Source organism: Pseudomonas sp. IT-93MI4 (genome assembly GCF_949767635.1).
Classification (GTDB): domain Bacteria; phylum Pseudomonadota; class Gammaproteobacteria; order Pseudomonadales; family Pseudomonadaceae; genus Aquipseudomonas; species Aquipseudomonas putida_A.
The window spans coordinates 113,467-228,809 of the sequence record NZ_CATKPP010000054.1; the positions used below are offsets into that span (position 1 = coordinate 113,467).

General features: G+C 59.6%; 94 protein-coding genes, 1 tRNA gene and 1 pseudogene (2 of these 96 only partly in view). 63 read left to right on the forward strand and 33 right to left on the reverse strand.

From position 1 onward, the window contains the following. Both ACM6I7_RS19655 and ACM6I7_RS19660 read left to right on the forward strand, forming a co-directional pair. On the forward strand, positions 1-79 hold the 3' end of the coding sequence (locus ACM6I7_RS19655; protein ID WP_414889091.1) for a hypothetical protein. Its footprint begins 1,250 nt before the window's first position; the window shows 79 of its 1,329 coding nt (coding positions 1,251-1,329); its start codon lies off the left edge, out of view; the stop codon is at positions 77-79. Positions 80-324: 245 nt separating this feature from the next. Then, positions 325-1,503 (forward strand): sugar transporter, encoded by a 1,179-nt coding sequence (locus ACM6I7_RS19660; RefSeq protein ID WP_414889092.1) that lies wholly within the window; start codon positions 325-327, stop codon positions 1,501-1,503. A 16-nt stretch (positions 1,504-1,519) separates the two neighbouring features. On the opposite strand, the gene ACM6I7_RS19665 is transcribed toward ACM6I7_RS19660, so the two are convergent. After that, on the reverse strand, positions 1,520-2,449 hold the full coding sequence (locus ACM6I7_RS19665) for a LysR family transcriptional regulator (RefSeq protein WP_007963542.1): 930 nt from the start codon (positions 2,447-2,449) through the stop codon (positions 1,520-1,522). A 269-nt stretch (positions 2,450-2,718) separates the two neighbouring features. Here ACM6I7_RS19665 and ACM6I7_RS19670 point away from each other — a divergent pair, with 269 nt between their 5' ends. The 4 genes from ACM6I7_RS19670 to pgm all read left to right on the forward strand — a co-directional run bounded on the left by ACM6I7_RS19670 (position 2,719) and on the right by pgm (position 8,952). Next, positions 2,719-3,741: a zinc-dependent alcohol dehydrogenase family protein gene (locus ACM6I7_RS19670; RefSeq protein WP_027612770.1), complete on the forward strand. Its 1,023-nt coding sequence runs from the start codon at positions 2,719-2,721 to the stop codon at positions 3,739-3,741. A 549-nt stretch (positions 3,742-4,290) separates the two neighbouring features. Further along, complete coding sequence (locus tag ACM6I7_RS19675; RefSeq protein WP_414889209.1) at positions 4,291-5,760, forward strand: hypothetical protein; 1,470 nt, start codon at positions 4,291-4,293, stop codon at positions 5,758-5,760. Between the two features lie 48 nt (positions 5,761-5,808). Then, the gene (locus tag ACM6I7_RS19680) at positions 5,809-7,209 is read left to right on the forward strand and encodes a PLP-dependent aminotransferase family protein (protein ID WP_414889093.1); all 1,401 of its coding nucleotides are present in this window, start codon (positions 5,809-5,811) and stop codon (positions 7,207-7,209) included. A gap of 96 nt (positions 7,210-7,305) precedes the next feature. After that, on the forward strand, positions 7,306-8,952 hold the full coding sequence (gene pgm, locus ACM6I7_RS19685; RefSeq protein WP_414889094.1) for a phosphoglucomutase (alpha-D-glucose-1,6-bisphosphate-dependent): 1,647 nt from the start codon (positions 7,306-7,308) through the stop codon (positions 8,950-8,952). Positions 8,953-9,135: 183 nt separating this feature from the next. On the opposite strand, the gene ACM6I7_RS19690 is transcribed toward pgm, so the two are convergent. After that, a complete protein-coding gene (locus ACM6I7_RS19690) occupies positions 9,136-9,831 on the reverse strand; it encodes a pirin family protein (RefSeq protein ID WP_027612774.1) in 696 nt (231 codons plus the stop codon). A 278-nt stretch (positions 9,832-10,109) separates the two neighbouring features. Here ACM6I7_RS19690 and ACM6I7_RS19695 point away from each other — a divergent pair, with 278 nt between their 5' ends. After that, the gene (locus ACM6I7_RS19695) at positions 10,110-12,584 is read left to right on the forward strand and encodes a UvrD-helicase domain-containing protein (RefSeq protein WP_414889095.1); all 2,475 of its coding nucleotides are present in this window, start codon (positions 10,110-10,112) and stop codon (positions 12,582-12,584) included. Positions 12,585-12,642: 58 nt separating this feature from the next. Here ACM6I7_RS19695 and ACM6I7_RS19700 read toward each other — a convergent pair whose 3' ends face one another. Next, a complete protein-coding gene (locus ACM6I7_RS19700; protein WP_025109621.1) occupies positions 12,643-12,915 on the reverse strand; it encodes a DUF1652 domain-containing protein in 273 nt (90 codons plus the stop codon). 263 nt (positions 12,916-13,178) lie between these two features. Between ACM6I7_RS19700 and ACM6I7_RS19705 the strand changes: the two genes are divergently transcribed. From ACM6I7_RS19705 to ACM6I7_RS19770, 14 genes are all read left to right on the forward strand, one after another. Next, complete coding sequence (locus ACM6I7_RS19705; protein WP_285374311.1) at positions 13,179-13,994, forward strand: helix-turn-helix transcriptional regulator; 816 nt, start codon at positions 13,179-13,181, stop codon at positions 13,992-13,994. 52 nt (positions 13,995-14,046) lie between these two features. Beyond that, positions 14,047-15,453, forward strand: coding sequence for an NAD(P)/FAD-dependent oxidoreductase (locus ACM6I7_RS19710; protein WP_183779922.1), 1,407 nt, complete (start codon positions 14,047-14,049; stop codon positions 15,451-15,453). A 31-nt stretch (positions 15,454-15,484) separates the two neighbouring features. Then, positions 15,485-15,829, forward strand: coding sequence for a cupin domain-containing protein (locus ACM6I7_RS19715; RefSeq protein WP_183779920.1), 345 nt, complete (start codon positions 15,485-15,487; stop codon positions 15,827-15,829). A 56-nt stretch (positions 15,830-15,885) separates the two neighbouring features. Next, a complete protein-coding gene (locus ACM6I7_RS19720) occupies positions 15,886-16,971 on the forward strand; it encodes a polyamine ABC transporter substrate-binding protein (RefSeq protein WP_414889096.1) in 1,086 nt (361 codons plus the stop codon). Between the two features lie 462 nt (positions 16,972-17,433). Continuing rightward, positions 17,434-18,897 (forward strand): serralysin family metalloprotease, encoded by a 1,464-nt coding sequence (locus ACM6I7_RS19725; protein ID WP_247267436.1) that lies wholly within the window; start codon positions 17,434-17,436, stop codon positions 18,895-18,897. 92 nt (positions 18,898-18,989) lie between these two features. Next, positions 18,990-19,412 (forward strand): AprI/Inh family metalloprotease inhibitor, encoded by a 423-nt coding sequence (locus ACM6I7_RS19730; RefSeq protein ID WP_158556652.1) that lies wholly within the window; start codon positions 18,990-18,992, stop codon positions 19,410-19,412. Between the two features lie 172 nt (positions 19,413-19,584). Next, on the forward strand, positions 19,585-21,360 hold the full coding sequence (locus ACM6I7_RS19735) for a type I secretion system permease/ATPase (RefSeq protein ID WP_223007590.1): 1,776 nt from the start codon (positions 19,585-19,587) through the stop codon (positions 21,358-21,360). Beyond that, positions 21,357-22,706: an HlyD family type I secretion periplasmic adaptor subunit gene (locus ACM6I7_RS19740; RefSeq protein ID WP_003225006.1), complete on the forward strand. Its 1,350-nt coding sequence runs from the start codon at positions 21,357-21,359 to the stop codon at positions 22,704-22,706. Before ACM6I7_RS19735 ends, ACM6I7_RS19740 begins: the two co-directional genes overlap by 4 nt. A 2-nt stretch (positions 22,707-22,708) precedes the next feature. Next, complete coding sequence (locus tag ACM6I7_RS19745; RefSeq protein WP_027612784.1) at positions 22,709-24,079, forward strand: TolC family outer membrane protein; 1,371 nt, start codon at positions 22,709-22,711, stop codon at positions 24,077-24,079. A gap of 190 nt (positions 24,080-24,269) precedes the next feature. Further along, entirely contained in the window at positions 24,270-27,221 is a 2,952-nt protein-coding gene (locus ACM6I7_RS19750) for an autotransporter domain-containing protein (protein ID WP_414889097.1), read from the forward strand. 302 nt (positions 27,222-27,523) lie between these two features. Next, a complete protein-coding gene (locus ACM6I7_RS19755) occupies positions 27,524-30,610 on the forward strand; it encodes an autotransporter domain-containing protein (RefSeq protein WP_414889098.1) in 3,087 nt (1,028 codons plus the stop codon). 56 nt (positions 30,611-30,666) lie between these two features. Continuing rightward, a complete protein-coding gene (locus tag ACM6I7_RS19760; RefSeq protein WP_414889099.1) occupies positions 30,667-32,355 on the forward strand; it encodes a polyurethanase in 1,689 nt (562 codons plus the stop codon). 216 nt (positions 32,356-32,571) lie between these two features. Beyond that, positions 32,572-34,425, forward strand: a complete 1,854-nt coding sequence (locus ACM6I7_RS19765; protein WP_414889100.1) for a polyurethanase — start codon at positions 32,572-32,574, stop codon at positions 34,423-34,425. A 256-nt stretch (positions 34,426-34,681) separates the two neighbouring features. Next, positions 34,682-35,056 (forward strand): hypothetical protein, encoded by a 375-nt coding sequence (locus ACM6I7_RS19770; RefSeq protein WP_097087458.1) that lies wholly within the window; start codon positions 34,682-34,684, stop codon positions 35,054-35,056. A 120-nt stretch (positions 35,057-35,176) separates the two neighbouring features. Here ACM6I7_RS19770 and ACM6I7_RS19775 read toward each other — a convergent pair whose 3' ends face one another. Further along, positions 35,177-35,401 carry a YgdI/YgdR family lipoprotein gene (locus ACM6I7_RS19775; protein WP_041064149.1) on the reverse strand — a complete coding sequence of 75 codons (225 nt, stop codon included), beginning with the start codon at positions 35,399-35,401 and terminating at the stop codon, positions 35,177-35,179. A gap of 205 nt (positions 35,402-35,606) precedes the next feature. Between ACM6I7_RS19775 and ACM6I7_RS19780 the strand changes: the two genes are divergently transcribed. From ACM6I7_RS19780 to ACM6I7_RS19795, 4 genes are all read left to right on the forward strand, one after another. Further along, positions 35,607-37,259, forward strand: a complete 1,653-nt coding sequence (locus ACM6I7_RS19780; protein WP_414889101.1) for a VRR-NUC domain-containing protein — start codon at positions 35,607-35,609, stop codon at positions 37,257-37,259. Continuing rightward, positions 37,256-39,547 carry a helicase C-terminal domain-containing protein gene (locus tag ACM6I7_RS19785; RefSeq protein ID WP_414889102.1) on the forward strand — a complete coding sequence of 764 codons (2,292 nt, stop codon included), beginning with the start codon at positions 37,256-37,258 and terminating at the stop codon, positions 39,545-39,547. Before ACM6I7_RS19780 ends, ACM6I7_RS19785 begins: the two co-directional genes overlap by 4 nt. Before the next feature lie 76 nt (positions 39,548-39,623). Beyond that, positions 39,624-41,546: a PAS domain-containing sensor histidine kinase gene (locus ACM6I7_RS19790; RefSeq protein WP_183779877.1), complete on the forward strand. Its 1,923-nt coding sequence runs from the start codon at positions 39,624-39,626 to the stop codon at positions 41,544-41,546. Between the two features lie 66 nt (positions 41,547-41,612). Beyond that, a complete protein-coding gene (locus ACM6I7_RS19795) occupies positions 41,613-42,149 on the forward strand; it encodes a hypothetical protein (RefSeq protein WP_047597231.1) in 537 nt (178 codons plus the stop codon). 54 nt (positions 42,150-42,203) lie between these two features. On the opposite strand, the gene ACM6I7_RS19800 is transcribed toward ACM6I7_RS19795, so the two are convergent. The 5 genes from ACM6I7_RS19800 to ACM6I7_RS19820 form a co-directional block, all read right to left on the reverse strand. Then, entirely contained in the window at positions 42,204-42,500 is a 297-nt protein-coding gene (locus ACM6I7_RS19800; protein ID WP_414889210.1) for a hypothetical protein, read from the reverse strand. 187 nt (positions 42,501-42,687) lie between these two features. Continuing rightward, positions 42,688-44,031 (reverse strand): cation:proton antiporter, encoded by a 1,344-nt coding sequence (locus ACM6I7_RS19805; RefSeq protein ID WP_027612796.1) that lies wholly within the window; start codon positions 44,029-44,031, stop codon positions 42,688-42,690. Positions 44,032-44,067: 36 nt separating this feature from the next. Further along, positions 44,068-44,679, reverse strand: coding sequence for a Yip1 family protein (locus ACM6I7_RS19810; RefSeq protein ID WP_414889103.1), 612 nt, complete (start codon positions 44,677-44,679; stop codon positions 44,068-44,070). Between the two features lie 87 nt (positions 44,680-44,766). Then, positions 44,767-45,624, reverse strand: coding sequence for a glucose 1-dehydrogenase (locus ACM6I7_RS19815; protein WP_414889104.1), 858 nt, complete (start codon positions 45,622-45,624; stop codon positions 44,767-44,769). A 197-nt stretch (positions 45,625-45,821) separates the two neighbouring features. Next, positions 45,822-46,976, reverse strand: coding sequence for a MalY/PatB family protein (locus ACM6I7_RS19820; protein ID WP_414889106.1), 1,155 nt, complete (start codon positions 46,974-46,976; stop codon positions 45,822-45,824). 323 nt (positions 46,977-47,299) lie between these two features. Here ACM6I7_RS19820 and fdnG point away from each other — a divergent pair, with 323 nt between their 5' ends. From fdnG to ACM6I7_RS19855, 7 genes are all read left to right on the forward strand, one after another. Next, positions 47,300-50,365 (forward strand): formate dehydrogenase-N subunit alpha, encoded by a 3,066-nt coding sequence (fdnG, locus tag ACM6I7_RS19825; protein ID WP_414889107.1) that lies wholly within the window; start codon positions 47,300-47,302, stop codon positions 50,363-50,365. Further along, complete coding sequence (gene fdxH / locus ACM6I7_RS19830) at positions 50,366-51,301, forward strand: formate dehydrogenase subunit beta (protein ID WP_103367049.1); 936 nt, start codon at positions 50,366-50,368, stop codon at positions 51,299-51,301. Then, positions 51,298-51,963 carry a formate dehydrogenase subunit gamma gene (locus tag ACM6I7_RS19835; RefSeq protein ID WP_003224974.1) on the forward strand — a complete coding sequence of 222 codons (666 nt, stop codon included), beginning with the start codon at positions 51,298-51,300 and terminating at the stop codon, positions 51,961-51,963. Before fdxH ends, ACM6I7_RS19835 begins: the two co-directional genes overlap by 4 nt. A 3-nt stretch (positions 51,964-51,966) precedes the next feature. Then, positions 51,967-52,893 (forward strand): formate dehydrogenase accessory protein FdhE, encoded by a 927-nt coding sequence (gene fdhE, locus ACM6I7_RS19840; protein ID WP_414889108.1) that lies wholly within the window; start codon positions 51,967-51,969, stop codon positions 52,891-52,893. Positions 52,894-52,943: 50 nt separating this feature from the next. Continuing rightward, positions 52,944-54,356, forward strand: a complete 1,413-nt coding sequence (gene selA, locus ACM6I7_RS19845) for an L-seryl-tRNA(Sec) selenium transferase (protein ID WP_414889109.1) — start codon at positions 52,944-52,946, stop codon at positions 54,354-54,356. Next, complete coding sequence (selB, locus tag ACM6I7_RS19850) at positions 54,353-56,269, forward strand: selenocysteine-specific translation elongation factor (RefSeq protein WP_414889211.1); 1,917 nt, start codon at positions 54,353-54,355, stop codon at positions 56,267-56,269. Before selA ends, selB begins: the two co-directional genes overlap by 4 nt. A 7-nt stretch (positions 56,270-56,276) precedes the next feature. Beyond that, positions 56,277-56,372 (forward strand) — tRNA-Sec (locus tag ACM6I7_RS19855). 196 nt (positions 56,373-56,568) lie between these two features. On the opposite strand, the gene ACM6I7_RS19860 is transcribed toward ACM6I7_RS19855, so the two are convergent. Together ACM6I7_RS19860 and ACM6I7_RS19865 are read right to left on the reverse strand one after the other, a co-directional pair. Then, on the reverse strand, positions 56,569-57,861 hold the full coding sequence (locus tag ACM6I7_RS19860; RefSeq protein ID WP_414889110.1) for an OprD family porin: 1,293 nt from the start codon (positions 57,859-57,861) through the stop codon (positions 56,569-56,571). A 199-nt stretch (positions 57,862-58,060) separates the two neighbouring features. After that, entirely contained in the window at positions 58,061-59,443 is a 1,383-nt protein-coding gene (locus tag ACM6I7_RS19865; RefSeq protein WP_414889111.1) for an aspartate aminotransferase family protein, read from the reverse strand. Positions 59,444-59,602: 159 nt separating this feature from the next. On the opposite strand from ACM6I7_RS19865, the gene ACM6I7_RS19870 reads away from it, so the two are divergent. Beyond that, positions 59,603-60,211: a TetR/AcrR family transcriptional regulator gene (locus ACM6I7_RS19870; RefSeq protein ID WP_096796743.1), complete on the forward strand. Its 609-nt coding sequence runs from the start codon at positions 59,603-59,605 to the stop codon at positions 60,209-60,211. Between the two features lie 6 nt (positions 60,212-60,217). On the opposite strand, the gene ACM6I7_RS19875 is transcribed toward ACM6I7_RS19870, so the two are convergent. The 3 genes from ACM6I7_RS19875 to ACM6I7_RS19885 form a co-directional block, all read right to left on the reverse strand. Next, positions 60,218-60,541, reverse strand: coding sequence for a hypothetical protein (locus tag ACM6I7_RS19875; RefSeq protein WP_256584842.1), 324 nt, complete (start codon positions 60,539-60,541; stop codon positions 60,218-60,220). Between the two features lie 176 nt (positions 60,542-60,717). Beyond that, complete coding sequence (locus tag ACM6I7_RS19880; protein WP_414889112.1) at positions 60,718-61,389, reverse strand: DUF3313 domain-containing protein; 672 nt, start codon at positions 61,387-61,389, stop codon at positions 60,718-60,720. A 35-nt stretch (positions 61,390-61,424) separates the two neighbouring features. Then, positions 61,425-61,748, reverse strand: coding sequence for a hypothetical protein (locus ACM6I7_RS19885; protein WP_007967036.1), 324 nt, complete (start codon positions 61,746-61,748; stop codon positions 61,425-61,427). A 165-nt stretch (positions 61,749-61,913) separates the two neighbouring features. On the opposite strand from ACM6I7_RS19885, the gene ACM6I7_RS19890 reads away from it, so the two are divergent. The 6 genes from ACM6I7_RS19890 to ACM6I7_RS19915 all read left to right on the forward strand — a co-directional run bounded on the left by ACM6I7_RS19890 (position 61,914) and on the right by ACM6I7_RS19915 (position 68,518). Next, positions 61,914-62,624 carry a response regulator gene (locus tag ACM6I7_RS19890; protein ID WP_027614282.1) on the forward strand — a complete coding sequence of 237 codons (711 nt, stop codon included), beginning with the start codon at positions 61,914-61,916 and terminating at the stop codon, positions 62,622-62,624. Beyond that, on the forward strand, positions 62,621-63,949 hold the full coding sequence (locus tag ACM6I7_RS19895; protein WP_346650260.1) for an ATP-binding protein: 1,329 nt from the start codon (positions 62,621-62,623) through the stop codon (positions 63,947-63,949). The genes ACM6I7_RS19890 and ACM6I7_RS19895 overlap by 4 nt, the downstream gene beginning before the upstream one ends. A gap of 62 nt (positions 63,950-64,011) precedes the next feature. After that, positions 64,012-65,196, forward strand: a complete 1,185-nt coding sequence (locus ACM6I7_RS19900) for a DUF2252 family protein (RefSeq protein WP_414889113.1) — start codon at positions 64,012-64,014, stop codon at positions 65,194-65,196. A 93-nt stretch (positions 65,197-65,289) separates the two neighbouring features. Beyond that, on the forward strand, positions 65,290-66,579 hold the full coding sequence (locus ACM6I7_RS19905) for an NAD(P)/FAD-dependent oxidoreductase (protein ID WP_414889114.1): 1,290 nt from the start codon (positions 65,290-65,292) through the stop codon (positions 66,577-66,579). 13 nt (positions 66,580-66,592) lie between these two features. Then, positions 66,593-67,150, forward strand: a complete 558-nt coding sequence (locus ACM6I7_RS19910) for a helix-turn-helix domain-containing protein (RefSeq protein ID WP_400758275.1) — start codon at positions 66,593-66,595, stop codon at positions 67,148-67,150. A gap of 21 nt (positions 67,151-67,171) precedes the next feature. Further along, positions 67,172-68,518 carry a glutamine synthetase family protein gene (locus ACM6I7_RS19915; protein WP_414889115.1) on the forward strand — a complete coding sequence of 449 codons (1,347 nt, stop codon included), beginning with the start codon at positions 67,172-67,174 and terminating at the stop codon, positions 68,516-68,518. A gap of 351 nt (positions 68,519-68,869) precedes the next feature. Here the strand turns inward: ACM6I7_RS19915 and ACM6I7_RS19920 are convergent, their stop codons facing one another. From ACM6I7_RS19920 to ACM6I7_RS19930, 3 genes and pseudogenes are all read right to left on the reverse strand, one after another. Further along, a complete protein-coding gene (locus ACM6I7_RS19920) occupies positions 68,870-69,562 on the reverse strand; it encodes a PA1136 family autoinducer-binding transcriptional regulator (protein WP_219737903.1) in 693 nt (230 codons plus the stop codon). A gap of 23 nt (positions 69,563-69,585) precedes the next feature. After that, on the reverse strand, positions 69,586-70,464 hold the full coding sequence (gene hchA / locus ACM6I7_RS19925; RefSeq protein WP_414889116.1) for a glyoxalase III HchA: 879 nt from the start codon (positions 70,462-70,464) through the stop codon (positions 69,586-69,588). A 243-nt stretch (positions 70,465-70,707) separates the two neighbouring features. After that, positions 70,708-70,821 (reverse strand): annotated as a pseudogene (locus ACM6I7_RS19930) (FAD-dependent oxidoreductase); the annotation flags it as partial. Positions 70,822-71,330: 509 nt separating this feature from the next. On the opposite strand from ACM6I7_RS19930, the gene ACM6I7_RS19935 reads away from it, so the two are divergent. The 4 genes from ACM6I7_RS19935 to ACM6I7_RS19950 all read left to right on the forward strand — a co-directional run bounded on the left by ACM6I7_RS19935 (position 71,331) and on the right by ACM6I7_RS19950 (position 74,152). Further along, the gene (locus ACM6I7_RS19935; protein WP_150370648.1) at positions 71,331-71,873 is read left to right on the forward strand and encodes a redoxin domain-containing protein; all 543 of its coding nucleotides are present in this window, start codon (positions 71,331-71,333) and stop codon (positions 71,871-71,873) included. An 11-nt stretch (positions 71,874-71,884) separates the two neighbouring features. Further along, positions 71,885-72,424 (forward strand): DsbA family protein, encoded by a 540-nt coding sequence (locus tag ACM6I7_RS19940; RefSeq protein WP_150370647.1) that lies wholly within the window; start codon positions 71,885-71,887, stop codon positions 72,422-72,424. A gap of 98 nt (positions 72,425-72,522) precedes the next feature. After that, positions 72,523-73,623, forward strand: a complete 1,101-nt coding sequence (locus ACM6I7_RS19945) for a low temperature requirement protein A (protein ID WP_247267463.1) — start codon at positions 72,523-72,525, stop codon at positions 73,621-73,623. A 226-nt stretch (positions 73,624-73,849) separates the two neighbouring features. Next, on the forward strand, positions 73,850-74,152 hold the full coding sequence (locus tag ACM6I7_RS19950; RefSeq protein WP_027614304.1) for a putative quinol monooxygenase: 303 nt from the start codon (positions 73,850-73,852) through the stop codon (positions 74,150-74,152). Between the two features lie 89 nt (positions 74,153-74,241). Here the strand turns inward: ACM6I7_RS19950 and ACM6I7_RS19955 are convergent, their stop codons facing one another. The 3 genes from ACM6I7_RS19955 to ACM6I7_RS19965 all read right to left on the reverse strand — a co-directional run bounded on the left by ACM6I7_RS19955 (position 74,242) and on the right by ACM6I7_RS19965 (position 77,249). Beyond that, positions 74,242-75,225 carry an LLM class oxidoreductase gene (locus ACM6I7_RS19955; RefSeq protein WP_414889117.1) on the reverse strand — a complete coding sequence of 328 codons (984 nt, stop codon included), beginning with the start codon at positions 75,223-75,225 and terminating at the stop codon, positions 74,242-74,244. Between the two features lie 485 nt (positions 75,226-75,710). Further along, positions 75,711-76,142 carry a bleomycin resistance protein gene (locus ACM6I7_RS19960; protein ID WP_414889118.1) on the reverse strand — a complete coding sequence of 144 codons (432 nt, stop codon included), beginning with the start codon at positions 76,140-76,142 and terminating at the stop codon, positions 75,711-75,713. 189 nt (positions 76,143-76,331) lie between these two features. After that, positions 76,332-77,249 carry a LysR family transcriptional regulator gene (locus ACM6I7_RS19965; RefSeq protein ID WP_183779805.1) on the reverse strand — a complete coding sequence of 306 codons (918 nt, stop codon included), beginning with the start codon at positions 77,247-77,249 and terminating at the stop codon, positions 76,332-76,334. Positions 77,250-77,428: 179 nt separating this feature from the next. Between ACM6I7_RS19965 and ACM6I7_RS19970 the strand changes: the two genes are divergently transcribed. Beyond that, positions 77,429-78,076, forward strand: coding sequence for a hydrolase (locus tag ACM6I7_RS19970; RefSeq protein ID WP_115984686.1), 648 nt, complete (start codon positions 77,429-77,431; stop codon positions 78,074-78,076). A 188-nt stretch (positions 78,077-78,264) separates the two neighbouring features. Here ACM6I7_RS19970 and ACM6I7_RS19975 read toward each other — a convergent pair whose 3' ends face one another. The 4 genes from ACM6I7_RS19975 to ACM6I7_RS19990 form a co-directional block, all read right to left on the reverse strand. After that, positions 78,265-79,575 carry an ArnT family glycosyltransferase gene (locus ACM6I7_RS19975; RefSeq protein ID WP_414889119.1) on the reverse strand — a complete coding sequence of 437 codons (1,311 nt, stop codon included), beginning with the start codon at positions 79,573-79,575 and terminating at the stop codon, positions 78,265-78,267. A 345-nt stretch (positions 79,576-79,920) separates the two neighbouring features. Then, positions 79,921-82,542: an EAL domain-containing protein gene (locus ACM6I7_RS19980; protein ID WP_414889120.1), complete on the reverse strand. Its 2,622-nt coding sequence runs from the start codon at positions 82,540-82,542 to the stop codon at positions 79,921-79,923. 168 nt (positions 82,543-82,710) lie between these two features. After that, positions 82,711-83,649 (reverse strand): AraC family transcriptional regulator N-terminal domain-containing protein, encoded by a 939-nt coding sequence (locus ACM6I7_RS19985; protein WP_414889121.1) that lies wholly within the window; start codon positions 83,647-83,649, stop codon positions 82,711-82,713. A gap of 24 nt (positions 83,650-83,673) precedes the next feature. Then, positions 83,674-84,507 (reverse strand): oxidoreductase, encoded by an 834-nt coding sequence (locus ACM6I7_RS19990; RefSeq protein ID WP_027611754.1) that lies wholly within the window; start codon positions 84,505-84,507, stop codon positions 83,674-83,676. A 380-nt stretch (positions 84,508-84,887) separates the two neighbouring features. Between ACM6I7_RS19990 and ACM6I7_RS19995 the strand changes: the two genes are divergently transcribed. The 6 genes from ACM6I7_RS19995 (at position 84,888) to ACM6I7_RS20020 (ending at position 91,759) form a co-directional block, all read left to right on the forward strand. Next, positions 84,888-85,556, forward strand: coding sequence for a GntR family transcriptional regulator (locus ACM6I7_RS19995; protein ID WP_027611755.1), 669 nt, complete (start codon positions 84,888-84,890; stop codon positions 85,554-85,556). A 79-nt stretch (positions 85,557-85,635) separates the two neighbouring features. Continuing rightward, a complete protein-coding gene (locus ACM6I7_RS20000; RefSeq protein WP_414889122.1) occupies positions 85,636-86,442 on the forward strand; it encodes an ABC transporter substrate-binding protein in 807 nt (268 codons plus the stop codon). A gap of 11 nt (positions 86,443-86,453) precedes the next feature. Next, positions 86,454-87,230 (forward strand): amino acid ABC transporter permease, encoded by a 777-nt coding sequence (locus ACM6I7_RS20005; protein WP_225134959.1) that lies wholly within the window; start codon positions 86,454-86,456, stop codon positions 87,228-87,230. A gap of 2 nt (positions 87,231-87,232) precedes the next feature. Further along, a complete protein-coding gene (locus tag ACM6I7_RS20010; protein ID WP_103367071.1) occupies positions 87,233-88,012 on the forward strand; it encodes an amino acid ABC transporter ATP-binding protein in 780 nt (259 codons plus the stop codon). Between the two features lie 170 nt (positions 88,013-88,182). Beyond that, positions 88,183-89,793: a gamma-glutamyltransferase family protein gene (locus ACM6I7_RS20015; protein WP_414889123.1), complete on the forward strand. Its 1,611-nt coding sequence runs from the start codon at positions 88,183-88,185 to the stop codon at positions 89,791-89,793. 106 nt (positions 89,794-89,899) lie between these two features. After that, positions 89,900-91,759 carry an ABC transporter ATP-binding protein gene (locus ACM6I7_RS20020; protein ID WP_330205968.1) on the forward strand — a complete coding sequence of 620 codons (1,860 nt, stop codon included), beginning with the start codon at positions 89,900-89,902 and terminating at the stop codon, positions 91,757-91,759. A 60-nt stretch (positions 91,760-91,819) separates the two neighbouring features. Here the strand turns inward: ACM6I7_RS20020 and ACM6I7_RS20025 are convergent, their stop codons facing one another. Next, a complete protein-coding gene (locus tag ACM6I7_RS20025) occupies positions 91,820-92,911 on the reverse strand; it encodes a GlxA family transcriptional regulator (protein ID WP_414889124.1) in 1,092 nt (363 codons plus the stop codon). Between the two features lie 87 nt (positions 92,912-92,998). Beyond that, positions 92,999-94,399 (reverse strand): GABA permease, encoded by a 1,401-nt coding sequence (gene gabP, locus ACM6I7_RS20030; protein ID WP_414889125.1) that lies wholly within the window; start codon positions 94,397-94,399, stop codon positions 92,999-93,001. 412 nt (positions 94,400-94,811) lie between these two features. On the opposite strand from gabP, the gene ACM6I7_RS20035 reads away from it, so the two are divergent. The 3 genes from ACM6I7_RS20035 (at position 94,812) to ACM6I7_RS20045 (ending at position 97,400) form a co-directional block, all read left to right on the forward strand. Beyond that, a complete protein-coding gene (locus tag ACM6I7_RS20035) occupies positions 94,812-95,288 on the forward strand; it encodes a GNAT family N-acetyltransferase (protein WP_414889126.1) in 477 nt (158 codons plus the stop codon). 85 nt (positions 95,289-95,373) lie between these two features. Next, positions 95,374-95,757 carry a winged helix-turn-helix transcriptional regulator gene (locus tag ACM6I7_RS20040; protein WP_027611764.1) on the forward strand — a complete coding sequence of 128 codons (384 nt, stop codon included), beginning with the start codon at positions 95,374-95,376 and terminating at the stop codon, positions 95,755-95,757. Positions 95,758-96,332: 575 nt separating this feature from the next. Beyond that, the gene (locus ACM6I7_RS20045) at positions 96,333-97,400 is read left to right on the forward strand and encodes an alkene reductase (RefSeq protein WP_414889127.1); all 1,068 of its coding nucleotides are present in this window, start codon (positions 96,333-96,335) and stop codon (positions 97,398-97,400) included. A 92-nt stretch (positions 97,401-97,492) separates the two neighbouring features. Here ACM6I7_RS20045 and ACM6I7_RS20050 read toward each other — a convergent pair whose 3' ends face one another. Continuing rightward, positions 97,493-98,542 (reverse strand): 3-oxoacyl-[acyl-carrier-protein] synthase III C-terminal domain-containing protein, encoded by a 1,050-nt coding sequence (locus ACM6I7_RS20050; RefSeq protein ID WP_414889128.1) that lies wholly within the window; start codon positions 98,540-98,542, stop codon positions 97,493-97,495. Between the two features lie 456 nt (positions 98,543-98,998). Here ACM6I7_RS20050 and ACM6I7_RS20055 point away from each other — a divergent pair, with 456 nt between their 5' ends. Further along, positions 98,999-99,670: a lipopolysaccharide kinase InaA family protein gene (locus ACM6I7_RS20055; RefSeq protein ID WP_097089816.1), complete on the forward strand. Its 672-nt coding sequence runs from the start codon at positions 98,999-99,001 to the stop codon at positions 99,668-99,670. Positions 99,671-99,800: 130 nt separating this feature from the next. Here the strand turns inward: ACM6I7_RS20055 and ACM6I7_RS20060 are convergent, their stop codons facing one another. After that, a complete protein-coding gene (locus ACM6I7_RS20060) occupies positions 99,801-100,553 on the reverse strand; it encodes an SDR family oxidoreductase (protein ID WP_115989771.1) in 753 nt (250 codons plus the stop codon). 109 nt (positions 100,554-100,662) lie between these two features. Here ACM6I7_RS20060 and ACM6I7_RS20065 point away from each other — a divergent pair, with 109 nt between their 5' ends. Next, positions 100,663-101,580 carry a LysR family transcriptional regulator gene (locus ACM6I7_RS20065; RefSeq protein WP_414889129.1) on the forward strand — a complete coding sequence of 306 codons (918 nt, stop codon included), beginning with the start codon at positions 100,663-100,665 and terminating at the stop codon, positions 101,578-101,580. Between the two features lie 130 nt (positions 101,581-101,710). Continuing rightward, positions 101,711-102,124, forward strand: a complete 414-nt coding sequence (locus tag ACM6I7_RS20070; protein WP_096796003.1) for a nuclear transport factor 2 family protein — start codon at positions 101,711-101,713, stop codon at positions 102,122-102,124. A 56-nt stretch (positions 102,125-102,180) separates the two neighbouring features. Here the strand turns inward: ACM6I7_RS20070 and ACM6I7_RS20075 are convergent, their stop codons facing one another. Next, a complete protein-coding gene (locus ACM6I7_RS20075; protein WP_096796004.1) occupies positions 102,181-103,137 on the reverse strand; it encodes a LysR family transcriptional regulator in 957 nt (318 codons plus the stop codon). Between the two features lie 42 nt (positions 103,138-103,179). Between ACM6I7_RS20075 and ACM6I7_RS20080 the strand changes: the two genes are divergently transcribed. The 4 genes from ACM6I7_RS20080 to ACM6I7_RS20095 all read left to right on the forward strand — a co-directional run bounded on the left by ACM6I7_RS20080 (position 103,180) and on the right by ACM6I7_RS20095 (position 108,094). Then, a complete protein-coding gene (locus ACM6I7_RS20080; RefSeq protein WP_414889130.1) occupies positions 103,180-103,611 on the forward strand; it encodes a GFA family protein in 432 nt (143 codons plus the stop codon). A gap of 382 nt (positions 103,612-103,993) precedes the next feature. Continuing rightward, positions 103,994-105,448 carry a DUF1254 domain-containing protein gene (locus ACM6I7_RS20085; RefSeq protein WP_414889131.1) on the forward strand — a complete coding sequence of 485 codons (1,455 nt, stop codon included), beginning with the start codon at positions 103,994-103,996 and terminating at the stop codon, positions 105,446-105,448. A gap of 34 nt (positions 105,449-105,482) precedes the next feature. Then, positions 105,483-106,976 carry a DUF1254 domain-containing protein gene (locus ACM6I7_RS20090; RefSeq protein WP_027611774.1) on the forward strand — a complete coding sequence of 498 codons (1,494 nt, stop codon included), beginning with the start codon at positions 105,483-105,485 and terminating at the stop codon, positions 106,974-106,976. A 68-nt stretch (positions 106,977-107,044) separates the two neighbouring features. Further along, positions 107,045-108,094 carry a hypothetical protein gene (locus ACM6I7_RS20095; protein WP_414889132.1) on the forward strand — a complete coding sequence of 350 codons (1,050 nt, stop codon included), beginning with the start codon at positions 107,045-107,047 and terminating at the stop codon, positions 108,092-108,094. A 156-nt stretch (positions 108,095-108,250) separates the two neighbouring features. On the opposite strand, the gene ACM6I7_RS20100 is transcribed toward ACM6I7_RS20095, so the two are convergent. Next, positions 108,251-108,520: a hypothetical protein gene (locus ACM6I7_RS20100; protein ID WP_150370625.1), complete on the reverse strand. Its 270-nt coding sequence runs from the start codon at positions 108,518-108,520 to the stop codon at positions 108,251-108,253. A 322-nt stretch (positions 108,521-108,842) separates the two neighbouring features. On the opposite strand from ACM6I7_RS20100, the gene ACM6I7_RS20105 reads away from it, so the two are divergent. The 3 genes from ACM6I7_RS20105 (at position 108,843) to ACM6I7_RS20115 (ending at position 111,146) form a co-directional block, all read left to right on the forward strand. Next, on the forward strand, positions 108,843-109,817 hold the full coding sequence (locus ACM6I7_RS20105) for a quinone oxidoreductase family protein (RefSeq protein WP_027611777.1): 975 nt from the start codon (positions 108,843-108,845) through the stop codon (positions 109,815-109,817). After that, positions 109,814-110,752 (forward strand): LysR family transcriptional regulator, encoded by a 939-nt coding sequence (locus ACM6I7_RS20110; protein WP_027611778.1) that lies wholly within the window; start codon positions 109,814-109,816, stop codon positions 110,750-110,752. Before ACM6I7_RS20105 ends, ACM6I7_RS20110 begins: the two co-directional genes overlap by 4 nt. A 151-nt stretch (positions 110,753-110,903) precedes the next feature. Continuing rightward, the gene (locus ACM6I7_RS20115; protein WP_007967139.1) at positions 110,904-111,146 is read left to right on the forward strand and encodes a hypothetical protein; all 243 of its coding nucleotides are present in this window, start codon (positions 110,904-110,906) and stop codon (positions 111,144-111,146) included. Positions 111,147-111,196: 50 nt separating this feature from the next. Here the strand turns inward: ACM6I7_RS20115 and ACM6I7_RS20120 are convergent, their stop codons facing one another. The 3 genes from ACM6I7_RS20120 to ACM6I7_RS20130 form a co-directional block, all read right to left on the reverse strand. Then, the gene (locus tag ACM6I7_RS20120) at positions 111,197-112,099 is read right to left on the reverse strand and encodes a bestrophin family protein (RefSeq protein ID WP_414889133.1); all 903 of its coding nucleotides are present in this window, start codon (positions 112,097-112,099) and stop codon (positions 111,197-111,199) included. A 165-nt stretch (positions 112,100-112,264) separates the two neighbouring features. Continuing rightward, the gene (locus tag ACM6I7_RS20125; protein ID WP_336836240.1) at positions 112,265-113,551 is read right to left on the reverse strand and encodes a carbohydrate porin; all 1,287 of its coding nucleotides are present in this window, start codon (positions 113,549-113,551) and stop codon (positions 112,265-112,267) included. A 105-nt stretch (positions 113,552-113,656) separates the two neighbouring features. After that, on the reverse strand, positions 113,657-115,343 hold the 3' portion of the coding sequence (locus tag ACM6I7_RS20130; protein ID WP_414889134.1) for a glucose/quinate/shikimate family membrane-bound PQQ-dependent dehydrogenase. 719 nt of this gene lie beyond the right edge of the window; only the last 1,687 of its 2,406 coding nucleotides appear in the window; its start codon lies beyond the right edge, outside the window — the gene reads right to left on this strand; its stop codon occupies positions 113,657-113,659.

Genomic DNA, 115,343 nt, shown 5'->3' on the forward strand with positions numbered 1-115,343 from the left:
TCTGCGAATGCGAACGCTGGTGACGACCGAGTTGATCAAGGCATATGCCGATCGATACGAGTCCTCGGCAAGGCCCTGATTCCGTCACTGTGGGCGCTCTTGTTCTTTCGCCATGGCCGCACGCTACGCAGGCCTTTTGCTGCTCAATGAAACGGCAGATTGATTCATCAAGCCGACTGGACCAGATTAGTGTGGCCTGGCTCACTGATGGTGCGTCCCCTGAACGTCGACACATTCGGCAATCGGTATCAAGACACCGACAGATGGGCACAGATCGCTTGCGTACATTCACGCACGATCATCAAAGAGTAATACGACGTTTAAATGAGTGATTCTACGGCGACAAACAACGGCAACTGGTACGCAGTCATTGCCTTGGCACTGGCTGCGTTCGTGTTCAACACCACCGAGTTCGTCCCGGTCGGTCTGTTGAGTTCGATTGGCAGCAGCTTCGACATGTCGACCGCGCAAGTCGGCCTCATGTTGACCATCTATGCGTGGGTGGTGTCTTTGACGTCGCTGCCGATCATGCTGCTGACGCGCAACGTCGAGCGGCGGAAATTGCTGATTGTGCTGTTCGGGATGTTTATCGCCAGTCACATTCTGTCGAGTCTGGCGACCAGCTTCGGTGTACTGCTGGTGAGCCGGATCGGTGTGGCGTTGTCGCATGCGTTGTTCTGGTCGATCACCGCGTCTCTGGCCGTGCGCCTGGCACCGCCGGGCAAACAGGTTCAGGCCTTGGGCTTGCTGGCAACCGGTACTTCGCTGGCGATGGTGCTGGGGATTCCCCTCGGCCGCTTGCTGGGCGAGGCCATGGGCTGGCGCACCACGTTCATGGTGATTGCAGGCTTTGCCGCGGCGCTGGTGTTCTGCCTGGCGAAGGTACTGCCGCTGCTGCCCAGCCAGAACTCAGGCTCGCTCAAGAGCCTGCCGATATTGCTGAAGCGACCTGCGCTGGTGGCCGTCTATGTTCTGACGGCTCTGGTGGTGACGGCACAGTTCACCGCTTACAGCTACATCGAACCGTTCGTACTGACCGTGGCCAACATGAGCGGCGATGTGGTGACACTCCTGCTGTTGTTATTCGGCGGCGCCGGTATTTTCGGCTCTCTGCTGTTCAGTTACCTGCACAGCTATAACCCACAGCGCTTTCTGATCATCTGCGTATCGGTGCTCGCCTTGTGCCTGGCTTTGCTGTTGCCGTTGAGCGGCAACGTCTCCTACCTCGGCGTGCTGAGCGTGTTCTGGGGCATGGCGATCATGGGCTTCGGGCTGGCGTTACAGTCCAAAGTCCTGGTACTGGCGCCGGACGCCACCGATGTGGCGATGGCGCTGTTTTCAGGCATCTACAACATCGGTATCGGCGGCGGGGCACTGGTGGGCAGTTGGGTGGGCAGCCAGTTTGGTTTTGCTTACATCGGGGTGGTGGGCGGAATGCTGGCGGCTTCGGCGCTGGCGTTTTACTGCCTGTCGATTTATCGCAGCAGCCGGGCTGGGGCTTGAGTCGCTGGCTGCCTTGTTAATGCGCAGGCAGCTCGAGACTATCCGGATCGCCAAAGAACATCTGAATCCGCGACCGCAACCAACGCTCCCCCGGATCATTATCCTGCGACCCGCGCCAAGCCATGTGCAGCTCAAACGTGCGCGTCGGCAACGGTGGATCCTCCGCCCGCACACCGCCGGCAGCCGTCAGCGCATCCGCGGTGTAGTCCGGCACGGTCGCAACAATGTCAGTGCCGGCGAGCAACGTACTCAAGCCATTGAACTGCGGCACGGCCAGCACCACGTGGCGCTTGCGCCCGAGTTTCTCCAGCTCTTCATCAATAAAGCCGCTGAGGTCACCGGCGAACGACACCAGTGCATGCGGACGCGCGCAGTAGTCATCCAGACTAAGCGGGCCGGGCACGGTGTCGGCCCGCAGCAGTTTCGGCTGGCTGCGGCGCAGCACCTTGCGCTTGGCGTTGGCCGGCAGGTCGGTGGTGTAGCTGACGCCGATGGAGATTTCGCCGGAGGCCAGCAGGCCCGGCATCAATATGTAGTTGACTCGGCGCACGACGAGGACGATGCCCGGTGCTTCGGCGCGCAGGCGTTTGAGCAGCATCGGCAGCAGGGCGAATTCGACGTCGTCGGACAGGCCGATGCGAAATACCGAAGTGCTGGTGGCGGGGTCGAATTCCGCCGCGCGGCTGACAGCCGTTGAAATCGAGTCGAGCGCCGGGGAGAGCAGGGCGAAGATTTCCACCGCGCGGGCGGACGGTTCCATGCTGCGTCCGGTGCGCACGAACAACGGGTCATCGAACAGGCTGCGCAGGCGCGAGAGCGCCGCACTGATCGCCGGCTGGCCTAGAAACAGCTTCTCCGCGGCGCGGGTCACGCTGCGTTCGTGCATCAATGTTTCGAATACGATCAACAGGTTCAGGTCGACACGACGCAGGTCATTACGATTCATCTGGAGTCCTGGCAGAGTCATCAAGCTTGACGAGAGCGACCATATGAGAACAATGGCCGGCATGAATATTACGGGGAAAGGCTGGTACTCTGCACCGCTAAATTCAGCTTTACCGAGCCGGTGGCGGCATTTTTTCATCGATTTTGCCAATGCCGTTCATACTGCGGAATCAATGACAGGCATGTCGACTATTAATAGCCACTGATAGTCTTGGGTCAAAAGCCCAGATAGAGTTCAGGGCATTAGAGGTTACTTTGACGAGGTTTGCGATGTCCCGCACGATCCGTTTTCACAAGTTTGGTCCGGCCGAGGTGCTCAAATGCGAAGAGCATGCGGCCGCTCAGCCAGGTCCTGGCGAAGTGCAGGTGCGTGTCGAGGCGATCGGCATCAGCTGGTACGACATTCTCTGGCGTCAGAATCTGGCCTCGTCCCAGGCACGCCTGCCGTCCGGTCTCGGCCATGAAATGGCCGGTGTGGTGACCGCCGTCGGTGACGGTGTGGACGATCTGTCGGTGGGCGACAAGGTGGCCAGTTTTCCGGCCGAAAGCCCGAACGACTACCCGGTGTATGGCGAGCAGATCGTGCTGCCACGCACCGCGCTGACCCGTTATCCGGATGTACTCAGCCCGGTTGAGGCCAGCGTGCATTACACGCCGTTGTTGATCGCCTATTTCGCCTATGCGGATCTGGCGCGGGTCAAACCAGGGCAGTTTGCTCTGGTCACTGACGCCAGTCATTGCGCCGGTCCGTCCTTTGTCCAGTTGGGCAAGGCCATGGGCGTGCGGGTGATTGCCGCGACGAAAACCGCTGATGAGCGTGAGTACCTGCTGTCGCTGGGTGCCGAGAAAGTCATCGTCACCGAGGAAGAAGACTTGTTGATGCGAATCAACAAGATCACCGACAACCGTGGCGTCGATGTGGTGTTCGACGGTCTTGGCGGCCCGCAGATGTCGTTGCTCGGCGATGTCCTCGCACCGCGTGGCAGCCTGGTCCTGTATGGTCTTCAGGGTGGCAACCAGACACCATTTCCGGCCTGTGCGGCGTTCCAGAAAAACATCCAGTTCTTTGTGCACTGTATCGGTAATTTCACCGGTAAACCCGAGTTGGGCATTGTTCAGGATCAAGTCGCCTTGCAACGTGCCCTGCGTGATATCAATCAGTTGACGGCCGACCGTGTGCTGCTGCCGCTCAAGACCCGGGTCTTCCCGTTCAACGAGTTCGTCGAAGCACATCGCTACATGGACGAATGCCCATGCCGCGAACGGGTCGCCCTGCAGGTCGAACCCGCGTAACTCCCTCCGAACAGAGTCCGTGGCCCCACGGACTCTTGCGCTTTTTACCTCTCGCAAATAATCAGACAGACCAAGCATGGCGCGTGGCCGGTTGTGCATCTGAACCGGTTTTTGTCTGCCATCTGTATCTTCTATTCGCCATGTAAGCCCTGATAATTGAATGATTACTTTCATCTCAAGGAATGAGCCATGTCTGTGCATTCTGTTTTTTATTTCGCGTTTAACGTTTCCCCTCGTGGGCGATATAGCGGTTTTTGTTTAATGACTGTAGGGCATTTCCTATTGTTGTTCTGCTTTTGTTGTACTCAATGTTCGTGGGACGCTGTAAGAAGTTTCCTCAGATATTTTCTGATCAGAAAAAACTCAATGCTGACAGGGGTTTACGTTGTCTGAGATGGTGGGGTTACTGACTTCATTGCGTCATGTGTTTCAAATAACTTCAAAATCATAAGTGTTAGTATTTGATCGTCTATTACTTATTGATGAATTTATTGCGCCAGCGTCATCGCTGATGCGCGATATGAATTTTTTATGCCGGGTAAAGTACTGATGAGCACGATCCATGATCAGGCAATGAACTATGTCTACCAGCAAGTATTGCAACGCCTGCTGAGTTTCTTTTCCAGAGCCGAGCGCACAGCGCTGCAGTTGCTGATCCAGCGTCTGGTGGTCGCCGCCGGCGGAATGGAGCGCATGGGTGAATACAAGGTCATGGTGACGCCATCCGGTACCCGTGACAGTTGCTACATGCTGGCGCTGCTGCGCGCCGCCCAGTTGAGTATTGCCGGCCGCGCGCCCGCCACGTTCCAGTTACGTGTGGCCACCTTGCGCCGCAGCGAATCGGGGACGGCGGCGCTGAACAACATGCACCGCAGCTTCGCTGCCTTGTTTCTGTATGACGACCCCCGTGTCGAGTTGCTCATGGTGGAACATCGACAAGTGTTGCCGTTCAACCATCTGGCGCCACTCGGAATGGACAGCGCGGACGCCCATCGCACCAATCTGCTGATGATGGGACATCGACGTGCCAGGGGCGAGAAGCTTGAGTGGCGGGACGACGCCTGCCTGGCCTGGGCCGAATTTTACGGCCAGATTGCTCGCTGGAGTAACGGCGTGGATGCCTGGCTGGCCAGCGAATCGCCGCGTCGTCAGAAGCAGTTTGTCGAAGACCTGGACCGGGCCGTGCAGAAGGCCGGTATCGGGGCGCTGACGCCGAATTCCGGGACGTTCGATGAGCTGTTCGCTTTGCTGGACGGATTGGGAGGGGATTTGTATCGCGGTTTTTACTCCGAATCGGAGCGGCAATGCTGGCGTCCCGAGGGTGGCTTCGAGTCATGTCGTCGCACGACATTTGTCGACATTCATGACATGGCGGTCGGCAATCTTGAAGAACGCTGGCCGCTACTGAGCGAGTTTCTGGGGTTCGAGGCAGAGGAATGGGTGTTTCACCAGGGTGAGGGCGAATACGCCGACCCTTTGATCGAGGCCCATTTACGCGGCCTGGAAGCGGAGTTCATCAGCGATCGCAGCTATGAAGCGGGGTTCTCGGAACATGTCCAGCGCATGCTGGCGAACATGCAGCTGCAGCGGGTGCCGGAACCGGTCTGCGAGCAGATGATCGCAAGACTGGGGCAATGGCAGACCACGGAAGAACTGCGCGAAGCAGCGGCGAGCTGGCTGCACCAGACTTACGGTCTGAACGAAGCACAATGGGTCTGCCTGCTGTTCACGCCGTTCATCGAGCGTGGAGCCGGGCTCGAGCGGTTCCTGCGCAGCTGTCATCCCGGCATGTTGGTGGCGCTGCCTGATTTGCATCGGGCCATGCAGGGGCTGCACGGCCCGGAGCAGGTAATGCAGTGGATGATGGACGTCAGCGGTTTACCGGTTCGGCTCATCGGCCACCTCTACGCCATGGAACCCTTGCCTGCGCACGGTGCGGCCCGGCAAACACTGGAGACCGCACTCGACGCGGCAGGCCTCGATGGCTCCGGCGTGGGTGACCGGTCAGTGGAACGATGAAGTGAGCGAGCGATACTTGGGCGCACCAACGGTTATGGTGTCCGTCTCATGAAGGCTGCACGGGAATCCGGTTTCGCCTACCAGGCAGTCTATCGATACCTGATGCGCTTGATGGCCGAGTCGGCTTGCGATGGCAATTCAAGGCTGCCATCGCTGCGTCAGTTGGCAGATCGCTTGAACGTGTCGATCTCGACCATTCAATACGCTTACTCGTTGCTCAAAAAGGAAGGGCGGATCTATTCGGTGGCCAAGTCCGGGTATTACGCCAGGGCGGTTTCGGGGGGGACGCCACCTGCCATGAGCAATGATCTGCTCGAAACGCTCTATGTCAACGCGCGGCACCCGGGTATGCGTTTGTTGAATGCTGATGATCCGGTTTCGCTGCAATCACTGGACAGTCCATTGCTGTTGTTGGAGCGTGAGCTGCTGCGCCAGTATCCCCGCCAGCCGCCGTTGCTCGACCAGCCTTGTGGTGAACTGGAATTACGCGCCGTCCTGGCGGCCCGCTATACCACCTCGCCAAAGCAGTGCTGGCACGCCGAGGATGTTTACATCGGCGCGGATATGCGCGGGGTGCTGGAGATCCTGGTGGCTGTTCTGCAGCTCAGGCACACAACCATTCTGGTCGAGTCGCCCTGTGACTGGGTGATACTGCGGTTGCTGCAGGCGGCTGAGGTGCGTGTAATCGAACTGCCGTTGCAGGCCTGTGGCGGGCTGGAGCTGCAGCGGCTGGAAACACTGCTCAAGACCGAAGACGTGCGGCTGATTCTGCTGTCCTCGGGCCTGTGCATGCCGCGCGGTACACAGGTTCCAGCGGATAACCGCAACGCGATCGCCGGCCTGCTTGGCGAGCACGGCACCTGGGTGCTGGAAAACGACTGCTACGGTGAACTGGGCGAGGCAACGGGCGTCGAGCGTCTGCGTGATCAACTGGACCCTGACCGACTGCTGGTCTTCTCCACGTTCGAGAAATTCATCGGTATCGAAGCGCCTTACGGGTACGTGTTGTCGCGCCAATGGAAGCACGAAATGCAGCGGCATTTTCTGATGCGCTCGTTCCGGTTGTCGCCCGTTCGCCAGAAGGCCATTGCCCGGCTGTATGGGAACGGTCGGGTCGACCAGCATCTGTACGTACTTCGCCGGCGCCTAAAGGAACGCCGTACGCCGATGATCGACTTGTTGCGCGAGCGTCTGGGCGAAGCGCTGCAGGTTGTCGAGCCACAAGGTGGGGCGACGGTCTGGGTACGGGCACGGCGGCCGGTGGACATGCGCGATGTGTTTCAGCGCCTGCTCAGGCAACAGGTGTTGATTGCGCCGGGCGAACTGTTCAGCTTGCAGGGATTGCACCGTCGGCATCTGCGCCTGAACCTGCTGGATCACGGAGAGAGCGGCTTGAGCGGAGCACTCGAGAGGTTGGGAGAGGCGTTGCGCTTGGCGCCGCTGGAATGAACGTTGAAATCTGTCGGATAGATCCCGTCGCGCTGCGGTCGAACTGTCAGTAAACTGCGCTGTATTTCCTGAACCACTCTATTTCAGAGGTTTTGCATGACTATCAGTCCTTTTGCGGGCAAACCGGCACCAGCAGAATTGTTGGTCGACATCCCGCGACTGGTAACGGCTTATTACACCGGCCAACCGGACGCTTCGATTGCCACCCAGCGTGTTGCGTTCGGTACTTCCGGGCATCGCGGCAGCTCCTTCGACCTGAGTTTCAATGAGTGGCACGTTCTGGCGATCAGCCAGGCGATCTGCCTGTATCGCGAAGCCCAGGGCATCGATGGCCCGTTGTTCGTCGGTATCGACACCCATGCGCTGTCGACCCCGGCCGGGGCCAGTGCGCTGGAAGTTCTGGCGGCCAACGGCGTTACCGTAATGATCGCCGAAGGTGACGAATACACGCCGACACCGGCGATTTCGCATGCAATCCTCTGCTACAACCGTGGCCGCACTTCGGGCCTGGCCGATGGCATCGTGATTACGCCGTCGCACAATCCGCCACAAAGCGGGGGCTACAAATACAACCCTACCAACGGCGGCCCGGCCGACACCCACATCACCAAGTGGATCGAAGCCAAGGCCAACGAGCTGCTGGCCAACAAGCTGGCAGGCGTCAAACGCATCAGCTACGAGCAGGCGCTCAAGGCCAGCACCACCCACCGTCACGACTACCTCAACACCTACGTCGCTGACCTCATCAACGTGATCGACTTCGATGCCATCCGTGACGCCAAGCTGCGTCTGGGTGTAGATCCGTTGGGCGGAGCAGGGGTGCGCTACTGGTCGGCGATTGCCGAGCATTACCGTCTTGATCTGGATGTGGTGAACAAGCAGGTCGATCCGACTTTCCGCTTCATGACGGTCGACTGGGATGGACAGATCCGTATGGACCCGTCGTCCAGCCATGCCATGCAAGGTTTGATCGGTCTCAAGGAGCGTTACGACGTGGCCTTCGCCTGCGACCCGGATCACGATCGCCATGGCATCGTCACCCCGTCGGGTGGTCTGCTGGCACCGAACAACTATCTGGCGGTGTCCATCGATTACCTGTTCCAGAACCGTCCGCAATGGCGCGTCGACGCCGCCGTGGGTAAAACCGTGGTCAGCAGCGGTCTGATCGATCGCGTGGCCAAACGTCTGGGGCGTCGTCTTTACGAAGTGCCGGTCGGTTTCAAATGGTTTGCCGATGGCCTGTTCGATGGTTCGCTAGGTTTTGGTGGCGAGGAGAGTGCTGGCGCTTCGTTCCTGCGCAAGGATGGTGGCGTCTGGAGCACCGACAAGGACGGTTTGATTCCGGCGTTGTTGGCGGCTGAAATGACTGCCCGTACCGGCCGTGATCCGAGCCAGGCCTATCGCGCCCTGACCGATGAACTGGGCGAACCGTTCTCGGTGCGCGTCGATGCCAAGGCCAACCCTGAGCAGAAAGCGCTGTTGAGCAAGCTGTCGCCGGAGCAAGTGACGTCGACCGAGCTGGCAGGCGAGAAGATTCAGAGCATTCTCAGCCATGCGCCGGGCAACGATCAGGCCATTGGTGGTCTGAAGGTGATGACCGAAAACGGCTGGTTCGCCGCACGTCCTTCGGGCACCGAAGACATCTACAAGATCTACGCCGAAAGCTTCATTGGCGACGACCACCTCAAGCAACTGGTGGCTGAAGCGCAAACGCTGGTGGATGGCGCAATCAGCACCAAGTGATCTTCAGGGAGGTGAGTTCTTCCTGTGGTGAGGGGATTTATCCCCGATGGACTGCGTAGCAGTTCGCTCCATTGAAAAGAAGGCCGCTTTGCGGCCTATCGGGGATGAATCCCCTCGCCACAAAAGCTGCAAAAAAGGGGCGACCATGACGGTCGCCCCTTTTTTTACCTGCATATCAGGCGATCAAGCCAGATCCACCAACACGATTTCGCTGTCTTCGAGCGCCGTCACAGTCAGTATTGACTCATGCTCGACGGCAACACCGTCTCGAGCTTGTGCGCGCAAACCATTGACTTCAATCAGACCGGTGGCGGGTACCAGATACGCTCGACGTCCGGCATCCAACTGATATTCAGCTGTTTCGCCGGCCTTGAGGTTGGCCGCGACCAACCGCGCATCACCGCGAATGCGCAGGCTCTGATCGTCGCCGTCCTTGCCGCTGGCGAGGGTCACGAAGCCTTCGCGCTGGCCTTTGGGGAATGGTTTGGCACCCCACGATGGCGGCGCGCCAGTTTCCGTCGGCAGAATCCAGATCTGAAAGATTCGGGTCTCTTTGTCTTCCAGGTTGTACTCGCTGTGTGCGATGCCGGTGCCGGCGCTCATGACCTGCACGTCGCCTGCTTCAGTACGGCCCTTGTTGCCAAGGTTGTCCTGGTGGGTAATCGCACCTTCACGCACGTAAGTGATGATTTCCATGTCGCGGTGCGGGTGCAGCGGGAATCCGGTGCCGGCGGCGATCACGTCATCGTTCCACACCCGCAGATTGCCCCAGTTCATGCGTTGCGGATCGTAGTATTCGGCGAACGAAAAGTGGTGATGGGCATCCAACCAGCCGTGGTGAGCGCCGCCCAGTGTATTGAAAGGTCTGAGTTCAAGCATGATCGTCTCCTCAAAAGGTTCGTCATGGGGCGTAACGCCAAAGCCATGAAGCGAGACCGTCGGTTATGACGGGCATCATCCATGAGGCAACCATCGAGAAAAAGCGTAAAAAGTGCGGCATTCTCATCGAATCTGTTGATGGGAAACCGGCTCGAAACGATCTCACCCAACTTTCAGTTCATCGCCTAAACCAATGAGCTGTAAGCATTTCGCTAGAACTCATCAGCAAATAAAGCCACCATAGCCCCCAACAGCCTCACACACTGGAGCCCCTCAGCGTGGCGCAACACACTCCCGATCTTCCTCCCGAACTTCGTCCATTGGCCGAGATGCCATGGTTCAAGCGTCTCGCCGCACGTTTCTTCGGCCATGGCCTGACACGCTTGCGCGCTCAACACCGTGCGTCGTGGCTGCACGGCCAGGCGGACGGTTTTCGCAGCGGACACACCGCTGGCGTGGAGTACGGCTTCAAGGAGGGGAAACTCGAAGGCCTGGAAGAAGGCCGGCAGGTGCTGTTGATTCGTGACAGTCGCAGCACCGAGCATCGTCCGCCGAGCGTCGATAATCATCTGTTCGACGACTGGCGTCTGCCGCTCAGCGCCGAGCTGAAGAAGCGCATGAAAGCCGATGTGGCGCGCCTGCTGCCCGCGCATGCCCAGCCAAGCCTCGCTCAATGGAAGATGATTTTCAGTGACACTCCTTCGACCTCGGTGATCGCCGGAGCCGGGGCAGGCAAGTCGACCACGTTGGTGCTGCGTATTCTGCTGCTCACGCATTATCTGGGCTTTGAGCTGGATTCAATGACCGTGGTGACCTTCACCCGTGAGTCGCGCAAGGACTTCATCAATAAGCTGATCGAGATGTTCGCGCTCTGGGGCCAGCCATTGAGCCTGCAACAGGCGCGGGAACTGGTGCGCACCTTTCACTCACGCATTTTGCCGATGGTACGCAGCCTACCGGGGTTCGAACGCTTGCAGGCGTTTGAAAATCTCAGCAATCGGCCACAAGGCGCTGACGAGGAGGTCGACAGCAACCCGTTCGATCTGCGAATCAATGATGCCCAGCGCCAGCAGCTCAACGCGTGCTACCACCGGTTATTCAATCAGGACCAACGTTTCCGCCAGTTGATTCAACCACTGGCCAAGGCTGCCTTGCAGCTCAAGGAGCTTGAGCGCGATCACCCGGACGTGCAAAAGCGCATGGCGGTGACCGAGCTGGCGGCCAAACGCGACGAAGAACTGTGCGATGCCATCGAAGACCTGTGGTTTCGCGCCGGTGCCTGGCCGATCAAGGGCATTGAGCCCAGCCGGCAGACGTTCGAGATCAACGGTTCGACCTTTCACTGCCACGGCTACATTCCCAGCCTCGATGCCTGGGTGGTGCTCGGCTTCGATCCCCGGGAAAACCCGCAAATCTGCCGTCCAAACGCCAAACTTAGCGTGCGTGCTGAATGGGCTGTGAAGCGCACCCTGTTTCAAGCTTTCTGTCATAAGCCATTGATTTGGCTGGATAGCTATGAAATGTCAAAGCGGGTTCTGGCGACGTTGGCTGGCGATGCGAGCGCCGGTCCAGGCTTCGATTACAAGGTCAAAGGTGAGCTGGTCTCGGCGCCACTACTGGACTGTTTTGTCGCGGCGGCCGGTTTCATCGAAAACCTCGGGCTGGATGTGCCGGACGCTGTCGGTCGTATGAGTTTTGCCAAGGATGATCCGGATCGGTTTTTCTTCGAGGCGCTGAGCCTGTTCTGGCGTGCCCTTGAAGATCATCTGCTCGATCAGAAGCCGCCGGTGATGACCTACAACCGTATGTTCGCGCTGTTCAGCGAGCACTCGCCGGAGAACCTGAAGCTGCTGAGTGATGAGCTGCTGCGACCGATGTCGCACTTGATGATCGACGAGTTTCAGGACGTATCGCCGCAAATCGTCTCCTGGATCCGCGCCAGCCTCGCGGAAATCCGCAGTCGCGGCCCGGCCATGCATGTCGGGCGCGGCGCGCAACGTTCTTCGTTGCTGTGTGTCGGCGACGATTGGCAGTCGATCTACGGCTGGCGCGGCAGTTCGCCGAGTTACTTCATGGAGTTCAACAAGGAATTCCCGTCGCCGAGCACTACTCGGGTGATGCTCAGCGACAACTATCGCAGCCATCAGCACATCATCGATGCTGCCGAACACATCGTTCGTGCCGCGCCGGCAATCCCCGGCAAGAAGGCCAAGGCCAGCGGTGCGCCCAAGCCTGCGCAGCCGGTCAACGTGCTAGAGCGTGATGACCAGGCCCTGGGGCAGCGCTTGGCCGAACATTACAATCGTGGCGATTCGATCTTGATGCTCTATCGAAAAAGCAGCGATAAGTTATTGATAGAGCAATATATTCAGCCTGTAGTTAATGTTGATTCGAGCTTGCCGTACGAAGCGCGACGGCTTAAACAGCTGACTTACCACAGCGCCAAGGGGCTGCAGGCTGATGCGGTGTTCCTGCTCGGTGACTGCCAGCACCTGACCAGTTCGCCCTACAAGAACCAGGTATATCGCATGGCCGGCTTGGGCAAGGCTGGCGACAGTGAGCCTTATGACACGGCGCAGAAGGACGAGATTCTGCGGCTGGCCTACGTTGGTATCACCCGGGCGGTCAGCCATTGCTACTGGTACGTCGAGCCGCAGGATACCCATGCGGTGAACATGCCAAGGGCGTCCGATCGGGTTGCCCAAGGCAAGGCATTCTTCGTCGATCACCGAAAACAGCCGCAAAACGCGTAGCACGCAAGCACAAAAAAAGCCCGCCTGAATTGGCGGGCTTTTTATATAAAACAATAGTTTATGCGTAACTCTTGAGAGATTCCGGAGGAATGAAAGCCTCCAGTTCGTCTTCCACAGCCTCAATGATGCGCTCGACATCGGCCGCGTTCATCACCGTCGCACAAGGAATACCGGCGATGGCGATCATGGTTTCACCGCTGGCACGATCAAACAGACGGGCAATCATGCTGCCCGGCGCATCCATCGTTGCCTCAAAACCCATGGGATGAAAGTGCCAACGCATCAGTTGGCACGCATTGGGAAACGTGACTTTACTGGAGCCTTTATTCATGTGTTGCCCGCCTTCTTCATCGAGCGCTTCCTTTTGCTCATGTTAGGTGGGAAGAGCCTTCATTGGCTCAACCGGTCAGTGACGTTAAAAGTAGCACTCGCATGTGAATTTTCCGTGAGATTTTTCAGTTCATTTTGCGATTGCTGCGCGTTTTTTGATGTAAGTCACGTCGGGATCAGTCATCGCCAAATGGCCACTACGGTTTGCTCGTTGATCGTTTTGGCGAACTTGGGCAAGCTCGGTTCTTTTGCGCCGAGCCCTTTATGCACGCCGACGATGACGGCCCCGAACAGACCCCGGCCACGGCCGCCACGGTCATGCGCTACCACCTGAGCTGGAAGCACCGCGATCTGGACAGTGTCATGGCGCTGTATCACCCTGACGTCCAATACAACGATTTCTTTCAGAACCGGGTCCTGGGTCTCGACGAATTGCGCGAGTACGTGCGCGTGAGCATGCCGCGAGAATCCGACGAAGCGCTCGAGCATTGCGACCGGATTCGCGTGGATGGCAACACCGCTTTCATTCAATACGAAGTGACTTTGCGCGGTGGCGACGGGCTGGTGTCGTTCCGATCCAGCGAAGCGATCACGGTCAAGGACGGGCTGATCTGGCGGGTCAACGAATACGCCTCGCTGGTCCGCACGCAAACCAACGGCGCTGTCGCACCCAGTCAGCGTCCGGCGGTCAGTCGCTTGGGGCTTTCGCCGCGCCAGATCAGTTTCATGGCCGAGGATCTGCAGCAATATTTCGAACGCCAGCAACCGTATCTCGATCCGGAACTGGATCTGCAACGGGTGGCGAAGGAGTGCGGCTACAGCCGCAATCAGATTTCCTACCTGCTCAATCAGGTGCTCGGCCAGAGCTTCTATCGCTACGTCAACCAGGCCCGCCTGCAGCACTTGCTCAAGTCACTGGATCAGGCCATGCCGCCGCTGCGTATCGATGAGCTGGCGTTTGCTGCCGGTTTCAACTCGCTGTCAGCGTTCTACAGTTGTTTCCGCCGACACACCGGCCAGTCGCCGAAGGCCTACGCCAAACAAATTTCTTTGCGGGCACGCGCGCAAGACAGTGATTGAAGTCACGCACTAGGATCGACGCCATCGAAGGTTTTCAGTGGCGGAGTCTTGCATGCCGGCGTGGCGCACTATCAGTTTGTGGATGGATCAACTCGACGAGCCGTTGATTGCGCGGCCGGCGCTTGAGCAGGATCTGGACGTCGACGTGGCGATCATCGGCGCCGGTTACACCGGGCTGTGGACCGCGTACTACCTGAAAAAACTCGCCCCCGGTCTCGATATCGCCATCGTCGAGGCGCAAACCGCCGGTTTCGGTGCGTCCGGGCGCAATGGCGGCTGGCTGATGGGCAATCTGCTGGGCGAGGATCGGCTGCTCGCCGGCCTCTCGCCACAACAACGCCGCGCATCGTTTGATCTGCTGCACAGCATTCCCGATGAGGTGGAAGTTGTCCTCGAACGTGAGGGCATCCACTGCGATTACCGCAAGGGCGGGGTGCTGTACTGCGCCGCCCGTTACCCGGAGCAGGAAGCCAGCCTGCGCGAATACCTCTACAAACTGCACGCCCAAGGCCTGACCGACAACGATTACCGCTGGCTGAACCCCGAGCAACTGGCGCAACAGATTCGTGTGGCGAAACCCTACGGCGGCATTTATGCGCCGCACGTGGCGACCATTCACCCGGCGAAACTGGTGCGCGGTCTGGCGCGCACCGTGCAGAGCATGGGCGTGAAGATCTACGAAAATAGCCCCGTGACGCATTGGCAGTCCGGCAGTTTGCGCACGGCCAGGGCCAGTGTGCGCAGTCGCTGGATTGTGCCGGCGGTCGAAGGTTATTCGGTCACGCTCCCACCGCTGGGTCGCTATCAGTTGCCGGTGCAGAGTCTGATTGTCGCCACTGAACCGTTGTCGGCAGCGACCTGGGATGAAATCGGCCTCAACCGTGGCCAGGCCTTCAGCGAGTTCAGCCGTCAGGTCACCTATGGCCAGCGCAGTGCCGACAATCGTCTGGTCTTTGGCGCCCGCGGCGGTTACCAGTTCGCCGGGAAGTTGCGCCACAACTTCGATCTGACCCGTGATGAAGTCGAGCTGCGGCGCTATCTGTTCGGCGAGCTGTTTCCGCAGTTGAAAAACGTGCAGATCACCCACGCCTGGGGCGGCAACCTCGGCATGTCCCGGCATTTCAAGCCGCACATGCTCTGCGATCGCGCCAATGGCATTGCGCTGTCCGGCGGTTATGGCGGGGAGGGTGTGGGTGCCAGCAACCTTGGCGGCCGCACCCTGGCCGATCTGATTCTTGAGCGCGATACCGAACTGGTGCATCAGCCGTGGGTGCTGCCGGACGGCGGAATTCATGCGCTACGCGCCTGGGAGCCGGAGCCGTGCCGCTGGCTTGGCTACAACGCGATCATCAAAAGTTTCGTCCACGAAGACCAGACCCTGGCCAACCCGGCCAGCGCCCCGTGGCGGCGCAAGCTGGCCAGTCAGGTCGCGGGCTTCATGGAAGGTTTCATGCACTAACCGCCGTTTTCTTCACAAGACAGGTCTCACCATGAGCATTACGCAGTTCAAGAACACCGCCAGCCTGCAACTGGATGAATCCAACCCGGTGGCCGTGCCACTCGGCGAGCCGGTCGCCATTGCCTCGACCACCAGCGTCGAGCGCGATGACGGCGTTGAAACCGGCGTCTGGGAATGCACCCCGGGGCGCTGGCGCCGGCAGATCACCGCACAGGAGTTCTGCCACTTCATCTCCGGCCGTTGCACGTTCACCCCGAACGACGGCGGCGAAACCCTGCACATACAAGGTGGCGACGCACTGATGTTGCCGGCCAACACGCTCGGCATCTGGGATATCCAGGAGACCGTGCGCAAGAGCTACGTCCTTATTTTCTGATTGTTTGATCCTTTGATTGCCTGCCAACAAAAATAGCCACTACAGGAATCGACCCCATGATCCAGAAAACCCTCGCTCTGGCGCCGCTGCTGCTGGCCGCCTCCATTAGTCATGCCGCCGAAACGGTGAAGATTTACAACTGGTCGGACTACATCGCGCCGGACACCACGAAAAAATTCCAGAAAGACACCGGCATCGGCGTCACCTATGACGTCTACGACAGCAACGAAACCCTCGACGGCAAGTTGATGACCGGCAAATCCGGTTATGACGTGGTGTTCCCGTCCAACCACTTCATGGCGCGGCAGATCCAGGGCGGGGCGCTGAAGAAGCTCGACAAGAGCCAGTTGCCGAACTGGAAGAACCTCAACCCGGTGTTGCTCAAGGCCTTGCAGGTCAACGACCCGAACAACGAGCACGGCTTTCCGTATCTGTGGGGCAGCACCGGCATCGGCTACAACGTCGCCAAGGTCAAGGCGGTGCTGGGTGATAGCGCGCCAGTGGATTCCTGGGATCTGATCTTCAAGCCCGAATACATGGAAAAACTGCAGAAGTGCGGCGTGGCGATCCTCGATAACGGCCCGGAATTGCTGCCGGCAGCGCTCAATTACCTGGGCTTGCCGCCCCACAGCAAGAACCCCGAGGACTACAAGAAAGCCGAAGCATTGCTGATGAAAGTGCGGCCGTATGTCAGCTACTTCCATTCCTCGAAGTACACCAGCGACCTGGCCAATGGCGATATCTGCGTGGCGGTCGGTTTCTCCGGTGACATCCTGCAGGCGGAAAACCGCGCCAAGGAAGCGAAGAACGGCATCGACATCGGTTACGCGATTCCCAAGGAAGGCGCCGCCATCTGGTTCGACATGGTCGCCATGCCCGCCGATGCACCGGACGAGAAGGCCGGTTACGCGTTCATGAACTACTTGCTGCGTCCGGACGTGATGGCCGGCATCAGCAATTACGTGCACTACGCCAATGGCAACCAGCAGGCCGACAGCCTGATCGATCCGGCAATCAAGGGTGACACCAAGGTCTATCCGAGCCCGGAGATGATGGGCAAGCTGTTTGCGCTGGAGGCAATGCCGCTGAACATTGACCGGATCCGCACGCGAGTGTGGAACAAGATCCGTACCGGTAGCTAAACCACATCACCCCTCCTGTGGGAGCGGGCTTGCTCGCGAATGCGTTCGATCAGTCAGCAAACAGGTTGGCAGATAAATAGCATTCGCGAGCAAGCCCGCTCCCACAAGTGTTTTAGCAACGCTGATTTGATTGATATCACTACACTGGCATCGCACTAATAGAGTGCAGCAAAGTGAGACGTATCTATCAAAAAGCAACTTACCGATATTTAATATTTAAATAGAAAATCGTCAGACAATTAGGCGAGAACAAACACCTCATAACAATCTTTCGACCCCGCAGTCATTGTTTACGGGCATTTGACGGAACAGTCGGTTTTGATCTCAAAAAAATGCTAGACGACAGATTTCAAATTGTGTCAGGTTTCTTACGCCTTCATTGGGCGAGTGATAGGACGATCTCGCCAGGGATCGTCGCTATCTGACAAAAACTGTTCCATTGCTAAACAAGGAAGTGTGTTTATGTCGAAAGTAAAAGCGAACGCTATTGATATCACCGCAGACACATTCGTGCCTGTCGGCGCAGCGCAATCTCTGGCTGCGACCAGCTCTGCCTGGAACCAGATCAATAGCTTCAGCCATCAATACGATCGTGGCGGCAACCTCACGGTCAATGGCAAACCGTCCTTCTCGGTGGATCAAGCCGCCACTCAACTGTTGCGCGACGGTGCCTCCTGGCACGACCTGGACAACAGTGGCAAGATCGAACTGACCTACACCTTTCTGACCGCCAAAACCGCTAACTTCAGCGGCCTGGGCGTCACCGGTTTCAGTCAGTTCAGCTCCCTGCAGAAAGCCCAGGCCGTGCTCGCCATGCAATCCTGGGCGGATGTCGCCAACGTGACGTTCACCGAATCGGCCCGTGGTGGCGACGGTCACATGACCTTCGGTAACTACAGCGGCGGCCAGGAAGGCGCGGCGGCGTTTGCGTTCCTGCCAGGCACCGAGCCAGGCTATGACGGTCAATCCTGGTACCTGACCGGCAGTGGCTACGACGTCAACAAAACCCCGGGTCTGAACAATTACGGGCGTCAAACCCTGACCCACGAAATCGGCCACACCCTGGGCCTGTCTCACCCTGGCGACTACAACGCCGGCGAAGGCAACCCGACTTACAAGGATGCTTCCTACGGGCAAGACACCCGCGGTTACAGCCTCATGAGTTACTGGAGCGAAAGCAACACCGCCCAGAACTTCAGTAAGGGTGGTGTGGAAGCCTATGCTTCCGGCCCGCTGATGGACGACATTGCAGCGATCCAGAAGCTGTACGGCGCCAACCTGACCACCCGTACCGGTGACACCACCTACGGCTTCAACTCCAACGCCGGTCGCGATTTCCTCAGCGCCTCGTCGTCGAGCGACAAGCTGGTGTTCTCGGTGTGGGACGCGGGCGGCAAGGACACCTTCGACTTCTCGGGTTTCACCCAGAACCAGAAGATCAACCTCAATGAAGCCTCGTTCTCCGACGTAGGGGGCATGATCGGTAACGTGTCCATCGCCAAGGGCGTGACCATCGAGAACGCCATTGGTGGTTCGGGCAACGACCTGCTGATCGGTAACAGTGCGTCCAACGAGCTGAAGGGCGGTGCCGGCAACGACATCATCTACGGCGCCGGTGGTGCGGACAAACTGTGGGGCGGTTCGGGTTCGGACACTTTCGTGTTCGCCTCCAGCTCCGACTCCAAGCCGGGTGCAATAGATCAGATCCTCGATTTCGTCAGCGGTCTGGACAAAATCGACCTGAGCGCCATCACCAACGGTTCCGGCCTGCACTTTGTCAGCAGCTTCACCGGTTCGGCCGGCGACGCGATCCTGACCTCGTCGGGCGGCAACAGCCTGTTGTCGGTGGACTTCTCCGGGCACGGCGTGGCGGACTTCCAGGTCAGCACCGTGGGCCAGGCAGCGACCAGCGACATCGTGGCGTGATGTGAAACGGGAAGCGGCGCTTGATGCGCCGCTTTCTTTGCTTGCATCGTGTTGATGGCTGGGCAAGGCTAGGTGCTGGAGCGAATTTTCTGATGATCTGTAAAGTTTTTACCTACAAGGCGATGGCGTGGCTTTCGGCGGCGCTGATCATGATTTCTGGAGAAACAACCATGGCAAGCAGCCTCAGACTTGAAGATCCCTCGGTTTTTGCCGGGCAATGGCAGGCGACGTTGAGCACTGAAAATGACGCGCCCGAAGCGCAAAAGCTGCAGGATAAACCGTCGAACACCTGTGCCCTCGAACTGCAAGCCAATCAGACCGTCGGCAAGGGCGCCGAATGCCTTGGTGCATGGCTGGAAGATTCGCCTACCGGCTGGTTTCCGGAACCCGACGGAATTTCGATCACCGGCAAGGAAGGTTCAAGAATCGTGTTTTTCAGCCGACAACGTGACGGGCTCTATTCCAGCACTTTGAAGTCGGGCCTGGTTGTTACACTCGAACGCGCGACGAAATAAACGCTCAACTAATCCAGATTGAATATATGGCAGTGTTTGAACGTTATAAGTGATCGTCGCAGTTGTTGTTGAGTGGTAAGCGAGTACTTGCAAAACATCTTTCGCAGGTAGGCGGAACATTAATTGAGCGCTCGTCGAAGTCTGGCGGGATCTATCATTTCAGGAAGAAACAATGAAGATGGCGAAGGCCCCAGCCACCGCTCCCTTGTTCAAGGCTTTGGGTGACTATAAAAGCATTCTGATCAGCGTCGGATGCTTTACCGCACTGATTAACGTGCTGATGCTGGTGCCCTCCATTTATATGCTGCAGGTCTACGACCGCGTACTGTCTTCGCAGAACGAAACGACGTTGGCGATGCTGTCATTGATGGTGGTTGGCTTCTTTGCCTTCATCGGCATGCTGGAGGTGATCCGCAGCTTCATCGTGATCCGCATCGGCAGCCAACTGGAGCGCCGCTTCAACCTGCGGGTGTATCAGGCGGCGTTCGAACGCAATCTGTTCAAGGGCGAGGGAAACGCCGGGCAATCGCTGGGCGACCTGACCCACATTCGCCAATTCGTCACCGGCCCGGCCCTGTTCGCGTTTTTCGACGCGCCGTGGTTCCCGGTCTATCTGTTTGTCATCTACCTGTTCAACGTCTGGCTGGGCGTGCTCGCCACAGCCGGCGCGCTGCTGCTGATTGCGCTGGCCTGCCTAAACGAATACATGACCAGGAAGCCGCTGGGCGAAGCCGCCGGTTACTCGCAGAAGTCCAGTCAACTGGCCACCAGTCACCTGCACAACGCCGAAACCATCCAGGCCATGGGCATGCTTGGCGCGTTGCGCAAGCGCTGGTTCGGTGTGCACTCGCGTTTCCTCGGCCTGCAGAATCAGGCCAGCGACACCGGCGCGGTGATCAGCTCGATCAGCAAGACCCTGCGCCTGTGCCTGCAATCGCTGGTGCTGGGCCTCGGTGCGTTACTGGTGATCAAGGGCGACATGACCGCCGGGATGATGATCGCCGGTTCGATCCTGATGGGCCGCGTGCTGAGCCCGATCGACCAGTTGATCGCCGTGTGGAAACAGTGGAGCGGGGCGAAGCTGGCCTATCGTCGTCTGGACTCTTTGCTGCAGGCGTTCCCGCCGAGTGATGACGCCATGGCGCTGCCGGCGCCGAAAGGCCAGATCACCTTCGAGCAAGTCAGTGCCGGCCCTCCCGGGCAGCGCGCGGCAACCCTGCAGATGATCAATTTCAATCTGGGCGCTGGCGAAGTGCTCGGCGTGCTCGGTGCCTCCGGTTCCGGCAAGTCGACCCTGGCCCGTGTACTGGTCGGCGTGTGGCCGACCCTCGGCGGCACGGTGCGCCTGGACAGTGCCGACATCCATCGCTGGAACCGCGACGAGCTCGGCCCGTACATCGGCTACCTGCCACAAGACATCGAACTGTTCAGCGGCAGCATCGCCGAAAACATTGCCCGTTTCAGCGAAGCCAACCCAGAGAAGGTCGTGGCCGCCGCGCAACAGGCCGGCGTGCACGAGATGATTCTGCGCCTGCCGCAAGGCTACGACACGCAACTGGGCGAGGACGGCAGTGGCCTGTCCGGCGGTCAAAAGCAGCGTGTGGCCCTGGCCCGTGCGATGTATGGCGATCCGAGCCTGGTGGTGCTCGATGAGCCGAATTCCAACCTCGACACTGTCGGTGAAGCCGCGCTGGCCAGCGCCATCGCCCAGCTCAAGGCCAAGGGCACCACCGTGGTGCTGGTGACGCATCGCTCTTCGGTGCTGGCTCAGGCGGACAAACTGCTGGTGCTCAACGATGGCCGCTTGCAGGCGTTCGGCGCCAGTCAGGAAGTGCTCAAAGCGCTGTCCGGCGCTCAGGAACAACAACGGGAAAAATCCGCGCAGGCACCGGGCGGGCTCAGCATGAGCCGGCAGTACCAGCCCTCGACAAGGAATTCGGGTGTATGAGCAGCGCCAGCATGAACACTGAAAACGAAGCCTCCATGGAACACGCGTACGTCACCGAGCGCCCGGAGCGCGATGCGAAATTCTTCGCCCGCATGGGCTGGATTCTGGCCATCGTCGGCGCCGGCAGTTTCTTCACCTGGGCCGCACTGGCGCCGCTGGATCAGGGCATTCCGGTGCAGGGCACCGTGGTGGTCTCGGGCAAGCGCAAGGCTGTGCAGTCGATGAGCAGCGGCGTGGTCAGCCGGATTCTGGTGCGCGAAGGCGAGATCGTGAAGCAGGGTCAACCGTTGTTTCGCCTCGATCAGACACAGGTCGCGGCCGATGTGCAGTCGCTGCAAGCCCAGTACCGCATGGCCTGGGCCAGCCTCGCACGCTGGCAGGCCGAGCGCGACAACCTCAAAGAGATCACCTTTCCTGCCGAACTGAGTAACGACCCGGATCCGCGTCTGGCGCTGGTTCTTGAAGGCCAGCGTCAACTGTTCAGCAGCCGTCGCGAAGCGTTCTACCGCGAGCAGGCCGGTCTGCGCGCCAGCATCGAAGGCGCCACCGCGCAGCTGGCGGGCATGCGTCGCGCCCGCACCGACCTCAATGCCCAGGCCGATTCGCTGCAACAGCAACTGAGCAACCTGCAGCCACTGGCGGACAACGGCTACATCCCGCGCAACCGCTTGATGGAGTACCAGCGTCAGCTGTCGCAAGTGCAGCAGCAACTCGCGGAAAACACCGGTGAAAGCGGCCGGGTGGAGCAGGGAATCCTCGAATCGCGCTTGAAGCTGCAACAGCATGGCGAGGAATATCAAAAGGAAGTGCGCACGCAACTGGCCGACGCGCAGCTCAAAAGCGTGACCCTGTCGGAGCAACTGACCTCGGCCGGTTTCGACCTGCAACACAGCGAGATCCTCGCCACCGCCGACGGCGTGGCGGTCAACCTTGGCGTGCACACCGAAGGCGCGGTGGTGCGTCAGGGCGAAACCCTGCTGGAGATCGTCCCGCAAGGCACCACCCTGGAAGTCGAAGGGCACTTGCCGATCAACCTGATCGACAAGGTCGGCACGCATCTGCCGGTGGATATCCTGTTCACCGCGTTCAACCAGAGCAAGACCCCGCGTGTACCGGGTGAGGTCAGCCTGATTTCCGCCGACCAGATGGTCGATGAGAAAACCGGCGTGCCGTACTACGTGTTGCGCAGCAGCGTCAGTGATCAGGCGATGGAAAAACTCCATGGCCTGGTGATCAAGCCCGGTATGCCGGCGGAAATGTTCGTGCGCACGGGCGAACGTTCACTGCTCAACTACCTGTTCAAACCATTGCTCGATCGCGCTGGCTCTGCGTTGACTGAAGAATAAGGATGTTCGGCTGTATGAATAAGCTTTCGATGTTGGGAGCAGCGTTCGCGCTGCTCGCAGGAAACAGCGCGCTGGCGGCCATGGGGCCATTCGAAGTCTACGAACAGGCATTGCGCAACGATCCGGTGTTCCTCGGCGCGATCAAGGAGCGCGACGCGGGCCTGGAAAACCGCACCATCGGCCGTGCCGGGCTGTTGCCGAGACTGGGTTACAACTACAACCGGGGTCACAACACCTCCAAGGCCACGCAACTGACCGCCCGCGGCAACCTCACCGAAGACCGCAACTACAACAGCTATGGCTCGACCCTGACCTTGCAGCAACCGTTGCTCGACTACGAGGCTTATGCGGCGTATCGCAAAGGCGTGGCGCAGTCGCTGTTCGCCGACGAGGCGTTTCGCGGCAAGAGTCAGGAGCTGCTGGTACGGGTGCTGGACAACTACACCAAAGCCTTGTTCGCCCAGGATCAGATCGACATCGCCCAGGCCAAGAAGAAGGCCTATGAGCAGCAGTTCCAGCAGAACGAGCACATGTTCAAGCAGGGCGAGGGCACCCGCACCGACATTCTCGAAGCCGAGTCGCGCTATGAACTGGCGACCGCCGAAGAGATCGAGGCACGCAACGAGCAGGACGCCGCGCTGCGTGAACTGGGCGCGCTGGTCGGCGTGCAGACAGTGGACATCAGCGAGCTGGCACCGCTGGATCAGAACTTCCAGACTTTCGCGCTGATGCCGGCCAACTACGACACCTGGCACGAACTGGCGATCAGCAACAACCCCAATCTGGCGTCGCAGCGTCAGGCGGTGGAAGTGGCCAAGTATGAAGTCGAGCGCAACCGCGCCGGGCACCTGCCGAAAGTCAGTGCCTACGCGTCGATCCGCAAGACTGAATCGGACAGCGGCAACACCTATAACCAGCGCTACGACACCAATACCATCGGCTTTGAAGTCAACGTTCCACTGTACGCCGGTGGCGGGGTATCGGCCTCGACCCGTCAGGCCAGCCGCACCATGGAGCAGGCGGAATACGAGCTCGATGGCAAGACCCGCGAGACGCTGATCGAACTGCGCCGCCAGTTCAGCGCCTGCCTGTCGGGCGTCAACAAACTGCGCGCCTACCAGAAGGCCCTGGCTTCTGCTGAAGCGCTGGTGGTGTCGACCAAGCAAAGCATTCTTGGCGGTGAACGGACGAACCTCGATGCGCTGAACGCCGAACAGCAACTGTTTACCACCCGCCGCGATCTGGCCCAGGCGCGCTACGACTACTTGATGGCCTGGACCAAGCTGCATTACTACGCGGGGACGCTGAACGAACAGGATCTGGCGCGGGTGGATGAGGCGTTCGGACAAGGCCCGAAAAGCAACCCGCGTTAATGCTTGGCACCGAACCTGTGGCGAGGGAGCTTGCTCCCGCTTGAGTGCGTAGCGCTCACAAGATTTTGGGCTGCTGCGCAGCCAGCGGGAGCAAGCTCCCTCGCCACAAATAGACTCGCTCGATATTTCAAGAAGTGCTCGCCCGGCGAAACGGGTCATAACAAAAACATAAGAAAAGTGAGTGGTGAACATGGAAGTACGCATCAAGCCGGCAGCGGTCGGCACTCTGTTGCTCGCAGTTTCCATTGCGCAAGCCAACGCGCAGTACCTTGAAACCGGCAAGCCCGGCGATCCGGCCAGTTGGCGCAGCGCCGAATTCCAGCGCGACTGGGGCCTGGCGCGGATGCAGGCCGATCAGGCTTACGCCGCCGGGATCACCGGTAAAGGCGTGAAAATCGGCGCCCTCGATTCCGGTTTCGACGCCGCTCATCCCGAGTTCGCCAGCGACCGCTATCACCCGGTAATGGCCTCCGGCAGTTACGTCGACGGCTCGCTGTTCAACGTCAACGGCACCCTCAACCCCAACAACGATTCCCACGGCACCCACGTGGTCGGCACCATGGGCGCGAGCCGTGACGGCACCGGCATGCACGGGGTGGCGTACAACGCGCAAATCTACGTCGGCAACACCAACAACAACGACAGCTTTCTGTTCGGCCCGAAACCCGATCCGCGCTATTTCAAAGCCGCCTATGACGCCCTGGCCGCTGCCGGCGTGCGCGCAATCAACAACAGTTGGGGCAGTCAGCCGCCGGACGTCAGCTATCGCACCCTGGCCGATCTGCATGCCGCTTACGCCCAGCACTGGAATCAGGGCACCTGGCTCGATGCAGCGGCGGACGTCTCGCGCCGTGGCGTGATCAACGTGTTCAGCGCCGGTAACAGCGGCTACCCGAATGCCAGCGTGCGCTCGGCGTTGCCGTACTTTCAGCCGGACCTCGAAGGCCACTGGCTGGCAGTTTCCGGGCTGGACCAAAGCAATCAGCAGAAATACAACCAGTGCGGCATCGCCAAATACTGGTGCATCACCACGCCGGGGGCGAAGATCGACAGCACCATTCCGGGTGGCGATTACGCAATCAAGTCCGGCACCTCGATGGCCGCGCCGCACGCTACCGGGGCACTGGCGCTGGTGATGGAACGCTACCCGTACATGAATAATCAGCAGGCGCTGGAAGTGCTGCTGACCACCGCCACGCAACTCGACGGCTCGATTACCGATGCGCCGACCGAGCGGGTCGGCTGGGGCGTGGCCAACCTGAACCGGGCGATGCGCGGGCCGGGGCAATTGCTCGGCGCGTTCGATGCCAACCTGGCGGCCGGGCAAAGCGATGTGTGGAGCAATGACATCTCCGACAAGGCATTGATTCAGCGCCAGCGCGATGACCTCGCCGAACACGGCGCCTGGCAGCAGACCTTGCAGGACAAGGGCTGGCAGAACGGTATTCCGGCCGGCGCCACTCAGCAGGATCAGACCGACTACGCCGTCGGTATGGCGCGCGATGCCGCAGCGGCGACGCGGGTCTATCAGGGCAGCCTGATCAAGTCCGGGGCAGGGCGCTTGCTGCTGACCGGCGACAACACTTTCCGTGGCCCGACCACGGTCAATGGCGGCTTGCTCAGCGTCAACGGCTCGCTGGCCTCGGCGGTGACCGTCAACGACAGCGGCACCCTCGGCGGTTCCGGGCGGATCGCCTCGTTGCTCGCCAACAGCGGCGGCCGCGTAGCACCGGGCAACTCCATCGGCACCTTGAGCGTGGCCGGTGACGTGACCTTCGCCCCAGGCTCGACCTACGCGGTCGAGCTGTCGCCGACCAGCAGCGACCGCATCGTTGCCGGCGGCAGCGCGAGCATCAACGGTGCCACGGTCAGCCTGTCGCTGGAAAACAGCCCGACCCTACTCAGCACCACTGAAACCCGCAGCCTGCTCGGCCATTCGTACGACATTTTGCAAGCGGCCGGTGGTATTCAGGGCCAGTTCGGCGCGGTGCTGCCGGATTACCTGTTCATCGGCGGCAACCTCGACTACACGGCCAACGCCATTCAGCTCGACATTCAGCGCAACGCCACCTCGTTCGCCAGCGTCGGGCAGACCCCGAATCAGCGTGCGGTGGCGGCCGCCGTCGAAGGCCTCGGCGCCGGCAATTCGGTGTACGAAAGCCTGCTGCTGTCGGCGTCTGCAGCCTCGGCGCAACAGGCGTTCCAGCAATTGAGCGGCGAAATCTACCCGGCGCTCGGCTCGATGCTGATCAATGACAGCCGCCAGTTGCGCGACGCGGTCGGCGAACGTCTGCACGATGCCAACGCCACGCAAAGCAATGGCTGGATCAAGGCCCTCGGCGCCTGGGGGGCGACCAACTCCGGTAACGACACTTCGCGCTACAGCACCTCAATCGGTGGTCTCCTCGCCGGTGTTGACGGCGCGCTGGACGAGCAGACCCGCATCGGTCTGGTCACCGGTTACAGCGACAGCTCGCTGAACATGGGCTCGGACACGCATTCGTCGGCGAAGGTCGACAGCTATCACCTCGGCGCTTACGCCGGTCATGACATTGGCGCCTGGCGCCTGAGCACCGGCGCGGCCTATAGCTGGCATCGCGGCGATGTGAAGCGCGATCTGCAATACGGCGATGTCAGCGCCAAACAGAAAGCCAAGGTCGATGTGGCCACCACGCAGGTTTTCGGTGAGGCGGCTTACCGGCTGAACCTGCAACCGTTGGCGCTGGAGCCGTTCGCCAACCTCGCTTACGTGCATCTGGATACCGAAGGCTTCACTGAAAAGGGCGATGCGGCGGCGCTGAAAAGCTCGGGCGAGCAGCGTGATGCGGTGCTGAGTACGCTCGGTGTGCGCGCGGTCAAGGGCTTCAATTTGTCCAATCAGCAGTCGCTGGACGTCAGCGGCCACCTCGGCTGGCAGCACAGCCTGAGCGACATCGACGCCGAACAGCATCTGCGTTTCGCCAGCGGCAGCGCGCCGTACACGGTCGAGAGTTCGGCTCTGGTACGTGACGCGGCGCTGGTCGGCGTACAAGCCAGCCTGGCATTGAGCAAGGACGTGCGGGTCAACCTCGATTACAACGGGCAACTGGCCAACCGCGAGAAGAGCCACGGCGTGGGGCTGAGCCTGAACTGGCAGTTCTGACGGAGGGTGAATACGTCCCCTGTAGGAGCTGCCGCAGGCTGCGATCTTTTGACTTTGATTTTTTAACAACAAGATCAAAAGATCGCAGCCTGCGGCAGCTCCTACAGGGGGATGTGAGCACACACCTGTGGTGAGGGGATTCATCCCCGATGGGACGCGAGGCGGCCCCGATAGTCGTCCGGGCGTGCGACTGCTGCGCAGTTGATCGGGGATAAATCCCCTCGCCACAAGCGTTATTTCCCATGCTCGGGTGTGGGCCTGGTACACGGATTTTTCGCAACAACACTAAGGAAGGTCGCTGGATGAATAACAACAATACCCCCGCGCAAACGGGCGGTCGCTTCGCCATGAAAACCCTCAATTGCGCCGTGATTTGTGCGCTGACCACCTGGGGCACCGCGCACGCGGCGCCTTACGTGGAAAGCGGCCGCAGCGGCGATCCCGCCAGTTGGCGCAGCGCCGAGTTCCAGGCGGAATGGGGCTTGGGCGCCATTGGCGCGGATCACGCCTACGCCGCCGGTTACACCGGCAAAGGTGTGAAACTGGGGATCTTCGACCAGCCGGTGTACGCCGCGCACCCGGAGTTTTCCGGTGCCAATAAAGTCATCACCCTGGTCACCAGCGGGATCCGCGAATACACCGACCCGTACATCCCGGTCAAAGCCGGGGACGCGTTCCGCTATGACGGTTCGCCCTCGGTCGGTTCCGACGGCAAGCTCGGTGCCCACGGCACCCACGTCGGTGGCATCGCTGCCGGCAGCCGTGACGGCGGGCCGATGCACGGCGTGGCGTTCGGTGCGCAGATCATCAGCGCGGATAACGGTGACCCGGGCCCGGAAGACGGCATCGTCCGTGGCAACGACGGCGCGGTGTACAAGGCCGGTTGGGATGCGCTGATCGCCAGTGGCGCGCGGATCATCAACAACAGCTGGGGCATCGGCATCACTGACCGGTTCGACCTCGGCGGCCGCGACCCGGCGTATCCGCACTTCACCGTCAACGACGCGCAATTGCAGTTCAACGAAATCCGTACGCTGCTCGGCACCAAGCCCGGCGGCGCCTACGACGGCGCCATCGCCGCCGCCCGCAGCGGCATCGTGACGATCTTCGCCGCCGGTAACGATTACAACCTGAACAACCCGGACGCCATCGCCGGCCTCGGCTACTTCGTGCCGGACATCGCGCCGAACTGGATCACCGTCGCCGCGTTGCAGAAGAACCCGGATCTGGCCAGCGCCAATCCGTACATCATGAGTACGTTTTCCTCGCGCTGCGGCTACACCGCGAGCTTCTGCGTCTCGGCGCCGGGCACGCAGATCTACAGCTCGATCATCAGCGGCACCAACGCCGACAACCTGACCACCGGCTACAAGAACTACAACGGCACCTCGATGGCCGCGCCACACGTGGCCGGCTCGATGGCGGTGTTGATGGAGCGCTTCCCGTACATGACGGGCGATCAGGTCGCCACGGTGCTGCGTACCACCGCCACCGACCTCGGCGCACCGGGCATCGACGCCTTGTTCGGCTGGGGCATGATCAACCTGCGCAAAGGCATCGACGGCCCGGCGATGTTCGTCACCGAGCAGGACATCCCGGAAGAGTTCCGCATTCAGGGGGCCTACGGTTCCGGGCAGTTTGTCGCGGACTTGCCGGGCATCGGCGCGATCATCGACAAGGGCAAACCGACCGAGCGCGTCTGCACCGACATCACTTGCGGCCTCGACACCTGGCGCAATGACATTTCCGGTCACGGCGGCCTGACCAAGCAGGGCATCGGCACGCTGGTGCTGACCGGCAACAACACCTACAGCGGCCCGACTCTGGTCAATCAGGGGCGTCTGGCGATCAATGGCTCGCTGGCTTCGGCGGTCACGGTCAACGACAGCGGCATCCTCGGCGGTAACGGCCGCATCGGCGCGCTGATTGCGAAAAGCGGCGGTACCGTCGCCCCGGGCAACTCGATCGGCACGCTGAACGTCGCCGGTGACGTGACCTTCGAGCGCGGTTCGACCTACGCGGTGGAAGTCTCGCCGACCAGCAGCGACAAGATCGTTGCCGGTGGCAAAGCGGTGATTGATGGCGCCACGGTCAGTCTGTCGCTGGAAAACAGCCCGACCTTGCTGACGACGACTGAAGTGAAGAGCCTGCTCGGTTCGCGGTTCAACATCCTGCAAGCGGCCGGTGGCATCCAGGGACAGTTCGGGCAAGTGCTGCCGAACTACGCGTTCCTCGGCGGCACCCTGGCGTACTCGGCAAACGGCGTGCAACTGGACGTCGGGCGCAACGGCGCATCGTTCGCCAGTGTCGGTCTGACCCCGAACCAGCGTGCGGTTGGCGCGGCTGCCGAGGGTCTGGGCGCGGGCAATGCGCTGTTCGAAACCCTGCTGCTGTCGCCGAACGCGGCGTCGGCGCAACAAGCCTTCCAGCAACTGTCCGGCGAGATTCACCCGGCCATCGGCACGATGCTGATCAACGACAGCCGCTACCTGCGTGAAGCGGTGGGCGAGCGTCTGCGTGAGCGTGATCTGTTCAATGCCGACGCACCGACCGACGACCGCAGCAACGCCTGGGTCAAGGTACTGGGTTCGTGGGGCAAGAGCGATGGCGGCCATGAAAACGCCGACTCCAACAGCTCCATTGGCGGGCTGCTGGCCGGTGTCGACGGTTTGATTGCTGAAGATACGCGTCTGGGTTTCGTTACCGGTTATAGCGACAGCTCGTTGAACATGGGCGGCGGCACGCATTCGTCGGCCTCGGTCGACAGCTACCATCTGGGTGCGTACCTGGGGCATCAGATTGATGCGCTGCGCCTGACCGCCGGTGCGGCTTACAGCTGGCACCGCGTGGACGTGAAGCGTGATCTGCAGTTCGCAGGCGTCAGCGGCAAAGAGAAAACCAAGCACGATGCGGCGACCACTCAGGTGTTCACCGAAGCGGCTTACGATCTGCGTCTGCAACCGATGAATCTGGAGCCGTTCGCCAACCTGTCGTACGTGCACTTGAACACCGACAGCTTCACCGAGAAGGGTGATGCTGCGGCGCTCAAGAGCGGCGAAGACAACCGCGACGTGGTGCTGTCGACCCTTGGCGTACGCGCCAAACGCAGCTTCGCGCTGTCGGACAAACATCAGCTGGAACTGGGTGCGACCCTCGGCTGGCAGCACAACCTGAGCAGTGTCGATGCTGACAGCCACCTGGCCTTCGCCAATGGCAACAGCGCCTTCACTGTGCAGAGTGTGTCGATGGATCGTGACGCGGCGGTGGTCGGCGTACGCGCCGGGCTGGCGCTCAATCGCGATGTTCGGGTCAACCTGGACTACAACGGACTGATCGGTAACAACGAGAAAGACCACGGTGTGGGTCTGACCCTCGACTGGCAGTTCTAAAGGCGTGCCGGCAGTCTCTTGGGGGCTGCCGGTTTTGAAGGAAGAGAGAGCACAACATGGGATTGTTCGATTATAAAAATGCCGACGGCAAAGCGTTGTACAGCGATGCCATCGCACTGACGCTGTATGCCTACACGCCAACCGGCCAGCCGTTGCCGGCCACCGCCTGGAAACCGCTCAGCGCCACGGCGCTGGGTTATCAGGGCAAGGTCGGCGCCCAAGGCACGTTCTTCGGCGAGAAGGACGGCTTCAGCAGCGCCGAGGCCGAGGTGCTCGGCAAGTACGACGCCGGCGGCAAGCTGATCGGCATCGGCGTGGCCTTTCGCGGCACCGGCGGGCTGGGTTACAGCGACACCTTCGGCGACATGAAAAACAACCTGCTGGCCGCCATCGGCCCATCGGATTACGCGAGCAACTACGCGAAAAACGCCTTCGACAACCTGCTCAAGGCTGTCGCCGCGTTCGCCATGGCTAACGGCATCGCTGCCAAGGACGTGCTGTTCAGCGGCCACAGCCTCGGTGGCCTCGGGGTCAACAGCGTGGCCGAGTTGAGCGGCGGCAATTGGGGCGGGTTTTTCAAGGACGCCAACTACATCGCGTTCGCTTCGCCGACCCAGAGCAGCACCGGCAACAACGTGCTGAACATCGGTTACGAAAACGATCCGGTGTTCCGTGCGTTGGACGGCACCACGTTCAGCAGCGGTTCGCTGGGCAAGCACGACGGGCCGCACGAGTCGACCACCGACAACATCGTCAATTTCACCGACAACTATGCGTCCACCGCGCAGAACCTGGTGCCGTTCAGCATCGTCAATCCGCTGAACTGGTCGGCCCACAGCTCGCTCGGGTATGCCGATGGCTTGAACCGGGTGATCGACTCGAAGTTCTACAACCTGACGCACAAGGACTCGACCCTCATCGTCTCCAACCTTGAGGAATCGTCCCGGGGCAAGACCTGGGTCGAGGATCTGGGGCGCAGCGGCGAGCCGCACACCGGCAGCACTTTCATCATTGGCACCAACAGCAACGACTGGCTCAAGGGCGGGGCGGGTAACGATTTCCTCGAAGGCCTGGGCGGCGATGACCGCTTCCGCGATGACGGTGGTTTCAACATCCTCCTCGGTGGTCAGGGCCACAACACCTTCGAGCTGCAGAAACCGCTGCAGAACTTCAGCTTCGCCAACGACGGTGACGGCACGCTGTACGTGCGCGACGCCTACGGCGGCATCAGCATGACCCGCGACATCGGCGCGTTGGTGAGCAAGGAGTCGGGTTCGTGGTGGGGCAGCAAGGAAATCACCTGGGGCGTCACGGCCAAGGGTTTGACCAATGGCAGCGAACTGACCCAGTACACCCATTCGCTCAACGGCGATGCGTATGGCAACGCGCTGCACGCTAGCGCCGACGGTGACTGGCTGTTCGGGCTGGGTGGCGATGACAAGCTGATCAGCGACAAGGGCCACGTGACCTTCGTCGGCGGTGCCGGCAATGACGTGATGACGGCAGTGGGTGGCAACAACACCTTCCTGTTCAGCGGCGCGTTCGGTTTTGATGCGATCAATGGTTACCAGGGCAGCGACAAACTGGTGTTCATGGGCGTCGAAGGCGCGGGGCAGGGCTACGACTACAAGCAGCATGCTGTGCAGTCGGGGGCCGATACCGTGCTGAAGATTGGCGAATATGCCGTGACCCTGGTCGGGGTGGGAGTGGCTAACCTGTCGGACTCGGCGTTCGTGTTCGCCTAGCTCCTTGTTAAGACAAACCCTGTAGGAGTGAGCCTGCTCGCGATCGCGGTGAGTCAGTCTCCATCCATGTTGCCTGACACGGTCTCATCGCGAGCAGGCTCACTCCTACAGTTAAAAGCAATGCAAGTAGTACTGAAATGCTCCGGGGCGTGCCCGTGAGGGGCGCCCTGGCTGTGAGCTATCTCTGACAATTCCAACAAAAGAGAGGCAATAGCAATGGGTGTGTATGACTACAAGAACTTCGGCACAGCCGATTCCAAGGCGCTGTTCAGCGATGCCATGGCGATCACGCTGTATTCCTATCACAACCTCGATAACGGTTTTGCCGCCGGTTATCAGCACAACGGCTTCGGCCTCGGCCTGCCCGCCACGTTGGTCACCGCGCTGCTCGGCGGCACCGATTCGCAAGGGGTGATCCCCGGTATTCCGTGGAACCCCGATTCGGAAAAACTCGCCCTCGACGCGGTGAAAAAGGCTGGCTGGACACCAATCACCGCCTCGCAGCTGGGCTACGACGGCAAGACCGACGCGCGCGGAACCTTCTTCGGCGAGAAGGCCGGTTACACCACCGCCCAGGTGGAGATCCTCGGCAAGTACGACGCCCAGGGCCATCTCACCGAAATCGGTATCGCCTTTCGCGGCACCAGTGGCCCGCGGGAAAACCTGATCCTCGATTCCATCGGCGACGTGATCAACGACCTGCTGGCAGCGTTCGGTCCCAAGGACTACGCCAAGAATTACGTCGGCGAAGCGTTCGGCAATCTGCTCAATGACGTGGTGGCGTTTGCCAAGGCCAACGGCCTTTCGGGCAAGGACGTGCTGGTCAGCGGCCACAGCCTCGGCGGGCTGGCGGTCAACAGCATGGCCGATCTGAGCGGTGGCAAGTGGGGCGGATTCTTCGCCGATTCCAACTACATCGCCTACGCCTCGCCGACCCAGAGCAGCACCGACAAGGTGCTCAACGTCGGTTACGAAAACGATCCGGTGTTCCGCGCCCTCGACGGCTCGACCTTCACCGGCGCCTCGGTCGGCGTGCACGACGCGCCCAAGGAATCGGCCACCGACAACATCGTCAGCTTCAACGATCACTACGCCTCGACCGCGTGGAATCTGCTGCCGTTCTCCATCCTCAACATCCCGACCTGGATCTCGCACTTGCCGACCGCTTACGGCGACGGCATGAACCGCATCATCGAGTCGAAGTTCTACGATCTGACCAGCAAGGACTCGACGATCATCGTCGCCAACCTGTCGGATCCGGCGCGGGCCAACACCTGGGTGCAGGATCTGAACCGCAACGCCGAAACCCACAAGGGCAGCACGTTCATCATCGGCAGTGACAGTAATGACCTGATCCAGGGCGGCAGCGGCAACGACTACCTCGAAGGTCGCGCCGGCAATGACACCTTCCGCGACGCTGGCGGCTACAACGTCATCCTCGGTGGCGCTGGCAACAACACCCTCGAGTTGCAGAAATCGGTGAACAGCTTCGACTTCGCCAACGATGGCGCCGGCAATCTGTACGTGCGCGACGCCAACGGCGGGATCAGCATCACCCGCGACATCGGCAGCATCGTCACCAAGGAGCCGGGCTTCCTCTGGGGCCTGTTCAAGGACGACGTGACCCACAGCGTCACGGCTAGCGGTCTGAAGGTCGGCAGCAATGTCACGCAGTACGAGTCCAGTGTCAAAGGCACCAGCGGCGCCGACACGCTCAAGGCAAATGCCAGCGGTGACTGGTTGTTTGGTCTGGATGGCAACGATCATTTGATTGGCGGCGTCGGCAATGATGTGTTTGTCGGTGGCGCCGGTAATGACCTGATGGAATCGGGGGGCGGGGCGGATACGTTCCTGTTCAACGGCGCGTTCGGTCAGGATCGGGTGGTGGGTTTTACGTCGAATGACAAACTGGTATTCCTTGGCGTCCAGGGTGTGTTGCCCAATGACGACTTCCGCGCGCATGCCTCGATGGTGGGGCAGGACACGGTGCTGAAGTTTGGTGGGGATTCGGTGACATTGGTTGGGGTGGCGCTGAATAGCCTCAGTGCCGATGGAATTGTGATCGCCTGAGGTTGAAGCGGCGTCTGTAAGGACGCCATCGCGGGCAAGCCCGCTCCCACAGGGTTTTGCGGCGTACACAAGCTTTGTGAACGGCCTATAACCTGTGGGAGCGGGCTTGCCCGCGATTGAAGGATTACTCGGTATCAAAAGTGACTCAACAGCCACACCCTGACTCAAAAGCTCTGCAAACAGCAAAAGCGGCCTAAAGCCAGCACGTGCACACACGTTCTATAGCCAGCCGCCATTGAGTACAGGAGATGCACACGTGAAAAGGTTCAAGGGGTATGTCGGGATTGTCGGACTGGCGCTGTTATCGGCCAATGCCTGGGCCGATCTGCCTCAAACCTCGATTCTGAGCCGCTACGGCATCAGCAGTGACCAATTGCCGAAACCGGCGAAGACCGAAGCAGCCGAGCCGGTCGAAGAGAAAAGCCTGTTTCAGATCCAGCCCGAACAGCCGTTCGTGACGTTTCGGCGCGGTGATGACAAACAGGCGCAAGCCACTGGCAATCTGAGCATTGACCGCATGACCCAACAGGATCTGGAACGCTGCCGGCGTCTGCAAGCCGAGCTGGCGCGGCGCGGTGAGCAGTATTTCAGCTGTGATCACAGCATTATGGGTTTGCCTGCTTTCGAATAACCCAGGCGGATAACACTTCCCCTGTAGGAGCTGCCGCAGGCTGCGATCTTTTGATCTTGTTTTTAAAATCAAAATCAAAAGATCGCAGCCTGCGGCAGCTCCTACAGGTAAAACGGGGTGTCAGTCTTCCTTGCGTACGGTCGCGACCTCATCGGAGCGGACTTTCACCTTGGTCCCGGAAATATCCTCGAATTCATAGAACCCGTCCTTGTTCTTGGTTTTCGGCATGTCCTTGGTCAAATACTGAGTACCGTTCTGCAAGGTCACCACGGTTGGTGTCGAGCAGCCGCCCAATGCCAGGAAGGCTGCTACCGCCAGGGGAAGACCCAGAGTCTTGATGTTCATACCCACCTCAAATACCTCATTCCATATCAATTGACCGACTTCGGTCTCTAACGCGGTTGGTGCCATCGAACCGGGAAAAGTTCGATGGCACCCTGAAAAAATCCCGATTGCCGCTGCCACTGATCTTTTTCCGTTTGCACGCGACGGGGCAGAGCTGGTATCTGTACGCATAACCAGTATTCGCTCGCCATGGCCCTGAATTCCCGTGACTGCCAACCCGCTCGACGATCCGTTCTATTACCTCAACAACTTCCGGCAAGTGCTTGATTGGCTTGAACTTCGCTATGCCGATGTGATGAGCGAATCCGAGCACGGCTTTATCCGCGACTTCAAGGCCTTGCCACGCGCTTCGCAGGGTTTGCTGGTGCGCATGATAATGCGCAAGGGCGTGCATTTCCGCTTCGGCAAACTCAACTACCCGGAAATCGGGGACATCAGCAACGCCGCGCAGCCGTTGTTGCGTCACGGCTGGCTCGACGATCAGGCTTTATTGAGCATGCCCGAAGTGTTCGACGTGTTGCTCAAGGCTGAACTGCTGCAGGCGTTCGGCAGCTTTATCGAGCAACCCAAGGGCCGCAAGGACGAATGGCTGCCGGCGCTCGCCGAGCAATTCAGCGAGTCGCGCAGCCTCTGTGATTGGGCGCCGACGCTCGGCGACTGCTTGCTCAGCCTGACCATCATGGACTTGTGCGACCGCCTGCGTCTGATGTTCTTCGGCAACCTGTATCAGGACTGGTCGGAATTCGTCCTCGCCGACCTCGGGATCTTTACCTACGAAAAAGTCGAGTTCTGCGCTGACTCCCGTGGCCTGCGCAGCCGTGAAGACGTTGACGCCTGCCTGTTCCTGCATCAGTGTCAACAGCGTTTCGAAGCCGGTGAACCGTTGGAGCCCATTGTCGAGCAGGTCAGCGCGCTGCAGTTCGACAACCCGTGGCTGCAACGGCGGCGTGGCAAGGTGCTGTTCCAGATCGGCCAGTATTGCGAGCGCGTCGCCGAGTTCGCCCTGGCGTTGAGCATTTACCGCGATTGCACCTACCCCGGCGCCCGTCAGCGAATGATCCGCGTGCTGGAGCGCTGCGGCGAATACGCACTGGCGCTGGAGCTCGCCAGCCTCGCCGAACAGGCGCCGGAAAGCGCTGCGGAGCAGCAGAGCCTGCAACGCATGCTGCCACGGCTGCGGCGCAAACTCGGCGGGCCGCCGCTCAAACGGGCAACGCCACGCCCGGTCGAGCGCCTCGATCTGCAACTGCCGCGCACTGATCCGGGATTGTCTGTGGAGTTTTACGTGCAGGCGCATTTGCACGAAGACAGCGGCCCGGTGCACTACGTCGAGAACAGCCTGATCAACTCGCTGTTCGGCCTGTTGTGCTGGCCGGCGATTTTTGCGCCGCTGCCGGGGGCGTTCTTTCATCCGTTCCAGCGCGGGCCGGTGGATCTGCTCAACGAAGACTTTCAGCAACGCCGCGCCGAACTGTTTCAGGCTTGCCTCGACCAACTCGACGACGGCCGTTATGCGGCGACCATTCGTGAGCGCTTCGCCGCCAAATGGGGCGTGCAGTCGCCGTTCGTGTTCTGGGGCGCGTTGAATGAGCAACTGCTGGAGCAGGCGCTGGCGTGTTTGCCGGCGGAACACCTCAAGCACTGGTTCAATCGCCTGCTGCTCGACATCAAGGCCAATCGCGCCGGCATGCCGGATCTGATCCAGTTCTGGCCGCAGCACAAGACCTACCGGATGATCGAAGTCAAAGGCCCCGGTGACCGCTTGCAGGACAACCAACTGCGCTGGCTGGAATTTTGCCACCAACACCAGATGCCGGTCGCCGTGTGCTACGTGCAATGGGCGGAGCAGAGCGCTTGAGCTACAGCATTGCCGTCCGTGCCATATGCGAGTTCACCGCCAAGACCGGCGACCTCGACCTGCGTTTTACCCCTTCGCCGACAGCCCTCGAAGGCATGCTCGGGCACCGCACCGTGGCCTCGCGGCGCAACGACAAATACCAAAGCGAAGTGGCACTGGAGGGCGAGTTTCTGCAGTTGAAGGTCAGGGGCAGGGCGGACGGCTATGACCCGGCGCAGAACTGTCTGGAAGAAGTCAAAACCTATCGCGGTGACCTGAGCAAGCAACCGGCCAACCATCGGCAGTTGCATTGGGCGCAGGCGAAAATCTACGGCTGGCTGATGTGTCGCAAGCTGGAGCTTGCGCAGATCAATCTGGCGCTGGTGTATTTCGACATCGTCAGCGAAAAGGAAACCTGTCTGGTCGAGTCCTTCAATGCTCCAGCCTTGCAGGATTTTTTCGAACAGCAATGCCGGTTGTTCCTGAACTGGGCCGAGCAAGAAATGGCCCATCGCGAGGCGCGCAATCTGGCCGCGCAGCAATTGAGCTTTCCCCACGCCGACTTTCGCCCCGGCCAGCGGCATCTGGCCGAATCGGTGTTCAAAGCGGTCAGCACCGGCCGCTGCCTGATGGCCCAGGCGCCCACCGGCATCGGCAAAACCCTCGGCACGCTGTTCCCCATGCTCAAGGCACTGGCGCCGCAGCAACTGGACAAGGTGTTCTTTCTGACCGCCAAGACCCCGGGGCGCAAACTGGCGCTGGATGCCAGTCAGGTGTTGTTCGATCAGTCTGAACGCTTGCCGCTGCGGGTGCTGGAGATGGTCGCCCGCGACAAGGCTTGCGAACACCCGGACAAAGCCTGTCACGGTGAGTCCTGCCCGTTGGCCCAGGGCTTTTATGATCGGCTGCCCGCCGCCCGCCAAGCGGCCAGCCGGATCAATCTGCTCGATCAGGCGGCGATGCGTGAAGTGGCCCGTGAGCACACGGTGTGCCCGTATTACCTGAGCCAGGAAATGGCCCGCTGGGCCGACGTGGTGGTGGCGGACTACAACTATTACTTCGATTTCAGCGCGCTGCTGTTCGGTCTGGCCCAGCTCAATCAGTGGAAGGTTGCGGTGCTGGCGGATGAAGCGCACAACCTGGTCGAACGTGGGCGTTCGATGTACAGCGCCAGTCTCGATCAGGCCGCGCTGGCCAGTGTGCGCAAGACGGCCCCCGAGGTGCTGAAAAAATCCCTGCAACGGGTCAACCGCGAGTGGAACGCGCTGCATCAGCCGCAACTGGCGCCGTATCAAGCCTACGACAAGGCCCCGGAGAAACTGCTGCAAGCGGTGTCCCTGTGCAGCGCGGCCATCGGCGACTACCTCAATGATCATCCGCAGGGACTCGACAGCGCGCTGCAAACTTTCTATTTCGACATGCTGCAGTTCGGCCGGGTGGCGGAGCTGTTCGACGAGCATTACCTGTTCGACATCAGTAAGCGCGACCTTGAGCGCAAGCGGCCGCTGTCGCAGTTGTGCCTGCGCAACGTGGTGCCGGCGGCGTTCATCGGCCCGCGGCTGAAAGCGGCGCGCAGCAGCGTGTTGTTCTCGGCGACGCTGAGCCCACGGCGCTATTACGCCGATCTGCTCGGCACGCCCGCCGACACGGTATGCATAGACGTCGAATCACCCTTCAGCGCCGAACAGTTGCAAGTGCAGATCGTCAGCCGTATCTCCACGCGTTTCAATCATCGCCAGGCGTCGCTGGAACCGATCGTCGAGCTGATCGCCCGCCAGTTCAGCGAGCGCCCGGGCAATTACCTGGCGTTCTTCAGCAGCTTCGATTACCTGCAACAAGTGCTGACGCTGCTCGCCGAACGCCATCCGCAGATCAATCTGTGGCAACAGTCCCGGGGCATGGCCGAAGGGCAGCGGCAGGCCTTTCTCGATCAGTTCACCGCCGACAGCCAGGGCATCGGCTTCGCCGTGTTGGGCGGTGCGTTCGGCGAGGGCATCGACCTGCCCGGAGCACGGCTGATCGGCGCGTTCATTGCGACCCTGGGACTGGCCCAGCTCAACCCGGTCAATGAACAGTTGAAACGGCGCATGGCGGCGATTTTCGGCGCCGGTTACGACTACACCTATCTGTATCCGGGCGTGCAGAAAGTGGTGCAGGCCGCCGGGCGGGTGATCCGCACCCGTGAAGATCGTGGCGTGGTGATGCTGATCGATGACCGCTTCGCCGAACCGCGCATTCAGCAACTGCTGCCACGCTGGTGGTCGCTCGATACAGACTCGTGCGCAACGAGTACTTTGTTCACGTCGTGAATTGACGCGCGTTTGCACCTTCCCATGGCGCCGGATTGCCGCATACTTGCGCTAATGAAAACCAGCGGTGAACCTGATGAGTGACAACCCGAGCAAAACTGCCGCGATCGAGGAGATGCGTTTTCGTCTGCTGATCGATGCGGTGGTCGATTATGCGATTTACATGATCGATCCAGACGGCATCATCACCAGCTGGAACTCCGGCGCGAAACGCTTCAAGGGCTACGAAGAGGCGGAGATTCTCGGCGAGCATTTCTCGCGCTTCTATACCGCCGATGATCGTGTGGCGGGCCTGCCGCAACGCGCGCTCGACACGGCTCTGCGCGAAGGACGCTTCGAAGGCGAGGGCTGGCGGGTGCGCAAGGATGGCACCAGCTTCTGGTGCCATGTAGTCATCGATCCGATCATTGATCCCAACGGCAAACTGCTCGGCTATGCCAAGATCACCCGTGACCTGACCGACCGCAAGATGGCTGAGGAAACCCTCAAGCAAAGCGAACAGCAGTTTCGCCTGCTGGTGCAGGGTGTCACCGATTATGCGATCTACATGCTCAGCCCCGAAGGTCGTGTGAGCAACTGGAATCAGGGCGCCCAGCGGATCAAGGGGTACCAGCCGGAAGAAATCATCGGCCAGCATTTTTCGATTTTCTACACCCCGGAAGACCGTGTGGCCGGCGAACCGCAACGGGCACTGGAGATTGCCACCCGCGAGGGCCGTTTCGAGAACAAGAGCTGGCGCATGCGCAAGGATGGCACGCGGTTTCTGGCCCACGTGGTGGTCGATGCCATTCGCGGCGAAACCGGCACGCTGCTCGGGTTTGCCAAGATCACCCGCGATGTCACCGAAGCCCATGAGTCGCAAGTGGCGCTGGAAAAGACCCGCGAAGCGCTGTTTCAGGCGCAGAAGATGCAGGCCATCGGTCAGCTCAGCGGCGGCATCGCCCATGACTTCAACAATCTGCTGACGGTGATTCTGGGCAATCTGGAGATTCTGCAAAAACGCATCGGTGACGACCCGAAAAACAGTCGTCTGCTGGAAAACGCCACGCAGGGTGCGTTGCGTGGCGTATCGCTGACCCAACGCATGCTGGCGTTCGCCCGCCGTCAGGAACTCAAGACCGAGCCGGTCGATATTCCGCTACTGGTGCAAGGCATCACCGGACTGTTGCGCAGCTCGATAGGCCCGGGGATTCGCATCGAGACACGCTTTCCCGAGGATCTGCAACCGGTGCTGGCCGACAGCAACCAACTGGAACTGGCGTTGCTCAATCTGGCGACCAACGCCCGCGACGCCATGGTCGACGGTGGCAGCCTGTGCATTACCGCGCAGCCGGAAGTCGTGCTTGAGCAAAGCCATTCGTCAATGGCGGCCGGGCACTATGTGTGCCTGAGCGTGATCGACACGGGCGAGGGCATGGACGAAGCCACGCTGGGTTCGGCCAGGGATCCGTTTTTCACCACCAAGGGCGTGGGCAAGGGCACCGGGCTGGGCCTGTCGATGGTGCATGGCTTTATCGAGCAACTGGGCGGCCGTTTCATTCTCAAGAGCGAAAAAGGCCATGGCACCCGCGCTGAAATGTGGATACCGGTGGCGCTGGCCGGGGAGACGGCAAAAAACCTCTACCCGGCGGTCAAACCGGTGTTGGTGCCGCGCCTCAGCGTTCTGGTGGTGGACGACGATTCGCTGGTGATGACCAGCACCACGCTGCTGCTCGAAGACCTTGGCCATCGCGTGATCAGCGCCACGTCCGGTGCCAGGGCGCTGGCGTTGTTCGAGCAGGGCGAAGTCATCGATCTGATGATCACCGACATGGCCATGCCGCAGATGAGCGGCGCGCAACTGGCGCATGCGGTGCGTTTGCTCAAGCCGGATCTGCCGATCATTCTGGCCACCGGTTACGCCGAACGTCTGGAAGGCTTTGCCGCGCAATTGCCGCGTCTGCCCAAGCCATTCACCCAGCTCAACCTGGTGGAAATCATCGCGCAGTCGATGAAGTGAATCCGCCTGAACTTGTCCGTGGCGAGGGCCTTCTAAAAGGTTTCCCCGCCACGGAGTGCGCGTCCCTTGCCCCGCATACTGACTCAGCCCAGCGCTGAAGAGCACCTGACCGAACACGACGCCAAGATGTTCGGCTCACCCAAGGAACGGCTGGATTTCTATCGCAAGGAAATCCAGTACGAAACCAGCATCCTCGCCAATCGCACCGATGCCTATCTCGCGGCGCAGTCGTTTCTGGTGATTGCCTTTGCTTCGTGCATGGCCAACCTCAACCCCGAGTGGGGCAAGCTGTTCACGCTGGTGGTGCCGCCGTTTCTCGCACTGCTCGGGCTGCTCAGTTCGCTCAACGCCTGGCCGGGCATTCGTGCGGCCTATGACATCATCGATCACTGGCACTACAAGCAAAGCGAGTTGTTGCGCAGCGAGCCGATCATGGGCATGGCTTACGACGAGTCGCCGCTGTTCAGCGAGATGGAGTCGAGCCACAAGGGCTATCGCAAGTCGCTGTTGTTTTCGGTGCGCACGCCCTGGATCTTCGCCACGTTCTGGATCCTGCTCGGGGCTTATGCAGTGTTCATTCAGGTGACCAACCCCGGGGGCTGAACGCCGCCCAAAGAAAAAGCCCGGACATCGCTGCCGGGCTTTTTCTTGTGTGCTTTATTCGACGGTTTCAAGTTGCCGACGCAATTCCTGCGAGTGATGCGGTGACATTGGAATCGGCGGGAAGTCTTCGTTGAGGACGCACAAGTGATCGATGGCTTCTTCGAACTTCGCATCGGCTTTGCGGCGCAGTGCTCGATAGTGCTCAAACTGTTCGAGGTCCAGATTGTCCGCTTCCAGCAGCTCGTAAGCCGCTCGGTTGCGGGCGTGGGCATCTTCGAACAGTTGACGATTGCGTTCCAGGGCCAAAGCCCTGCAAGCCTTGATTTGTGCCGGAGTCGAGCATTCTTTCATGACCGTGACCTTGTTATCCAAAGATTCCTCTTCATGGGCTGCAAGCCGCAGGGGAACCGAACCTGCCGGACCTCGCCGAGTGCATCCAGCGAGGGGTTATGGTTGTGACTGTCGGTTTTGGCCGAGGGATCCATTTATTTTCAGAAAAAACTTCGATGGATTTCCCGACATATTGCCGCCGGAAAAATCAGTTTTTTCGTTTTTGCCGTTGTTCGTAGCGCGCCAGCAGCGGCTGCGTGCTGATGCCATGCAGCAAAATGCTCAATGCCACCACGGACAGGGTGATGTTGGTGCACAACGTCGCAACTGAAGGACTCAGCCCGTGGTTCAAGGCATAAAACAGATAGAACAGACTGCCGATCCCGCGAATGCCGAACCAACCGATCAACAGCCGTTGACCACCGTCGAGCAAAGTGCCCCATGGCATCAGCGCAACGCAGGCCGGACGCACCACGCAGAACAGCACCGCGCCAATGACCAACGCCCGCCAGTCCCAATGCGGCACCAGTACCACACCCAGCAAGGTCACCAGAAACACTTCCATGGCCCGTTCCACCAGACTGCCGAATGAGAGCATGTCGCCCATCATGATGCCGGCGGCGACCTGACTGCTCTCCAGTCGTTCGGTATCGCCGTGCACCGCGTGCTGCGGTTCGATGTTCTGGTGGCCGACCACCGGTTGCACCAGATGTTCGGCGGGCGGCTGGCTGGCGCCGGTGGATTTGACTTCTTCCTGACGCAAGCCGAGGCCGGCGGCGAATACCGACAGAAAACCATAACCGCCAATCGCATCTGCGCCGACGTAAGCCAGGGCAATCAGCGACAGCGCCAGATAATCATTCGGGCTCAGGGTGCTGTCGTCGTTACGAATGCGCAACGACAGCGTCAACCGACCGATGCCGCGACCCATCCAGTAACCGGTGAGCAAACCGACCGGCACCGCCCAGAGCAAACCGTGCAACACCCAATCGGTCAGGGCGCCGGGTTGCGCGTCGGCCTGCAACAGCAGCAAGCCGAGAATCACGAATGGAAAAGCGATGCCGTCGTTGAGCCCGGCTTCACCGGACAGACCGAAGCGTACGCTGTCGACATCCCGCGCATCGTTGACCTGCACCAGCGCGGCCAGTACCGGGTCGGTCGGCGCCAGCATCGCCCCGATCAGCAGCGACGGCCCCCACGACAGTTGCAGGCCCCAGTGCAGCAACACGCTGACCCCGGCGATGGTCAACACCATCACCGGGCCGGCCAGCCCGAACGCAATCCGCCAACGCTTGTCGCGCAGCGGCAGACGCAACTTCAGCCCGCAGACAAACAGCGAAAACAGCACCGCCACTTCCGTGAGGTGCTCCATCCACACCGAGGCGTTTTCCAGTGACAGCTTCAGCAGATCCAGACCGCTGGGGCCGATGCCGATCCCCAGCAGCAGGCACACCGCCGAAGTGGTGACCGGCATCCAGCGCAGGTACGACGAGGTCAGCGCGAGGGTCAGCAACACCGCGCCAAGCACCGCGACCCAGATGACAAAGCTCATGTTCGGCCGTCCATCGACGACAGCGTTGGCACCGGGTTAACCAACGGTAGTTCGCAAGTACTCGGGCGAGAGCACGTTGAACCACAGCAGAATCATCGACACCAGAATGGTCACCATCACCAGCAGGCCGACGCCCCAGACGCAGGCCGAGTACAGCAGGCCCTGTTCCTTGCGTTCATGCATGAACGTCGGCAGACCAACGAACAACAGGAACGTCGAATACACCGAAGCGGCACCCAGTACCAGAATCGCCAGCCAGCGACTTGGATAAAGGCCGGCGATCCCGGCGACGAAGAACGGCGTCACGGTATAGGCAGCGAAACCGATGCACTGGTTAAGCGTGGGGCGGGCGTCGAACATCCGCGACATCCAGCGGATGAACCCGCCGATGATCGCGACCCCGGCGACAATCGCCACATACAGCAGAATGCTCAGTTGCAGTGCACTGGCCGTGCTCAAGCGTACGGTCTCGCCGGCTGCCAGACTCCAGCCGACATACGTGGTACCGAGGAACAGACACACGGCGGGAATCAGCGCCAATAGCAACAGATGCGCCAGGTAGTGACGGGGATGGGCCTCTTCCTCGCGGCGGATATCGGTCCAGGCGAAGTTGGGCTGGGTGAAGAGTTTGATGAGAGGGGCGGACATGACGACCTCCTGATCCTGCAGACCGGTTGGGACTCTTAAAGGTATGGAGGGACGTCATGCCACCAGGTTCAGTTTTTCTCGCGCCGCTTAGAGCATCGGCTTGCCGCCGGTGACGCCATAGCGCTGACCGGTGATGTAACTGGCTTCATCGGAGGCGAGCAGCACATAGATTGGCGCCACTTCCACCGGTTGTCCGGGGCGCCCGAGCGGGGTTTCGCTGCCGAAGTTCTGCACCTCTTCATCGGGCATGGTCGAGACAATCAATGGCGTCCAGATCGGCCCGGGGGCCACGCAGTTCACGCGGATCTCTTTCGGCCCGAGGATCTGCGCCAGACCGCCGGTGAAGTTGGCAATGGCGCCTTTGGTGGTGGCATAGGCCAGCAGGGTCGGTTTGGGCATGTCCGAGTTGACCGAGCTGGTGTTGATGATCGAGGCACCGGGGCGCATGTGTTTGATCGCCGCCTGGCACAACCGGAAAATCGCCGTGATGTTGACGTCGAAGGTCATCACCCATTCGTCGTCGGGGATTTCTTCGAAGGTTTCGTGGGTCATCTGGAACGCGGCGTTGTTGACCAGAATGTCGATGCGCCCGAAACGTTCGACGGTCTTGTCCACCAGTTCCTGACAATGGGCCTTGTGCGCGAGGTCGCCGGACAGCAGCAGGCACTGACGGCCCGCCTGTTCGACCCAGCGCGCGGTCTCTTTGGCATCTTCATGTTCATTCAGATAAGCCACGACCACGTCAGCGCCTTCACGGGCGAAGGCAATCGCTACGGCGCGGCCGATACCGCTGTCGGCGCCGGTGATCAGCGCAATCTTGCCGGCCAGCCGCCCGGAGCCGACGTAGCTTTGTTCGCCGCAATCGGGGTACGGCTGCATTTTGCTTTGCGCACCGGGGACGGCTTGGGCTTGTGCGGGGAAGGGTGGTTTTGGATAGTCGGTCATCACAAATCTCCGAGGTTCTCAGGGCAGGTATGGGTGGTTGACCCGGACGGTTTGCCGTGAGTTCGATCGGATTTTGGATGACCACAAAACCATTGTAGGAGTGAGCCTGCTCGCGATGGCGGTGTATCAGCCGACATTAATGTGGAATGTCAGTCAGCTATCGCGAGCAGGCTCACTCCTACAGATTGGTGGTGTTTTCAGATATTGCGGTTTGTCAGGGCGCGCTCCATGCGGTTGATGCCTTCTTCGAGCAACGAGCGCGGGCAGCCGAAGTTCAGGCGCACGAATTGTTGGTGCTGATCGCCGAAATCCAGACCGGGGCTCAGGCCGACTTTGGCCTGTTCGAGGAAGAACTGTTGCGGATTGTCCAGGTCCAGCGCCGAGCAATCGAGCCACGCCAGATACGTCCCTTGCGGCACGTTGATCGTCACTCCCGGCAAGCGGCTGCGCACCGCATCCACCAGCCAGTCGCGGTTGGCCTGCAGATAGGTTTTCAGTTCGGCCAGCCACGGCGCGCCTTCGCTGTAGGCGACGCGGGTGGCTTCCATGCCCAGCGGGTTGACGCTGTCGACCATGCCGCAACGGGCGTGGTTGACGCGTTCGCGCAGGGCGGCGTCCTGGATGATCATGAACGAGGTTTTGAGGCCGGCGATGTTGTAGGCCTTGCTGGCTGACATCAGGGTGATGGTGCGCTTGGCGATTTCCGGGCTGAGGGACGCGGTCGGAATGTGCACGCGGCCGTCGAAGCACAGCTCGGCGTGGATCTCGTCGGAGATGATCCAGGCGTCCTGTGCCGCACAGATATCCGCTACGGCTTGCAGCTCCTCACGGCCAAACACCTTGCCGATCGGGTTGTGCGGGTTGCTCAGGAGCAGGGCGCCGCCGCCGTTCAGCGATTCGCGCAAGGTCTCCAGCGGCGTGGCGTAGCTGCCATCGGCCTGAGGGATGAATTCCAGCTCGACCTTGTTCAGCCCCCAATGCCCCGGCGCATGCCGCAGCGGCGGGTAGTTCGGCACCTGCACCACGACGTTTTGCTGCGGCTGCACCAGCGCTTTCAAAGCCATGTTGAAACCCGATTCAACACCCGGCAGGAAGATCAGCTCCTGCGGTTTGACCTTCCAGGCAAACTTGTTCAACAGGTCGGCGACGATGGCTTCACGCAAGTTGTCCTGCGCCACGCTGTAACCCACCAGCGGGTGCAGCAGACGCTGCTGCAACGCCTCGATGATCACCGGCGGCGCGGCGAAATCCATATCAGCGACCCACATCGGCAACACATCGGCCGGGTAGCGGCTCCACTTGGTGCTGCCGGTGTTGTGGCGGTCGAATACCTGATCAAAATCGAAAGTCATGCGCGGTCTCGTGAAGGCGGGTTGTTCATGGGCGCCATGATAAACCCATGACACTTGGGGATACACAAAACCTGTGGGAGCGAGCCTGCTCGCGAAGGCGGTGTGTCAGTCAATATTTGTCTCAACTGACAGGGCCTCTTCGCGAGCAGGCTCGCTCCCACAGGTTTTCCAGGGCATGACCGATTGTCGCCGACGGTCGGTTTTCACACAGAGTGTGTGGTCATTGTCTACAGTGAAAAAGCCGGCAGGCATTCTGCCGTAACCGTGTTTGTCCAGAAAAAGCCCGGCTCAAGTACCGGGTTCCACCTGATCAGGAGTGCACGATGGATCTCAGCCGTCGTCAATTCTTCAAGGTCGCCGGTATCGGCCTTGCAGGCTCTAGCCTGGGCGCGTTGGGCATGGCCCCGACGCTGGCCTTCGCCGAGCAGGTGCGTCACTTCAAGCTTGCCCACACCCATGAAACCCGCAACACCTGCCCGTATTGCTCGGTCGGTTGCGGGCTGATCATGTACAGCCAGGGCGATGCCGCGAAGAACGTCGCGCAAAACATCATCCACATCGAGGGCGACGCCGACCACCCGGTCAACCGCGGCACCCTGTGTCCAAAAGGCGCAGGCCTGCTGGACTTCATTCACAGCCCGGGCCGCCTGCAATACCCGCAAATGCGCAAGCCCGGCAGCAGTGAATGGACCCGGATCAGCTGGGATGAAGCACTGGATCGCATCGCCGACCTGATGAAGGCCGACCGCGACGCCAACTTCATCGAGAAGAACGACAGCGGGCAAACGGTGAATCGTTGGCTGACCACCGGGTTCCTCGCCGCGTCGGCCGCGTCCAACGAAGCCGGTTACATCACCCAGAAGGTGATTCGCAGTCTCGGCATGCTGGGGTTTGATAACCAGGCGCGTGTCTGACACGGCCCGACGGTGGCAAGTCTTGCCCCGACGTACGGCCGTGGAGCCATGACCAACACCTGGACCGATATCGCCAACGCGAATCTGATCCTGGTGATGGGTGGCAACGCAGCAGAAGCGCATCCGTGCGGCTTCAAATGGGTGACCGAGGCCAAGGCGCACAACGCTGCCCGGCTGATCGTGGTCGACCCGCGTTTTACCCGGACCGCTTCGGTGGCCGACTATTACGCGCCGATCCGCACCGGTACCGACATCGCCTTCATGGGCGGGTTGATCAATTACCTGCTGACTCAGGACAAGATCCAGCACGAATACGTGCGCAACTACACCGACGTCTCGTTCATCGTCAAAGCCGGCTATGGCTTTGAAGACGGCATCTTCAGCGGCTACGACGCGGCCAAACGCAGCTACACCGACAAATCCGGCTGGGGTTACGAGCTGGGGGAAGACGGCTTCGTCAAGGTCGACCCGACCCTGCAGGATCCGCAGTGCGTCTATCAATTGATGAAGCAGCATTACAGCCGCTACAACATTGAGCTGGCGAGCCAGATCTGTGGGATGCCGGTCGATGCCATGCAGAAAATCTGGGATGAGATTGCAACGTGCTCCACGCCGGGCAAGACCATGACCATCCTCTATGCACTCGGCTGGACGCAACATTCGATCGGCGCACAGATCATCCGCAGTGCGGCGATGGTGCAACTGCTGCTGGGCAACGTCGGCATGCCGGGCGGCGGGGTCAATGCCTTGCGTGGGCACTCGAACATTCAGGGCCTGACCGACCTCGGGTTATTGTCCAACTCGCTGCCGGGTTATCTGACCCTGGGTGGCGATGCCGAGCAGGACTACAACGCCTTTATCAAAAAACGTACGCAAATGCCGTTGCGTCCGGGGCAGCTGTCCTACTGGCAGAACTACAGCAAATTCCACGTCAGCCTGATGAAGTCCTGGTACGGCGCCAACGCGACGCTGGAGAACAACTGGAATTACGACTACCTGCCGAAATTGGATATCCCCAACTACGACGTCCTGAAGATGTTCGACCTGATGAGCCAGGGCAAGGTCAACGGCTACATGTGCCAGGGCTTCAACCCGATCGCCGCGCTGCCCGACAAGAACCGGGTGATGGGCGCGCTGGCCAAGCTCAAGTGGCTGGTGGTGATGGACCCGCTGGCCACCGAGACCTCGGAGTTCTGGCAAAACGTCGGGCCGTACAACGACGTGAAAAGCGCCGAAATCCAGACCGAAGTGATTCGTCTGCCGACCACTTGCTTTGCCGAGGAGGACGGCTCGCTGGTCAACAGCAGCCGCTGGCTGCAATGGCACTGGAAAGGCGCCGACGGCCCCGGTGAAGCGCAAACCGACATCCGCATCATGAGCGAACTGTTCCTGCGTCTGCGCAAACGTTATCAGGCCGAGGGCGGCAAGTTCCCCGATCCGCTGCTGAACCTGTCGTGGCCGTACAAGATCCCCGACGAGCCATCGCCGGAGGAGCTGGCCAAAGAGATCAACGGCAGCGCCATGGCCGACTTCACCGATGCCAGCGGCGTGGCGGTCAAGGCCGGCTCGCAACTGGCCGGGTTCGGGTTGCTCAAGGACGACGGCAGCACCGCGTCCGGTTGCTGGATCTTCGCCGGCAGCTGGACCGAGGCCGGTAACCAGATGGCCCGGCGTGACAATGCCGATCCGTATGGCATGCATCAGCATCAGGGCTGGGCCTGGGCGTGGCCAGCCAACCGGCGGATCCTCTACAACCGCGCTTCGGCGGACGTCGCGGGCAAACCGTGGGATCCGAAAAAGCGCCTCGTATGGTGGAACGGCAAGGCCTGGGGCGGCACCGATGTGCCGGACTACAAGGCCGATGTGCCGCCGGAAGCCGGGATGAACCCGTTCATCATGAACCCCGAAGGCGTGGCGCGGTTCTTCGCCGTCGACAAGATGAACGAAGGGCCTTTCCCCGAGCACTACGAGCCGTTCGAAACGCCGATCGGCATCAACCCGCTGCACCCGCAAAACAAGAAAGCCACCAGCAACCCGGCGGCACGGATCTTCGACTCGGTCTGGGAAAGCCTCGGCGAGGCCAAGGACTTCCCGTACGCCGGCACCAGTTACCGGCTGACCGAGCACTTCCACTTCTGGAGCAAGCATTGCAAGTTGAATGCGATTGCCCAGCCTGAGCAGTTCGTCGAAATCGGCGAAGTGCTGGCGAAGGAGAAGGGCATCGCGGCTGGAGATCGGGTGCGGGTCAGCTGCAAACGCGGGTTCATCGAGGCGGTGGCGGTGGTGACCAAACGCATCCGGCCGCTGCAGGTCAACGGCCAGGTGGTGCATCAGATCGGTATCCCGCTGCACTGGGGATTCACCGGCCAGACGCGTCACGGTTACCTGACCAACACCCTGGTGCCGTTCCTCGGCGATGGCAACACACAGACCCCGGAATCCAAGTCATTCCTGGTCAACGTGGAGAAACTGTAAATGGCCAGCCAAGACATCATTGCCCGCTCGGCCACCACCACGGTGCCGCCTTCGGTGAGGAATCAGGAGGCGGTGGCCAAGCTGATCGACACCACCAAATGCATCGGCTGCAAGGCCTGCCAGGTCGCCTGCTCGGAATGGAATGAGCTGCGCGACGAGGTCGGCCACAACCATGGCACCTACGACAACCCGCAAGACCTGAGCGCAGAAACCTGGACCTTGATGCGCTTCACCGAACACGAAACCGACGCCGGCAACCTCGAGTGGCTGATCCGCAAGGACGGCTGCATGCATTGCGCCGAACCGGGGTGTCTCGCGGCATGCCCAAGTCCCGGGGCGATCATCAAGCACGCCAACGGCATCGTCGATTTCGATCAGGATCACTGCATCGGCTGCGGTTATTGCATCACCGGTTGCCCGTTCAACATTCCGCGGATCTCGCAGAAGGATCACAAAGCCTACAAATGCACCTTGTGTTCCGACCGCGTCGCGGTAGGGCTGGAGCCGGCCTGCGTGAAAACCTGTCCGACCGGCGCCATTGTCTTCGGCACCAAAGAAGACATGAAGGAACACGCCGCCGAACGCATCGTCGACCTGAAAAGCCGTGGCTTCGACAACGCCGGGTTGTATGACCCGGAAGGCGTCGGCGGCACTCACGTGATGTATGTGTTGCACCACGCCGATACGCCGAAGATCTACGCCGGGTTGCCAGAGGCGCCGGCCATCAGCCCGCTGGTGGGCTTGTGGAAAGGCATCAGCAAACCGCTGGGCCTGCTGGCGATGGGTGCGGCGGTGCTCGCCGGTTTCTTCCACTATGTGCGCATCGGGCCGAATCGCACCGAAGAGGATGATCATCCGACGCCACCGGATACTTCGGTGCACGTTGTCGATCCGGCGGTGCACACCTTCGATCCACGCGGGGAGGACCGGCCATGAGCAACAAGACGATCCTGCGTTACACCGCCAACCAGCGCACCAATCACTGGCTGGTGGCGATTCTGTTCTTCATGGCCGGGCTGTCCGGGCTGGCGTTGTTTCATCCCTCGATGTTCTGGCTGACCCACCTGTTCGGCGGCGGGCCGTGGACGCGGATTCTGCACCCGTTCATGGGCGTGTTGATGTTCGTGTTGTTCCTCGGTCTGGTGTTCCGCTTCTGGCGCGCGAATTTCTTTATCGACAACGACTGGAAGTGGATGCGCCGCATCGATCGTGTGCTGGTCAACGATGAAGAAAGCGTGCCGCCGGTGGGCAAGTACAACGCCGGGCAGAAGATGCTGTTCTGGACTTTACTGCTGTGCATGCTCGGTCTGCTGTTCACCGGGCTGGTGATCTGGCGCGCGTATTTCAGTGCGTACTTCGGCATCACCGTGATCCGCTGGGCCATGCTCCTGCATGCGCTGGCCGGTTTTGTACTGATCCTCAGCATCATCGTGCACATCTACGCCGGGCTGTGGATCAAGGGTTCGGTGGACGCGATGCTGCATGGTTGGGTCAGCCGCGCCTGGGCGAGGAAACACCACGAACTGTGGTATCGCGACATCACCCGCGATGAACGCAATCCGGACGTGCCGGAGCGACCGATCACCAAAAAGGGCTGACTTTTGGCAACTATTCTTGAACCCGGGGAAATCGAAGCGGCGGCCAGTTCGCCGCCGTTTCTGCACCTGCCGCCGCACAATCTGTTCACCTTGCGCGCCCAGCGCCTGGAGCAATTGGCTCACGGGCATCCGCTGGCCGATTACCTGCGACTGATCGCCGGATTGTGCCGGGCTCAGCAGCAGGTTTTCGACGATCCACCGCTGACGGCACCGTTTGATCAGCAAAGGATCGAAGCCTGTCAGTTGCATGGTTTGCCGCCGTTTGCTGCCGACACCCTGGTTCGCGAAGACGCTTGGCGGGCTTATCTGGATGCTTTATTGCAACGTTACGTGGCGCCCGATCAACCCGCCGTAGTCGACGCGCTCGCCACATTGCGCGGTGCCAGTGCCGGACAATTGCGCGCGTGGGCTGTGGCGCTGGTCAGCGGTCAGTATTCAATGGTGCCGGCGGCGCTGGTGCCGTTCCTCGGCGCCGGCCTGCAAGCGGCGTGGAGCCATTGGCTGCTCAGCGCAGCGAACCTGCAACTGAAACCCGGCGACAGCCTCAGCCAGTGCCCGGGCTGTGGTTCACCGGCGATGGCCGGAGTCATTCGTCATCGCGGCAAACACAATGGTCTGCGTTATCTGGTGTGTTCGCTGTGCGCCTGCGAATGGCATGTGGTGCGGGTCAAGTGCGTGTATTGCGAGTCCAGCAAGGGGCTGGATTACCTGAGCCTTGAGGATGATCGCCACGCTGCCAATCAGGCGCCGATTCGGGCGGAGGTGTGCCCGGGCTGCAACAGCTACCTGAAGCTTGTGTACCTGGAAAACGATGCCGAAGGCGAAGCGCTGTCGGCGGATCTCACCAGCCTGCTGCTCGACATGCGTCTGGCGCAGGACGGTTATCAGCGTCTGGCACCGAATCTGTTGCTGGCGCCGGGAGACGAATGACCAGAACGTCTACACTCGCCGGACAGTCTTGTTTTTTTCGGGAGTGGCTGATGTCCGCAAGTGTGGCCCCGCGTTTACCTTCCATTGATGGGTTGTTACGTCACCCGGCCTGTCTGCCGTTGGCCGAGCGTTATGGGCGTGAGTCGTTGCTGGCCAGTTTGCGCCAGTTGCTCGATGAGTTGCGTTTCAGCGTATTGAACGGGCAATTGTCGGCGATAGAAATCAGCCCCGACGTGCTCGCCGGCCGTGTCGGCGAACGTCTGGCCCAGCAACAGCGCAGCAACGTACGGCGGGTGTTCAACCTGACCGGCACGGTGCTGCACACCAATCTTGGCCGGGCGCTATTGCCGGATGAAGCCATCGACGCGGTGCAGATGGCCGCACGTTACCCGCTCAATCTGGAATTCGATCTGGCCAGTGGCAAACGCGGTGATCGTGATGACCTGATCGAAGGCCTGATCCGCGAACTGACCGGCGCCGAAGCCGTCACCGTGGTCAACAACAATGCCGCTGCGGTGTTGCTGACGCTGAATAGCCTCGGCGCGCGCAAGGAAGGCATCATCTCGCGCGGCGAACTGATCGAGATCGGCGGTGCGTTCCGCATCCCCGACATCATGGCCCGCGCCGGTGTGCGCCTGCATGAAGTCGGGACAACCAATCGTACCCACGCCCGCGACTACGAGGCGGCGATCAGCCCGCGCAGCGGCTTGATCATGCGCGTGCATGCGAGCAACTACAGCATCGAAGGCTTTACCGCCCGGGTGCCCACCGCCGAACTGGCCGAGCTGGCGCATCGGCACGGCTTGCCGCTGCTGGAGGATCTGGGCAGCGGCAGTCTGCTGGACTTGACCCGTTGGGGCCTGCCGGCGGAACCGACGGTACGGCAGGCGCTGCTCGACGGTGCGGACATCGTCACCTTCAGCGGCGACAAATTGCTCGGCGGGCCGCAGGCCGGGTTGATTGTCGGGCGCAAAGAACTGATCGCGAAGATCAAGAAGAATCCGTTGAAGCGCGCCTTGCGGGTCGACAAGTTGACTCTGGCCGCACTGGAAGCGGTGCTGGGCCTGTATCGCGATCCGGATCGCCTCGCCGAACGTCTGCCGAGTTTGCGGCTGTTGACTCGCCCGCAAGCCGAGATCCTCGCCCAGGCTTGCCGTTTGCAACCGGCGATGGCTGAAGTCTTGGGCGAACCGTGGCAGGTCAGCGCCGTGCAGGCCTTGGGCATGATCGGCAGCGGCAGTCAACCGGTGGCGCGGTTGCCGAGTGCGGCGCTGTGCTTACGCCCGCAAGTGTCCAAGCGTTTGCGCGGGCGTTGTCTGCTGAATCTGGAAGCTGCGTTGCGCAATTTGCCGATTCCGGTGCTGGGTCGAATTGACGACGACGCGCTGTGGCTCGATCTACGCCAACTCGACGACGAGCCGACGTGGCTGGCGCAGTTGCCGCAGTTGCAGGTCGAGTCGTGATCGTCGGCACCGCCGGGCACATCGACCACGGCAAGACCTCGCTGCTGCAAGCGCTGACCGGGCAAACCGGCGACCGCCGCCCGCAGGAACGCGAGCGTGGGATGACCATCGACCTCGGTTATCTCTACGCGGAGCTGGAACCCAGTGCCGGGCTGACCGGGTTCATCGATGTGCCGGGCCACGAGAAATTCACCCACAACATGCTCGCCGGCGCGCAGGGCATCGATCTGGTGTTGCTGGTGGTGGCGGCGGATGACGGGGTGATGCCGCAGACCCGCGAGCATCTGGCGATTGTCCAATTGCTGGGCATTCCGCGGGCGCTGGTGGCGATCACCAAATGCGATCGGGTTGAAGCAGGCAGGGTGGAAGAGGTGCAGCGCCAGGTTCTGGATTTGCTGGAGGCCGGGCCGTTTGCCGATGCGCCGACGCTGGCGGTGTCGAGCGTGACCGGGCAGGGCGTCGATGAACTGCGCCAGAGCTTGCTGCAGATCCAAGGCGAAGTGCATGAGCGCAGCCGCGAAGGTGGTTTTCGCCTGGCCATCGACCGCGCCTTCAGCGTGGCGGGCGCCGGGATTGTGGTCACTGGCACGGCGTTGTCGGGAACGGTGTCAGTCGGGGACAAACTGGCCCTCGGGCCGTCCGGGAAATCGGTGCGGGTGCGAGGACTGCACGCGCAAAACCAGGCCGCCGAGCAGGCCTTCGCCGGGCAACGGGTGGCGCTGAACATCAGTGGCGATCGATTGACCCTGGAGCAGATCCATCGCGGCCAATGGCTGTTGGCCGAATGGCTGCACGCACCGACGCAACGGGTCGATATCGAATTTCAACTGCTGCCCGGTGAGCGCACCTTCGAGCACTTTCACCCGGTGCATGTGCACCTCGGTACGCAAGACGTCATCGCCCGCGTGGCGTTGCTCGAAGGCCAGCGTTTGCGTGCAGGCGAACGCATGTTCGCGCAACTGCTGATCAACGCCCCGGTGCACGCGGTGAAGGGCGATCGCCTGATCCTGCGTGACCAGAGCGCGCAACGCACCCTTGGCGGTGGCCAGGTGCTTGACCCGTTCGCCCCGGCCCGTCAACGCCGCAGCCCGGAGCGGCTGGCGCAACTGCAGGCCCTGGCCGGCAGCGACAGTCTTGAACAAGCGTTACCACTGCTGCTTGACCACAGCGCTGGCGGCCTCGATCCGCAACGGCTGGAACGTCAATTCAATCGTCAGCGTGAAGACTGGGCGCTACCAGCCAATGTGCGCCTGATCGACACCCGCCAGGGATCGGTGCTGTTCAACGTGCAGCGCTGGGGGCAGTTGAAGTTCACCCTGCTGGAGCAACTGGCGAAATTGCACGAGCTGGAACCGGACCAGATGGGACCGGATCGCGACCGCCTGCGACGCTTCAGTGGTCTGGCGCTGGAGCGCTCGACCTTTGTCAGCCTGCTGGAAGAACTGCGCGCCGCCGGATCGATCAACGCCAGCGGGCCGTGGTTGCATCTGCCGGATCATCAGGTGCGTTTGAGTGCTGAAGACGAAACCCTGTGGCAGCGCATGCAGCCGCTGTTCGAGCAGGCCGGGTTTGATCCGCCGTGGGTACGTGATGTCGCCACAGTACTCGGTACGGAAGATGCCGTGGTGCGCCTGCTGCTGCGCAAACTGGCGCGCCTGGGGCTGATGCACCAAGTGGTGCGCGACCTGTTTCTGTCTGACGGGCAACTGCGGCGCATGGCCGACATTCTGTTGCAACTGGAACAGGAAAATCCGTCGATCCAGGTGACAACCTTCCGTGATGCGCTAGGCTTGGGACGCAAACGCTGTATTCACTACCTGGAATACTTCGATCGCCTCGGCCTGACCCGGCGCATCGGCGAATCCCGGGTGATCCGCCACGACAACGCGCTGGCCAGTGCCGACGCACCCTGAGTTCAAAGGAAGGCAATCGCGCCCGGTGGCGCGGCCGGGCTTCAAACCCGGTTGGGGACGGCATCCGTTCCCGGGCAGGTTCGACTCCGGCTGCCTTCCGCCAATTACGCAATATTCCAAACCTCACCCAATCCCCCCTGTGGGAGCGGGCTTGCTCGCGAATGCGGTAAGTCATTCAACGTCTATGTCGACTGATCCGCCGCTTTCGTGAGCAGGCTCGCTCCCACAGGGGATTGGTTTTCCAGTCGATGGATTCGTAGGGCGACATCGGGCCAGAGGCTGGGTTTAACCACCAGCCATCAGAACCCCAACGGGTACTGAATCACTAAATAAATCCGGTCGATATCATCCCCGGCCTGTGCCTCGTTGGCCCGGTGCGAGACATGCGACAGCTGCACCGACAGGTCCTTCGCCGTGCCCGATTGCACGATGTATTTCAGATCGATATCCCGTTCCCAATGCTTGCCGCCAGCGCCTTGCTGCGGCTGATAGTCGCCAGTCTCGGCATCGAACGGGTTGTACGCGCCGCCCTTGGGCGCGTGAGTGCCGTCGATGTGGTCGCCGGAGACGTAGCGGGTCATGAAGGTCAGGCCAGGGATGCCGAAAGCGCCAAGGTCGAGGTCGTAGCGTGCTTGCCAGGAGCGTTCGCCGGCGCCGTTGAAGTCGGCGTATTTGATCGAGTTGGCGAGGTAGATCGAGTCGCCGCCCACGAAATCGAACGGCGTGTCGCCATTGATGCGTTGCCAGCCGAGCATGACCGCGTGCGGGCCGAAACTGTACTTGCCGGACAAGCTGAACGCGGTGTTGTCGATGGCGCCGGCCAGCGCCCGACCGGTATCGCGGGTGTGGTAGAGGTTGGCATCGAGCAACAGGCCGGACTGTTTGAAGTGCAGATTGGCGTAGTACTGATGCCAGGTGTCGCTCAGGTCCGAGGCGTAAAGCGATCCACCGACCGGACTGTCGCCGAACAGGTCCACGCCTAGAAAACTGATTCCGCCGGCTTCGGTGTTGGCGCCGTAACCATAAAAGTCGCCGCGCCCTGAGGAGCTGTCCTGATTCTTGAATGCGGTGAAGTGTCCGGCCGTGAAGTTAACGTTGTCGATTTCACGACTGTTCACTAGCAAACCTGTGGCGTATTCCGGTTGCAGGCGTTTGTCCGAGGTGTCGAACACCGGCGTTTCCACGGTCATCTCGCCGAACGCGAGGGTGGTGCGCGAAACTTTCAGTTTGAACGCGCCGCCAGCGCTGGAGTAGTTCGGTTCACTGCGACCATTGCTGTCGACCGGCAACAGACCCGTGCCGGAATGTCCTTTGCCGCCATCGAGTTTCAGGCCGAGAAAGGCGTGGGCATCGATGCCGAGTCCGACAGTGCCCGGTGTATAGCCAGAGGTGAACGTGCCGATAAAACCCTGGGCCCATTCCTGTTTATAGTTTTTGCCGGAGGAAGAGGGCGAGCGGTAGTCGTTGCTCAGGAAGAAGTTGCGGCTGAGCACTTCGGTTTTGGCATCGTCGAAGAAGTCATTGGCCAAAGCACTGTCGCTCGCTGCGCAAAGCAGTGCCAACAACGCAAAGCGTGGTGTTGAGGGAGCCATCGTGAGGGACCGACAATCAGGGAAGGTCTCTGATGATGGGCACGATCATCCGTGCCGGATTGAGCCGATGTGCTGAGTTCAAGGCATACCTGATTCCCTTGTAGGAGTGAGCCTGCTCGCGATAGCGGTCGATCAGTTTAGATCGATGTTAATGACACACCGCTATCGCGAGCAGGCTCACTCCTACAAGGGGTATGCGTTACAGTACGCCGTATTCGCGAGCCGTGCGATCCACGGCGATTCGTGTTTTGTCGACCAATTCATCCAGCTCCGCGCGCGTGGCGATCAATGCGGGGGCCATGATCATCCGGCCCAGCGTCGATCGAATGATCAGGCCTTCCTCAAAACCAATGGTGCGGCAGCGCCAGGCGATATCGTTCTCGTTGGCGAAACGCTTGCGGGTGGCTTTGTCTTCGGCGAACTGCAATGCCGCCACCAGTCCGACGCCCTGAACCTCACCCACCAGCGGGTGGTTGCCGAACACTTCGTGCAGGCAGTTCTGCAGGTACGGGCCGGTGTCGTTTTTCACCTGAGTGACGACGCCTTCATCACGCAAGGCCTTGAGGTTGGCGATCGCCACCGCAGCCGCCACCGGGTGGCCGGAGTAGGTCAGGCCGTGAGCGAACACGCCGCCTTTTTCCACCAGCGCCTCGGCCATGCGTCGCGACAGGATCAACCCACCCATGGGGATGTAGCCGGAGGTCAGGCCTTTGGCGATCGACAGGGTGTCCGGTTCAAAACCGAAGGCCTGGTGCGCGAACCATTCGCCGGTGCGACCGAAACCGCCGATGACTTCGTCGGCGCACAGCAGCACATCATATTTGCGGCAGATGCGCTGGATTTCCGGCCAATAGGTGGCGGGCGGAATGATCATGCCGCCGGCACCCTGAAACGGTTCGGCGACGAACGCGGCGACCTTGTCGGCGCCCAGTTCGAGGATCTTGTCTTCCAGTTGCCGCGCCGCCTGCAGGCCGAATTCTTCCGGACTGAGATCACCTTCGTGGGCGAACCAGTACGGCTCGTCGATGTGCGCCACGTCAGGGATGGTGCCGCCCATTTCGTGCATGAATTTCATGCCGCCCAGCGCCGTCGCAGCCAGGGTCGAGCCGTGGTAACCGTTCCAGCGGCCGATCATGATTTTCTTCTCGGGTTTGCCCATCACCTGCCAGAACTTGCGCACGGTGCGGATCAGCACCTCGTTGGCTTCCGAGCCGGAGTTGGTGTAGATCGCGTGGCTGTAGTGCTGGGGCAGCAGGCTGAACAACAGCTCGGAGAGCTCGATCACCTGCGGGTGAGTGGTGTGGAAGAACATGTTGTAGTAGGGCAGTTGTTGCAGCTGCGCGGTCGCGGCAGCGGCCAGGTCCTTGCGCCCGTAACCGAGGTTGGTGCACCACAGGCCGGACATGCCGTCCAGGTAGCGATTGCCGTCGTTGTCCCACAGCGCCAGGCGATCACCGCTGACCATCACCCGCGGGCCTTCCTCATTGAGGGCTTTCTGATCGACGAACGCGTGAATGTGGTGGGCGGCGTCGGCGGCCTGATAATCGCGGGTGCTGCGGGTCGGATCGAATTCGGCGGACATGGCGGTTCTCCAGAGAAACGGGGCAAGTGGGTGCGCGTTCATTCCAGCGGTGCACGGCTAATATTTGTCACTTAAAAAAATTTTTGTAAAGAAAATATTTGTCGGTGAAAAAATAAGTCCGTAGGCTGACGCCGATCAGCAAGACAGGACATCAGCACCATGAGCGGGCTCAGAGAACGGCAAAAGGAACAGCGCAGGGAAGTCATCGCGCAGGCAGCGCTGGAGTTGTTCAAGACCAACGGTTTTGCGGCCACCACGCTGGACCAGATCGCGGTCCAGGCCGGGGTTTCCGCGCCGACGGTGGTCAATTATTTCGGTGGCAAACAGGAGATTCTGCTGGCCTTGCTCAAGCAGCCGGACGAGCAGGCGATGCGCGATGCGCGGGCCAATCTGGACGACGACAGTGATCCGCTGGAGGCGCTGTGCGAGTTCGAAGGCTTGATGACCGACTATCAACTGCAAGCGATGCCGGCCTCGTTGTGGCGTGAACTGGCGCCGTTTCTGCTCACGGGCGAACTGGCTCAGGCGTTGAGTCCGTGGAATGCGGCGGTGATCGAAGAGACCAAGGCGCTGCTCGGGCATTTTCAAGCGCAGGGCAAGGTGCGGGCGTCAGTCGATCTCGATGTGGCGGCGACGCTGTTCAACCAGTACGCGAACATGGCGTTTATCCGTCTGGCGACCGAGCCTGAGCCGGACCGGGCAGCACATGCCGAACACATGCGCGGTGTGCTGGGTTTGATCTGCCATGGCATTTTGAGCAGCGAGTAGTGGTTTTCAGGTTTTCGGCAACCACGGCTGCATCTGCTCCAGCATCCCGCGTCCGCCACGGCGCAACCCGGCGGCCATGGTCAGCCACGACAGCTCGGTAATGATCACCTCGCGGGCCTGCAGCAAGCGCACTTCGCCCGCCGTGCCACCGGCCGTTCCGCCATCCGGCATGTACACTGTCATCCAGTCATCGAGACTTTCCACCACCAGACACAGGCGCCAGCCTTGTTCCTCGGCAATCAGGCCGACCTTCGAGCCGTCGGGGTTTTCCATCCCGGCAAAGCGTGTGGTGGTGTCCTTGAACAACTGGTAACCCGGCAGATTGCTCAAGACCTTGTCTACGGTGTTTTCGATCGCTGAAAGTCTCTAGTGACTAGTTGCCTGACACACCGCTTTCGCGAGCAGGCTCGCTCCCACATTGGAATGCAGTTCCCCTGTGAGAGCGGGCTTGCTCGCGAATAGGTCAGCACATTCAGTGAGCAAGGCTAGCTGAAAAAGTCGCTCGGCTAACGACGGGTCGCCACGTAGGACTTCCCAAGATCACTGGCCCAACCGTCCAGCACCGCTTTGACGTCATCGGCAGTCAGCACCTGTTTGTCGTTTTCCAGCGGTAGTCCGATGCCCTTGCGCACGACTTCGGCGACCACTTCGCCGGTTGTGCCGTCCTCGAACGAGACTTCGGTGGTGATTTCGCTGTCCTGATCGCGGATGCCGGTTGCGGTGCTCACGCCGGCGGCAATCAAGGTCACCGGGAGCCATTCATAAAAACGCAGGCCCTGGGTGCTGGCGGCGACGCGGGTGATCGCCGGCCTGACCGTCAGGGTGTTCGGGCCGGGTTGCGACACCAGGCGCATGACCTTGCCCAGTTCCAGCCTGAGCGCGGCGTCGTAGTAGTCGGTGACGCCGGACAGCGTACTCAGCGGGATCCGCTCGGTCGGCACGGCGCCGGGGTAGAACTGGCTGGGCGCCAGATAGGCCTGGGTGTAACGGCCCCGCGCCAGCGCCGGGCTGACCCAACCCAGCACCGTCTGCCCCGATGGCGACTGGCGCTCGCTGAGCACGCTGTAATCGTGGAGGAATCCGGTGTACTTCTGCGGTTCGACGGTTTTGCTGCTGCAGGCCGACAGGCTGAGGGACGCCGTACACAGCACCGACATCAAGCAATGGCTTCTGATCATGCGAATCCTTGTTTTGCGCTTTTACCCCGCGTCGTTCAAGCGCGGGCCGTGATTGGGGAGGAGAGCGGCGGGGTGTTGTCCGAGCATTCGATGTGCAGCCGGCCGTGGCTCATGATCCATTGGATCAGGTCGGCGGTCGGAATCGAATGCACGTACTCGACCCATTGCGAATCGCTGGGGCCGTACTGCTCGAAATAGCGGCGCAGGACGATGCGGCTTTGATCATCTGACAGGCCCAGGCAGAACTCCTGGAACAACAGCGGCGTATCCTGCTCGGGCGCGCTGGTGCGCTGGCTGAGAATCAACGGATAGCGGGCGTCGTGGCCCTCGGCGGTATAACGGTTGTGCAATGCGCTCATTGAAAGCCCCCCGGTTGTCGATGGCGTGCAGGGTGCCTGAGGGGTTTTGCCGCAGAATGTCCGATTGATGTCCGGGGCGACGGAATGTTGCTCGATTGAAATATATGACCCGCCCGCCAGAATAGTTTTAGATGCGTTCTTTTTTGGCCTGAGGATCCTGTGCCCGTGAGCAGACTGCTGATCGTCGACGATGACGTGGAAATTCTCGCCCTGCTGAAGAAGTTCTTCGTCCAGCATGCCTACGAGGTCGATGTCGCCGCCGACGGCGCAGCGATGTGGGCGGCAATTGCCCAGCAGCGCCCAGACACGATCATTCTCGACCTGATGCTGCCCGGCGAAGGTGGCCTGAGCCTGTGCCAGAAAGTGCGCGCGCAGATGGGCATTCCGATCATCATGCTGACCGCCATGGGCGAATTGAGCGACCGGATCGTTGGCCTCGAACTGGGCGCCGATGACTACGTCACCAAACCGTTCGCCCCGCGTGAATTGCTGGCGCGCCTGCGCGCCGTGCAGCGCCGCGCCGGTGAGCAGGTCAGCCCCGCGAGCGAGCCGTCACGGCCGGTGATCGCCTTCGCCGGTTGGCATCTGGACATCACCTGTCGCGAGTTGCGCTCCCCGGAAAACGTGATGATTCCGCTGTCCGGCGGCGAGTTCGATCTGCTGGTGGTGTTTCTCGAACACCCGCAGCGCATTCTTACCCGCGAACAATTGATCGACCTGTCTCGTGGTCAGGGCCACGACGCCTTTGATCGCAGTATCGACGTGCAGGTCAGCCGCCTGCGGCGCAAGATCGAGCCGGACAGCAAACGCCCGGACCTGATCCGCACCGTGCGTAACGGCGGTTATATGTTCACCGCCAAGGTCACGCGTTCATGATCCGTCGATTCCTGCGCCGTGATCCGCTGAGTCGGCGGATCGCGCTGACCATCGTCGCGGCCATGCTCGCGTCGTTGGCACTCAATTTCCTGTTCGTCGAGGTTGCCGGGACCTGGGCGCGGCCACCGATTGAACGTACCGGGTTGCTGGAGCAGATTGCCGCGACCGTCAAAGTGATCGAGGCTGCACCGGCGCCTTTACGCCCGAAACTGGCGCACGCGGCAACCGGCCCGACGCAGGAGGTGACCTGGAGTGCGCACCGCGACGAACTTGGATTGCCAGCAGGTGGCACGCAGCTCATCGCCAACAAGACGTCGGGGTTGCATCAGTTGTTGGGCGATGAGCGAGACATTCGGGTGTTCAATCCCGCTGACTGGCCGAGCGGCAGTCCGCTGGCGCGCTATGCGGCGCTGATTCAACTGCCGGATGCCAGTTGGCTGTTGTTCTCTTCGCCCGAACGCTCCTGGGGCCTGGACATCGGCACGCGCATCGCAATCATCATCGCCCTCGGCCTGATCGCCACCGTGCTGGTGGCCTGGCTGGCCACGCAGCAACTGGCCAAACCGCTGCAACGCTTTGCCAGCGCCGCCCGGCGTTTTGGCGGAGATCTGCGTGCGCCGCCGATCAAAGTCGAAGGCCCCGACGAGATCCGCCAGGCGATCATCGCCTTCAACACCATGCAGGCGCAGATTCAGCACTACATCAGCGAACGCACGCACATGCTCGCGTCGATTTCCCATGACTTGCGCGCACCGCTGACCCGTATGCGCCTGCGCAGCGAGTTCATGGAGGACTTTGATCATCAGGGCAAACTGATCCGCGACATCGAAGAAATGCAGTCGATGATCAACGCGGCACTGGCGTTCTTTCGGGAAGACACTCAGCCGGAGCAAAGCACCGCGTTCGACCTGTCGGAACTGTTGCAGACGATCATCGACGACTACCGCGACCAGAACATTGCCATCGATTTCACCGGCCCGGCGCATCTGGTCTACGAGGGCCGGCCGCTGGGGATCAAACGGGTGATCGTCAATCTGCTGGAAAACGCCGAAAAGTACGCGCAGCAGCCGGCTATCGCTCTGAGCAGCGACGGTTACAGCGTGTGCATCGACGTCAGTGACAACGGGCCGGGGATTCCCGAAGCGTCGTTGCAGCGGGTGTTCGACCCGTTTTTCCGCCTGGAAACCTCGCGCAACCGGGAAACCGGTGGGGTCGGGCTCGGGCTGTCGGCGGCGCGGGCGATTGTGCGCGAGCAGGGCGGCGAACTGAGTTTGAGCAATCGCAGCAGCGGTGGTTTGCTGGCGCGGGTTGAGTTGCCTTTGTAATACTTTGAAACATTTGCTCGTGACGGGCGGTCAACAGGACACATTCTCTGCAAGAAGCGTCCATGAAAACCCCACGGCCCTCCGCACGTCTTGAACCGCTGTCGCAACTGCGCAATCTGAAAATGGCTCGCTCCGCCCACGCCTATGTCCGTGGCAGTACGGTGCAGTTTTATGAGTGGCTGCACAGCCAACCGGGCCGCAACTTACCGAAGGGGCCGGCGGTGTGGATCTGCGGCGATTGTCACGCCGGCAATCTCGGGCCGACCGGCGATCTGAAGGGGCGCATCGACATTCACATCCGCGACCTCGACCAAACCGTTATCGGCAACCCCGCGCATGATCTGGTGCGTCTGGCGCTGTCTCTGGCCACCGCCGCCCGTGGCTCGGATCTACCGGGTGTGGCCACCGCACGGATGCTCGAAGAAATGATGCGCGGCTATGAGCAGGCGTTCGAAGACGATGTCGACAAGGAGCCGCCAAGACCTGCGCAAGTGAAGGCCGGAATGCGCAGCGCGGTGCAGCGCACCTGGAAGCATCTGGCGCAGGAACGCATTGAAAGCACCAAACCGACCATTCCGCTGGGCAAGCATTTCTGGTCGCTGTCACGGGAAGAACGCAGTGCGCTGAAGACCCTTTGCGCCACGCCAGACCTGCACACGCTGGTGACCTCATTGAAGGGCCGCAACAAGGACGACCGGGTGAAAATGCTCGACTCGGCCTATTGGGTCAAAGGCTGCAGTTCGCTGGGGCTCAAGCGTTATGCGGTGTTGCTGGGGGTGGGCGAGGGCGACGATCAGGAATATTGCCTGCTGGATATCAAGGAAGCGATTGCCGCCGCCGCACCTCGGGTGGCGCGAGCCGCGATGCCGCGCGACAACGGCAAACGCGTGGTCGAAGGTGCGCGGTTTCTCTCCCCGGGCCTGGGCAATCGGATGATCGCCACCCGCGTGCTCGACCATGGCTTCTTCATCCGCGAACTGCTGCCTCAAGACATGAAACTGGAACTGGATCAGTTGAGCCAGACCGACGCGAAGCTCGCCGCCGGCTATCTGGCCCGGGTCGTGGGGCTGGCCCATGCCCGGCAGATGGACATGAGCACCCGGGCGTCATGGATGCGTGAACTGCAAGCGTGCCGCTCGAAGACGCTGGATGCACCGTCGTGGCTGTGGACCAGTGTTGTGCAGTTGGTTGGCAAACATGAGAAAGGTTATCTGGAGCATTGCCGGCGTTATGCGCTGGAGCATTGATCTGTGTGGGTGATTCAGTTGTCGGTTGCCGATATGAAATTTGTTCTGTAGATTTTCATGAAATTATAAGAAATAAATTTCATGAGGCGCCGAATGTTTCAGCAATCCCAACAGCATGTCGCCAGTTATTATGCTCACAGTTGCGCCGATATTCTCAGCACACGACCGGCACTGGAAGGTGCGCACGACACCGACGTGGTGATCATCGGTGCCGGTTTCAGTGGGCTGCACACCGCGTTGCGTCTGGCCTTGGCCGGCAAGCGCGTCACCGTTCTGGAGGCCAGCCGCGTGGCGTGGGCCGCCTCGGGGCGTAATGGCGGGCAGGCGATTCTGGGCTGGTCGTGCGACATGCCGCCGCTGGAAGCTGCGCTCGGTCATGAGCGCGCCCGGCGTCTGTGGGACGGCATGCGCTGGGCCGCGCAGGAGCTGCGTGAGTTGCCCGGGCGGCATGGTTTCGATTGCGACTATCGCCCCGGCCATTTGTGGACGTCGGTGATGCCGCGCCGGGTCAGCCTGCTGACTGAGTGGCAACACGAAGCCAGTCACAAGTGGGGCCACGACGGTCTGCAGTTCATCCCTCGCGAAGATTTGCCGCAATGGGTCGCCAGCGAGCGTTATCAGGCCGGCCTCTTTGACGCCGAAGGCGCGCACCTCAATCCGCTGAAACTCGCCCTCGGCCTGGCTGCCGCCATCGAGCGTGCCGGCGGGCGTATTCATGAGCAAAGCAAAGCGTTGAGTTATCAGCAGGAGGGCAGCGGTTTCCGGGTCAATACCGAGCGCGGTGCGGTGAAGGCCGACGTGCTGGTGTTGGCCTGCAACGCCTATCTCGATGAGCTCGACCCGCAACTCTCCAGCTGCATCCTGCCGGTCGGCACTTATCAAGTCGCCACCGCGCCGCTGACACCGGAGCAAGCCACCGCGCTGCTGCCGAGTAACGTCTGCGTGACCGACAACCAGTTTGTTCTCGATTACTTCCGTCGCACGCCGGACAACCGCTTGTTGTTCGGCGGTGGCTGCACCTATCTGGGCGGCATGCCCAAGGACATTGCGGCGGCGACTCGGCCGTTTCTCGAACGCGTGTTTCCGCAGCTTAAAGGTGTAGAGGTGGAATTCGCTTGGGGCGGGCATATCGATCTGACCATGAACCGTACGCCGGATGTCGGCGGCGAGGGCAATCGTTATTGGCTTCAGGGTTATTCGGGGCACGGCGTGTTGCCGACGCTGGCCGCCGCCCGTGCGGTGTCCGATGCGATTCTCGGCAAGGACGATGAGTTGGCGTTGTACCAGGGCCTGAGCAATGGCCGTTTCCCCGGCGGCAAGCACTTCGCCGCACCGCTGGAGGCCATCGGCAAGGCCTGGTATCGGCTGCGCGACAGCATTTGATGAGATTTTGATCATGAACAAGCAAGAAGAAATCGCCGCGCTGGCGATCCTGATCCACGACCTGCGCAAGCACAAGAAATACACCCTCAAGGATCTGGCCGACAAAATCGGCCGTTCGGTGGGGTTTCTCTCGCAAGTCGAACGGGGGCTGTCGCGCCCGACTGTGGCCGACCTCACCGCAATCAGCGAAACCCTCGGCGTGCCGACCACTTATTTCTACAGTCTGCCCAAGCCCAAGGAGTTGCCGTGGGTAACCCGCCCGGACGAGCGCCGCACGCTGTATTACGCCAACGGCATCACCGACATTCTGGTGTCGCCACAAATGCGCGCCTCGTTCTCGATGCTCGAAAGTCATCTGGAGCCGGGCGCGAGCAGCGGCGACCGCCACATGAGCGACAGCTCGGAGCAGGGCGGTTATGTGCTCGAAGGCGAACTGACCTTGTGGCTGGGCAACGACGACGAGCCGGTCACCTTGAGGGCCGGCGACAGTTTTCAATTCGACAGTCACACCCATTGTCGCTACGGCAACCTCACCGGGCAGCTCACCCGTGTGCTCTGGGTCTACACCTGATAACAACAAAGGATGAACACGATGGACGCTGTCTGCTCTGACCTGCTCGCCGAAGTGCGCGCGTTTCGCCAACGCTACCCCGAGGTGCGTTATGTCGACCTGATTTCCCTGGACATTCCGGGGCACTTCTACGGCAAGCGCTATCCGGTGGACATGCTCGAAAAAGTCGCGGCGGGCAGCGCACTGAAACTGCCGCAGAACTGCGTGCTGCTCGGCGTGCAGGGCGGACTGTTCAAGATTGGCGATTACTGCTTCAACGACGGCGACCCGGACGCCGTGCGCCGCTTGGTGCCCGGCACACTCAAGCCCGTGACTTGGGAAGCACAACCGCTGGGGCAGATGCTGATTACCTCCGACGGCACCGCCAAACCGATCGAGTTCGAACCCCGCGAAGTGCTGGCGAAGGTACTGGATCGATTGGCGGGCAAAGGCATTCACCCGGTGGTGGCCTTCGAACTGGAGTTCTATCTGTTCGACAAAAAACTGCGCGACGGCCTGCCACAATTCCCTCGCGACGAGCTGACCGACGACGCCGATGATCAGCCGAACATGCACATCGAGCGTCTGTCGCGCTTCGCCCCAGTGCTCGACGAAATGGTGGAAGCAACGCGAGCTCAGGGCATCGACGCCACGGTGATCACCGCCGAACTGGGACCGGGGCAGTTCGAAATCAATTTCGGCCATCTGGACGACGGCTTGCGTGCTGCGGACTGGGCGGCGCTGTTCTGTCGCAGCACCCGTGGAGTCGCGCTCAAGCACGGCTATCGCGCCAGTTTCATGGCCAAACCCTACGTGGAACATCCAGGCAGCGGCATGCACGTGCATGTCAGCCTGTATGACGCGGCTGGCAACAACCTGCTGGCCGCCAATCACCAGCAAGCACTGCGCCACGCGGTGGCCGGCTGCCTGGATCTGCTGCCGCACAGCATGCCGATCTTCGCCCCGAACCAGAACGCCATGCGCCGCCTGAGCGGCACGGTAAACACCGCGACCAAGGCGAGCTGGGGTTACGAGGATCGTGACGCCTGCCTGCGCATTCCTGAATCCGACACGAAAAACCTGCGCATCGAATACCGACTGGCCGGCGCCGACGCCAACCCGTATCTGGTGCTGGCGGCGATTCTGGTGGGCCTGGAACATGGTCTGGAAACCGGCAAGGAGCCGATCCCGCCCCTCAACGATGACCGCAACAGCGGCATCGATTTCCCGACGGAAATCCTCAACGCCGTGCTCGCGCTGCAGCATCAGCCGCAACTGCGTGCAGGACTGGGCGCCGAGTTTGTCGACGTGTATTGCGAGAACAAACGTCAGGATCACCTGGCGTTCATGCAAGAGATCAGTGCGCGGGAGTATCGCTGGTATTTGTGATCACTGGTTCAGCACACCACATGAATCGGGTGCAGGGGCCGCGATGACCGGATGGAATTCAGTACTGGTGAATTCCATCGCTCATCAAAATTGAAGAGCGTGCCAAGAGGTATTTTGAACACCGGGCGTGAGGATGCCGAAAGAACGGCTTGAATGACGTCTGAAGAAAATCCAACGCCATCCCGTGTAATGCCTGCGCTGAGTTGGAAATAGTTGACGTTGGCTGGCAGCTATCGGCCAAAAGCAGGCGGTCGGGAGTGGCGGCTTGCGGCCAACAGTGGACACTCAGATCAGTTGATGAGGAAATTACTCGGAAGTCCAAACCGTCTAGCACTCGATCTTGCCGCGTCCTTACCCATCGATCTCGCCGTTACGAATGGCCATCCTGATGGCTTGTGCTGTCGTTGTCACGCCCAGACGTCGGCGTGCTGAGCGCAGGTGATTTTCAACTGTACGCTCCGACAAACCGAGAGTCGCTGCAATATCCGCTTGCCGTCTTCCGGCAGCCGTCCATTCCATGACCTCGCGCTCTCGCGGGGAAAGGGTTCTTAACGCTTCGTCCAATGGCGCCTCAAGCAACCGCCGAGCCGCGAAAAAAGCGGCCGTCGCAACCAAGCTGAGTCCCAAGCGCACCCGCGCGCTCCCATCCACCGGCTCCCCCCCCAAGCTCATTGCGCCCTCAAGCCCCTGTGGACCAAAAACTGGCACCTGCAACCCCTGAATTCCTGGTCCACCTGGAGAACGAATCATCCGGTAACGCTCTTCTCCCTTGACCTGCTCTTTCTGCCAGAAGAAGGATTGCCGAGCATTCAAAAGGTGACGAGTCACCGGACAATGTCGAACGTAAGTCTCGGCATCCACCGCTTGACCGTTATCGAACCAATCGCCTTCGACCCAGTAGATATGCTCAACCACTTCCTCACTTGCCGTCGATGCAGAAAACAGCACGAATCGATCATAACCGTAGGGTGTGGCGAAACCCCTGACGGATTTCTTGATTGATTCAAGCGTGCGCGCCGTCTCTATCTCCAGAGCAGCGCGCATCGCTGTTTCGGCCGGCCCGTCGCTCACTCCGATGCAACCTCTTTCAACAATGCTTCAGCTGCCAACTTGCCCAGATTGTTGCCTGCCAATGGGCTGTCGCCGGTCAGCAACTTGCGGTCTTGGAGCGTCGCACCTGAAATATCCTGATTGATGATCTCAACTCCCAAGGATTTCAACTGCTCACCAAATTTCCACGTCAGATGCCCAGGCATATACCCTATGTCGGGCGTCTTTGCGTCGAGACTGTCTGGAAATGCGCAGATCTTGTAGCCGTTGAATATGTAGGAATTCCTTGACTCACCAATGCCCGCCGCGAGCATTGCTGCTGGGCCGTGACATAAGGAAATCACAAATTTGTCGTTGGTCATTGCCCAATGCAAAGCCGCTTTCACGTCGGCACTCTCCGGCAATCCAATCAGCGCGCCGTGCCCGCCAGGTATGAAAACGCCGATGTAATCCGAATCCTGCCCCAGCGCCTTCTCAACCACTTCGCACAGCTTCAAAGGTTTTTTGAACTGCTCACGGTATTTGGCGTAGAAATCCTTTACCTCGGTATCTTCGCTAGGCATGGCCCAGAACTCGAATTTCACTGGATTGCCTGACAGGGTCGCAACGTCGAACGCGAAACCGGCTTTGTCGAGGTGATACATGGGCAACAACGTCTCGACTGGGTGATTACCGGTGGAAAACATTGTTCCGTTGTCGGTCAGTAAGTAGCGCTCATCGGCGCCAATCAGCAAAATCTTCCAGCGGCCACCTCGGTAGGGATTAGCGTAATCCGCATCACTCAGATCAGATTTTGGCGAGGTAAATTGGCTAAGCGAGTGTGGGGAGGGGAAAAAGGCATTGTCCTCCGCCTGATCCGGAGTGGGGCGCTTGTCGTCACTCTGCAAGGTAGTCATGGGTTTTCTCCTACGAATGGGCCGATTGCCGAGGTTCATGCTAGTAGCGTGACGTAGGCCCAACAATGAGGGTTTTCCCTTAAAGAAATGTTCCTCACACATGCAGCGCGCCGATCGTCTGCTTCCGGCCAAAAGCGGTCAGTGACAATATTCGCAAAGGCTACCGCTCAGCTTCCCGAAGACCGATCTCGACTATTCGTTAGGTACAGCACCATCGCTGCACGAGCCGCATCTTTGATTACCTTCAGCCTCAACCAAGATGATATTCGCGCCTTTATCAGCTAGGTGATACGCCAGCGAAGTGCCCACGATGCCGGCACTGATGACAACGACTCGTTTGCCCAGAGCATTTCTCATATCAACCTTTATTCTGTCGACCTGAAGGCGGTTCATTGTCTGCCACTGGTCGATTTCTGCTTGTCGTAACGGGCAGCAGTTGTCGTCCAGAAAGCAGATGTAGATTTGTCTGAAGTTGCGAAATAGCTGACAAAATCATCGTGTTAAAACGCCGCCTGAAATGGCAGCAAGATAAGCGCGTGAGTGTTGTTGGCACTGGAGGGTTCCGAAAATTCGTTCAGCTACTACGGCAAGCGTCATCAACGACTATAGTCATTGGTGAGCCAGAGCGAATCTGACCATTCCCCTGCCAACCTGGCCTAATCCAATTCCGCGATTACACGGCGGATCTTCTTGTGTTCCTTGATGCGGAACGTGAACGTTTCGCTGCCGAAATCACTCAGGCTCAGGCTGAGATCGAGGCAGCGTTGTCTTTTTTTGAACCCCTTGATGGTGGATGGAGTTATCCCGCCGGGCACGTCGCATCCCACTGAGCACGTCCCAACCACCCATCTATCAAGGTTCAAGCAATGAATATTTTAGAGTTCGATGATGCACAAAAAACCAATGGCGACCTGGTTCAGGGTCCGCTGCCGGCCGGTACTGTCGCGCCCGACTTCACTCTTCACGCAACCCCTGATCAACAGTTGTCGCTGCGTGAGCTAAAGGGAAATCCCGTGATATTGGCGTTTTATCCCGCTGACTGGACTTCGGTGTGTGGTGACCAACTGACCTTGTACAACCAGTTGTTACCCACCTTCAGAGAATACGGTGCGGTGCTATTGGGTATCTCGGTTGACAGCGCCTGGTGTCATCAGGCCTTTGCCAAAGATCGAAATTTCCACTTCAGCCTGCTGGCCGATTTCGAGCCCAAAGGGGCGGTGGCACGACAGTATGGAGCGTACGAGTCCCAGCTCGGAGTTTGTAAGAGGGCACTGTTCGTGATTGACAAGGAGGGGGTGGTCGCCTGGAGCTACATCTCACCAATGGCAATCAACCCTGGGGCGGACGGCATTCTGGATGCGCTGGATGCTCTGGCGAATTCACCACAAAGCACGCCAACCAAAAATTAACAGGTGATTACATGGCCACTCTCAAAGTCCCGGTAAGTGCCAACGACCATCGCCAGGGAAGTGCGCATGCCAAGGTCACCTTGGTCGAATTTGGCGACTATGAATGTCCCTATTGCGGTGAAGCTTATTGGATGGTCAAGAATCTGCAACAGCATTTTCGCGATGACTTGCTGTTTGTGTTCCGTAACTTCCCTCTGACCACCGCTCACCCCCATGCATTGGGTGCAGCGGTCACCGCTGAGTATGCCGGGAGTCGAGGATTCTTCTGGGAGGCCCACGACGAATTGTACGAAAATCAGGATCGATTGGGCCTGCCGCTGTATCGCGCCATTGTTCTAAAACACGGCCTTTCCAGCGAGGAACTCGACGTTGCCATGCGAGAGGACACTTACATCCCCAAAATACAATCCGACTTCAATGGCGGTGTACGCAGCGGCGTGAACGGTACTCCGGCGTTTTACTTTGACGGGCTTCGCTATGACGGGGTCCCAGAGTTCAACGAGATGAGTCAGATGATTGAGCTTCTGTTAGTGCGCGGACGAAATCGCTAGATTGCGACATCGGCCCGGCATCACCCACACCAGAGCCGAGGGCAAACCAGCGTTAGCTTCCTTCTACTTTAAAGAGGTGTACACGGAGCCGGCAGCTAATGAAATCTTTGAAGTATTATGAAAAAAATCGACACGCCACATGGTTGGAGTTGTTTTTTGACCTGACTTTCGTTGTGACGATAGGCCAGGTTACGCACACTCTCGGACATGTTCATGACGGGCACTTTGAACATAAGCAATTATGGACATTCTTGCTGCTTTTTGTACCGTTGTGGTGGATCTGGTCCAGTCACACGATTTACTCCAACAGGTTTGATACAGACAGCAATCCTCACCGTTTGGCAACATTATTCATAATGCTCCTTCTCATTGTGCTATCGGCACGGATCGGGGAAGATCTGGAAGTAAACTACCCGCTTATTATTGCCTGCTATTTTGGCATACGTGCCATCATCAGCATCATGTACATTTCGTCCATAAGTAAATTCGATTCTCGCGGCGAGCTCTCCTCTAGGCTCGGCTTCGCCCTTTTAATTAGCGCAGTCATTAGTCTCTCATCGGTTATTTTTGACCCGCCCTTGCGTTACCTTGTTGCTTATATTGGGATTGTTCTTGATATTCTGTTTCCTGTATTTTTCTGGACTAAACTAAAGCCGTTGCCAGCACACACAGAACACTTGGTTGAGCGCATAGGCCTGCTCACCCTAATCTTATTGGGGGAGTCAATTATTAGCCTTTCCGGAGGCTTATCTAACATTCAATGGGGTTATTACAATGTGATGGCGGCCATCACCGGATTCATCATGATTTGCAGTATCTGGTGGATCTATTTTGATAGCTTTTACCTGCTGAGCAAAAATCACAGCAGTATGAGTGGGCACGCCTTGATCTACTCGCACCTTTTTCTTTTTATGGGGCTGGCACTCCTGGCAAATTTGATCAGGCATGCGATCCTGAATGACATTGCGATGCGCGATTTCCAGATCATGTCGATCATCGGCATGGCATTGTTTTTCCTGGGGAAGCAATATGGCTATTTCATAGCCGTGAGTCGAATAAGGAAATACATACTGCAAAACACCTTGATCGTGCTTTCTTTAGGTGGGTTAGTTATATTTCTACCGCGTGTCGAGTACATATTGGTCGGCCTGACAGTAACCATGATCTGTTATGTTCTCCTGAATTTCAGATATCGTTGAGTCTTTATTATCAGGCCACAGCTCGGGAAAAGTGATCAAGCGGCTGGTCTGCGGCTTGCACGTTGCCCACTACGTCATTCTCAGTGTCCGAGCGACATGCGACGCTACCCTTGGTCTCTTTGGGTTTGTAATCCTGGTGTCGTCGACCATAGTTAATTGCCGGATGCCCCTTTTAGCTATTGCGACCAGATAGCACCAGCCGCACCGTAACAACAGGAGCCACGTCATGGTCAAAGTAGCGTTGTTCGTTCGTCTGGAAGCAAAACCTGGGAAAGAGAATGAGGTGGAGCGCTTTCTCTTGAGCGGCCTTCCTTTAGTGGAGGAGGAGCCAGCCACTACAGCCTGGTTTGGAATCCGCTTGGGGCCGTCCACCTTTGGCATCTTTGACGCATTCCCGGATGAAGCGGGCCGGCAGGCTCATCTTTCGGGCAAGGTCGCGGCGGCGCTTATGGCAAACGCTGCCGAGCTGTTTGCCGAACCGCCATCAATCGAGAAGGTTGACGTCCTTGCGGCCAAGCTGCCCGGTTAAGCAAATCCAGCAGGAAGTTCCATTCAGTTCGAGGAGGCTCACGATGGCTTCGTCAAGTGAGCATCCGTCGGCGTAGCAGTGACCGATATTCAATGCGCTGCCGGACGCGGCTGCACTCCGAACTGCGCAACGATGTGCGTACCCAATTCCTCAATAACCTCCGCCGCAGGGCGCTTGCCATATTTGAGATTGAGAATGACGTGGTCCACGCCGATTTCCTCAAGCGACTCCAGCAAAAACCGTAGATGGTAACGTCCAAGTTTGAACCCCAAATGGATACGTGTGGGTGGCGTGGACGGATTCTCATCGAGATCGATGTACAGCGACTGAGTAAAGGGCTTGTACACAGAGCCACATTGCCTGGTGACCTCCAGCCGCCAATCTTCCACGACCAGCCGCTGCATATTCGGTATGCGTGGATAGTTGATCCATCCGTTGCTCTCACGCGCGATCCAATCCAGTGACTGGCGACTGTTGCCGGTCACCAGCATTGGAATGAATTGGGTGGTGGGTTTCGGAATCAGGTCTGCGCCGTGCATTTCGCCAGTGCTCCAGTGGATGGGCTCAAAACTGGTGCTGTGGGCGCGGCGAATCACTTCGTAGTGTTCTCGAAAGATCTCTCCACGCCTTTCGGGATCGACGCCAAACGCCGAAAACTCCACTGGCCGATCTCCCGAAGCAACCCCCAGAATCAAGCGACCAGTGCTCAACTGATCGACGCTGGCTGACGCCTTGGCCGTGTGCAGGGGATGGTGCAGCGGGATGGCGATGGAGGCGGTGCCAAGTGCAATCTCCGAGGTATGGGCGGCCATATAACCCAGGTAAACCCAGGGGTCGAAGACTTGGCCGACATCGCCGAAGCCAGGGTCGCGAAGCGGCACGTCGCGAAACCAGAGCGCGCAGAAGCCCAGCGCCTCGGCTTGTTTAGCCAGTGTGACCTGGTTGAGCATGCTCGGAGTGTCCCCGTCGAACGCCTCCATGGGAAAGAATAATCCAAGGCTCAAATGCCCCTGAGTGAAGGTTCGGCTAAACCCTAGATGCTGCTGGTAAGGAATCGTGCTCGGCCGATACATACGGATTGACCTCATGGCAGAACGTGAACAGCGCCCCCGTTTCCAGAGGTGCTGCGGCATCGGTCGCTTTTGAACGACAGGTGGGGGGACTGGGTCTGGCTTTTACCCGTTGCGCCGTACTGCTGGTCGTGTGGACCGGATTCAGGGGGCAGTTGCTGGCGATAGGCGCGGGTCGGTCCGGGTGGGTGTTAAGTGGACGGTCAAAGGAAGTCAGATCTCTCGGCTCTATACCACCAGATGGGCAAGGTGTTCGAGGAATCATTCTATAAGCGTAGGCGGTTTTGCAGCTCTCCGCCATATTCTTACAATCGAGCCGCTGCCGGGCGAAAGTCGCGTATCGAAGGCAGTTATCGGTCGTTTCCTGGCATTCCACAACGGCCGCTATTAGGCAACAGCGGTCGCTTGCCGATGCCCGCTTCTGGCCGATTGCTGCCTGTCGTGAAGGCCTGCACCGGCCCGAAGTTGACGGACTGCTTGGCTCGGTTTCAGAACGGGCAAGCCGGTCTCTCCCCCAACCGCTCTACCAACCTTACGAGATAACCGTCGGGATCCTGGACGATGAATTCGCGCTGGCCTACTTCTACATTTTCAGCCCGATACCAAGTGTCTTTGCATTCTCGATAGAGTGGACATCCAGCCTCATCAAGTTTTTGGATGATGGGTGCGACAGCCTCAACATCAATCTGTAAGTTGATGCCTCTTCCAAACGGCTTGGCCAACGGCGCAATCAGCCATTGCCCCGCGTCGGAATCAATCTGCTCAAGCATTACTTGAGCACCGTTCAAATCAAGATATGCAAATCCATCTTCCGGGCGTTGATAAGCGACTTTGAACCCCAGACGAGAAACCCAAAAAGCCAGGCTGCTATCCAGGTTGGTGACCATTAACTCCGGAACGAGTTTGTTACGTTCGAACATGAGATGACTTCCGTTTCAAATGGCTCGTTTTGCGGACGGGCAGGTTCTGCACTGATGGCTTCGATACCACGACGGGATCGTGGCGATGATGCACGCTCGGTTGGGAATTATCGAGTCGCGTTGACCGGACGCTGCCCGACGCGAACGGCGGATAAAGATGAATGTCTGTCTCTTTCGTTTAGCCCAACCTCACACCAGCGCATCATCCTGATGTGACAGCGGCTGCACCGCCAGGTGTGGCGTTTCGCCGAAGAACTCGATCAGCAGTTCAGTGAGCACACGAATTTTGCGCGCAGGGTGCGGACCCGGCGGACGGATGATGTAGGCACCGGCCGGAGGGGGAGGATGGTTTGTCATGATCGGCACCAATGCGCCGGATGCCACGTATTCATGGGTGAGGCAATCGGGCAGGTAGGCGACACCCAGGCCTGCGGTCGCGGCGGCGACCAGGGCGATGCCGTTGTCGGCTTTGAAGCGGCCTTGCGGACGAACCGTGATGACTTTGTCGCCATCCATGAATTGCCAAGCTTCGGTGCCCTGCATGAGGGCCTGATGGGCAATCAGTTCATCCGGCGTGTGGGGTTCGCCGTGCGCGTTGATGTATGCGGGACTCGCGACGAGCTTGGCGTAGACCGGGCCAATCCGTCTGGCGATCAGATTGGAGTCCTGCATATAGCCCACCCGGATGGCGCAATCGTAGCCCTCGGCAATGAGGTCAACGAAGCGATCGCTGTAACAGGTCTGGATGTGCAGCTGCGGATGCCGACGCGCCATTTCTGCCAGCATCGGGGCGAAGTGACTCTGGCCGAACGACAGCGGCACGGCCACGCGCAAGCGGCCGCGGAGGGCGCCGGCGGGCAGGATCGTTTCCTTGGCGATGTCGATCTCGGTGCAAACCCTGGCGGCGTAGTCCCGGAACGTCGCACCGGCCTCGGTAAGCGCCGCCCCGCGAGTGGAGCGTGCCAGCAATTGCACACCCAATTCGGTTTCAAGCCGAGCCAGGCGGCGGCTGACGATCGATTTTGACACGCCAAGACGCAGAGCCGCCTGCGAAATGCCCCCGGCATCAGCCACTTCCACGAAGGTCTGCAGTTCTTCGATATCCACGCTTGCGTTCCTCTTTTCGCGACACAGCACGTCGCGCAATGCTACTACTGCGGCAAACATGGGAACAGCACAATGGATTTTCCGAGCATGGCGTCATTCGCACGTGTCCCGGAACCCATCACCCGCACAGGCTCCGGCCTGATTCACAAACGTGCGTCACCCATGAAAAGGATTTGCCAATGGCAAGCGAGACTCTCCGCAACCCCCATACCGATCAGCTACTGACCCCGGAAAACTCGGCGTTGATCATCATCGATTATCAGCCTGTTCAGGTTTCTTCGATCCGCTCGATGCCGCGTGATGAACTCGTCTTCAACATAACCAGCGTTGCGAAGGCGGCGGTCAACTACAACCTTCCGATCATTCACTCGACAGTCAATGTCGCGACCGGCCGCAACAAGCCGCCGATCCAGGAGTTGCAAAAGGTGCTCGGCCATCTTCCGACCTACGACCGCACATCGATCAACAGTTGGGAGGACACGCAATTCAAGCAGGCAGTCAAGGCGCTCGGGCGCAAGAAGCTGATCATGACTGCACTCTGGACCGAAGCGTGCCTGACATTCCCGGTGCTCGACGCGATCCAGGAAGGTTATGACGTTTATGTGCCAGTCGATGCGGTCGGCGGCACATCGCTCGCCGCGCACGAGGCGGCGTTGCGCAGAATGGAACAGGCGGGCGCGAAGCTCATCAGCCGGGTGCAAATGTACTGCGAACTACAGCGCGACTGGGCGCGAGAAGTGACCGTACCGGGCTTTCTGGGCGTATTCGAGAACTTCGACGGGTTCAACGCTGAAAAAGCGCTGGAAGAGGCGGACAAGAAGGCCTGATTAGCGGGCAGGGGATGAAGGTGTCGCTCGCGAAAGCGGGCGCCACCTTATTTTTTCCTGCTGCAAACGACTGCTTTTGTGCAGACCCTGCCGCCGATTCAGTACCTTGGATGCGTCATGACCCTGTCAGATATCAACATGTGAATACTGGACAGTCGTGTCGCTTACTCATGAATCAGGAAGAGGCTTCACCAAAACCAATACGGCAAAAACTTCGGCGTGGGTTCGATCATGAGTTCCAGGTGGTAGGTGATCGGGTTGAAGAAAAACATATCCAGTATCAGAAATGCCGATACGCCAATCGACAGCGTCATGAACTCCCGATAGGGATGCTCGGAGAAGTACTGGTGTTTGCCATGGTAGAAGCTCAGCAGCGCAGACAATCCCAAGGCTACGCCCAGGTAGTTGGGCTGTAACGAAACATCGGCGAAGTTGTTGTAGACCAGCACCGCCACCAGCATTCCCAACCCCAGCATGGGCAACTTCAGGAAGAAGTTCAGCAGGCCGTTTTTGGCGCGGATCAAGGCGGCTTCCTTGCTGACGAAGAGGTAAGCGGCCAGCAGCGAAATGGCCGGGGTGATTGCGAGGATGTAGCGCGCTTTCTTCGAGCTGGGGATTGTAAACAGCACCAGCAGGACCAACAGCCACCCGCTCAGATAGAGCAGCAGGTCGATGTCTTTATCGCGGGTCGAGCGGAAGAACAGTTTGTACTTCTTGATAATTACATTAATGGCGTAAAACACCGTGATGCCGTAGGTAAACAGGCCTGCGGAGAAGTAGAAGTAGTAGCGTGGCGCGTGGTCGGAACCGAAGCGTCCGATGCCCTGCATGTTCAGCACTTCCTCGAGGAACGCTTGCCCCCCTTGCAAGTAGGCGGCCCATGCCAGCAGCGCAACCCCAACAGTCAGAATCACGCCCGAGAGCAATGAAAACAGCAGCAACATGCGCCACTGCCGGCTTAGCAAGTAATAAGCGCCAATGACAGTCGCAGGCCCGATCAAGCCAATTGGCCCCCGAAAGGCGAAACCCAGTGCCAACCCGAGGTACAGCAATGCAAGGCGACGCGGGTCCTTTTTTATATCGGCCGCATAGGCAAAGTAGAAGCACATCACCGTTAACAGCGCCGGATAGATATCCAGTGCCAGCGAGTTGACGCCGTCAAGAAAAGCCCAGGTGAGCAGGCTGAAAAGAACGCCATACGCGCCCCATTTTTTGCTGTGCAGCGCGCCCAGCCGATAAATGAATACCAGCATCAGCGAGGCGGCCACGCAGGACGGAAAACCCATGGAAAGAACGGACACCCGGCCGAACGGCAAGGAAACCAGATAGACCAACAGGGTATTGATAACCGTATAGTCGGGATAAGGCTTGAGGTCGTCGGCAATCGGGAACAGTGTGATGCCGTGCAGCAACATGTACTCGGCAAAGTCGACAAAGCGTGTTGTGTAGTTGAGGACCGCGGGTTTGTACTGCAATGCCATGAACACGGCCAGTGTCATGAAAAAAATGCTCAGGCATGGATTTCTCGTAATCAACCCCGTCAACATTCCAGCCCGCGAAGTGCGCCCTACAACAAGCGGGGCATCATATCGATCCATCGTTAACCCTTTGGTGACGTTGTTCTTTTGACCGCAATCCTGACAGTCCGGTGACGCCTGCATTGAACATGTGTGTAGCGCGAGATTGACGTTGAGCCTGATCCGCGGTGAGGAATATTCAAGCATGACGGCCCTAAACACACCCTGAACAAAACCAATTGAAGTCAACAGGAAAACGTATTAACAACGCGTGTCGAAACGGGCTTTGTGCATTTCAATGATTGAATGGCAGTGATACAAGGCCGGCTAAATGACGCGCCCTTTCTTCGGCGACGGATGCTCGGCCGGTTCAGCCCTGGCGCTTTTCAACAACTGCGCAAACGCGCCCTTGTCGATCGGCCGGCTCATGAAGTAGCCCTGCACCTCATTGCATTGATCCTTGCCGAGAATCTCCAGTTGCTCCTCGGTTTCCACGCCTTCGGCGGTGACGGTCAGGCCCATGGCTTTGCCCAGGCCGATGATCGCCTGAACCACGGCGCGATCGTTGGCGCCGTTGCTGATCGAGGCGATGAAGCGTTTGTCGATCTTGATCCCGTCGAACGGGTAGGCGCGCAGGTAGCCGAGGGACGAATAGCCGGTGCCGAAGTCGTCCATGTTCAGCCGCACCCCGAGTTGCTTCAGCGCATTCATCGTGGCCAGCGCACCGTCGGTGTCGACGAGCATCACGTTTTCGGTGACTTCCAGTTCCAGGCGACTGGCCGGGAAACGGGTCTGGATCAGCGCTTCGCGCACGTCTTCGACGACATCGCTGAGGGCAAATTGCGCCGGGGACAGATTGACCGAAAGCAGAATGTCTGACGGCCAGCTCAGTGCGGTTTCACAGGCTTCACGCAATACCCAGCGCCCCAGCGCCACGATCAGGTCGGTCTGTTCCGCCAGGCCGATGAACACGTCCGGCCCCAGCAGGCCCTTGGTCGGATGCTGCCAGCGCACCAATGCCTCGACCGAGACGATGTGCTTGCCGTCGACGGTGTAGCGCGGCTGGTAATGCAGGATGAATTCGTCGTTCTTCAACGCGCCACGCAAATCGCTTTCCATTTGCCGGCGGGTCTGGATCTGGTCGTTCATGTGCGCTTCGAAGTAGCACCAAGTGTTTTTGCCTTCGGACTTGGCCTGATACAGCGCGATGTCGGCGCAACGGATCAACTCGCTGGGCACGAAGCCCTGGCGGCGGCTCAGAGCGATACCGATGCTGGCCCCGACGTGCAGCGGATGGTGCTCGAAGACCATCGGTTGATGCAGGCTCTCGACCAGCCGGGTACAAAAGCGGTCGACCTCTTGCCGAGTGTCCATGCCATTGAGCACCACAACGAATTCGTCACCGCCCAGGCGCGCGACGATGTCGTGCTCACGGGTGCATTCGCGCAGGCGACTGGCGACTTCCTGCAACACCGCATCACCGGCCGGATGGCCGAGCGAGTCGTTGATCGGCTTGAAGTTGTCCAGATCGATCACCAGCAACGACAGTGGCGGGGCATGCTCTTTGAGCAGCAGCGCGTCATCCAGATAACGCGACAACTGATTGCGATTGGGCAGGCCGGTCAAGGCGTCGTGCATCGACAGGTGCTGGATCTGCGCATGGGCAGCGACTTCGTCGGTGATGTCACTGGCGGTGCCGCGATAGCCGACCACGCTTTGTTTCTCGATGATCGGCCGCGCTGAGAGCCGACAGTGGCGTTGCTGCCCGGCGTGATCGCGGTAGGTGCAGCGCAGGTCGCTGGCATTGCTGTCTTCGGTGAGTTTTTTCAGCCACAGCTCCAGCGGCGTAGTTTCGCAGGACACCAGTTGCCCGATGCCTTGCCCCAGCCACTCGGTTTGCGGATAACCGGTCACCTCGCTGAAGCGCGCCGAGAGATAGGTCAGGCGCAGCTGGTTGTCGACTTCCCAGATCCAGTCCGATGCGGCTTCGGCCACGGCGCGAAAGCGTTCTTCACTGGCTTCCAGCGCGTGGTTGGCCGCCTCCAGCGCCTGATTCGAGGTCTTCAACGTGCTGAAACTCTGATCGACGTAGGTCGACGATCGCACGGCGTGACGCAGGAAATAGGCGGTCAACAGCATCAGCACGGCCAGCACGCTGCCGAGTGTTGGCAGCAATGACCACAACAATTGCTGCCCGGGGCGCTTCAGATCTGCCGTCATGCTGAAACCGGTACTGTCCAGCGGCACGCGTGGTTGCTCCCCGGTGAGCTGTTCATCCGGCATCAGAGTCAGGTTGTTCAGGCCATAGGCCACGCCAAGCGCTTGCAGTTTGGCCGGTGTCAGCTTGTCGACGAATACCAGCACCGACGTCTGTTGCGGATCGCCCACCGGGCGCTCATCGTTGGGCAGAATGGCCGCCGCCGTGACCAGCGCCGGCCAGCCGTCGAACAGCGAGTAGGTGCTGACAGGCACAGTCAGCTCGGACTGGTTTTGTACCTGCTCAATCAGTGACGCGGCAGGCACCGCGAGCCAGCGCGCGATGTCCGCGTCTTCCTGCTGTCCCTGCACCACGGCGTATTTGGTGCGCTGCCGATCCAGCACGAACACGCCGTCATAACCGTCAGTGGTGAACAGCGTCTTGCCGATGTTCTGCTGGGTATACGCCCAGTCGGTATCGACTTGGTTGTGCAAGTGCTCGTAAGCCGTGGTCCAGTCGGCGTAACTGGTGATGTAGCTCTTTGAGGTGCTGATGCGGTTTTCCAGAGCGCGGGCCATGTAGAAACGGTTCTGCTCGACATCCTCGCGATCCAGGCGAGCGGCAATACCGAGCAGGGTGCCGATAGCGGCAATCACCCCGACGATAAACAGCGTGCCGACCGCAAACGCCAGGCGGCGGGTGATTGCACTTTGCTGAGGCGGAACCGGCGCAGCGGGAGCGAAGACATCCATATGTTCGTCCTTGATTCTCTGTCTGAATCATCTGGAACAGCGGCCCGCGTGCAATGTTCAATGTGTTTGCCGGGCTTGCACCGAGGCGGATTTCTCAAGCGTAGTGAATGCGCGGGGATTTTGCCTTGAGACTGCGACGGGCATGCGATGGCCGGGAACGATCAGTGCTCAGTGCGAAGAAACATACGGGGAGGGCGTGGCGGACTGGGGCAGGGCATACGTGGCTTTCATCCACGCAATTTCGGCCAGCGGCGTGCGCCCGAAGAAACGCTTGAACTCGCGGCTGAACTGCGAGGCGCTTTCATAACCGACGTTGAACGCCGCCGTCGCGGCCGGTATGGCGCCACGCAGCATCAGCAAACGCGCCTGATGCAGGCGCGTGGCTTTGAGGTATTGCATCGGCGATGAGTCGGTGACGTTGCGAAAATGCACATGGAAGCTCGGTACGCTCATCCCGGCTTCCTCGGCGAGGGACTCGACGTCCAGACGCTGTTCATAGCTGCTGTGAATCCGCCGGATCGCCCGGCTGACCTTGCCGAAATGCCCTTGCTGCTGGAGCGCCGCACGCATCGAACCGCCCTGGGCACCGGTCAGAATCCGGTAGTAGATCTCCCGGACCAGCGCCGGCCCGAGGATCTGCGCGTCGCCCGGATCGCTCATCGCTTCGAGAAAACGCAGGGTCGAGGCGCGCAATGGATCATCCATCGGCGAGGCGTACATGCCCTTTGGCAAAGCGTCGCTGGGGCCGAACACCTCGTCGACCTGCAGCATCAACTCGCTGGCCAATTGCAGGTCGAGGCGCATATACACCGCCAGCATCGGCTCAGCCGCACTGGCCTCGGTTTCCATGGTGAACGGCACCGGCACCGACACCACCAGATAATGCTGTGCGTCATAGACGTAGACGTCATCGCACAGATAGCCGCGCTTGCGCCCCTGACAGAGAATCACGATGCCCGGCTCATACAGCACCGGGGTGTTGCTCAGCGGCCGATTCGAGCGCAGAAAACGCACGTCCTCCAGCGCACTGAGGTTGTAACCCTCCAGCGGCGCGAGCTGTTCAAGCAACTGCACCATGCGCGCGGTATACGGATCGGATGGACTCATGGGCATTGATCTCTGTGCCGGGACTCAGCCATCGGTGGAGCGGGTCAGGGTTTCCCATTGCTCGATGTCGCTGAGGCTGCGTTGCAGTTTATCGCGCACCAGATTCAGCGCATCGCTGCCCAATAGCAAGTGTGCGGGCGGTGCGGCGCTGGCGATCAGTTGCAGCATGGCCTGTGCAGCCTTGCGCGGATCGCCCAACTGCTTGCCGCTTTTCTCTTCGCGGGCCTTGCGCACGGGGTCGAAGCTGGCGTCATAGTCGGCAATGCTGCGCGCCGTGCGCTGCATCGAACGCCCGGCCCAATCGGTACGAAACGAGCCAGGTGCCACCGCCGTGACAAAAATGTTGAACGGCTGCAATTCCTTGCTCAGCGTATCGGAGAGCCCTTCGAGGGCAAACTTGCTCGAGCAGTAATAGGCAATACCGGGCATGGTGATGGTGCCGCCCATCGAGGTGATATTCAGAATGCGCCCGGCGCGCCGTTGCCGGAAATACGGCACGAACGCCTTGATCATCGCTGCCGCGCCAAACACGTTGACGTCGAACTGTCGCCGCATCTCTGCTAGTGGTGACTCCTCGAAAATGCCCTCATGACCGTAACCGGCGTTGTTCACCAGTACATCGACCGGACCCAGTGTGGCGTCGACGTCGGCGATCACCCCGTCGATGCGTTCGAAATCGGTGACGTCGAGCAACACCCCGTGTGCCCGATCCGCTGACAAGGCCTCGAACGACTTCAGATCGGCCTCGTTGCGCACGGTACCGATCACCCGGTGACCGGCGTTGATCGCTTCTTGCGCGAGCGCGCTGCCAAAGCCGCTGCTGACACCGGTGATGAATAAGGTTTTGCTGCTGTGCATGGCAAGCTCCGACGGATAGGTGAAACGACATGGTAGGCAGCGCGGCGTGGCAAGGGTATGCCGGTTTGTCTGGGAGGATTGCCTATTTCTATAGGCAGGCCTGCAAGGGAAGTTGTCCTTCAGCCCACGAAAAAAACGTCGTTCCTGGAGCGGCGCTGCCATTCAGTTGAGTGTTACTCAGCTACCAATCCGCACCTTTGCGGTGCTCGCCATGGGCGATCGGGTAGCACCGCTCGAGTCTTGCACGGCAGGGCCTTATCGCCGTTTTGCCGCTTAAATCTTGCAAATCAAAAGCTTGGGCTGCACATGTGGAATCTGGCATGCATCGTGCTTTTTTGTATCCGTGGATAATTGGATACAAAAAGACAAAAGGTGCCGCCATGCAATTCGCTCCCGCCTACGACCAGCGTCAACCGATGACCGCCGAGGAAGAGGCCTACAACTTTCTGTTGGAAGGCATTTGCGGTGGTCGTTATCGCAAGGGCGACCGGTTGATCGCCGAGGACATCGCCAGTGAAATCGGCATGAGCCGCATGCCGGTGCGCGAAGCTTTTCGCCGTCTCGATGCGCAGGGCCTGGTGACGCTGCGGCCTAACCGCGGCGCGGTGGTCAGCGGTCTGGATGTCGAGCAAATGCATGAAGTGTTCGAGATGCGCAGTGCCCTGGAAGGCCTGGCGATTCGCATCGCGGTGCCCAAGATCAGCGAGCGTCAGTTGACCGCGCTGGAGCGGTTGCTCGATGAAATGGACGACTACCGCGAGGAGAGTGCGGCGTGGGTCAGCCGCCATCGCAAGTTCCATGAATACCTGTGCAGCCTCAGCGATCGCCCACGGCTGCTGAAGCAGATCGGCGCCCTCTACTCAGTGATCGAAGCCCCCATGCGCCTTTGGCTGCAGCACATCGAAAAGCCCCTGAGTGCGCGCCAGGAACACCAGATGATCCTCGATGCGATTCGCGCCGGCGACGCCAGCAAGGCCGAGGCCGTGGTGCGCGAGCACATCGAAGGCACCGTCCCCGAACTGATCAAATTTTTGCAATCGGAAAAATAACCACAGAGCGGAACACGAGTCCGCCGATGTTTTGACTTTGAGTACTGCCCCGTTACTAACCGAACTGGAGTGTCTGGTCATGCATACGTCTCGCCTGTTACTGGCTGCAATTTCCCTGGGCCTCTGTTCGCAGTGGGCGCTTGCCGCACCCACGGTGCCGGAGCGTCTGGTCAAGGTCGACAAACTCACCTATTGCTCGGGCATGGATTCACCGCCGCTGGTGTCTTTTGATGAAGCGCAAAAGCCCAAAGGGCTGACCGTCGATCTGGGCCTGGAAATCGCCAAGCGTCTGGGCGACAAGAAGGTCGATTGGCGGGTGATTCCATTCTCCGGATTGCTCCCGGCCTTGCTCGCCAAACAGTGCGACATGATCGTCGACCAGTTGTTCGACAAGCCCGAGCGCCGTGAGGTGATCGACATCGTCAACTACATGTATTCCAGCCAGGCGGTGGTGGTGCCCAAGGGCAATCCGAAGGCGCTGAAAACCCTTGCGGATCTCAGCGGGCATAAGATCGCGGTGCTCAACGGTTCGACCATCAAGACCCTGCTCGACACCGAGAATGAAAGCCTGAGCAAGGCCGGCAAGCCGCCGATGAAACTGGTGGTCTACAACACCGATACCGATGCCTTCCAGGCCCTGCGCATCAATCAGGTCGACGCTTACGGCACCACCGTAGAAACCGCCGGCTATTACGCGGCGATGGCGCCGGATCTGTTCGAGGAAGGCGTGCCAGCCTTCAGCCGGATCCTGACCGGGCTGGGCATTCGCAAGGATGATCCGCAACTGAGCGCTGCGGTGCAGCAGATCATCACCGACATGCGCAGCGATGGCAGCTACAACCAGCTCTTGAACAAGTGGCACGTCTCCAGCGACACACTCGATTGAGGTAAGCGTTGATGAACTTCAATTGGGATGTGTTCTGGCAGTACCTGTTGCAGCCCAGCGGCGTGTACCTCACCGGCCTCTGGCTGACATGCCTGATCAGTGTGCTGGCGATGTTGCTGGGCTGTGTGCTGGGGCTGGCCGCCGCGCTGCTGCGCTTGTCGAAGAACCCGTTGTTGCATCTGCCGGTGCGTTTTTATGTGTGGCTGATGCGCGGCACACCGTTGCTGGTGCAGATCGTTTTCCTCTACACCGCGCTGGCGGCGGGCGGGATTTTTCGCTTCGAAGACATCGAGCTGTTCGGGCTGGTGATCCCCGGCAACATTCAGGCGGCGATCATTGCTCTGGGCCTCAACGAAGGTGCGTACATGGCCGAGATCATCCGCGCCGGGATCGGCGCCGTGGACAAGGGCCAGTACGAGGCCGGCCGTTCACTGGGCATGACCTTCGCCAAACTGATGCGTCGCATCGTGCTGCCGCAAGCGTTCCGGGTGATCGTGCCGCCGCTGGGCAACGAGTTCAACGTGATGCTGAAAAACACCACGCTGGTCAGCGTGATCGGCGTGCAGGAGTTGTTGCTCAGCACGCAGATGGTCACCTCGGCGACTTTTCGGGTGTTCGAGTTGTACCTGGTAGTGGCGATTTATTTCCTGTTGCTCACAACGCTGTGGGGCTTCTTTCAGCGCTGGCTGGAGAACCGTTTCGGCCAGTCCGACCGACCTTCTGCGCCACCGCCGGCCTCCAGCCGGATGTTCGGTCGCAGCACTCTTAAACTGCTGAGGGGACGTTGATCATGGTGCAGCAAAGTGACGAGCTGATCATCGAGGCGCTGAACATTCACAAGGCCTTCGGTGATCTGCAGATTCTCAAGGGCATCTCGCTGCAAGTGCGACGCGGTGAAGTGGTGGTGCTGATTGGCGCCTCGGGTTCGGGCAAAACCACGTTTATCCGCTGCATCAATCTGCTCGAAGACATTCAGGGCGGGGAAATTCGCGTCAACGGCCAGCCCATGGGTTATCGCACCCGGGCGGACGGCAGTCTGGTGCGCGACTCGGAACGCAACATCGCTCGCCAACGCCGGGACATTGGCATGGTGTTCCAGCGCTTCAACCTGTTCCCGCACATGACCGCGCTGGAAAACATCATCGAAGCACCGATTCAGGTGTTGGGTGTGCCACGCCAGGCTGCGCTGGAGCAGGCGCGAGCCTTGCTCAAGCGAGTCGGGCTGGCGGACAAGGCCGCTCATTACCCGTCGATGCTTTCCGGCGGCCAGCAGCAACGGGTGGCGATCGCCCGAGCACTAGCGATGAAACCCCAGGCGATGTTGTTCGACGAACCCACCAGCGCCCTCGACCCGGAAACTGTCGGCGAGGTTTTGCAGGTGATGAAGGAGCTGGCCGAGGAGGGCATGACCATGGTCGTGGTCACCCATGAAATGGGCTTTGCCCGCGAAGTGGCTGACCGAGTGGTGGTGCTCGATCAGGGCGAACTGATCGAACAAGGCCCGCCGGAGCAGATTTTCAGCCGGCCCACCCATCCCCGTACCCAGGCCTTTCTCAGCCGCGTGCTGTGAACTTCACAAGGATATTGACGATGCGTTTATCGAGCTTGTTCGCGGCGCCGCAGCCCCGACACGTTGCAGATCTTCGAGAAGACCGTCGGAAAACATCCAGCGCCTGATCACCCGAGAAGGGAACCGGATCAAGTCCGGCCAATGAATTGCTGATTTGAAGAGTCTTTGCCATGTTGAAATTCTCTGCTCACGAATATCCCTATCCATCGCAACGCCAAAGCGTCTTCGCCCGTCGTGGCATGGTCGCGGCGTCTCAGCCTTTGGCCGCGCAGGCCGGCATCGAGATGCTGCAAAAGGGCGGCAACGCGATTGACGCCGCCATCGCCACGGCGGCGGCGCTGACTGTGGTCGAACCTACGGGCTGCGGCCTGGGCGGTGATGCGTTTGCGCTGGTCTGGTTCAAGGATCAGCTGCATGGCCTCAATGCCAACGGCCATGCCCCGGCGTCGCTAAGTATCGAAGCGGTCAAGGCGACCGGCCATGAACAGATGCCGCTATATGGCTGGACGCCAGTGACGGTGCCCGGTTGCCCATCGGCCTGGGCCGAGCTGTCGCATCGCTTTGGCGTGTTGCCGTTCGCCGATTTGCTGCAACCGGCGATCAGTCTGGCCAGAGACGGTTTTCCGCTGTCGCCGGTGGTTGCCCATCAATGGCAGATGGCGCTGGATGAGTTCAGTCCCCATCGCGATGAAGTGCTGCAGGCCTGGTTCGATACGTTCCTGATTGACGGTCGCGCGCCCAAGGCTGGGGACCTGTTCCGTAACCCGGCGCAGGCGCGAACCCTCGAAGAACTTGCCCTCACGCGTTGCGAGAGTTTGTATCGCGGCGATTTGGCGCAACGCCTGGATGCGCATTCGCGGGCAACGGGCGGCTATCTGCGCGCCACGGATCTTGAGCATTACCGCGCGCAGTGGGTCGAGCCCATCCACGTCAATTATCGCGGCGTGGATGTCTGGGAAATCCCGCCGAGCGGGCAGGGGCTGGTCGCGTTGATGGCGCTGAAAATCCTTGAAGGCTTCGACTTCGATCACCGTGACAGCCAACAGACCTGGCACCGGCAACTGGAGGCAATGAAACTGGCCTACAGCGATGGCCTGCACTACATCACCGATCCGCTGCACATGCGCGTGGCCGTGACCGATTTGTTGAGCGACGAGTACAGCGCCCGCCGCCGCGCTCAGATCGGCGAAAAGGCGCAGCCGCCGCAGCCGGGTGATCCTCACGCCAGCGGCACGGTCTACCTGGCCACGGCGGACGGGCAGGGCAATATGGTGTCGTTCATCCAGAGCAATTACCACGGTTTCGGCTCAGGCGTGGTGCTGCCTGACAGCGGCATTGCCCTGCAGAATCGCGGCCAGGAATTCAGCCTGGATCCCGAGCATGCCAACGCGTTGGCGCCGGGCAAAAAGACCTTTCACACGATCATTCCCGGCTTCCTCACCAAGGATGGCCAGGCACTTGGGCCGTTCGGTGTGATGGGCGGCTACATGCAGCCGCAGGGGCATGTGCAGATGGTGATGAACCTGGTGGATTTCGGCCTTAACCCGCAGTCGGCACTGGACGCGCCGCGCTGGCAATGGCTGGGTGGCATGAAGGTCGGCATCGAGCAGGGCGCTTCACGGGATCTGGCCAATGCGTTGGCGCGTCGTGGGCACGAGGTGCAGATCGCCAGTGACCTGACGGATTACGGCAGAGGACAGATTATTCTGCGTGATCCAGTGACGGGTGTGCTGTGTGGCGGGACTGAGCCGCGGGCGGATTCGCATATCGCAGTCTGGTAGAGACGGCAGGCACTCGTCAGGTCGGGAGCACACACTTTTTCACAAAGACCTCCCGGGATCCAATCGGTGGCAGAATCTCCCTGACTTGAACGTTCAGGAGAACATCATGCTTCGTGTGTTTGAACGAAGACTCGACCCTTTCCCGCCTGACGAGGTGCCACCGCCACCCAACGGTCTGGCTAAATTTCTCTGGGCCTGCACTCGCGGCGCTCGCGGCTACATTCTGGCACTGGCGTTGCTCAGCGCCGCCGTATCGGTCTATGAAGCCTGGCTGTTTTCCTTCCTCGGCCAGGTCGTCGATCTGCTCTCGACGTGGCAGGCCGGCGGCGAAGCGGCGGTGCAGGAGAGCCGCGTGTTGTGGGGCATGGGCATTGTCATGGTGCTCAGTGTCGGGCTGGTGGCGTTGCGCACCATGGTCCAGCACCAGATTCTGGCGATTAACCTGCCGCTGCGCCTGCGCTGGGATTTCCATCGGCTGATGCTGCGGCAAAGCCTTTCGTTTTTCTCCGATGAGTTTTCCGGCCGGGTCACGACCAAGGTCATGCAGACGGCGCTCGCTGTACGCGACGTGCTGTTCACCATGATCGAGATTTTGCCGGGGATCGGCGTGTACTTCATCGCGATCATTGCCCTGGCCGGCGGTTTTGCGCTGAAGCTGATGCTGCCGTTCCTTGCTTGGGTCGTGCTGTTCGGTCTGGCCATGTGGTACTTCGTGCCGCGTCTGGGCAAGGTCGGTCAGGAACAGGCCAATGCGCGCTCGATGATGACCGGGCGTATCGCCGACGCGTACACCAACATCACCACGGTGAAGCTGTTCTCCCACTCCAACCGCGAAGCACATTTTGCGCGGGCGGCGATGGAAGATTTCAAGCAGACCGGTTTTCGCCAGATGCGTCTGGTCAGTCTGTTCGAGATCGTCAATCAGGCCTTGGTGGTGGCATTGATCATGTCTGCCGGGGGCTACGCCCTGTGGCTGTGGCACCAGGGCGACGTCGGCGCCGGTGCGGTGGCGGCGATTACCGCCATGGCGTTGCGGATCAATGGCATGTCGAACTGGATCATGTGGCAAATGACCTCGCTGTTCGAAAGCATCGGTACCGTCCAGGATGGCATGGCGACGCTGACCCAAGGCACCAAAGTGCAAGACGCGCCGGATGCCGGCGTGCTGGTCACTTCTGGCGGCGAGGTGACGTTCGACAAGGTCAAGTTCAACTACGGTGGCGAGCGTCAGGTGCTCGATGGCCTGAGCCTGAGCATTCGTCCCGGTGAAAAAATCGGTCTGGTGGGCCGCTCCGGTGCGGGCAAATCGACGCTGATCAACTTGCTGCTGCGTTTCTATGACGTCGACAGCGGCGAGATTCGTATCGACGGCCAGAACATTGCGCACGTGACCCAGGACAGCCTGCGCAGCGCGATCGGCATGGTCACCCAGGACACATCGCTGCTACACCGTTCGATTCGCGACAACATTGCCTACGGCCGGCCCGATGCCACCGACGCACAGATCCGCCGCGCCGCTGCCAACGCGCAGGCTGATGAGTTCATCAGCCAACTCAGCGACCGTCAGGGCCATACCGGCTACGACACCCTGGTGGGCGAGCGCGGGATCAAGCTGTCCGGCGGCCAGCGGCAACGGGTGGCGATCGCCCGGGTGATGCTGAAGAACGCGCCGATCCTGCTGCTGGACGAAGCCACCAGCGCGCTGGACTCGGAAGTCGAAGTGGCGATTCAGGAAAGCCTCGACGACATGATGCAGGGCAAGACCGTGATCGCGATCGCGCATCGACTGTCGACGATTGCGGCGATGGATCGGCTGATTGTCATGGATGACGGGCGCATCATTGAGCAGGGCACCCACGCCGAATTGCTGGAGAAGAACGGCGTGTATGCGCGGCTGTGGGCGCATCAGAGTGGCGGGTTTCTGGGTGAAGACAAAGGCGTGGTGGAGGCCTTGGATCAGGCGTAAGCGGGCAGGGCACATGGCCGGGTCATCTTGTGGGTCCCCGGCCAATTTGCCTTGGTGCATTCAAGCCAGATCGGCACTCGCCATCATTCGAACGCTGGCAAACGTCGATTCGTTTCTCGCCTGATCAAGCGTTGTCAGTGTGTTGATCGATGACGGCGGCGTTATCCGTTTACGACTCATTGCAGAACCAGAGCGCTCGTCGCTCGGCGGCACCCCAAAGTGCTCGCGATAGCATTTTGAGAAGTGCGGTGTGGAGGCAAATCCGCAGACATACGCCAGTTCTACGATCGACAGCGAGGTTTGCTTGAGCAGTTGTCGCGCGCGAATCAGCCGCAACCTCAAGTAGTAGCGTGACGGCGTGCATTGCAGGTATTTCTGAAACAACCGCTCCAGCTGTCGGCGTGACAGATCGACGTATTCGGCGAGGTTGTCCAGCTCGATCGGCTCCTCAAGATTGGCCTCCATCAACGCAACGACTTCTTGCAGCTTGGGCTGATGCGTACCGACCACATGCTTGAGCGGTACGCGTTGATGGTCCTGCTCGTTGCGGATGCGCTCGTAAACAAACATCTCCGAGATGGCGGCGGACAATTCACGACCATGATCGCGGGCGATCAGGTGCAGCATCATGTCCAGCGGCGCTGTTCCTCCGGAACTGGTAAAGCGGTTGCGGTCGAGGGTGAAGAGGCTGGTGCTGACGTTTACGCGTGGGAAAGCTTCCTGCATGGCCGCCAGAAATTCCCAATGCACGCTGCACTCATGACCATCGAGCAATCCGGCTTTGGCGAGTGCCCAACTGCCGGTGCACACACCGCCCAAGCGTCTGGATTGCCGGGCCAGGGCTTGCAGCCAAGTGGTGTGCTCACGGGTGATCACGCTCTGGATGCCGACCCCGCCGCAGACAATCACCGTGTCCGCCACGCCGGGATTGTTCCACGAGGCGTCCGGCGTGATCGGGACTCCGTCGCTGGCCCAAACAGCCGCACCATTGGCGCTGAAGGTATGCCAGCGATACAGCGTTCGCCCCGACAATTGATTGGCCATGCGCAGTGGTTCGACGGCGGATGCCAGCGACATGAGGGTGAATTTATCCAACAGCAGAAACCCGACGGATTGGGTCGTACCGTCGGCCACGGAGGGGGTCGATGACATCGTGTCCTCACAGGAATCGGTCTGAGATGCAGGCGTCGGTCATTCCCTTGGTCTTCGCCAAGGGAATATCGGCTTCGGCGTGAACGCCTAGCCCACCGACGTTGCGCGTGCCGCCGGGGCAGGGTGACGCGACGTCATCAGGCCGATAAAGGAGATTGCCAGCGCCAGGCCAATGGTGGTGGTGACTTCGGTGCGGTGCTGCGGGGTGATCATCATGACCGCCAGCGCCGCGCAGATGAAGCCGATCACCAGCCACGTCAGCCATGGAAACAGCCACATGCGGAAGGTCAGCTCGACCTTGCGCTGTTGCAATATCCGCCGCATGCGCAGCTGCGACACCGCAATCGCCAGGTACACCAGCAAGGCAATCGCCCCGGAGCTGGCCAGCAGGAACTCGAACAGTCCGGCGGGCATAAAGTAGCTCCACACGGTGATCGACGCACCCAGCACGGTGCTGGCGATCACGGCGGCCCGTGGCACACCGGCCGCGGAAGTCGCCTTCAGCGTTTTCGGTGCATCGCCGCGACGGCCCAGCGAGTACAGCATGCGCGAGGCAATGTAGATCGAGGAGTTCATGCAACTGGCCACGGCGATCAGCACGACAACGTCGACCATGAACTTGGCGTTTGGAATATTCATGATTTCCAGGGCGCGCTGATACGAGCCCACCGACGCCAGCAACGGATCATTCCAGGGCACCACGGAGATGACCACGAAGATCGACAGCAGGTAGAACACGCCGATGCGCCAGATCACCGAGCGGGTGGCCTTGGCAATGTTTTGCGCCGGATTATTCGATTCGGCGGCCGCGATGGTCACCGCTTCAGTGCCGATGAAGCTGAACATGATCGTGATGAAAGCGCCGACCACCGCCGACAAGCCGTTGGGCGCAAATCCGCCGTGCTCGGCCATCAGGCCGCTCAACCCGCTGACTTCGCGGTCGGGCACCCAGCCCATCAACACGGCAAAACCGACCCCGATGAAGCCGATGATCGCCACAACCTTGGCCATGGCGAACCAGAATTCGAACTCACCATACTTGGACACGCTGAACAAGTTGGTCACCACCAGCGCAACGATCGATCCCAACGCGAACAGCCAGGCATCGACCTGCGGAAACCATTGGTGCAGCACATGCCCGGCCGCCAGTGCTTCGATGGGAATCACCAACACCCAGAACCACCAGTACAGCCAACCAATGGTAAAACCGGCCCAGCGGCCGATGGCCTGGTCGGCGTAGGTGGAGAACGAACCGGTGTCCGGATTGGCCACCGCCATCTCGCCGAGCATGCGCATGACCAGCACGACGAGCAAACCGGAAAACAGATAGGCGAGCAGCACCGCCGGCCCTGCTGCGGCAATCGCGTGTCCTGAACCGACGAACAAACCGGCGCCGATAATCCCGGCGATGGACAGCATTGTGACGTGACGAGGCTTGAAGCCCTGCGCCAATTGGCTACTCGAATCCATGGAGTTCGGGCTGATCATCGGTATTTTTATTCTCTGCTGATCGACATTTAAGCAATTGAACGGGCATACGATCGGTCACCATCGTTGCCTGCTGAACTCCCGAGAGAAGCCCGTCCAACCGCCGCAGTTCTTATCAACCCCATGATCTGACCGGGATTGTTTTGATAGGAAGACACGGCACCTTAGCCGGCCTTGCTGCCGATTCAATAGCCTGATTGCGCCATGATCGTGTCTGATATCGACATGTGAATACCATGAGGTCGTATTGGAGACCTGTCGGTCACGCAAGGCTCTGGCAATCAAAATCCAGATTGATCAGGTCATGTTCGTTTTTGAGATGGGGGCCTGAATTCGACGGTGAAGCCAAACTGGGCCCCACAAGCCAGGCTCTCTATACTGGCCTTCCAGGATGGTAAATAGAACACAACCTATGCCCGTCGCACCCAATCAAAATTTCCCAGTCATTTTGGTTCCGGCTCACCCAAGCGACCTGGAAAATCTTGTAGCCATTCGAATTGAGGCCATGCGCGAAAGTCTGGAGCGTGTCGGGCGATTTGATCCGGTGCGTGCGCGTGAGCGGTTTGTTGGCGGTTTTGACGCTCGCAACACACGCTATATCGAGGTATCTGGAGAGAGGGTTGGTTTTGTAGTGGTCAAGCATCACCACAATGAACTCTTGCTCGACCACTTGTATGTGAGACCGAGCGCGCAAGGATCAGGTGTAGGGGCTGCTGTTCTCACTCAGATTTTCAAAGAGGCGGATGCGGCTGCGCTCCCTGTTAAAGTTGGCGCTCTCAAAGAAAGTGCTTCGAATCGCTTTTATACCCGTCATGGCTTCCAATTCACCGAAAGCAGTGAATTCGACAATTATTATGTTCGTCAGAGTGTTCCGGCGAAACAATGGTAGAAAGCGTTCTCAGGCTCGGTATATCCAGTAAACTTGGCGTCAATCTCGCGCCTTAGAGCGCCTGGGTATACAGAAGGAAACCGCCATGCTTGAACTCGAACCGCTGTGCTTCTCGTCCGACTGCCCTAGCCGGGCTTTATTCGAGCAGATCGCTGATAAATGGTCGATGATGGTATTAGCCGTGCTTGATGACGGTCCGCAACGTTTCAACGCGATCCGTCGTCGCCTGCAAGGCGTCACCCAAAAAGCGCTCACGCAATGTCTGCGCCGGCTGGAGCGCAACGGCCTGGTATCGCGCGAGGTGATTTCGCTTTCGCCAGTCGCGGTGCAGTACCAAATCACGCCGCTGGGCCGCACGCTGCAACAACCTTTTCGAGCACTGCATGAATGGACGCTCGCCAAGTTGCCGGAGGTTGATGCTGCCCGGCAGAAGTTCGACGCCGCTGCAATCGGACCAACCAGTACGTAGGGAAGGTTGCTTCACTGGATACGTGAACGCGTTGTCGGCCGCCCATGCTGCGCTTCGGGACTTGTCATCCGATGGCTTGAAAAACATCGAAGATCTCAATCGAACCAGCGCGATCTGGTAAGCATGAAACTCTGCTAACACTTTTTGTTGTTGGCAGTGCGCTGGTTTTTGCCTTTCAACCGCGGGCAATCAATCTCGATACCTGCTCCAACCGAACCTTCACATCGATCGCTCAGGCCGTTCGATCATGAACGCAGAGCGTCCTGCTCTTGCGCCCGAGGCCACTGTATACGGCTCGCCAGCCCATACGCCGCCGACCATTTCCTGACGGTAGGTATCCTCAGACCTACCAGGTGTACGAACGGTGCCTAATTGACGCCAGGTTTATTATTGATACCTTGTCGATTGTCCTCACTTGAGGGAAGCGGTCCGAACCAAACCCTTCGTTCGCCACTCTTGCCGGCTGCTTGCAGCCAGCCAATCGAGCATCCGACAGAAGCATTTCTTTGGTCGAGCCGCACTTGAGAAATCGTTAGGCACGGGCAGACATTCAATAAATTTATTCTGAGGAAAGTATGGGAAATTTTAAGCTTCTAACCCCCTTGAACAACGAAGAGCTCACTTTCAGAAATCGGGTGTTCATGGCGCCGATGACAAGAGGTCGATCCAAGGATCAGGTGGCCAACGAATTGACTGCGACCTATTACGCACAGCGTGCCTCGGCGGGCCTTATTTTTACCGAAGGCAGCCAGATCAGCGCCCAGGCCGTCGGCTGGACGAATACCCCAGGGATCTATACGCCTGAACAGATTGCGGGCTGGAAGAAGGTAACTCAGGCAGTTCATGAAGCCGGCGGCCTCATTTTCGCCCAGCTTTGGCACACCGGTAGAGCATCTCATCCTGATTTTCATGGTGGAGAACTCCCGGTCGCGCCATCGTCAGTCCCCTTCAATAGCCAGGCGTTCACGCCAGAAGGCATCAAACCCTCGGTGACCCCACGCGAACTGACCATTGATGAAATCAAGTCCACCATTGCGGACTACGAAAAAGCTGCACAGGCCGCGAAAGATGCGGGCTTTGATGGTGTGGAGATACACGGTGCCAATGGTTATCTGCCAGCGCAGTTTCTGGAAGACGGCTCAAACAAACGCACCGACGAATATGGCGGTACCATTGAGAAGCGGGCGAGGTTCTTGCTTGAAGCCACGGACGCCGCGATCAGAGTCTTCGGACCGGCCCGTATCTCGGTCAGGCTGTCGCCGCGCATTCCGTACAATGACATGGGCGACTCCAATCTCGAGCAGACCTACATGTACGCGGTAGAAGCGCTGGAAAAGAGAAACGTTGGAATTCTGCACTTCATGGAACCCGGGACTCTGCCGGAAGGCGCGAAACCCTTGGCGCCCGGGGCTCGCCAGCGGTTCTCAGGAATTTTCGTGTTAAATGTTGGTTATGATCGGAAGTCTGCGGAACAGGCCCTGCAAACCGGCCTGGCCGATGCAGTCACATTTGGCACGCTGTTCATCAGCAACCCTGATCTGCCGGAACGCTTCTTCCTTGATGCGCCGCTGGCTACTGCGGATGCCTCCACTTTTTACAGTGGTTCGGAAGAGGGCTATACCGACTACCCGCCGCTGGCCTAGAGATCGAAGCGCGATTTTCGTTTTGGTACCGACCAACAGTTTGATCATGGACGAGCAACTTGCCGCCTCACGACGGCAAGTTGCTTCAGGCCTTACAGAGTAAATGACAACGCAGAGAAGACCATCCCGCCACTGCCTGCCCAACCCATGCAAAACTGGCCGTTCTCGGCTTCGCCCCGACTCATCGCATCGAAGATGCCGTAGGGGATGGACGCGGTAATGATGTTGCCGGTCTTATGCCCGACGTGGTGCAGCTTTTGATCAATACCGATCAGTTGCCCAATGTGCTCCCACATCTTTGGCGAACCGGTATGAATAAACACTTTATGAACATCTGCTGCAGAGGTGTTTTGCAGATTGAAGACTTTGATCGCTTCGTTGCGGCCATCTTCATGCAAGGCTGCTGCGTAGGAATTGAATTGATACTGGCCGCCGGTCGGTGAAATACGTGGAATATCCTCCTCATTGCAGAACAGTTTCCAATCCGGCAGAGAGATGGTCGACAAGTCACTCAAGTCCGGCCGGTTGATGTACGAGAACTTGAAGTTGCCGGGGGCTTCATGACTGAGGATGGTAACCGTGACGGCTTCGCCAATGGTAAAACTCGGAAACTTGTAAGCCAGTTCCGCCGACGACTGCAAAGAGAAGTTCTTGGGCATGACCGGCCCGCCAGCAGACATGCCAAATTCCATATTGACGATCGCCGCGTAGCGAATCTCGCCGGCCTGCATTTTGCTGTTGATGACATCCATGGCTGTCACCCAACCGTTGCAGGCGTCCACCACATCAAAGTTTCTGCAGCTCAGGCCCAGCGCCTTGGCGATGAACGTACTGTTGGCCGGCTCGATAAAGCCTCGCGTAACGTTCGGATAGATCAACAGATCCAGGTCGGCCTTGTCGATATTGGCCTGGGCGAGCGCGGAGTTGAATGCAGTCTCCATCAGTTGCATCGGCGTTTCGTCGGCGCCCAGCCAGTGGCGCGTGCCGCTGCCACTTTTTTCAAGCAACTTGCTGATGGTCTTCAAGGTTTTTGGCAAGTCTTCCTGGAAGGTATCTTTAGAGTGTTCCTCGACCAGGTTTATAACGTCCTGATTGCTGACGATGCGTGACGGGAGAATCCCGGACAGCCCAACTATTTTCATATGACTTCCTTGTTGAAAGTATGCATCCGTGGGCAATGGCTGCGGATGAGCAAACCCTTACTCATCCCTGTAAGGAGCCACTGGCGGCAATACTTTTAGCACAAAGAAAATGCGGATCAAGGACGTTGCTCGTTATTTGCCTCAATCGAATTGAATCATGACCTGGGTCAATTTAACGGCTTTCAAGTTAATCGAAAAAAACAGTCGGGCGGACCCTCGCGACGCGGTTGGCATCTGTGTTTGATGTCATCGGCTATCGGCGAAAAGGACACACCAGAAGGGATAAACACCCCTCAATAGCCAATTTTCGTCACGTGGTTGCGTAAAAGCCCCAAGCTGGCCCTAAAATCCTCGAAAACCGAGGGAACTATTAACGTCCACCAACAGACTGAGCTGCTGTTGCGACCCTCATGCAAACGTCGCACGAAACGATTTCTACAATAAATGGAGCGCACAATGGGCAGGGCAGGCGATGAATTTGATTTCTGGTGGGGTACTTGCGGGTCGTGGGTGGAACCGCCGAATGTGCGCCGCAGCGGCACCAGCGGTGTCCAGCTGATTGTTCAAGGTGACAAGACGTTTTTTGTAAAGCGCCAGACCGGCCATTTGTTCCGCAGTCTCCGTTACCCCACTGGCCGACCCACCGCACTGCGTGAAGGCGTTGCCCTTTCAAGACTCGAAGAGCTGGGCGTGAATGCGCCAAGACCGGTATTTTATGGCGCGAGAAAAGTCGACGGCGTATGGCAGGGTGTCTTGGTTACCAAAGACCTGGGCGGCTTCATCGATCTGGATACCTGGTATAGCCAGGGCGCTGCAAGCCTGTTGACCACAGAGCAACATCTGCGACTCCTTGAACGTTTGGCGCAAATGCTGGCGCGGATGCACTCGGGCAAATGGCAGCACGGTTGCATGCGTTCCAAACACATCTTTATCAAGGCGTCGATTACCGACACAGACTTCGATTTCGAACTGGCGCTGCTTGACCTGGAGAAATCTCGCGGTCGTGCTACGGCAATGGGCGCGGCGCGTCACGACATTCCTCAACTCAGACGGCATTCTTTCTGGGATGAGTCGCAGTGGCGGCATTTCCTTTCCTGCTACGAGCAAGCCGTTGGCAGAACCCTGTAAGAAGGTAGTGCGGCAGTGACACCCGCTCAATCTGCGCCTGACAATAGCACCAGCGAACGCCGTCCGGGTTGGTAATGCACACACTCAGGCGTGGGGTGGCGGGCGACCGCGACAATCGCCCGCTGGCTGCTCAGATTTGCGCCTGGCCACCGTCAACAAACAGCTCGATACCGTTAACGAAACTGGCGTCATCGGAGGCCAGGAACAACGCGGCGCTGGCAATTTCGTCAGCTTCACCGACACGCCCCATGGGGATCAGCGAGGCCATATAGTCGAGCAAGCCCTGCTGCTGAGCGGCATCGGGGCCGGCCAATTCAACCAGGCCAGGCGTGCGGGTGGCGCCGGGGCTGATGGTGTTGATGCGCACCTGGCGGTCTTTCAAATCCAGAATCCAGTTGCGGGCAAATGAACGCACGGCGGCTTTGGACGCGGCGTAAACACTGAATGCGGCGGTGCCCGAGCTGCCCGCCGTAGAGCCGGTGAGAATCACCGAGGCTTTTTGGGCCAGCAGTGGCAGTGCCTTTTGCACAGTGAACAGCACGCCTTTTACGTTGCGATTGAAGGTGTCGTCGTACTGCTGTTCAGTGATTTCACCCAGTGGCAGCATCGATCCGCCACCCGCATTGGCGAACAGCACATCGATTCGGCCGTGGGTTGCGCCAATCTGGCGATACAACGCGTCCAACTGATCAAGGTTGGCGGAATCCACCTGAACGCCGGTGGCGTTGCCAACCGCGGCGACAGCGGCGTCCAGTTCGGCTTGACGACGGCCCGTGATATAGACGTGAGCGCCTTCCTGAGCGAAGCGTTTGGCAGTGGCCAGACCGATGCCTGAGGTGCCGCCGGTAACCAATGCAATTTTGCCTTCGAGTTTGTCAGTCATGGTGTTTCTCCCGTATTTCGATTGAGTGAGTTGCGGTGTGGGAGAAGCTTATCGACGGGAAAAAACTTTCAAAATAGAATTGTCTGAAACCTATCGTTGCAGAAATGAAATGAGCAGACTTCCGGATTTTGAAGGGTTGGCGATGTTTGCCAAGGTAGCCGAAGAGGGCTCGTTCGCCGGCGCGGCACGGGTCATGAGCGTGTCGGTGCCGACGGTATCGCGAGCGGTCGCACGGTTGGAGGAGCGTCTGGGCGGGCGCTTGTTCAACCGCACCTCACGGCAACTGGCACTCACCGAGTTCGGCGCGAGCATGGCGGCCAAGGCGGGTGAGATTTATCGGCAGGCTGAAGAGGTGGAAAGCGAGGCTCAGGATTTATCGGTTCAGCCCCGCGGCCAAGTACGCTTGGCGATACCCATGTCGTTTGGCTTGCGTTGGGTGGCACCACTGATGCCGCAGTTGCTGCGCCAGTATCCCGAGCTGTCGATTGACCTGCACCTTTCGGATGCCTCGGTCGACCTGATCGCCGAGGGCTTTGATGCGGCGTTACGCATCGCCGTATTACCGGATTCCTCGCTGGTTGCAAGGCGCCTGTGTGCCGTCACTCAATACCTGGTCGCCTCGCCGGCTTATCTGGACGCTTATGGCCATCCTTGCCACCCCCGCGAACTCGCGTCCCGCACGTGCCTGAGTTATGCCTACCGGGCCCGCAGCCAAGTGTGGCGGTTCACCCATAAAGACGGCAGCGAAGAAGACGTGGTGCCCAGCGGTCCATTAAGAGTGACCAACTCGGATGCGTTATTGCCGGTGTTGCTTGAGGGCCAGGCCATCGCCGAACTGCCGGAATTTATCGCCAGCGAATACTTGAAAGACGGGCGCTTGGTGGTGGTGTTACCGCAATGGAGCATGGCCCGTGGCGGTTTGTATTTCGTCACCCCTTCGGCACGTACCCGGCCGGTAAAAATCAAAGCGCTGTCGGACTTCTTTGCCGAGCATCTAAGCCAGCCTGAATGGCGATGGCCGTCATGAGACGTTGGCTTTCAATTATGAAACGATGATTTTCATTAACGTCTATTTTTGAAATTAAAGGGATCTCCTAACGTGATCAGGTCAGCACCTGCAGCGTGCCCATCCCTTATGCGTTTCGGAGAAAGTCGTCATGAAAAATGCCGTGGAATTACTTCAAAACTACCTGGATGCCATCCAGACGCCGCACCTGGCGGCAGCACTTTTCGCGGAGGATGGCGTGCTGGAGTTGCCCTACCTGGAGTCGCTGGGCATTCCCCACCGTGTGCAAGGCCCCGCCGCCATTGAGAGTTTCATCGGCTCATTGCTCGGTAAAGTGCCGGACTTCAAATTTCGCAACGTTCACTTTCTGATCGACACACCCGACCAGGCGTTTGCCGAATACAGCGTAGAGGCCTTGGTGCCTGCCACTGGGCGCATCTACCAGCAAATGTACGCCGGCCGCCTGGTGGCCAAAGACGGCAGGATTCAGCTGCTGCGCGAATCTCTGGATACCGTGGCCGCTGCCAAAGCGTTCGCGCCGGTTGATTCAGAGCGAGACCAATAAATCGCGATTATCCCGGTATGGCGGGCAGGGACTGGTGCTGGCATGGATCACTTCCCTCAGGGGGCGTTCGAGCGCAGATAATGATGCAGTTCCTCACCCACCACTTCGAACGCCTTGGCGATCCGTTTGATTTTGCGCAAGTCACTGTGCATCGCGATCCACACTTCGACCTCGAAGCCGAAGCTGTCTGGCAATACGTGAATCAGCCCATGATTTCTGGCGATAGGTATCGGGCAAAGACCGAAGCCCAATCCCGCTTTCAATGCAGCCAGTTGCGCAAGGTGGTGATCCGTGGCAATCGCGAAATGCTGATCGGCTTCACACAGCCCGGCTTCGACCAAGCGACGCAAGTCAGCTGAGCGACGGTCTGGCCCGATCAACGGCCGCTGGCGCAGCGACGTCAGGCTGACGGGCTCACCATAACGCTCCAGGCACTCGGCACTGGCATGGACGCCGATCCGCAAGCTGCCGACCCGCCGCACCACGATATCGGCCTCCATCGGACGCATCAGGCGTACGGCTATATCCGATTGCAGCCTGGCGATGTTTTCCAGTGCGTCGCCGATGCTCAGTTCGAGCTTCAGTCCAGGATGGTCGTAATGGAAGTTCCGCAGTAAAGCGGGCAATACCTCCACTCCCAGCAACTCGCCACAGGTCAGCCGCACCGTGCCGTGGTCCACCGACGTTTCAGCGCTGGCCGCCCGGTTGAAGGCTTGCGCGGCGAGATCCATGGCCTCGACATGATCGATGAGGCGCTGCGCCCCACTCGTAGGCGTCAGGCCTGAGGGCGTGCGGGTGAACAGGCTCAAGCCGAGTGTCTGCTCAAGATGATCGAGGCGTCGGCGGGCCGTGGCCTGCGCAATCCCCAACAACTTCGAAGCACCGCTCAGGCTGCCGGAACGCAGCACCGCAAGGAACACCTGCTGGCTCTCCCATTCAAGACCGCTCATACATTCTTGACCAACAGCTGCTCCTTTTTTGCTCTTCTGCTCGGGCGTGTGAAAAGGGATCATGCGCGCCGAACTTATCCGGGCGTCATTGTAAGGAGTCAACGCATGAGATTCACCGGTCAATGTCTGTGTGGGCGCGTCAGCATCGAAATCGAGGCGCAGCAACTGCCACCGCTGTATGCCTGTCATTGTCTGAATTGTCAGCGTTGGAGCGGCAGCGCGTTCGGCCTGCACATGCTATGCGCGGCTTCGGCAGTGCAGGTGAAGGGCGAAACGGCGACCTTTGTACGCGAATACCAAGGGCAGACCTCCACGCAACATGTCTGCGGCGAGTGCCATACCCGACTGTTCAACGAGACAACCGCCGCGCCCGGCATGCGTGTGGTGCGGGCGGGAGTATTGGAAGGTACGGAACACTTCACGCCGGTGGCGCATATCTGGACGCGACGCAAGCAACCCTGGCTGGTTCTGCCGCAAGGCGTTGCACAATGGGAGGAGAGCCCGACGCCCCAGGCGTTTGCCAGCGCACTCGGGTAAAGAAGCAAGATGGTGGCTTAACAATACTCACCAACGCTTGTACGTTGCCCCTTGGATAAGGGGGCAACACACTTCATCTCTATTGATCGAATCAAATCATGCGTCCTCCAGCGCTGGTCACAAAACGCTTGCTCTGGGCCATTACAGCTGCACGAGCACTGTGATGCCTTTCTTCCGTCGCGATCCTTATCAGATTTCTTGCCCTCAACATTGGAATGTCGGCCAAGAGCTGAGGAGCAGTTATCAGAAATGGAAATAGGATCTTAATTTTTCATACCTTTTCTGGCCGATCTCATTTCCTCTGCTAGGTTTTTCTAACGAACAATCTTCCACCAGAAGATTGATTCACCGAGAAACCGTCCCAAGCAAGGATGCCTTCCGTATGAACAAAACACCTTTATTCGCCAGCGGCCTGCTCGCTACCGCGCTATTGCTCGGCGCAGTTGCCGTGCAGGCACAGACCTCGCCCGTAGTGCAGGTATCCGGCCCCGAAGCCGATGTGAAGGTGACCGAAACCTACGTACGGATGATGGCGCGGGAGGCGTATTTCTGGGGTTGGCCGATGGCTAATATTTATAATCGCCGCCTGAAGTTCAAGGATCTGCCGCAGGCCGGGTTGATGGGGGGCATCGTGCCCGTGGCGCCGATCAACCATCTGTCGATGCTCACCGACTACATTTCACCGGGGGAACGCCTGGTGGCTTGTCCGAACCAGGATGTGGTCTACGGTGCGGGCAGCATTGCGCTGGATATCGAACCGGTGGTTTTGCAGGTCCCGGACTTTGGCGACCGGTTTTGGGTTTATCAGGTGGTGGACCTGCGCTCCGACAGCTTCGCCGAGCTAGGAAAAATGTACGCCACCAAGCCGGGCTTCTATCTGTTGGTGGGGCCGGACTGGAACGGCAAGGTGCCTGAGGGCATCACCCAGGTCTTTCGTGCAAAGACCAATACCGGTTTCGTGATTCCGCGGGTGTTCCAGGACGATACGGCCGAAGATCGCAAGGCCATCCAGCACTATTTGTCGGGCATCGACATGTACCCGCTGTCCAAATACGACGGCAAACTCAAGCAGCGTGACTGGAGCCAGTCGCCGAAATTCCCCGCCGAGGCCTCGGGTGACGAGGAAACGCGTTGGGTGCTCCCGGAAAAGTTCTTCGATGAGTTGCCGGCGATTCTCAAGGACGCCAAACCGCTGCCGGGAGAAGAGGCGCGCTATGCGCAATTGGCGGTGCTGGCACAAATCGCCCAGCGCGATCCCGAGCTGAAAAAAGCCATGATCGACGAGGCGCAAAAGTCTGATGCAGACGTGGTCAAGCCGTTGTTGCAGTTCCGCAACTACGGGAAGCAATTGCCCAATCACTGGAGCACCATCGATAACGGCGCAGCGTTTGGCACCGACTACTTCCTGCGCACGGCGGTTGCCCGGTCAAACATCTTCGTCAACAAACAGATCGAGACCAAGTACTTCTATCAGGATCTGGACGAGTCCGGCGTCCGACTCAACGGCGCGCAGCGCTACAGCGTGACCTTCCCCAAAGGCGCGCTGCCACCGGTCAAGGGTTTCTGGTCGCTGACGCTGTACAACCAGCAGCATTTCTTCGCCGAAAACCCGTTGGGGCGTTATTCCCTCGGCACCAAGAACAAGTCGCTCAAGACCAACGCCGATGGCTCACTGACGCTCTACGTGCAGAGCGATTCGCCGGGCGCCGACAAGGAAAGTAACTGGCTCCCGGCGCCGAAGGGCGCGGACTTCTCGCTCTATGTTCGCGCCTACTGGCCGGAAGCGGCCGCGATGAATGGCCAGTGGACGCCACCGGCGGTGGCCAAGGTCAACTGAACCGATTTTCCAACTGCGTTCATAAGGACAGCCGATGAACCGTTTGCGCACCTCACTGATGGCCTTGGCCGTAAGCCTCTCCCTAAGCGGCCTCGCCGATGCCGCGACGCGCTATGAAGAACTGGCCAATCAGCCTTTTGAAAAAGGCTTCCCGACCGAAGCGACCGCACGCAGCCTGATCGAGGAGCTGGTGTTCCAGCGCGCCGTGCAGTCGTATCTGTGGGCTCTGCCGGCGATCAATATCTGGTCGATGAAGGAAGCGTCGGAGAAGCAGTTCGGCGCGGGCTACAACATCCTGCCGACGTGGAAAAAGCGCATCAACGCCAAGACACTGGTGACCACGCCAAACTCCGACCTGGTCTACGCCATGAGCTATCTGGATCTGGCGAAGTACGGCCCGTTGGTGGTCGAAGCACCGCCCGGTGTGCAGGGCATGTTCGATGACTTCTTCCAGCGCCCGATTGTCGGGCCGACCATCGACGGCAGAACCTGGCGCGGTGACGTTGGCCTGGCGGGTCCCGACAAGGGCAAGGGCGGCACCTATGTGCTGCTCCCGCCTGATTACACAGGGCCGGAGCCGACCGAGGGATTCGTCTATCGCTCGCGCACCAACAACGTGTTCCTGTTCTGGCGCACCTTTTTCAAGGATCCGAAAGACCTCAGCGTGCCGGTAGCCGAAGTCGAGCGTACGAAGATTTATCCGCTGGGCAAGAAGGACTCGGCGCTGCCGATGCAATTCCCCGACGCCACCGGCGCACCGATCAACATGCTGTTCCCCGAAGACGGTCGCTACTTCGACATGCTCTCGCGTTTCATCGACGCCGAAGCCGTCGATCCGGCGGACATGGACATGCGCGGCTTCCTGCACACCCTGGGCATCGAGAAGGGCAAGCCCTTTGCCCCGGATGCCGAACGACGCAAGCTGCTGGATGACGCCGCGCGCACCGCGTTCAAGATGAGCAAGGTGGTGACCAGCCACTTGCTGTACAAAGAGCCGGGCGGTCTGTACTACAAGGATCGCCAATACGTGAACACCTTTGCCGGAGAGAATACCGAGTTTCAATCCAGCGGCAGTTTCACCAATCTTGAACAACGTGTGGCGTTCTTCACCTCGGCCTATTCCGACAGCCCCGGCATGGTCATGAACATGGTCGGTGCCGGCGCCAAGTATCCCGCGACAACCCGCGACGCCGAGGGCAAGTTCCTCGACGGCGCCCAGACCTACAAGCTCAACCTCCCAGCCAATGTCCCGGCGGCGTTGTTCTGGTCGGTCACCGCCTACGACAACCTGACCGCGTCAGGTCTGGACAATGGCCAGCCGTTCCCGTCCCTCAATCAAATGGATAAACCGGCGCAGAACAGCGACGGCTCCACCGACATCTACTTCGGGCCGACATCGCCGGGCGAGGGCAAGAACTGGATCAAGACCGTACCGGAGAAAGGCTTCCTGGTGATCGTGCGGTTGTATGGGCCGAAGCAGGCGTTTTTTGACCAGAGCTGGAAGCCAAGTGATCTGATCAAACAATAGAAGCTCCCCAGACGTGAACAATTGGACCCTGCGCCTTCAGTACGCCTGGTGAAATGGAGGGCAAATCGATGCAATCGATAAGGATTCGATCAAGTCTGACACTCTGCGGGGCGGTGCTCAGTGGCTTGGCCTGTGCCGCCAGCCCTCTGCCGAAACTGGGTTCCCCGTCAGTTGCAGGGGCCAGGGTCGATCCGGAAAAATGCCAACAGCTACAACAGGACTTCGACATTGACCTGAAAGAAGTGGTCAAGGCCGGTTGCGAACCGTCCACCGAACAGATATCCAGACTGATGGACAACCCGGTGGGAAACCTTGTTCTGCTGTTCAACCAGTACGATTACACCGCGCTCAAAGGTCCGCACAGCAACGGCACACGGATGCTCGGCAAATACAGTTTCATGCCGACCTTTCCGATCTCTCTTGGCGAAGACTGGAACCTGATCAACCGCCTGCCGATCAGCTACGTCAGCGCCCCGGTCAACCGCAAGGCCGGTAACCTGATAGGCATGGGCCCCAACGAAATTCTGCACGATCGCGGTGACTTCACCTCGGTCGTGCAGGACCCGTTCGACCGCACCAGCGGTTTCGGCGACCTAGCCTACGTCGGTGTGTTTTCGCCCAAGGAGCCGATCCGCTTTGCCGGGGGTGGCAAGATGGTCTGGGGGTTCGGCCCGACTGCGATGTTCCCGACCGCCGAAGAAGACGTGCTCGGTACGGGCAAATACTCGCTGGGCCCGGCGTTCGTCGCCGCGTACCTCGGTCCGGACTGGACCCTTGGCGTGTTCCCGCAGCACTGGTGGTCGGTTGGCGGTGATAGCAAGCGCAAGGACGTCAGCCTGACCAATGTGCAGTATTTCATTCAGCGGGCGATTCCAGGGCCGGAACAGTGGCGCATCGGCATGACCCCCAACGTCACGGTCAACTGGAAGGCCGAGGGCGGCAACAAAGTCACGTTTCCCATCGGGATCGGCGCTGGGCGAATCTTCAATTTCGGCAAGTTGCCGGTGAGGGTTTCCGGGGAGATTCAGTACTCGGCGATTCATCCGGATGACCTGATCAGCAGCCGCTGGAATTTCCGGCTGTCGTTCATTCCGGTCATACCTACCTTTATGTTTTGAAGATTACCCCAAGCCGGGGCGTGCATGCGGGGGTATCAGAGCAGAGGGTTTGTGGGGCAGGGCGCTCAATCGCCGAGAGTAAGGACTGTCGCTTGGCTACAACAGGCGCTGGTGCGTGCTCAGCACATAAGTCACGCACCAGACTCGTTTGAATAATTACCACTGACCGCTTCCGAGGCAGGCGATTATTTCCCAGCCACTGAATTCCCACCAGGAATAGCGCTCATCAGAGCAACTTCTGGCCAGGCTGGCCGTCTGGATTTCTCCAGCTTTCTGTTGTGTTGAGAAAGGCGTGTCAATCGAGGCGGTCGCCTGCTTGACCGTCTGTGGAGCACTGATGGTCGTTGGATGCACGGCTGCGTTTGTGACCGTTGCGGCGAGAGCGAGTGTCGCGGCGATGGCCAGGGTAGTGATGGACTTTTTCATGTTCGAATCCTTTCAGTTAGCTGACAGCGGGCTTAAACATTGGCCCCGACCTGCCTTCTGAACAGATCGGGCATTCGCGTAATGTCACGCCAGAAAAGCCTATCACTGCGCTATCTGCGGAACAGTCGCACAACTGTGCTATTGACAGTTTTGAACCGTTGGTATTTACAGCGCCGCAACTGATGCAGCGCTCCATTCCATGATGTTATTGCTGCAAATCATGCATTAATGTCTTGCAGTCAGCCCGTCTTGTTCGTCGGTAAGTCAGTTCTCACACTAGCGGCATCTGTTTGGAAGACTTCTGACCTTAGAGGAAACGACCATGGTATCCGCTATCCGCTTTAATCAGTTCGGCGCGCCTGATGTGTTGAGTCTGGAAACGTTGAGCGAACAATTGCCCGGGCCAGGTGAGGTCTGGATTGAACAGGACGCCATCGGGGTCAACTTCCTCGATGTGACTCAACGCAAGGGTGCGGTGCCTGTTGCGCTGCCATCCGGACTCGGATTGGAGGGGGCCGGGCGAGTCGTCACCGTGGGTGAGGGCGTCAGCAATGTGCACGTTGGTGATAGGGTCGCTTATGCTACTGGGCCCATTGGCTCATATGCTTCGGCCCGACTTTATCCAGCCGAGCGACTGGTGAAGATACCCGACGCCTTGTCGTTCGATGATGCCGCAGCTGTCATGTTCAAAGGCATCACTGCGCAGTACCTGTTAAAAACCACCTATCCAGTGGCACAGGGCACCACAGTTCTCATCTATGGCGTGGCTGGAGGATTGGGGGAAATCATGGTGCCATGGGCCAAGCACTTGGGGGCGACAGTGATTGGTGTGGTTTCAAAACTGGCCAGCGTCGAAAAAGCGCTGAGATCCGGTTGTGATGAGGTGTTGGTATTCAATGCCGACAACCTGGCGTCTGAGGTCAGCCGTCTTACCCAGGGCAGAAAGGTTGACGTGGTCTACGACCCTATTGGCCGTGCGTCTTTCCAGGCGTCTTTGGATAGTCTCCGGCCACGCGGGCTGATGGTTTCGTTCGGGGCCTCGTCAGGTGCGCCCTCGGCTGTAGAACTGTCGACGCTCAATGCTAAAGGCTCGCTGTTCCTCACACGTCCTTCACTGGCAGCACACACCGCCAGTGCCTGTGAGTACCAGGAACGGGCGCAGGATGTGCTGGCCGCCATAGGCGCAGGTATTATCAAGCCCAGGATTTGGGCCAGCTACGCTCTGAAAGATGCATCGCAGGCGCATACGGCATTGGAGTCGGGGCAGTCATCGGGGGCGATCATTCTAAAACCATGAATCTTGATGTTCTGAATAGTCAGCACAGTGACGAAATCGCTGCGTTTCTGGCCGTTGCCTCCCAAGGCTCGTTTGTCGCTGCAGGTCGGCTCCTGCAGCGACACCCAACCGTCGTATCGAAACGACTGGCCGCCATGGAAAAGCGCCTCGGTGTGCGTCTCGTCGAGCGTTCAACCCGTCAGGTTCGAATTACGCCAGTAGGTGCCAAGCTTGAGCAGCATCTGCGCTCGGCCATCAACCTGATGAATGAAGCGCAACAGCAGGCGACGCAAGGTGCCAGCGAAGTTCGAGGAACGTTGCGGCTTGCACTGCCGGCAGCCATGGGACGGCGCTGGCTTGGTCCGATGTTGCCGGAGTTTCTCAAGGAACATCCGCACGTTTCGATCCTCGCAGACTATAGCGAACGCCTGGTGGACATCATCGACGAAGGATTCGACGCTGCGATCCGAATCGGAGAACTGGAAGACAACCGACTGATCGCCAAACGGTTAAGTGACCACCGCCGGATCCTCGGCGCTTCGCCCGCTTACATAGAAAAGCATGGCATGCCCGACCATCCACACGACCTGATCAAGCACAATTGCCTTCGCTTTAGTGGCCTTGCGTCTTTTCCGCAATGGAGGCTTTTTCGCGGCAGCGAGTTGCAAACAGTCGCGCCAAAAGGAAACCTCACGGCCAACGACAGCGAATCGTTACTTGCCGCCGCTTGCGCTGATTCAGGGATACTCGGCGCAGGCGAATGGCTGATGCGCCATGACATTGCTGCAGGAAAATTGCTTCACGTTCTTCCGGACTGGCAACTCGACACCGCTGGTGGGGTTTACCTGGTCAGGCCGTCAGCCAAGTTTCCCAGCGCCGTGGTAATAGCTTTCAAACAGTGGATCGAGTCAAAGTTTACCCCTGCGCCTCCATGGGCTATTTGCCGGCCTGATTGAAATCCACTTCAAAAATTGCTGGCCTCTTGGTTAAACGCTCTCCAACTCTAAATAATCTGAACCCCGCCCGAACGCCCACGCCTAACGATCAGCTTGTGTTCATTCGCACAGGCCCGGTGCCAATACCGGCACATTCCGAGAGGTGGTCAACGTGGCTAAAGACGAGAAGAAAAGCAAAAAAGATGACGCTTCGAAAGCCAGCAAGGACTTGAAAGACAAAAAGTCTTCGCCGGAAAAGAAATCGGCGGCAGCTTCGGCGCTTTCCAAGTCCTCCGACAAGAAAGACAAGAAGAAAGACGCCGAACCGAAAAAGTCTGCGAAAAAAGCCGATAGCAAGCCGGAAAAGGCCAAGGATTCTAAGAAGGCTGACAAGCCGGCGAAAAAGAAGAAGTAATACCTGCGACTCGCCAGGGCATTACGCCCTGGCGTCCCTCAGATCGCTCCTCAAGCCGTTTCTTCAACCCTGTGCACATCCCCCAGTGAATCACGCTGCATCGACTGCAGGTTTTTCTCGATGGTTTCGCACAGGGCTTCCATCTGGATTTGGTGCTCGCTATGGCGAAACGGGCTTTGCAGGTCAGTACCGATGCGTTCGATGGCCAGCAGCATGAGGCCCACCACCGTCGAGGCCAGCGGGGTGAACCAACCCAGCGATTCCACCAGCCCCACCGGCACAATCAGGCAGAACAGCGAGATAAACAGGCGCGGGAAATACACGTAGGGGTAGGGCAGCGGAGTATTGGCGATCCGCTCCATGCCGCCCTGGCTGTTGGACAGATCGACCATCGTCGATTCCAGCCGTGCCAGCCGAATGCTGTCCAGGCGCCCGGCCTTGTATTCCCGGGCCAGCAACGCCGCGGAACCGGTGAGGATGTCGTTGGCAAAGTTGTTGGTGGTGCCGCTGCGGGCGAACTCATCCGCCGGGATGAACGCGCGGACTTCCTCCGGGCAAGGCTGACCCTGCAGATGCGCCGCGAGGCAATTGACGTAGGCCACATGGCGGCGCAACAGCGTCGCCTTCACCGGGTTCACTTCGTTGTCGGGATCATCCAGCAGCGTCAGCACCTGCCGGGCGAAGCTGCGCGAGCTGTTGATCATCATGCCCCACAGCGTGCGCGCCTCCCACCAACGGTTGTAGGCGCTGCTGTTGCGGAAACTGATCAGCACCACCAGCGCTGAACCGAGCAGCGTCAGCGGCATCAGCGGCAGGTTGATCTTGGCGTTCAGGAACAACATGAAGTCGACGGTGACGGCGATGTCCCAGAGCAACAACCAGAACAGCGACCAGCCCACGTAGCCCATGGTCTTGATGATCAAACGGTATTTTTTGACGATGGCTGCTTTCAAACGGAAACCTCGTGGCGAGCGGTAAGCGTTAACGCCCTAGCTCCGACGCAGGTTTGGGGGTAAAGGTTCGGTGTTGACTGAGCATCTTGGTTACGACAATTGTCAGGCAATAAAAAACCCGGTCATTACGCCGGGTTTTTATTGCCTGCAGTTCTGCCAGAAGACTCAGAGCGAGGCTTTCACCTGCAAGCCAAACACCAACGCATTGTCGATGTCCTGCCCGGAAAACGCGCCCGGTTCGATGATGTATTGCATGTTCGGGCGCAGCGTCAGCCACGGCGTGGCCTGGTAGCCGTAGCCGAATTCGATTAGCTGCTCGCCACTGTCCAGGTTCGGGAACTGCGTGCCATTGGCCATGGCGGCGTCCTGCTGCACGTCGCGGCTGCGCGGGTTAGGCACGGCGCGGCCATAGCCCAGAGCGACGGTGTCACGCGGGCGACCTTCGAACGGTTTGTACAGCACCAGACCGGTGCCGTACCACTTGCTGAACGGCGAAGCTGCTTCGCTGGCTGCCGAGTATTGGCCGAACGCATGCAGGCTGCGGCCCTCGGACGTTGGCGAACTCCATACGGCCTGATCGATCAGCAAGTAGTGACCGCCACGGCCGGAGACTTCTTTGTCGCTGCCGATGCGGTTCACGTCGGAGCTGTCGTAGTAGTAACCGAGCTTGTATTCGCCAGGCAATTGGCCCGCGTGCTTGTACACCAGTTCGATCGGCACCACGGTGCCGGTGGTGTGTTTCGGGCCCAGATGCCAGGCGCGGCTGGAGTTGCCGTTGCTTTCCGGATCGACGTTGAACGCCGCTACGCGCAGTTGCCAGGACGGCGACAAGTCGTATTTCACCCGCACGCCCAGGTGTGCGTTCGGGTAGTTGGTCCAGCCGCTGCCGCCGGACATGTTCAGCGGATGGCCGCAGAAACCGGCGTTCATGAAGTTGCACAGAATGCCGCTGTCGAGGCCGCCGAGGTCGTTGCCCATGGCCATGTAGCCCAGCTTCACGTTGAGCGCCGGGGTGAACAGACTGCGCTCATAGCTCAGTTCGGTCAGGCGGGTGTAGAGGCCGCCGTAGTTTTCCTGGATCGGCAGACGGTTACCAACCAGATCTTCGGACGCGCTGTTGCCGCGGCGGTCGTTGATGGTCAGCTGAACCTTGCCGGCGTTCTCTACGCCATACAACTTGCTCAGGTCGAACTGCGCGCCGAGCTTGATGTTCTGCGAGTAGCGGCCGGAGCGATGCAGGCCGCCGTCGGCGTTGTAAGCCATTTCGCCGGTGTAATCGCCGGTGAACTTGATGCCGTCTTCGTCCATCTGGTGGCGCAGGCCACCCCAGTCACCGGTCAGGGTGTTGCGGGTCAACAGGTTCGAATCGGTATCGGCGAAGGCGGGCAGGGTGGTGCAGGTCAGGCCCAACAGCACGCCGTTGACCCAGCCGTTACGAGTAAAACCAAACATGGAGATCTTCCTGCTCAAAGCTGTAGCGATATCGGAAAGCGGCGCGGCACCCTCAGGTGCCGCGCGCAAAAAGAAAGCGCCCGTGTTCAGCACGGGCGCTGCGGTTTACGGCAAGGCGTAAGCCATCACGTAGTCGCCGCGATCGGTCGACTGACGTGCACCACCGGCGGTGATGACGATGTACTGCTTGCCGGTCTTCGGCGAAACGTAGGTCATCGGGCCGCCCTGACTGCCAACCGGCAGGCGCGCTTTCCACACCTCTTCACCGTTGCCGCTGTTGAAGGCGCGCAGGTAGAAGTCCTGGGTACCGGCGATGAAGATCAGGCCACCTTGGGTCGACAGGGTGCCGCCGAGGGTCGGCAGACCGATCTTGATCGGCAGGTGCATGCGGATGCCCAGCGGACCGGTGTCTTCAACGGTACCGACCGGAACCTGCCAGGCAACTTTCTGGGTTTTCATGTCGATCGCGGTCAGGGTGCCGAACGGCGGTGCCTGGCAAGGAATGCCGGCCACCGACAGGAAGCGGTTTTTGTTGACCGCGTAAGGCGTTCCTTTGAGCGGTACCGCGCCCATGCCGGTGTTCAACGCTTCGCCACCGGAAGAGGCCTGCGCCTTGTTCTGCGACGGGATCATCTGAATCCACAGACCCAGGCGCATGTCGTTGACGAAGATGAAGCCGTGCACCGGGTCAGTGGAGATGCTGCCCCAGTTCATGCCGCCCAGCGAACCCGGGAAGCTCAGCGATTTATCAGTACCCGGCGCGGTGTACAGGCCGTCGTAACGCATCGATTTGAAATCGATCCGGCACAGCAACTGGTCGTACGGGGTGGCGCCCCACATGTCCGATTCAGTCAGATGCTGCGCACCGATCTGCGGCATGCCCACCGATTTCGGCTGGGTCGGCGAGTACGGTTCGTTCGGGATGTTCGCGGCTTTGACCGGGACTTCTTTAACCTCGGTCAACGGTTTACCGGTGGCACGATCGAGCACGTAGATCTGCCCGGCCTTGGTGCCGATGACCAGCGCCGGAACGCTTTTGCCGTCCTTGGTGAAGTCGATCAGGCTCGGCTGCATTGGCAGGTCGAAGTCCCAGAGATCGTTGTGCACGGTCTGGAATACCCAGCGTTCATCACCGGTGGTGGCGTCCAGCGCGAGGATCGAGGCGCCGTAGGTGTGATCGAGTTTGCTGCGCTCGACACCATAGATGTCGGTGGACGAGCTGCCCATTGGCAGGAACACGGTGTTGGTTGCCGGATCGTAGGACATCGGCGCCCAGCTGTTCGGCGTGCTGCGCACATACGTGCTGCCGTCGGCCGGTGCCTGTTTGTCCTGCGGGTTGCCTGGGTCGAAGGCCCAGCGCATGGCGCCGGTGATTACGTCAAAACCACGGATCACGCCGCCCGGCATGTCGGTTTGTACGTTGTCGGCTACACGACCGCCGACCACCACAGTGGTACCGGCCATCAACGGCGCGGAGGAGAGCTGGTAGTAGCTGTCCGGCACGTCACCGAGACCGGCCTTCAGATCAACCTGACCGTTGTTGCCGAAACCCTGGCAGAACTCGCCGGTGTCGGCATCGACCGCGATCAGGCGGGCGTCGATGGTGTTGGTCAGCAGACGGCGCTGGCAATTGGCGGCCGGCGCCGGTTTGGCTTCGATGATGCTCGAATTGCTTGGTTGAGCGATGCTTTTCGTCGCATCGAAATAGGCCATGCCACGGCAACGTTGCCAGACTTTCGACTTAGCGTTGATCGCGTTCTTCCACAGCTCTTTGCCGGTGTCGGCATCCAGC

Excerpts from the sequence above, each read along its gene's own strand:
- ACM6I7_RS19660 (WP_414889092.1), top strand. The coding sequence starts at position 325 with ATGAGTGATTCTACGGCGACAAACAACGGCAACTGGTACGCAGTCATT.
- ACM6I7_RS19665 (WP_007963542.1), bottom strand. The coding sequence starts at position 2,449 with ATGAATCGTAATGACCTGCGTCGTGTCGACCTGAACCTGTTGATCGTA.
- ACM6I7_RS19670 (WP_027612770.1), top strand. The coding sequence starts at position 2,719 with ATGTCCCGCACGATCCGTTTTCACAAGTTTGGTCCGGCCGAGGTGCTC.
- ACM6I7_RS19675 (WP_414889209.1), top strand. The coding sequence starts at position 4,291 with ATGAGCACGATCCATGATCAGGCAATGAACTATGTCTACCAGCAAGTA.
- ACM6I7_RS19680 (WP_414889093.1), top strand. The coding sequence starts at position 5,809 with ATGAAGGCTGCACGGGAATCCGGTTTCGCCTACCAGGCAGTCTATCGA.
- pgm (WP_414889094.1), top strand. The coding sequence starts at position 7,306 with ATGACTATCAGTCCTTTTGCGGGCAAACCGGCACCAGCAGAATTGTTG.
- ACM6I7_RS19690 (WP_027612774.1), bottom strand. The coding sequence starts at position 9,831 with ATGCTTGAACTCAGACCTTTCAATACACTGGGCGGCGCTCACCACGGC.
- ACM6I7_RS19700 (WP_025109621.1), bottom strand. The coding sequence starts at position 12,915 with ATGAATAAAGGCTCCAGTAAAGTCACGTTTCCCAATGCGTGCCAACTG.
- ACM6I7_RS19705 (WP_285374311.1), top strand. The coding sequence starts at position 13,179 with ATGCACGCCGACGATGACGGCCCCGAACAGACCCCGGCCACGGCCGCC.
- ACM6I7_RS19710 (WP_183779922.1), top strand. The coding sequence starts at position 14,047 with ATGCCGGCGTGGCGCACTATCAGTTTGTGGATGGATCAACTCGACGAG.
- ACM6I7_RS19715 (WP_183779920.1), top strand. The coding sequence starts at position 15,485 with ATGAGCATTACGCAGTTCAAGAACACCGCCAGCCTGCAACTGGATGAA.
- ACM6I7_RS19720 (WP_414889096.1), top strand. The coding sequence starts at position 15,886 with ATGATCCAGAAAACCCTCGCTCTGGCGCCGCTGCTGCTGGCCGCCTCC.
- ACM6I7_RS19725 (WP_247267436.1), top strand. The coding sequence starts at position 17,434 with ATGTCGAAAGTAAAAGCGAACGCTATTGATATCACCGCAGACACATTC.
- ACM6I7_RS19730 (WP_158556652.1), top strand. The coding sequence starts at position 18,990 with ATGATCTGTAAAGTTTTTACCTACAAGGCGATGGCGTGGCTTTCGGCG.
- ACM6I7_RS19735 (WP_223007590.1), top strand. The coding sequence starts at position 19,585 with ATGAAGATGGCGAAGGCCCCAGCCACCGCTCCCTTGTTCAAGGCTTTG.
- ACM6I7_RS19740 (WP_003225006.1), top strand. The coding sequence starts at position 21,357 with ATGAGCAGCGCCAGCATGAACACTGAAAACGAAGCCTCCATGGAACAC.
- ACM6I7_RS19745 (WP_027612784.1), top strand. The coding sequence starts at position 22,709 with ATGTTCGGCTGTATGAATAAGCTTTCGATGTTGGGAGCAGCGTTCGCG.
- ACM6I7_RS19750 (WP_414889097.1), top strand. The coding sequence starts at position 24,270 with ATGGAAGTACGCATCAAGCCGGCAGCGGTCGGCACTCTGTTGCTCGCA.
- ACM6I7_RS19755 (WP_414889098.1), top strand. The coding sequence starts at position 27,524 with ATGAATAACAACAATACCCCCGCGCAAACGGGCGGTCGCTTCGCCATG.
- ACM6I7_RS19760 (WP_414889099.1), top strand. The coding sequence starts at position 30,667 with ATGGGATTGTTCGATTATAAAAATGCCGACGGCAAAGCGTTGTACAGC.
- ACM6I7_RS19765 (WP_414889100.1), top strand. The coding sequence starts at position 32,572 with ATGGGTGTGTATGACTACAAGAACTTCGGCACAGCCGATTCCAAGGCG.
- ACM6I7_RS19775 (WP_041064149.1), bottom strand. The coding sequence starts at position 35,401 with ATGAACATCAAGACTCTGGGTCTTCCCCTGGCGGTAGCAGCCTTCCTG.
- ACM6I7_RS19790 (WP_183779877.1), top strand. The coding sequence starts at position 39,624 with ATGAGTGACAACCCGAGCAAAACTGCCGCGATCGAGGAGATGCGTTTT.
- ACM6I7_RS19800 (WP_414889210.1), bottom strand. The coding sequence starts at position 42,500 with ATGAAAGAATGCTCGACTCCGGCACAAATCAAGGCTTGCAGGGCTTTG.
- ACM6I7_RS19805 (WP_027612796.1), bottom strand. The coding sequence starts at position 44,031 with ATGAGCTTTGTCATCTGGGTCGCGGTGCTTGGCGCGGTGTTGCTGACC.
- ACM6I7_RS19810 (WP_414889103.1), bottom strand. The coding sequence starts at position 44,679 with ATGTCCGCCCCTCTCATCAAACTCTTCACCCAGCCCAACTTCGCCTGG.
- ACM6I7_RS19815 (WP_414889104.1), bottom strand. The coding sequence starts at position 45,624 with ATGACCGACTATCCAAAACCACCCTTCCCCGCACAAGCCCAAGCCGTC.
- ACM6I7_RS19820 (WP_414889106.1), bottom strand. The coding sequence starts at position 46,976 with ATGACTTTCGATTTTGATCAGGTATTCGACCGCCACAACACCGGCAGC.
- fdxH (WP_103367049.1), top strand. The coding sequence starts at position 50,366 with ATGGCCAGCCAAGACATCATTGCCCGCTCGGCCACCACCACGGTGCCG.
- ACM6I7_RS19835 (WP_003224974.1), top strand. The coding sequence starts at position 51,298 with ATGAGCAACAAGACGATCCTGCGTTACACCGCCAACCAGCGCACCAAT.
- selA (WP_414889109.1), top strand. The coding sequence starts at position 52,944 with ATGTCCGCAAGTGTGGCCCCGCGTTTACCTTCCATTGATGGGTTGTTA.
- ACM6I7_RS19860 (WP_414889110.1), bottom strand. The coding sequence starts at position 57,861 with ATGGCTCCCTCAACACCACGCTTTGCGTTGTTGGCACTGCTTTGCGCA.
- ACM6I7_RS19865 (WP_414889111.1), bottom strand. The coding sequence starts at position 59,443 with ATGTCCGCCGAATTCGATCCGACCCGCAGCACCCGCGATTATCAGGCC.
- ACM6I7_RS19870 (WP_096796743.1), top strand. The coding sequence starts at position 59,603 with ATGAGCGGGCTCAGAGAACGGCAAAAGGAACAGCGCAGGGAAGTCATC.
- ACM6I7_RS19880 (WP_414889112.1), bottom strand. The coding sequence starts at position 61,389 with ATGATCAGAAGCCATTGCTTGATGTCGGTGCTGTGTACGGCGTCCCTC.
- ACM6I7_RS19885 (WP_007967036.1), bottom strand. The coding sequence starts at position 61,748 with ATGAGCGCATTGCACAACCGTTATACCGCCGAGGGCCACGACGCCCGC.
- ACM6I7_RS19895 (WP_346650260.1), top strand. The coding sequence starts at position 62,621 with ATGATCCGTCGATTCCTGCGCCGTGATCCGCTGAGTCGGCGGATCGCG.
- ACM6I7_RS19900 (WP_414889113.1), top strand. The coding sequence starts at position 64,012 with ATGAAAACCCCACGGCCCTCCGCACGTCTTGAACCGCTGTCGCAACTG.
- ACM6I7_RS19905 (WP_414889114.1), top strand. The coding sequence starts at position 65,290 with ATGTTTCAGCAATCCCAACAGCATGTCGCCAGTTATTATGCTCACAGT.
- ACM6I7_RS19910 (WP_400758275.1), top strand. The coding sequence starts at position 66,593 with ATGAACAAGCAAGAAGAAATCGCCGCGCTGGCGATCCTGATCCACGAC.
- ACM6I7_RS19915 (WP_414889115.1), top strand. The coding sequence starts at position 67,172 with ATGGACGCTGTCTGCTCTGACCTGCTCGCCGAAGTGCGCGCGTTTCGC.
- ACM6I7_RS19920 (WP_219737903.1), bottom strand. The coding sequence starts at position 69,562 with ATGCGCGCTGCTCTGGAGATAGAGACGGCGCGCACGCTTGAATCAATC.
- hchA (WP_414889116.1), bottom strand. The coding sequence starts at position 70,464 with ATGACTACCTTGCAGAGTGACGACAAGCGCCCCACTCCGGATCAGGCG.
- ACM6I7_RS19935 (WP_150370648.1), top strand. The coding sequence starts at position 71,331 with ATGAATATTTTAGAGTTCGATGATGCACAAAAAACCAATGGCGACCTG.
- ACM6I7_RS19940 (WP_150370647.1), top strand. The coding sequence starts at position 71,885 with ATGGCCACTCTCAAAGTCCCGGTAAGTGCCAACGACCATCGCCAGGGA.
- ACM6I7_RS19945 (WP_247267463.1), top strand. The coding sequence starts at position 72,523 with ATGAAATCTTTGAAGTATTATGAAAAAAATCGACACGCCACATGGTTG.
- ACM6I7_RS19950 (WP_027614304.1), top strand. The coding sequence starts at position 73,850 with ATGGTCAAAGTAGCGTTGTTCGTTCGTCTGGAAGCAAAACCTGGGAAA.
- ACM6I7_RS19955 (WP_414889117.1), bottom strand. The coding sequence starts at position 75,225 with ATGTATCGGCCGAGCACGATTCCTTACCAGCAGCATCTAGGGTTTAGC.
- ACM6I7_RS19960 (WP_414889118.1), bottom strand. The coding sequence starts at position 76,142 with ATGTTCGAACGTAACAAACTCGTTCCGGAGTTAATGGTCACCAACCTG.
- ACM6I7_RS19970 (WP_115984686.1), top strand. The coding sequence starts at position 77,429 with ATGGCAAGCGAGACTCTCCGCAACCCCCATACCGATCAGCTACTGACC.
- ACM6I7_RS19975 (WP_414889119.1), bottom strand. The coding sequence starts at position 79,575 with ATGACACTGGCCGTGTTCATGGCATTGCAGTACAAACCCGCGGTCCTC.
- ACM6I7_RS19980 (WP_414889120.1), bottom strand. The coding sequence starts at position 82,542 with ATGGATGTCTTCGCTCCCGCTGCGCCGGTTCCGCCTCAGCAAAGTGCA.
- ACM6I7_RS19985 (WP_414889121.1), bottom strand. The coding sequence starts at position 83,649 with ATGAGTCCATCCGATCCGTATACCGCGCGCATGGTGCAGTTGCTTGAA.
- ACM6I7_RS19990 (WP_027611754.1), bottom strand. The coding sequence starts at position 84,507 with ATGCACAGCAGCAAAACCTTATTCATCACCGGTGTCAGCAGCGGCTTT.
- ACM6I7_RS19995 (WP_027611755.1), top strand. The coding sequence starts at position 84,888 with ATGCAATTCGCTCCCGCCTACGACCAGCGTCAACCGATGACCGCCGAG.
- ACM6I7_RS20000 (WP_414889122.1), top strand. The coding sequence starts at position 85,636 with ATGCATACGTCTCGCCTGTTACTGGCTGCAATTTCCCTGGGCCTCTGT.
- ACM6I7_RS20005 (WP_225134959.1), top strand. The coding sequence starts at position 86,454 with ATGAACTTCAATTGGGATGTGTTCTGGCAGTACCTGTTGCAGCCCAGC.
- ACM6I7_RS20010 (WP_103367071.1), top strand. The coding sequence starts at position 87,233 with ATGGTGCAGCAAAGTGACGAGCTGATCATCGAGGCGCTGAACATTCAC.
- ACM6I7_RS20015 (WP_414889123.1), top strand. The coding sequence starts at position 88,183 with ATGTTGAAATTCTCTGCTCACGAATATCCCTATCCATCGCAACGCCAA.
- ACM6I7_RS20020 (WP_330205968.1), top strand. The coding sequence starts at position 89,900 with ATGCTTCGTGTGTTTGAACGAAGACTCGACCCTTTCCCGCCTGACGAG.
- ACM6I7_RS20025 (WP_414889124.1), bottom strand. The coding sequence starts at position 92,911 with ATGTCATCGACCCCCTCCGTGGCCGACGGTACGACCCAATCCGTCGGG.
- gabP (WP_414889125.1), bottom strand. The coding sequence starts at position 94,399 with ATGATCAGCCCGAACTCCATGGATTCGAGTAGCCAATTGGCGCAGGGC.
- ACM6I7_RS20035 (WP_414889126.1), top strand. The coding sequence starts at position 94,812 with ATGCCCGTCGCACCCAATCAAAATTTCCCAGTCATTTTGGTTCCGGCT.
- ACM6I7_RS20040 (WP_027611764.1), top strand. The coding sequence starts at position 95,374 with ATGCTTGAACTCGAACCGCTGTGCTTCTCGTCCGACTGCCCTAGCCGG.
- ACM6I7_RS20045 (WP_414889127.1), top strand. The coding sequence starts at position 96,333 with ATGGGAAATTTTAAGCTTCTAACCCCCTTGAACAACGAAGAGCTCACT.
- ACM6I7_RS20050 (WP_414889128.1), bottom strand. The coding sequence starts at position 98,542 with ATGAAAATAGTTGGGCTGTCCGGGATTCTCCCGTCACGCATCGTCAGC.
- ACM6I7_RS20055 (WP_097089816.1), top strand. The coding sequence starts at position 98,999 with ATGGGCAGGGCAGGCGATGAATTTGATTTCTGGTGGGGTACTTGCGGG.
- ACM6I7_RS20060 (WP_115989771.1), bottom strand. The coding sequence starts at position 100,553 with ATGACTGACAAACTCGAAGGCAAAATTGCATTGGTTACCGGCGGCACC.
- ACM6I7_RS20065 (WP_414889129.1), top strand. The coding sequence starts at position 100,663 with ATGAGCAGACTTCCGGATTTTGAAGGGTTGGCGATGTTTGCCAAGGTA.
- ACM6I7_RS20070 (WP_096796003.1), top strand. The coding sequence starts at position 101,711 with ATGAAAAATGCCGTGGAATTACTTCAAAACTACCTGGATGCCATCCAG.
- ACM6I7_RS20075 (WP_096796004.1), bottom strand. The coding sequence starts at position 103,137 with ATGATCCCTTTTCACACGCCCGAGCAGAAGAGCAAAAAAGGAGCAGCT.
- ACM6I7_RS20080 (WP_414889130.1), top strand. The coding sequence starts at position 103,180 with ATGAGATTCACCGGTCAATGTCTGTGTGGGCGCGTCAGCATCGAAATC.
- ACM6I7_RS20085 (WP_414889131.1), top strand. The coding sequence starts at position 103,994 with ATGAACAAAACACCTTTATTCGCCAGCGGCCTGCTCGCTACCGCGCTA.
- ACM6I7_RS20090 (WP_027611774.1), top strand. The coding sequence starts at position 105,483 with ATGAACCGTTTGCGCACCTCACTGATGGCCTTGGCCGTAAGCCTCTCC.
- ACM6I7_RS20095 (WP_414889132.1), top strand. The coding sequence starts at position 107,045 with ATGCAATCGATAAGGATTCGATCAAGTCTGACACTCTGCGGGGCGGTG.
- ACM6I7_RS20100 (WP_150370625.1), bottom strand. The coding sequence starts at position 108,520 with ATGAAAAAGTCCATCACTACCCTGGCCATCGCCGCGACACTCGCTCTC.
- ACM6I7_RS20105 (WP_027611777.1), top strand. The coding sequence starts at position 108,843 with ATGGTATCCGCTATCCGCTTTAATCAGTTCGGCGCGCCTGATGTGTTG.
- ACM6I7_RS20110 (WP_027611778.1), top strand. The coding sequence starts at position 109,814 with ATGAATCTTGATGTTCTGAATAGTCAGCACAGTGACGAAATCGCTGCG.
- ACM6I7_RS20125 (WP_336836240.1), bottom strand. The coding sequence starts at position 113,551 with ATGTTTGGTTTTACTCGTAACGGCTGGGTCAACGGCGTGCTGTTGGGC.